This is a genomic window from Acidiplasma sp. MBA-1 (assembly GCF_000949015.1).
Lineage (GTDB): Archaea > Thermoplasmatota > Thermoplasmata > Thermoplasmatales > Thermoplasmataceae > Acidiplasma > Acidiplasma aeolicum.
In genome coordinates, this window is record NZ_JYHS01000005.1 from 57,672 (window position 1) to 173,014 (window position 115,343).

Genomic DNA, 115,343 nt, shown 5'->3' on the forward strand with positions numbered 1-115,343 from the left:
TATTTTGGCCACATTGATGTTTTTATTATTTCCACTGAAATAACCAATGTTTGCGGGCTCCATGGATGCTGGTGACAGCGGGCTCAGTATGGCAAATCCAATTATGCTAAATAATACTATTACCAGCATTGAATTCTTAAAATATTTTTTAATTTTTTTAAAGTTTGGGGAAATATCAATTTTTTCTAATATTACATATATTCCAAAAATACCGGCAATAAAAACAAATGGTATAAACATCATTGAATACTGAAAGCCTATGAAATAATATGGTATATATGTTGAAAGCATTGCATATGCAAAATATGGAAGTGCGGGTAGCAGCCCTGCTGGATATTCTATAAAAAGAAAATCAACTGCCACGAATCCCAGTATAAGAAACAGTATTTTTATATCATAATTCGCAACAAGAACTGATATTATTTTTTCTGGATTATAAAACAGCACTGTTAAAAATCCGGTTAGGCTCCTTGAAACGCTGCCTGAACCGCCTATAATAAGGTATGTTGCCTCAGGTATATGCCCAATATAGGATTTCAGGAATCCGGCTAGTATATAATAGGAAAATAGTACTGCAAATGATATGCCAAAATACATGCCATTGCTAAGTTTCCTGGGCCTGGTAACTATTCCCCTTTTATTTAAAATAATTTCCATAAGTATAATCATCATTGCTATGAAAATAAAATTTGAATGCAGGGATATTATCAGGGCGAGAAATATGTAATATAGTATTCTTTTGGCCTTTAAAAGGTAATAAAGTGCCATAAAATAGAAGAATGGAATAAATACCATAAGATGAAAATCAAAGTATACAGGGCTCTCTGTAAGCGGAGACAATATAAATGCAACGGGCATTATAAATGAAATAAATTTAAGTGTGCTGCACTTTATTCTTTTATTCTTTGAACCATTCTCAAGCCGGGTTAAAATTTCATCTGTTATATAATAAAGGGGAATAATTGAAAAGCTAAGAAATATTGATTGAATTATTAAAAGTGTGTATTCTGATGGAAAAAAATAAAATGGTATTTCTATTAGGAATATAAATGGTGAAAAATGCTCCGCAAGGTAACTTGAGCCCAGAAGTGATGTATAAAAGAATTTACCCTTAAGAACAGAATAAAATACCTGTGAGTAAAGACCAAGGTCCCATGCATAGGCCTGAAAATTATAGGCTTTTAAAATTGAATAATATGAAAATAATATTGTAAATATTGATGCGACAGCGTATAAAATTATTACCGGTTTCCTTAATATGAAGTTTATACCGCCGCCAATTTTATTATTCATTGAATCATATAATTAAACTACTTATAATTATTTTGTCATTATTTTAATTTCTTAATAACAATATTTTTATTCACATGGTTTATATGCTTAAATGAAAGGCCAGAGATGGATAATTGATATACTGACATTTTTGCTTTTTGGTTTTCTGCTTTTTGAGCTGATTAAAACTGCAGTTTTAATGCCGACAATAAGAAAGGAATTAAATTTAAGCCTTGAACAGGAGGCACTCCTGCTCGGTATATTCTCAGGCGGGCCTGGGATAATCATGGGATTATTTGGTGGGATCATAGTTGATAAGATCGGTGCCAGATACGGCGGATTATTTCCATTGATTGCATTCACTGTTGTAACCATTGGTGTTGGTCTTTCCAGGAATTTTTCCCAGCTTGCAGCTGCAATTATAATATTCGGAATCTTTGAATCATTCACCAACACTGTTGTTTATAAATTAACAGGAAACTGGTTTGGAAAACACGAGAGGGGGCTTGGGGCTGGAATCACAAATTCAGCATCACCATTTTTCACATTTTTAGCCCCTGCAGTGGCCATACCACTCCTTTTATTTTTCCACGGAAATTTCCATGAGGTTTTTCTGCTTTTTGCGGTATTTTCAATTCCCCTTTTAATAGTATGGGTCTTATTTGTTTATGACAGGCCAGAGGAATCAAGATTTATAACAATGGATGAATTAAAAATAATATATTCTGATGAATTATCATCAGGAATTATAAAGGAAGGGGAACTTGAGGAAGCGTATAAATCCCATAAATCATTGGATAAAATAAACAAAAATATTAAAAGTTCAAATTCAGTTAAAATATCAGATGCATTTAAATATATATTTAGCAGCAGGGACAGTCTTGGATTAATAATAGGAATAGGCATAATGAATCTTGTCTGGGCAAGTTATTCCGAGGTGCTTCCTACATACTTTTCAGATTATCTATTATACTCAAACAGCATTCTTGGGCTTTACACAACAATTACCTATTTTGCCGGCTTTCTTGGTGCCATAGTTTCCGGACTTTTAACACTAAAGTATCCAAAATTGCTAATTATGAAAATCGGTGTGGTTGTAAGCACCATTGCCACAGTTCCATTAATATTTGTTAATCCCGGTATATCACCGTATATATTACTGCCGGTAACTGCAATAGGATTTTTTTCAATACTGCTATATTTCCCGCCATTTTTCTCATACACAGCAGATTACTTTGGAAAGGCTGTTCTTGGTAGGGTTCTAGGGATTCAGTTCAGTTTCATAGCACTTGCACTGGCCTTTGGTCCCACAATTATGCTTGATATTGCTGCGGCCATAAACTGGAAAATTTCCTATTTATTTGATACCTTTATGGTCATAATCGCAATAGCCCTTACGTTCATGATAAGAAAAAACAAAAAACTTGAAAAGCTGGCAACAGAGATGGAAGCTTAAAATAAATTAATAGAACTATATTAATATTTTTATCTGGAAGCAAAGTTTTTGATATTTTTTTGTATTTTATTTTTTTAAAAAAATAGGTTTATTAAAAATTTTTTTATTTTTATTCACAGACTTTCTGGAAGTTAGTTAAAAAAATAAATTTGAAATTTCATAAAATACCATCTTATTTTATAGTATGATATTAAAGTTTTCTTTAAAAAATATATATGATAATCATATATATCCCCAATTATTATAATATATTAAGTAAGAATTTTATTATATATTCCAAAAAATGATGCAATTATTTATAAATATTTACAGTATAATCACAAAGTTTAAATAAACAATGAAGGTATATAATTATGGAAAGTACTGTAATTAGAATAGGAGGTGCTGCAGGTGACGGTGTTCAGTCTGCAGGTTTGATACTGGCAAAATCTTTATCCAGAAACGGTCTATATATTTCAACATATAACTATTATCAGAGTTTAATCAGGGGTGGAGAAAGCTGGTACCAGGTAAGGGCATCAGAGAATGTTGTTAAAAATCAGGGTTCCGGCCTAGATATTTTAATAGCCCTAAATGAGGATGCACTTAACAGGCATACAAATCCGGGCATAAATGAGGGTGGCGCATCACCCCTTTCAGGAATAGCAATTTTTGATGACGAAATGATAACAAATTATAAAAAATATCAAAACATTAAATACTGCCCCATACCTTTAAGGGATATAGCATTAAAATATGATAAAAACTCACTGCTAAAAAATACCGTGGCACTCGGAGCCACAATGGCTGCCCTTGGCCTGGGCTTTGATACATTTTCCGGCGTGATTCAGGAAGTTTTTGGTAAGAAGGGAAAAGTCGCAGAATTAAATGTTTCCGCCGCGAAGGATGGCTATGATTATTATCTAAAAACATATGGAATTTTTAAAAAACTGCATCCAGTCAACCGGAAGCTTTACATCGCATCCGGTGGTGAGGCAGTGGGTCTTGGAGCAGTTAATGCCGGAATGCAAATGTATTTTGCATATCCAATGACACCCGCATCATCCGCACTGCATTTCTTTGCAAACCATGCAAAAAAATATAATCTGTTTGTAAAGGTAACAGAGGATGAAATATCGGCCATAAACGCAGCCATAGGTGCCAACTATGCAGGTGTCAGGGCCATGACAGGTACATCAGGCGGTGGCTTTGCACTTATGTCTGAGGCAGTTGGTTTGGCAGGAATGACAGAGGTGCCTCTTGTAATTTATGAGGCACAGAGGCCGGGGCCATCAACAGGACTTCCAACAAAAACCGAGCAGGGGGATTTAAACCAGATTCTTGGTGCAGGCCAGGGGGATTTTCCAAGAATTGTGCTTGCACCTGGAAATGTTACAGAGGCATTTGACCTTGCAAAGGAGGCATTTAATCTTGCAGCAGAATACCAGCTCCCTGTTTTTATCATGTCAGATCTTTACCTTGCAGAGCATGTTGAAACATTAAATAACATAGATTTAACATATAAAATGGAACACGGATTAATAGCGCAGGATAATGACCCTAATTTTAAGAGATATGAATTTACAGAATCTGGAATTTCAAAAAGGGCAATACCAGGTCAGAAGGGATTAATGCACAATGAGGATTCAGATGAACATGATGAATACGGCAATGTTGTAAGTGATGAGATCACTGACCCAAAAATAAGGTCATTAAGCATGGAGAAGAGAATGAGAAAGCTTGAAACATATAAAAAGAATATGCCACCAACAAATGCATATAGGGCGGATGGCGCAGAAAACCTAATTATCCAGTGGGGATCAACAAAGGGTGTTGTTGAGGAAATAGTTGATGATTTAATTGATGAGGGATTTAGCATTGGAGCCCTTGAAATAAATCATGTATACCCACTTAATCCAGATATAGCAGGGCACCTTAAAAACAGAAATAGGATAATTGTTGTGGAAAATAACTTCTCCGGCCAGCTAAACAGGTTAATAAAATCAGAATTTTTGGTAAAAACTGAGTTCATAGGAAAATATGACGGTGAGGCATTTTACCCGGATGAATTAAAGGCAAGGGTAAGGCAGATGCTAAACATTCAGTATGAAAATGTAAAAATAGGGGGTGATAAATAAATGATAACAATGGATAATTACAAGGGCAAGGTAAGGCCGGACTGGTGCCCAGGGTGTGGTAATTTCTCACAATTAAGGGCAATAACAGAGGCGCTTGTGCAGCTAAATATAAGCCCTGAAAATGTGGTGATTACCTCAGGAATTGGATGTTCAAGCAACATGCCTGAATTTATAAACACATATGGATATCATGGGCTTCATGGCAGGCTTGTGCCTGTTGCCGCAGGCATTAAATGGGCAAACCCGGATTTAAAGGTAATAGCCTATGGCGGCGATGGGGATGGATTTTTTGAGGGTACCCAGCATTTCTACCATTTTGCCAAAAGAAATGTTGATATAACATACATGGTCTCAGATAACCAGGTCTTTGGGCTTACCACAGGTCAGGCATCACCAACGACACCCATTGGCATAGTAACAAAGGATACACCTGATGGAAATATAGAACCACCATTTAATCCGCTCCATTATGCACTAACCGCAGGTGCATCATTCGTTGCCCGTGGTTTTTCTGGGGATATAAAGGGGCTTACAGAAATAACAAGGGAGGCAATTAAGCACAGGGGATTTTCCTTTATAGATGTGCTGAGCCCATGCACCACATATAATAAATTTAATGGGTATGAATTCTATAGAAAGGCTGTTTATAAACTTGAAAACAATGATAAAACTGATTTCTATCAGGCCTATAAGCTTGCCTCTGAGTGGGGAGATAATCATGCAATACCCACTGGCATATTCTATGAGGTTGATAAACCAACATATGAGGATGCAGATGAGGTTATATCAAAAATCTCACTGAAAAATACAGACCCATATAAATTAAGCGAGGAGGATCTTCAGGAATTTTATTAATTTTTTTATATATAATTTAACCATTCCATAACAGGATCATACCTGCCATCTATGGATATTTCAGTTTTATCATCTTCACTGACAATTACAAATTTATAAAAATAAACATAGCCTTCTATTTCCTCCCCATACATTATGTGCTCAACCTGTTTTCCATCCGGAAAATGTTCAACAGCCTCAGGCATGAATGGAATAAAATGCAGTTCTAGAATATTGCCTTTTTCAATAATGTCAAATCCGGAATTTTCAGATACGTATTTTTTAAGCTTTTCAATCTCTATGGAGGGTTTATCAATATCCATAATTAAAAAAAGCCCATATTATATATAAACTTAATTAATTATCTCTTAATATATAGGTATATGTAAATATTTTTATATATTAGGGATTAAAATATATCCATAAATTCATGCATCTTTCCTCCATATTCAGATTATGATTTCTGTTAACCATGTTAACATATACCTTTGAAAGTTATCATACCAATGAATTAGGTATGCTTAGTATATTTAAATTTAATTCTTATGTGGTTCATTTTATAAGGAATTTGAATCACACATAGTCCATATTTAACTTAAATGATCCATAAGCATATGCAAGAAATATTATTATATCAATTTCAAACATATATCTATATGAGGCAACCCGATAAAAGAATAAAGGTAATAAAAAGGCTTTCACCTCTGTTATGTGATTATAATATTGATACAATAAATGCATAATTTAGTATTCCCGTGCAATACGTATAATGCCACAAAATAATACCATATGGATTATGATTTTCTGGAAAACCCTGAAATCATTGTAAAATCATATCCTGGAAAGTTATATGGTGATTATATTGAAGTTAATATTAATATATATAAAAAATAATTTTAATAGTATTAATTAAATATACAGTAAATATTTGATTGGGTGATAATATAAAGGATCAAAAATTAATAAGTGTACCTGTTGCAACTGCAGTTGGCCTCGGTGCAATTATAGGCGCAGGCATATTTGTCTTAAGTGGAACAACAATAGCCTTGGCAGGTGCCAATGCATTAATTGCTTTTGCCCTTGTTGGTGTTCTTGCAATAATAATAGCCATGGAATTCGGTGAGCTCGGATCCATAATGCCGCATGCAAAGGGGGCCTCATTTTCATTTATTTTTGAGGCATTCGGCAGCGAGATGGGTTTTATAACCGGAATTCTCTTATATTTTAGTTTCTCCACAGCAATTGCGGCAATAGCCCTGGGCTTTGGTTCATATCTTGGAAGCCTAACAGGCCTTCATTCTGGTTATTACTCCATTATTTTTGCAATTATTTTAATATTTGTATTATCAATTTTAAATATTATTGGAATTAAAAAGGCTGCAAGTGCAGATTTTTATCTTGTAATGATAAAGCTCGGAATACTGACAATTTTTGTTATTTCCGCAGTTGTGCTTGCATATTCAACAAAAACATTAAATGTATCAAATTTTACAGTTCCACCCTCCAAGGATAATGTTTATGCGATATTCTCTGCAAGCATAGCTGTATTTTTTGCATATTCTGGATTTCAGTCAATATCTACATTAACATCAGATGTTAACGGCGGTGCAAACAAGGCAGCAAAGGCAATAGTATTCTCAGTTGTAATAAGCATGATATTCTATATATTAGTCGTTGTTGCATTAATATTAATGGTTCCGGCCTCAAAGTATACTGTATCTGCGGATCCATTAGCATTTGCATTAAGTTATGTACATGCACCGTATTATCTTTACTTTATTGTAACAATAGGTGCCTTAATAGCAACAACTTCGGCAACGCTTGCAATGATAATGACATCATCCAGAGTGCTTTACCAGATTGGTGAAAATAAGCTCCTTCCAAAATTCTTCAGAAAATTTAATTCAAAAAAAGATGTGTCTGTCAATGGTGTTATAATTTCCTCAGTAATAGGAATTGTAATGCTTTTCTCCGGCAATGTGTATATAATAGCAGCAATAAGCAATTTTGGGCTTTTACTATCATATCTTGTATCAAGCTTTGCAGTAATACATTTTAGAAGAATAAAAAAATCTGGAACGTTTAAAACACCTTTATACCCATATACAGTTATAGTTGCCATAATATTATTAGTTCTTTTCATATACGGAATGCCAAAGGAAGCCCTTGATATAGGTGTGATTATAATCCTAATATTATTTATGCTATATTATTTCTTTATAGAATTTAAACGTGATAGGGTAATAAGGGAGGAATTATTCAAATAATAATTAATTCATATTAAATTCTAAACTTTCAGGGTCAGGATTTCTGCCAAATATGTTAAAGCATCCTTAGAATTTATCACTTCCTGGATGCTTAAACTTTCTGGATATAACCCACTGGTTTTTATTTGCTAGATACTTGAACATTTAAATATTTTCCTGTTTATTCTTTTAACGAGCACTTTTTCATTTGGGAGTTTATGATCCTCATAAATAATTACATTTATATTACTTCATTTCCATTTATGTTATATATGCTTTATGGGCATGTTAAATGGACTTCCTGTTTTAGATTGCCATGCGGGAAAAATTAAAAGGAATTGATATGAAATTAAAATTTTAATCCAATAAGGGTCAAAACGACCTTTATCATAACAAATGTGATTATCACTATTATTATGCCCTTTACTGTACTGCTTTTAAATTTATTCATCAGGAAAGATCCGGTAAAGCCACCCAATATGCCCCCAACAAGGACGATTATCCATAGCAAGTAGTTAACGCCATGAAGCAACGATAAATATGATAAGAATCCGCTGGCAGAACTAAAAAGTGCTATATATCCTGCAGTTCCAGATATTTTCTTGAAATCAGTTTCTATAAATGTTAACACAGGAAGTATAATCATGCCACCGCCTACACCAAGAAGACCTCCAAGGAATCCTGCAAGTGCACCAACAGATATTCCAAGGTAAAGCCCTTTCACGCCCTTAAATTTTGATTCCTCATTAACTGCTTTTTTCATTTTTATAAGATTATAAAGTGTGTATGCAAGAAATGCAACAAATATCCATAATAATATATGCTTTGGTGTATGTATTCCTATGTATGCTCCTACAGGCGCCATTATAACCGCAGGTATTAAAAACATTGTCCCAAGCTTCCAGTTTATCCTTTTTTTTCTGCCGTTATTTGCAGTTGATGAGGATAATGAAAAAACATTAAGAAGTAAGCCGGCAGCGGCCGCTATTGAAAATGGTATCCCCAGCGAATAATATACTGGTATAAGCGTATTTGCAGCACCAACACCTGCAATTGCAAATAATGCAGATAAAAGCCATGTAATAAAAAGAATAAAAATATATAAAATCGTCATAAATTATCATCTTCTTTCTTTTTCATAGCATGTTGTGCAAAGCTTTTTATTCTTCCAGATTTTTATATAATTCTCAAATACAAGCTCGTGGCAGTCATCGCATTCCATTTTCTTTGATGTTTTCTTCAATGGAGTGTATGTAAAATCTTTTAAAAACTCATATCTAAACAGTCTCTCATCAGGTATTGATGTTAAATAACCTATAACCTCATTAGATACATCCAGAGGTATTTCAGAGGGTTCATAGCCCTTATAACGGTACTCAAAAAATTTGAATTTTTCAAGATCCTTAAGTATATCATCGTTTACTATTACACGTACAGCCCCCTTTTCAGGTTTGTATAATATTGCTGCGGCCTTGCCGTAATTCATCAGCTTAAATATCTGTTTTCCGTATGTGCATCCCGTTGCAGCCTGCAATCCGTCGTTAAAGCAGCCCTGCAAGTGGTCATCACCCATTTCTGAAAATAGGAAGGTTTTGTGATCCCTTTCCCTTTCTATTCCAAGAAGCCTCATTGCATACTCTCCAGCCATAAAACCCAGTGGCATATACGGACATCTGTGCCCATGAAAATCATAGGCAAATTCAGGTATTATGTGTATTTGTTCCATATTTTTCACAGCACAATATTATATTGAAATATTTAAAGTTAATTGACCGGTCAATTAATAATTAAAATAATAGGTTGTATCAAATTTATTTTCACATATAAAAACCGATTAGATTTGTTTCTTATAAATAATGTCAGTAAATTCCAGGTGATATTTTCTCATAAAGGAACTATTTATATGGCAATGTCTCAAGATAGTCCAGTAAGGCATCCGTTCTGACCTTTATAGCAGGCCTGCATTCTGTTGTTTCTGTGCCTGCAAAGGTATTATTCTCACATAATTTCATTGCAGGGTCTCCTCGACATACACTTAAATCATCGCACGTATTTTTGCACACGGTTTTTCCCAAATCAATTTCATTTTTTATTTTTATTAATTTTTGATTTGTTATAACATCATTTAGTGATTTAATATTCATTATATTTGCAAATATAAACTCCCATAATTTGCATGGGTTACGGTTGCCAGAACCGATGTAAATGCGGATAAATTACCTGCAGCATCTATTGTAATTATCTCAAATGGTTTGCCTGCATCACGTTCTGTTTCAATTCCATTTTCAATAACTGCTCTTTCTGTGTCCTCCCATCTTAGAAAGATGTCCACCCCCGAATTTTCCCTTAATGTTAGAATTTTATAAATAAAATTTTTGAATTTCTCATATGATATTCCTGAGTTAAGATTAATTACACGATTTGGCCTATCTATGCTTACAGGATTAAGGGATACATTTTTTATTCCATTTAATACATAAAACTTCCAGATAGTATCAGGATAATTAAGGGCTTCTGGAGTTAATACTGTTATGACATGAAATGGATAATTTTCGCTATTTAGCAGATTAATTCCCCCTTAAAACAAGATTAAATGTACCATTACCAGAGCGATCCATTCAGTATTTATCATGGATGAATCCCGGTGGGTCCACACTAATGCCAATGTTTACACTCCATTTTTTGAAAAATGATATCCATTTTTTGCTTATCAATGTTCCATTTGCCTGTATTCTATGATAAATTTTAATATTAAATTTATTGTGTGATTCTATAATTTGAAAGGCCTCATCATAAAAACTCACAGGAATACTGAGTGGTTCACCGGCGTGCCATACAAATGAGATGCGGTTCTACGAATTTTCGGATTACAAAATTAATTTAGCTGAAACTTTATAATATGATAATAATTATAAATATGTATTTAAAATATTGAAATCAATATTAATCGCATACTCGCTCTTTGTTTTAAATGATTTCGCTATAATAATAAAATATTCCCTATTCCTTTTATAATCAACCTTTAATGATTTGTATTTTAAATCATTGAAAACTTTAATTCCGTCAACATTATCACTAAATTTGCACTCAATAAAGGCCATTTCATCTGTTTCGTCATTTCCTGCTATGGCATCTATTTCTATATCCTTATACCAGAATCTTTTTACATACATAATTTTAAACGGCAATTTTATTATATTATTTCTTATCATGTCAATAATTATTCTTTCAAATGCATGGCCATAATATGTATTAATATTTTTTTTAATTATTTCCATGACCTCATCAACCTTATTTATTTCCAGATCAGATAAATTAGGATAAACAAATTTATAATAAAAATTTAGAAAATAATCATTTATTTCATAAATACCCCGACGTTTCTGATTTAATGGCAATGTATAATTGACAAGCCTAACAGAGATCAATGTTTCCAAATATTTTGATATATTTCCCTTATCAAGATGCGTTGCATTAACGATTTCACCATATGTATTATGTCCCATGGAAATATACCTTAAAATTAATTCATATATTCTTGGCTCTCTAAATTCCTCCTTTAATAATATTTTCGGCTCCTCGTATAATATCTCACCCTTTTTTAATATCTTATTTTTTATATTTTCCTCAACGCTTTTGTCCCTATCTATTAAGGAAAGATAAAATGGTATACTTCCAAATACAGCATTTATTTTTATTAAATCCTCCATATTGGAATTATAAAAGTATTTTATATTTCTTATATTAAAACCTGTAAGTTCTATGCTGCCTGTTCTCCTTCCATATAATGGCGATTTATAGCTTAATAATTCATCCTCCATCATGCCTATGCTTGAACCTGATAATATAATATACAGCATTGTGTTGTCCATTAATTCATCAAATATTTTCTGCATTATTGACACAATACCATGATTTAACTCTATTAAATTTGGAAATTCATCGAGAACAATTATTACCTTATCTGATTTTATTTCATTTATAAAATACTTAAACAGTTCATAAAAATTTGATTTTAAATCATTAAAATAATCCTTTCCTGTAATTTCTGCAAACTTATTTTTTAATGAGTTTAAATTTTCATCCATACTATCCAGGGTGCATAAATGATATATGTATTTTTTATTCTCAACAAATTTTTTGATCAGCATTGTTTTACCTATTCTTCTCCTGCCGTAAATAATTATGAGCTCTTTTTTATTTTCATTATATTTATCATTGAGAAATTTTAACTCATATTTTCTATTAATAAAATGTTGTAACATAATTATCATAATTTGATTACAACTAAATATATAAAACATTTTATGGTAGGATATGTTATTATTTTTTTCCATTTTTCATAAAGTTACTCCTTCGTCTTTATGGTTTCCTTAATGATAATTTTTTATTTTGCATGGATTCTAAATTATTTTTCCTATATTCCATTTGGCTAATGTTAACTTAAATAGAATGATGCATAAGTAAAATATTATGCATTGAACACTATTTTTATCATTTTCAATTTAATTGTATAATTCCAGAAAAATAACCGTAATAAAGCCTTTCAGGGAATGCTTAAATGTATGGATTATTATTAACTGCACCCAACTATGGGAGAATGAAATTAAGTATGGTCTTCCTTACTTTCAGAGTCTTTTAGGAATTTTCCAACTAACTGCAAATAATTTTCATAAAATTTTTTACCGCTGTCTGTCAGTTCTGCATATACCCTTGGAGATTTAAAAAAAGATATCTTTTCAGTTTTAATGAAGCCATAAGACTCCAGCTTTGAAATATGATTTTCAATGCTTCCCTTTCCACAGCCGGTGACCTTCATTAGGTCAGAAAGCTTCATTCTCTTGCTTACAGCCAGTGCCATTATAATTATTAACCTTGATGATGAATCCATTGGTGTATTGCTGATTTCAACAGATATCTGCCTTAATAGGTCTGTTAACTCCTTCTGAATATTATTGTCCATTGCCATCCCCCAGATAATCGGGTGCGCTGTATAGCATGCCTATACCTGCAGACAGCCAGATTAATACAATGATGGCATAGGAGGTGTAATAAAATAAATAGACATTAAATACCATTGAAATTCCGGTAAAATTAATAATTAATGGTATTACTGCAATAAGGATGAATGAAATAAAAACCGCATATACCATGGCCGGAATTTCTGATAATGTGTATTTAATGGACCTTATCATAATAAAATCTATTATAACAAATATAATACATTGAATAATAAGTTCAATAATATTACCATATTTTACCGGAATATATGAGAATAAAACGTTTGAGAAAATGTAAATAAATATGAAAATTACTGTCATATTTTTCCAGAAGCTTTTTTTAATTCCATCATTTCTATTATATTTTAAGTCCAGCAGCCTTTGTGTTTCCCCAAAAATGTGAAACCAGTACAGCAATGCCATTATAAGAGATGCAGTGTCCACAAGAAAATTTATTGGGCCTGCATATGCAGGCATTATAATATAGGAAATCAGTGATTCAAAAAAGGCATAGAGGAATATAACGGCTGAAAAATATACAAAAAAGAGTCCCCACGATCTCCCAATCATATATTTCTCAAAGCTCACTATTCTGGTCTTCGCTGAATTGATATTTTGTGTAATTATATCATTAATTTTTTCATTGGGCAATATCTCACCTGATTACATGGAGTTTTTAAAACATTATACCTTATGTGTGTATAAATATTAACATGGGTTCAAAGTTTGAACCCAGCAATAGTTTCATAGGCTCAGAAAATATATATGTTTATGGAAATAAAAACTATCAACCTAACAAAGGTTATGAGTAAAGGGTTTACCCTGCAATTGCATGATATGGAAATCAGGGGCCCTGGTATGGTTGGATATCTTGGTACAAATGGTGCTGGCAAAACCACTACAATGAAATTATTTGTAAATTTAATCCACCCAACATCAGGATCTGTTTTTATTAATGGCATAAATGTGCATGAAAACCCGGTAAGGGCCCTAAAAAATATTTCAGCACTCATATCTGATCCTGAGCCATATAAATATTACAGTATTAACGAATTTTTATACATTGTAGGTTCTATTAAGGAATTAGATAAATCAGATATCAGAGAATATATGGATGTATTTTCTAAAAGATTTCATTTAGACAATATGGACATTAGAATTGGAAAACTCTCAAAGGGGAATAAAAGAAAGGTAATGATACTTGCTGCATTAATGGGAAACCCAGAGATAATACTTCTGGATGAACCGTCTGATGGACTTGACCCCATTGAATCCAGGGAGTTAAGGAATATTCTAAATGAGATTAAAAAAACAAGCCTCATATTTATGAGTTCACATCTCATGTATGAGGTAAGTGAAACGTGCGATAGAATTATTATAATTAATAATGGCAGGGTAATTGCAAATAATGAAACAGCCAAGATTATAAATATGATGGGTGGGAACAGAATTGGGCCTGAGGAGCTTGAAAATGCATTTTTTAAATATGCTGGTGGTGGTTTAAAATGAAATCTGAATTTTCTCACATGAAAATTTTCTATAAGGATTACATGCATTTTGCCTCAAGATCAAGAATTATGCTTGAGATGGTTATTGTTGATGCGGCAATTCTGGCCTTTATAGCATATAGAATATCTCAAATTAGTAATTTAAAGGCACTATGGCCAAATGGCACAGCATTCTCTGCAACGTTTGCAGGTTTTGCATATTTCTTTGTTTGCTGGACAGCCACATTCATGGGCAGTTTTGCCATTTCCAATGATTTTACAACAAATTCCGGGCAGTATATACTTTCATTGCCTGTAAAAAGAAGCAGCATCTTTATTGGAAGGTATCTAGCCGCAACAACCCTGGCAGCCATGGCTGTATTATCATTCTTTTTATTTTTGGCTGCAGAATCCTATTTTAACTTTAAAACTGTACCCGTCACACTTATTAAAGGCTATTTTGTATCCATGCTTATAATTTTAAGTGCAATGTCAATTATATTTCTACTCAGCAGCCTTATAAGGATGGATCGTTTTGTTCTTGTTGGCTCATTTTTCCTGTTTTTTATTGCCATGCCTGTCATTGACGGAATTTTACAGATCAATTCCATGAATGTCAATGCACTATTATATGTGGATGCCAATGCAGTAACAAAAGCCATTGGATCTACAAAATATTTTACATATGCAACCTTTATTCAAATAGTCCAGGAGAATTATAACCTTTTAAATTTTGATCAGGCAATAATCTCAATGGTAATTTACGCCATTTCAATGTTTATAATTGGACTTTATGTTTATAAACACATGGAGGTTAAATGAATATTTTTTTTCTGGTTTATGTTTTACCGCAAGTCAATAACGGTGAAAAATACCCTCCTGACATTAAATAAAATGACATTTATTATAAAACAGGATTTAATAAATAAAAAATTAGGATGCCCAAATTAAGCTCAAAAAATAGCACTATGATAAACTCACATTTTCTGATGATGAAACTTTTTCAACAATGACTGCTGTGCCATATGCAACTATTTCAGTCATCATTTGTGCCATATCTGATGTGTCAAATCTCATGTTTATTACGGCATTCGCGCCAAGGTTTTTGGCGGATTCCTTTAATCTGTTAAATGCCGTTTCCCTTGCATCGTTAAGCAATTTTACATACTCCTTTATTTCACCACCACCAAGTGACCTGAGGCTTGCCATTATGTTACCGCCAAGTCCCCTGCTTCTGACCGTTAACCCCCATGTTGTTTCGAGAACCTTTGTAATCTTATATCCGGGAACATAATCAGATGTAACTATAATAACATCATTTGCATCATTCATATTACCAGTTTCTATGTCATCCATGAATTATTATGGCATTGAATTATATAAATATTCTTATTAAATTAATGTTAAAATAATAACCAGTAAACATTAAAATTTGTTGGAACTAACATGGATTCGAAGGTTCTTCCATCATAAATGTGAACAAATAAAATATCATAAAAGCTCTGAATTCCAGTGAAGCTGAAAATAACCATGCATTATGGAATAATTTAATAATGCTGCATGGCCTTAAAGTCCGGTGACGGATATTGCTATGAGCAGCCCAAACAGTAAAGAAAAAATAACAACAGATTTCAATATATTTTCATAATATTTGGCAAGCATTACAGGATCAATAAATTCTCCCCTGATTAATGATCTATAGGGTCTGGAGGCCTGTATCTGTACCTGAAGTAGAGAGTAACCAAGTGCAAGCATTAAAATTATCATTATAATATTGGTCCCACCCTGAATTAGGTATCCTGATACAATGGGCATGGAACCTGTTGAAAATGCAAGAAATATATTATTATGAAAAAACCCATTAAAAAGTTCAAGGTTATATGAAAATAGAAAGAATATTTCAATGGCCCCAGCCACTATTAATGTGTGAACAATAAATAAGGCGAAATAAAAGGAAAATGAAAGACCTGCAACCAGTGATGTAAACCCCATAATTATCATAAATTTTCTTGAAAAATAATCTGACCATGGACCTGGTGAGTGTTTAGCGGAGGAGTCAAAGCAGTGTGCAGAAACACCGAGACAGATTAAAAATGTTATAAAAAGATAAAAGGACCTCATTATGTGAATATTTTTGGAAAATAGACTGCCAAGGAATACAAGGGACCCAACCATTAATGTATATGGGTAAAATGTTAATCCTATTAAGGCCCTTATACGAATGGGGCCAAATTTTGGCACATACCACTCTCCTAATCTGTCCGACATCGATATTATCACATAATTAATTGATACCTGCACAATAATTTTTTGTAAATCCATTATATAATTATTAATATAAATAAGATATAATATTTATTAATAATTCATTAAATTATATTATCAAAATAATATCTTCTATATACCTGATAAAAATATAATAAGAGCATACAAATCATAATGAAATTAAATAATAAAATGAAATACATAACAATGTATAGGAATAGAAAAGTGTCATTAATATAAAGGCCTAAAAAGATGAAAAATATTTCACAAATTTTTAAAAAGATGAAACATTTTGGTTCTATTTCATTGTATAAATTTTAAATATTTATTATTGATAAGAAGTTAAATGGACCCATCAGTTCAGGTTGAGGATTTGAAATGGACACCGGTCCACACTCTTTTATTTATTGCATTTTCAATAGGCACAACTGTTGAGGCTTATATATATTCATTATCATATATTGCAACATCATGGGTGGCAATGCCCAGAACCCTTCTTGGCCTTCTTGCAGTATGGCCACCGCTATGGCTACTTCTTGGTGGTGCAGTATCAGGACCTCTTGCTGATTGGATAGGAAGGAAAAAAACACTTTTTATCACCCTTGGCATATATGTTATTGGTGCCATTGGACTTATTTTCAGCTTTACATACATAACAATATTAATTTTTGTGGGTCTGCTATTATTTGCAGCTGGAGGAGAATATAACACAATTCTTACCGCAACACATGAATTATTCCCCAGAAGGCATAGAAGCAGGGCACTGTTTCTGGAATTAAATTTTACAAACATTGGTGGATCAATAGCAGCCATACTGGCACTTCTGGCAATATCATCAATATTTGACCAGAGGGTGCTGCTTGGGGTAACGTTATTAATATCCATTTTAATTATGTACATTATCAGGTTAAGGCTTCCAGAATCCGTCATGTGGCTTGAGGCAAGGGGCCATATCAACCAGGCAGGTGATGAATTAAAAAAATACTCTGGGGTTTACACGGAAGGTGTGGATAATATTAAACCACAGAAGTTACCATCAATTTATTTTAGAATATTTATAGGTGGTGTAATAGGCTGGGCTTACACAGCAGGATTCAGCCTGATTGTGTTAACACTTGGTCCATACTTTTTCCCCTCGCTTACCGACTGGTTAATTTTTGTATTTGGTTTGGTGGCATTTTTTGCAGGCTTTCTGGGACTTGCCGCAGACAGGTTCAGCAGAAAGCGCTTTCTTTTGATTTCCTCGGTGCTGGTTGTTATATTTGCATACCTGTTTATACCAACCCTGAAGTTATGGTTAACAAACATTGTTTTATTCTGGTTTTTATTCATAGGTGTTTCAGTATTCATAAATATATATTTTCTGGCAGAGGATACATTAAAGTCAGAGATATGGGCAACCAGGAGGAGAGGGCTTTATTCAGCAATTGTTAGGGTTATTTCCCTTGGTGGGTCAATACCTGTTATATTTCTTGCAGTTAATCTGCCCATAATTTCCTATATGTGGCTTGGAATTGGAATTTTTAGCACTGGCATGGCTGCATCAGTTGCCTGGTATGTCTTTGGAATAGAGACAAGCAAGGGTAAAAGTGTGAGGATATGGGATGAGGCTAAATAAAAATAATATGGATATATCTAATTTAAGGGACAAAATTTTAGGGGTCTTCTACGGTGTTGCTATAGGGGATGCAATGGGAATGCCGACAACGTTTTTAAGCAGGTCAGAAATAAAAAATAAATTTGGCTTTGTAAACGATTTTCTAACAGCACCCATGGAGGGGTCTGTACACTCAAGGCTCGTTAGGGGAGAATATACTGATGATACGGAACTTACATACATGATTGCTGATTCCATTATATCAAAAGGTTTTGTTGACCCTGAGGATGTGGCTAAAAATCTTGTTAAATGGGCTGATGACAATGATATATTAAACACAACACTAATTGGACCAAGCACAAGGATGGCAATTAAAAACTTAAAATCCGGTGTATCATATAAAATAACAGGAAAAAATGGGACAACAAATGGGTGTGCCATGAAAATCAGTTCTATTGGGATTTTTGATCTTTTTTCAGATAATGAAAAAACAGTAAATGATGTTATAAATGCATGTTTATGCACCCATAATACCGCAGTGGCAATATCAGGAGGTGCTGCAATAGCATTTGCGGTAAAAAGTGCGGCATCTGGAAATAAAAGTTTATCCGAAATTTATGATGCATCATTGCTTGGATCAGACCTCGGTGCAAAATTTATGGGAGAACCAGAAAAATCAATTTCATCAAGAATTGCTGGTGCATATAATATTGCAAAAAGTACCAGCAGCATTGATTCATTTCTTGATTCGCTATATGATTTCTTATTAAAACCCGATGGGGCACTTACCGAGGATGCTGTGCCTGCTGCAATATCTATATTCTTAAAGTCCGGAGGTAACTTTGAAAATGCAATATTGATGGCATGCAATCTTGGTGGTGATTCGGATACAATAGGTGGCATGGTGGGGGCCATTTCAGGTGCGTATAATGGCCTTGCCAGAATACCAGAAAAATGGGTAAAAACCATAGATGAATCAGCCAGACGTGACATAAGAGAACTGGGAGGGAAATTCCTGAATGCCATGCAAATATGACCTTTTGATAATTGGAGACGGTGTTTTAGATATATATCTTAACATAAAGAATTTCCCTATTAAGGAATACACAACAACAATTTCCAGCACCATGGAAGTATGGCCGGGTGGTACAGCAGCCATGGCAGTTATGGCTTCAAGACTGGGACTTAAGGTTTCATTCGTGGATAATATCGGAAATGACCTATTTGGTGATTACCTGATAAAGGAATTAAAAAATAATGGTGTAAATACGGATTATATAATCAGATCTAATAAAAAAATGACTGCCACATCGGTTAATATTATTGATGATATGAAAAGGCATTCATTCCTTGGTTATCTTGGATCGGGGGATTCCATGGATTATGTGGATGCGAATTTAATAAATGATTCTAAATCAATATTTTTTGAGGGTTACAACCTTATAAAAAAGGGAAAAACATACAGGGCAGTAATGAAAGCGGTGTTGGACGCTGGAACAGCTAAAAAATACATATTTTTTGATCCGGGCCCGCTTATATCCCAAATTATCGGCATTGAGAAATTCATGAATTTATCCACAAAGGTTTTTTTAAATAGGGATGAGGCTGTGGCATATTTTAGTGATGATATTAATAATATACTGAAAAGAATTAAAAATGATATCCATGGAGACAGATATGTATTGAAACTTGACCATGATGGTTCTGTAACAGTAAAAAACACGGAAATAATAAAATGCCCACCAGTAAAGGATATTAAAATAGCAAATACGATAGGTGCCGGCGATGCCTTTGACATTGGCTATATTTCAGCATTAATTTCAGGGTATAATGAAAAAAATGCATGTATTCTTGGAAACATAGTTGCAGCCATGAGAATATCTAAAGGCATCGGATCAATACCATCAATAAAGGATATAACCATGGACCTTGATATTTAAGGAATAAATATGCTTTAATTTGACTTAGAAATTGTCAAAATATTATTAAAAAAAGTCTGATTATCCGGTATCCTTTTTTCAAGCATTTTCTGGGCTATTGAAGATTCAGAATTTTCAGGTGCATTCGATGTTGTTGAATAACTAATAAAATGTGAATATCCTGTAAATGCCGGGAAAAGGGCAATTAGCACTATAACCCAGATTGCGATTATAAGCATCCTGTGTTTTGTTATTTTACTGGATATTTTCATGAAAAAATAATTTTGAAAATGATATTAAAAATATATAAAAATTATTTTTATATGCCCTGAATACGTTATTGATTTTTAGGTTCAATCCAAAATTTAATGACCAGTGCATATTATTTTTCTTATAGTAATATTTAAAAACAGTTTATACCTTTTAATCTAAACGTTTTCAGGGGGTAACCATGAATGAGCCGGCGATGGGGAAAATAATGGATAAAATCAAGCCTTTAATAATAGGAAACAATATTCTTGATATCGGAACGGGCTTTGGCACGGTAATAAAAGCGCTTATAAAAAATGAGGATATGAGCATCACCAGCATTGACCCTGAGATGTGGAGATTTGAACAGCTAAAAAACACCTTTTTGGATGAAATTTATAAAAACAGGTTAAAATTATTGAAATTATCAATAGAGGAAACCGGATTTAGGGATAAACAATTTACAACATCAATATCTCTATTTTCAGCCCATCACTTTACTGATCCAATAAGGGCAATGAATGAGATTGATAGAATTACAAGTAATGCCATTATTATTGCTGACTGGAGCCCTGGATCATCAGGGATTTCCAATCCACATACTCCTGAGGAATTACAGTTATCAATGGATATAATAATAAATTATGCAATGGGTCACGGTTACAGAATAAATAATTATAAGATGTGGTATTTTGTTTACAGAAAAAAATGATTTAAAAATAATTTTATGTAGATGTGTTAGACATTTTTATATATTTCAAAAATTATAAGCTGGAATCAGGCAGCTATCTGCTCCAGGGATTTATCCTTTGTTTCCTCCCCAAGGAAGAGTGTTATTAGAAATCCTGCAAGACCAACTATAAACAGCAAAAGTTCCATGGGTACTATGCCGTATAATTTTAATGTTATTGGAAAAACAACTGCAGATATAATTGCACCAACCCTGCTTATTGCGGTGCCTGCACCCATGGCCGTTGTCCTCATTCTGGTTGGAAATAGTTCGCTTACAAATATCCCGGTTGTTTCACCGGTACCGCCTGCATTGGCAAAATAAAATATGGCGAACATTGGGAATAGCAGTAATATTGGGGGTGCTGATCTAACGGCAAGAAAATATAGTGCAAGTATAAATAATGAAACTCCCTGCGCCAGAAATGTATATTCCTGCCACTTCTTCCTGCCTATTATATCGGCTGTGAATACAAAAACAAGTGTTCCAATAACACCTATTACATACAATATTAGGGTCAGTGCCAGGGATCCTGCATGTGTTGAATAGCCTAACTCTAAAAGCAGTGTTACCGTATATATTCCTATGCCATAAAATATCAGGTCATTAAGAAACCAGGATGTGAAGGTAAATATGCCCCTCCTTGTGTAATTAACATTTCCTGTGGCATAGGATGCATTCTTTAAATTATTTAAATCGTTTTCATCTTTAATCTTGAATTTTTCCTTTATATCTTTTATTTCATTCTTCTCATTTTTTTCAACTGCATATCTGGGTGTTTCATCAACCCTGCGCCTTAGTATTAATACTATTATTGCAGGAACGGCACCGGCCCCAAGCAGCCACCTCCAGGCTATGCTGCCAAGTGGTAAGAATAAAAGTCCAAGTGCAACTGCAACCGATCCACCTATCCACCATGACATCAGACCGGTACCAAGATATTTACCGCGATGCTTTACAGGGGAAAATTCACCGATTATGGATAATGTCAGTGCATAATCCGCACCTATGGCCAGCCCAAGCAATGACCTGAAGGCTATTAGCTCAATATAGTTCTGGGAAACTGCACTTAAAATTGCAAATACAGCAAAAATTAGCATATCCCACTGGTAAATAACCTTTCTACCCTTCATATCAGCAATGAATCCAAAAACCGCGCCTCCAATTAACTGGCCAACAATGGTTGCAACTCCTATAATTGATGATATTACAGCACCTATATGAAATAATGGCGCTATAAATATTAATGCCGGACCTATAACAAGCAGATCATAACCATCAAGAAAATAGCCCATATCAGATAATATATCTATAAAATAATGATACCTGCCTGCCTTTAAATTATCCAGCTCCCTGAGAAAATTTAGGCTCTCATCTTTCTGCATGATTATATACAATATACTATTATATTAAATTTTTTCATTCAACATATATACATTATATATATTATTACAGGAAATTTTTATACATAACTTTTCAGGTTCGATATATCAGGAACCTGATATTAATAAGGTTATTAGTAAAATATAATTAAAAAAATTATTTATTTTACTTATATCGTTAATGCAAAAAACATTTTTAGTATAAATATTTAATTTATTGATAGAGATTATCTAGCAAATTAATTTATGAAAAAATATAAATATAGTTTTATATATTAATAATTATGTATGAACAGGAGGAGTATGAATTGTTTAAGGGAATAGACCATATTGAGTTTTATGTAAGCAGCGCAAAAACCTGGTCATATTTTTTAAGAAAGGGCATGGGATTTAATTTAGCCGGTTACTCAGGGCCGGAGACCGGAATCAGGGATAGAATATCATATTATTTAAAACAGGGTGACATAAATATAATTTTTACCTCATCAATGGACCCGGATACTGAAATTAGCAGGTCAGTAAATTTACACGGTGATGGTGTCAGGGATATTGCCCTGACAGTTGAGGACCTGGATTTTACAAAGAAAAAGCTTGAATCCAGAAATGTTAAAGTTTCTGAAATAAGAAGCATAAATGATGGTAACGGGAAGATCAGGGAGGCATGCATAAAAACATATGGTGATACTGTGCATACATTAATAGAGCGTGGTGATTATGCAGGTGTTTTTCCGGGCTTTAATCAGGTGCATGATAATGAAAAAAACACTGGTGTGAAAGGTATAGACCATGTGGTCGGCAACGTTTACGAGGGTGAGATGGACCGATGGGTAAATTATTATATAAAATCCATGGATTTTAAACAGTTGATAACTTTTGATGACAGGGACATAAGGACAGATTATTCTGCCTTAAGATCAAAGGTTGTGAGGTATAATGATAATATAACCTTTCCAATAAACGAGCCTGCAAGGGGATTAAAAAAATCACAGATAGAGGAATACCTCGATTACTACAGATCTGAGGGTGTCCAGCATATAGCGCTGAAAACAGACAATATAATAGAAACCGTTAAAATGATGAGGAATAATGGTATAGAGTTTCTTGAAACCCCTGATTCATATTATAATTCATTGAATGACCGCGTTAAGAACATTGATGAGGATATAAATGCACTGAGAGACCTTAATATCCTTGTTGACAGGGATGAATATGGATATTTATTGCAGATATTCACAAAGCCGCTTACTGACAGGCCAACACTGTTTTTTGAGATCATAGAAAGGAAGGGTGCAAGATCATTTGGTGCAGGAAATTTTAAGGCACTGTTTGAGGCCATAGAGAGGGAGCAGGCAAGGAGGGGGAACCTGTGAAAATATTCAGGGCCAAAATAAACAATGAGGATAAAATATGCATATATAACAATAAAATATACGATTTATCCATATTATTAAATGAATCAACAGAATATATTGAAAATAATTTTTTTGAACTGTACGATAAAATTCTCAAACTGAAACCGGATGATGATTCATCAGTACATGGCAATATAGAGTATAAAATACCGGTGCCATACATAAGATCGGTCAGGGATTTTTATTCATTCGAGGGCCATGTCAAAAATGCAAGAAAAAACAAGGGATTAAATATGATAGATGAGTGGTATAAATTTCCGGTTTTCTACTTTTCATGCACACCAAATATATATCCATCTGACTGTGATATAAAATATCCTGAAAAATCAAAAATGTTTGATTATGAAATGGAGGTTGCGGCTGTAATAGGCAGAAGAACCATAAACTGCCATGGAAGTGAGTGCATTAAGTCGGTTTATGGGTTTATGATAATGAATGACTGGAGCCTCAGGGATATACAGAGGGAGGAAATGAAGGTGCTTCTTGGCCCCGCCAAGGGAAAGGATTATGCAACATCATTTGGCAGGTATTTCGTCACATCCGATGAGATATTGTCTAAGAGGGATAAGAATAATAAAATAAATCTGAAAATGGAAACATATGTAAATGATAAACTATATTCCTCAGGGAATTTGAATGAGATATATTTCAGCTTCTGTGACATGATTGAACGTGCATCAGAGGATGTGCCATTGCTGCCTGGGGATATAATAGGCAGCGGTACATTTAACACCGGATGCATTCTTGAACTTGGCACTGAATATTTAAGGAAGGGGGATACTGTAACAATGAGATCTGATGACCTTGGCATACTTACAAACAGGGTGGTCTGATGGTTTACTATATTAGACATGGTGAAATGCCAGAATCAAGGCATACTTATACAGGCAGGGATAAACTGCTAAGGGAGGAGCTCTTTGGTTTGAAGGCATTTGATGGAGAATATTCATTATTATACCATTTATATGACCCTGCAGAGGCAGAATCCATTTCAAGGGAGGATAAAAAAGAATTCATAAAAATAAATGAGAGCATGCACAGGCACATAAAAACAATGAAATTTAAGGAGTATTCTGATTTCTTTTATGGCAGAATGGTACTATTTTTAAATGATGAGATTTCCATTGGAATAATAAGGCCAGAAAAAAATGCTGATTACTATTTCAGGAATGCGGTTGCGGACGAATTATTCTTTGTGCATAATGGTTCAGGTGAAATAATTTCCATATTTGGAAGAAATAAGTATAGAAAGGGGGACTTTATATTTATACCAAGGGGAACAACATATAAAATTAATATCAGCGAGAATTCATATTTCTTCTTTATTGTATCAAAAACTCATATAAAAATACCACATAGGTATTTGAATGAATACGGCCAGATTAAGGAGGGATATCCATACTATGACCGTGATTTTAATGTACCGGAATTCATTGCACCTGAGACAGGAGTATCCGAATACAATGTTAAGGTTGACTACGGGGATTATTATATGAATATAAAAAGGTTCTATCCTTTATTTGATGTTGCAGGCTGGGACGGATATTTGTATCCATTTACATTGAATATAGATAAAATGGCACCGATTGTTGGAAAACTGCATATGCCACCGCCTGTCCATGAAACCTTTGAATCCGATAATTTCATGGTTGGATCATTTCTGCCCAGGCCATTTGATTTCCATGAAAAATCCATACCAATACCGTATTATCATAATAATATAAATTCTGATGAGATAATATTTTACTCATCCGGAAATTTTATGAGCAGAAGGGGCATAGAGACCGGATCCATAACACTCCATGTTCATGGCATGATCCATGGACCACAGCCGGGGCTGCTTGAAAAAAGTATTTGCCAGAAGGGCACGGATGAGGTCGCAATCATGGTTGAAACATATAAAGAGCTTTATGCAACAGAATTAACATTGAAAAATGAGGAAAAGGATTATTATTTATCATGGAAAAAATAAATTTATTTTTTATCTGATAATCCCAGCCAGAATTTTTCCTCCAGGTTTAATATATAATCTGCACCCTCAATAAATTTATCCTTTTCGTCCCTTCCATGTATCCCTATGATATTCTGTGTTGCATCCTCATGCTTTGATTCTATCTCTCTGTGAAATGTAAAATATAACATATCCATATTTTTATATTTTTTATCCTTCATTATCCTTAAACCGGGAAGAAGCTTATCCCACATTGGTATTGCCATGTTCTCAAGCCCAAATTCAGCACCAAGGGCGGTTGCGTAATCTGATGAAAATGCCCGGCGCATTCCATTGAGCCATTCCTCAGTTGTTTTGAGCTTTTTCCTTTTCACAAGTTCCTCTGGATTTAAATCTATTGACCTCAAATACCTGCGGTATAAAAGCTCATGCCTGTGATCAGGATTCTCATCTCCAAGCTCTGATACAAGGATCCTTGTAAGCTCGTATGCATCCTCCTCCTTCTGTGTATTAACAAGCAATGTGCTCAAAATCTCCGGCCATTCCCGTGTAAAGTGATAAAATTCTATTGAAAACCGTATGAATTCATTATCCGATATCATCCCCTGTGAAAATCGGTTTATGAAATCATTATTCGTTGCGGCATGGTTTTTCACCCTATTTTTTATTTCAATATAAAAATCTGTAGCCTGCATAATTTAATTTATCCAAATATAATATTTAAAAATTATGTATTGAACATATAATAATTTTTTATATATTACGCTATGCTTAAATATAGGACATATAATATTGATAATATTTACTATTTATTGAATAAAAATTTTTTAATATCTTATTTATGCCATTTATTTAGGATTTTCTCAGGTCAGGATAATATTTTATTTTGCAGCAGTCCTTTCATGGATTTTTATATGTGCATCAGCATTCATCCTTCTTAAAAATGAGCCGTTTATAATGAAATAGAGCATGCCCACCATAAGGCTGCCCATGGCGATTATGAACCAGAATAACGCGGTCCTGTTTTCATAGTATGATAGCAGATAAAGGCCAATAACTGCCCCTGAAAATGACCCAAAGCTTATGAATAGATTATAAATGCCCATATAGGTTCCCTTCATGTTCTGTGGGGCTATGGATGTAATTATTGTCTGTGTGGTGGGTGCAACAAAGTCCTCTCCTATTGTCATTATACCCATGGAGATAAGAAAATATGTTATGTCCTTTGAAAACATTAGAACAATAAATCCTGAGAAGTAAAAAACCATGCCTATGGACCTAAAAAGCACCGGATTGGATGATTTGTTCATAATTTTAAATACAGGATACTGCAGCGTTACAACAAGTATTCCATTTAGTGAATAAATATAGGCAAGATATAGTATTGGCAGACGCTCAAAGTCAAATGCGTAGAGTGTTAGCGATGCACCACTCTGCCTTAAAACAAATGCCATGATTATTCCTATTACAGTGAAGATTATGAAAAATCTATCCTTATATGCAAGCTTTATATCTAATTTTGTTAGGTACTGTGATTTTGACGGGAAGTATGTTTCCCTTACATTGAAATAAAGTATAATAATTTCAATAAAAGTGCTGATTCCAGCAAGAAGGAATATGTACTGGAATCCATATACAGAAAGAATGGCCCCAAGTATTGGTCCTATGGCCGCACCTGCATTTGCCAGAACCCTTATAACAGTGTAACCTGAAAGCCTCTGGCCCAGAGATGTTACATCCGCAATTGAGGCCTGTATTGCGGGATACTGCAATGCATTGATGATTATTGTAAAATAAAATAGTAAAATAAGAAGCAATGCAGGCATCCTGTAGAGCACGGTAAAATACATGGCAATGTATAATAAACCCGCAGGCACCGGTATTAATATAAGAAAAATTCTCCTGCCAATACGGTCTGTAAGTATCCCTGAATAATACTGTACCACCGACATAATTAATATTGCAATGCCAAGAACAAGTCCTGTTACCAGAAATGATATATGATATATGAATACAAATATAAGTGGCAGAAAAATAAATGTTGAGACCCTGCCAGATGCCCGTATCAGGCGTGTAAATCCAAGGTACCACACCCTTTTATCTATTTTATCCATATCATGCCTTCGCCTTCCCGGCCTGATCATGCTTACCCGGATTCCATGATTTTATTAATGTGTAATAAAGCACCCCGCCAAGTGCCTGCAATGAACCGCCGATTAAAAGTGGAAATGCAAAATTCAAATCCATAAGATATCCTGACGCACCGCTTGTAAGCTGTGATGCCCTGCCTGAAATCCCCTGTATGGCGGTTGATGTCCCGTAATCCTCACGGTCTATTCCTCTTACATTTATTGCCCCCCTCATTGGAGACCCAACGCCGGCAATGCCCATTCTAAAAATGTAAATTACACCTGCAAGGAAGAATAAGGGTGTAAATGCTATAATTATGAAAAGTGCCCCCTGAAGTATGTGTGCTATTGATGCTATTTTTAATGAATCGAACATTCCATTAATGTATTTTCCTGATATATATGAACCAAGAGCGGTTACAACATATGCGAATGTATAAAGATAACCTATAATGCTTGGATCTACGTGGTATTTGAGTTCAAACAGAAGCGGTAGCAGCGGCATTGAAATCCCTATGGCCGCAGCATTGATGCTGTTTGGCAGCATAATTCTTATTAAATATCTAAGGCTCTGTTTCTTCATAACCCTTGTTGTTTTTTTAGGCCTTCTATATTCTTTTAATCTGGATAGTGATATCAATGATATAAACACAAGGATAAATGAAATAAAAAAGAATATGCGGTAAAACATTATGGTTCCTGTTATATTTTTTATAAACGCATAGGAACCTAAAAATAAACCACCAAATATTGAAAAGGCAGATGCCGTGGCCAGCAGAAGTGAAAGTTTTCCTACCCTGTCATTTTCAGCACCATAATTATTTGCAACAAACGCTGTCATTCCCGGTGAAAATGCACCGCGCATGCCCCCGGCGCCGCCTGTTATCCCGGCTATGATTGCACCGGTGGCAATAAAATAGATGTTTGCTGACACTGCCATTAATAGCATGCCGGCAACCGGAAATACCTCACCCAAAAACAGTATTCTTGAATAACCAATTTTATCCCCAAGCCTGCCAAGTATTAATGTTAAAAATACATTAAATAATGTAATTGGAATGTAAAGGAGGCCAATAAACACAGCCGAGAAATCCAAAAAATGGAGATAAAGCGGCAGTGCCAGGGTCACAAATATTAATGCCGAGCTCCTGGTAGCCATGGAAATAATAAGATACTTAAACGATTTATTGACCTCCTCAGGAGAATCTGAAAACATATCATTGTATATTATTTATTAGTATATTATTTATTTGTTTAGTTAAATAGTACTTTTAAACTGCATGATTATCTTTATAAGTGATTTAGCCATGCAAATTTATGGTTCTCGAAAGACTTTATGTCATACCACACGGCGATGAAATAATTGACATGCCCAATGATGAGAGTGCCGAGCTTCATAATAAAATAAAAGAAATAACAGAGGATGATAATTCAGATTCATTGATTATATTAACTCCGCATGGTGTTACACTTTCCAGTGGTATTCCAATTATAAACACTGAAAACCTGCATGGCGAGTATTCAACAAAAACAAAAACTCTGGTTAGCGATCATAAAACAGACAAGGAGGTTGTCAGAAACATAGCTGCGGAATTTGGAAAGGAAATGATCACAATTAATTTTGGCACATCTTCCGGGCCATTATCTGTATTTCCAGAGGATTTTGGAACAATAATTCCATTAACATTTTTTAAGAATAAAAGGATAAGCATAATAGGCCAGCCAAGAATAACTGACCGGGCTAAATTAATGCGCCTTGGCAGAAGCATATGGAATACCGTTAACAGCATGGATAAAAAAATAAGCGTCATATTCAGTGCAGACCAGGCACATACACATAGCAGCCTTGGACCATACGGATACTCTGATTATTCCAGTGTATATGATAAAAAAATTAGGGAATTTTTTCAATCAGGTTCATTAAATGGTATTGAAAATATAGATGAGGGCGTTATAATTGAGGCGAAAACTGACAGTTACTGGAACATGGTCATACTTAATGGATTTTTAAAGAGTTCTGGAATGCATGTAACAATGGACTATTATTACGTTGAAAAATATTTTGGCATGCTCCTTGGACATGGAATAGTGTAAGAAAAATTTTAATATCATGCTATATCATTAATTTAAAAATAAATATTTAATTCAATATAAACAAAACATTTAAACTGTATATTTTGAATTGGTTTATTATGTACGATGAAAATTTTGAGCATTATAAAAATGCACGGAATAATGGTGGAATAATATACAATAATGAGAAACATTGCTGGGAGTTATACACCTATGATGCCTGCAAGTATGTTTTAATGCATGATGATATATTTTCTTCCAATTCAAAATATTTTGGAGGAAATGGCGGCCTCAGCTTCATAAACATGGACAATCCAGAACATAAGGAATACAGAAACATAATCGCACCATACTTTATGACATCAAAAATTAATGAAATGAGGCAGGATATAACAGATATATCCAATGAACTTATTAAAAACCTTCAATTTAATTCCGATATAGTAAAGGATTATGCCGTGGAATTACCTGTTAGGGTTATCTCCAATTTATTGGGAATACCAAAAAATGATAGGGAAAAATTTAAGGAATGGTCTGATTACATCATAGGCAATAAAAGAGATGACAATTTTGCTGCCATTAATAATTATATGATTGAAAAACTGTCAGGGCTATTTTCAGAAAATCCTGAAAATGGCATTATGTCCGTTATAAGCACCGCAAATGTAAATAACAGGAATCTTGATCTAAATGAGAAAATAGGTTATATTATGTTATTAATAATAGGTGGAAATGAGACCACAACAAATTTAATAACAAACATGCTTAAGGCTTTATCAGACAATGAGGATATTATTAATAACCTAAACACTGAAAGAAACATACATGATTTTATAGAGGAAACCTTAAGATATTACTCACCAATCCAGTTTTTACCGCATAGATTTGCCATTGATGATACAGACATTAATGGTATTCATATCAACAAAGGCCAGAGAATATCTGTATTCCTGGGATCTGCAAACAGGGATGAAAACATATTTGATAAACCCGACGAATTTATTTTAAGGGACAGAAACGAACATATTGCCTTTGGCAGAGGGCCGCATATGTGCATTGGCGCCCCACTGGCAAGGTTGGAGGCTGATATAGCATTAAATGATTTTCTTGAGAATTATAAAAAAATAAGGATAGATAATAAAAAATCAATACTTTTAGAAAATCCAATGGTTTATGGATATCAAAAAATGTTTTTTGGATAGTTATATAAATTAAATTTTATAATTCCGGCATGGACAATGTAACCACAAAGTTTGGAACATCCACAATCTCTGATATTTTTAAATTGCCTATAATGCTGCATAGTATGTATGCCTCATCCCTTTTAAATCCCCTGTTTTCCAGATATTTTATCATCTCCCTGACGGCTATTTTTGCGGCCTCATATATGTTATTATTTATACCCATTGTATTTACAAATTTCCCCGAAATGTTATCATTTTCGTAATTAACTATTCTTGGATAATCTGTTTTTGTATTTTTTATAACCTCTACTGTAATTTCAGCCTCACAGGAAGTTTCCACCGCTGTTCCGGTTACCTCTCCATCCCCCTGCAGCGCATGTGGATCAGCAAATGATATTAATGCCCCAGATACATTCACTGGCAAATAAAGTACAGAACCTTTTTTTAAATGCCTGTTGTCCATATTGCCTCCAAAACTCTGCGGGGGAATCATGGGAAACTCACCAGATTGTGGTGCAGTACCTATTATGCCCAAAAAGGGTCTTGCATCGAAAGACATATTTTCAAGAAAATTTTTTCTTCTGCTTCTAATTTTATTGTTCCTTATTTCCCATATTATTAATTCATCTGAAAATTCCTCTGAAAGAAGGCCGAAATTATGCAGTGTCTGGGACCAGCCAAAATTACCGGTCTCTAAGTTATTTATTGTTACCTTTAATGTATCCCCTGGTTCGGCATTGTTTACAAAAAATGGACCCACTGCAGCATCAAGCATTGAAGCATCTATATTTTTGGCATCATCATCTGTGAAATATTCTTTAATCTGGTCTGTTGAGGAATCCGGTATTTTTATTCTGAATGTCTCATTAGAATCTATATATTCTATGGGCTTCAAATTTTTAGTCCACTTAAAATGTATATTCTCCCTTTTATGACCATCCACAACCTTCATTGTTTATAATAGAAAAATAGAATATAATTTTTTTTAATAAAATTTATAATTAAATATAAATGCTCTAGTATTGTGTAACAAATTAATTATATTGATAGATGTCATCAAGGTGAATTAAAATCACACTGGAAATGGCAATAAACAAGATGACCAGCCTGGTTATCATTTTTATTATGGCTTATCTTACTGATCTGGCATCTGATTTTAATGCATGTACATTTGCCTCAACCACAATTATAATCATGGGAGGGCAAAAGCTACCATATGGGACTGCCTGTGGGTGGCTATGATTGGCATTTCTATTTTTATCCTCATTGTTTGTTTTTATTTAACAAATCCGTAAAAATTCACTGTTTTAATATAAGTGCTGTTATTTTCTATCTTCATAATAATCAAGGAATACGCTTATACTGGAATAGAAATAATAATCTCAAGGATACTAACGGGATTTGGCGTGTGAATGTTCCAATCCTAATTTGTTGTCTTTTCAGGGATTCAAAACCATAAGTAAGTGTACAGATGTTATCTTTAGAGCGTTCGTGATAAATCAGTTATATGCAGGCTTATATATAAAAATATGCTGGATGTATTAATAGGAGATGAAAATGGTTTGATGCATATTTAAAATATTATAATGAAATTAATTATATATTTCTAAGCTTATAATAATATCTGGACTAAAGTCATTAAGATAGAAATGCAATGTGATTTTTGATAAAACAGAAAATTCATATAATGTCTATATGATTCATTATAATGGATCTGGCAGAGTTGCTGATGGTTGATCATTCCAGCATAAGGATAATAGCAGATAATAATTTGCTCCAGAATACTGCTGCAGAACTTATTGATTTTAATAAATTTCTTTTGAATATTCATGTGAATATAGAGGAAAGCATAGTATTCCCATTATTAAAGGAAAATAATAAGGAAATATCAAAACTTATTGACAGGCTTACAGCAGATCACAAGTTAATAGAAACATTATTCAATAATTTGTATAAATGGAAAGTTAATGACGATCCACTATTCAGTGTAAGATTGCCCCTATTTTATAAAACACTAAAGGATCATAATTCCCTTGAAGAGAGTGATGTTTTTCCTTACTGGAGAAATATAGATAATGATGGCAGAAATACAGCTATGAAAAATGCCCATGAAATAATAGAATCAAATGATATAAGCAATTATATTAAAGAAACTGGAATATCAGAAAAAATGCTAAAATACATATTTATTTAAAGTTAAATAATCGTGGCATTATTTAATTGTTTAAACATTTAATATCATTTAATTACATGGTATTTTATTAGGTTAAATCAAAGTCAGATGCTGATGGCCTTTCATTTTTATAACCGTTTAGCGTTCAAATATATACGGTTCTAATATTCATGGTTGCTCCACATTTATGTAAATATAAATTTCAATGTTAATAATGAAATAATCGTTAAATAACAGGCAAAATAGATATTATGAACCACGAAGTTGATAAAATAAATATAGAATATATAATATAATTATTTACGCCACATTATTTCTATTTTATAAAAATTAATAAAAATAAAAATATCCTTTAAAAAAATTTAAAATTTTGGTACCATGTATTCTATTGTTGCCATAAAGTTTTCAAATACAGGATACAGTGTTAACAGCACTGGCGGTGCTATTAATTTGCCTGTTAATGTCATAAGGTTATAGAAGTAGGCGGATGTAATTGAATTAAATACGAATCCCTTTACTAATGGTGATACAAAGAACACATCGTTTGGCATTGGTGTCCACATGTAGGCGAACTGATCATATACTACTTTTTGCACTGCTGGCATTAAATTAACCTGATCGGTATGATTTACGAAGTCAAGATAGGTAAAGTAAGACTTGAGGGTTCCATTATCTACCCATGCATCATTTCCACCAAAGGCGCCACCCTCACTTGCATCATATACAGGTATAAGCTGCTGTCCTATTGGATCTGGATAATCTGGCAGCCATCCCAGAAACACAAATTGTGGTGTTGCAGAAGCGTTTGTCCATGAGTTCACAGTGGATTCTGTAACTCCTGCGCTGTTGAAGGTTAGACCTATTAACTTAAATGAGTCTATTGCAACAGTTATTTCAGATGTTTCTACGGCATTGAATGGAGAAATTCCTGTTATTGTAAATGTATGTGAGGATAAATCTGATCCCGACGTGTCTCCAAGTTTGGTACCGTTTGGCAATGTCACATAGAAGCCCATGGCCTTGCCTGCCGCACTTATATTTTGCTCTGCAGCAGTTAAATTCTGTGCGGGAAGCGGAAAATTATTTGGATTGTAGAATTGGGATCCATATATTGGAGATAGTGGACCAAGTTCCTCATATGCTTCAGGTGTGCCATTGTAATTATTTTTATAAATGGCAAGCATTGCCGAGTAATTTAATGCATTGTACAGTGCCTCTCTGAAATGAAGATTGCTTGTGTACTTATCCTGCATATTCATTGATATGTAAAATGTACCGACAGTAGGATAGCTATGCACTAGCGCTGATGTTCTCTCTGATTTATTGTAAAATCCGTTTATCATCTGCTTGAATGATGTTGGACCTATTGTCGATATTTGTGATATTCCCCTATCAAAGTCCTCAAGCCTGTCTGCATGCGTTAATCCGTATTTTATTACTACTGTTTTTATATGTGCTGGCTGGGCTATGGATGGGACCTGGGATGTGTGGCCAACAACCCAGTAGTTGGGGTTAGCCTTAAGCACTATTGTTGATAATCCCTTACCAACGCTTGATATTATGTATGGCCCTGAGCCTATAACGCCATTCGCATCAAGGTATGAGTTAGGCGTGTTATATGTCACACCACCATGGGCATCAACATCGCTTGGTTCAACTATGTCTCCCCACCATCCTGCTATATCCTGTAGCAGATATGAGTATGGAACCATGGTATTGATTGTAAAATTATATGTATTATTCACAACCAATGCCTGGTACGGGTATTCCATAACCTCCATTTCTGTATGGTTATAATTGAAATTTGATAAAATGTTGTCAAGATCCATTGCAGCAACTGTGTAATTTGGCTGATCTGTTAAAATTGTGCCACTATCATTATATTTAGCATTATCTGGAATTTTATATCCAGCATGCTCAAGTGCCTGCAATGTTCCATTTGGAATTGCGATCCCCGAGTATGAATAAACTGTTGAGTTAAATAATATTCCTGGGTAATCAGACACATATGGACCCTGGCCCATGATTATGCCTCTCTCAAATGAAAACCAGACTGATGTGGCATTTAGGGCCTGACCGTTACTGAATTTTGCATATGGTCTTAATGTAAATGTATAATTCTGGTCATTATGTACTGTGTAACTGCTGGCTAAAACAGGGACAACGCTTGTTGAGCTACCGTTAAATTCAACAAGTCCATTAAAAAGGGCCGCAAATAACGGTCCGTTGGTTGTGAAAAAACCTGTAGCAGGATCAAGCTGTTCCGGTGCTGCCGTTTGGGATGTATCTGTAAAAACCTCAGGCGGATGGTATAAAGCCAAAAAAGATACAGCAACAACCACCACCACTACAACAATCGCAATAGCTATCTTCAAACCTTTCTTCATAAGCATAAAATTCTAAATTGTATATAAACTTTTTTAACAATACCCTGTCAATCATATTTAAACTTTTTTTAAAAAATAATCATATAGAGTTTTAGTTTATTTACAAATTAATTATACATATAAATAATCTGAGAGATAAATTATTATAATGAATACTTATAAAAGACAAGTCATAATTCGTCTGACATTTATATGAAAGGAACGTTAAAAATTTTAGACTTATTTGTATTTTATTAGGTCATATAGTATATTATTATTTTATTGAATTATACTCTTGATATCTTCAGCATGTTAATATTATAATCATTACCTGCAAATTAGCTGTTTTGTGTCAATTATTTGAATTCTCTAACCAGTTTTCAGGGGTAATATGATTCAATTCCAGTTCGTCTTTAATTTTATTATATATCTTCTCTGCCTGTGGAATATCTTTTATTAAGAAATTTTTCCTTCTAGTAATTATATATATTGAATAAAGGTTAAATTTTTTTTGAAGATACCCGGAGGTTATAAAGAAGTCTGAGAAGTTTTTATATGGTATTTTGTATGACCTAAAAAAATTTTTAATGTAAATATGGGTATCATAAATCTCTATTCTATACGACATTTTAAAAAGTATATAAAGAAGTCCCATAAAATAAACTATTCCAAGAAATATGAAATAATTTAGTATGGTTTTATAGCTAATTTCCAAAAAAGCTGAAAATATGGCGACCAGTATTGTTATTTTTATCAATGTTTTTTCAATGGATTTTATCCATAAAGCCAGCATAGCACCTTAACACCGTCTACATCCCTGAATTCCGGTTCCCTCTGCCGGCATATATCCATGACCCTGGGGCACCTATCACTAAACCTGCACCCCTTTGGAATATTAATAAGGCTTGGGACGTCACCTATTGGAGACTGAAGTTCCTTCTTTTCAAAATCCGGCACCGATGCTATTAAAAGCTGCGTGTATGGATGTTTTGGTGTTTCCATAACCTTTTTTACGGGTCCATATTCAACAAGCTTCCCAGCATAAATAACGGCTATATCATCTGCAACATACTTGGCCACACCCATGTTATGTGTAATAAATAAATATGTTAGGTCTGACTGCTTTTGTATATCTAAAAGCAGATCAAGTATCTGGGCCTGTATGGACTCGTCAAGTGCGGATGTTGGTTCATCTAAGACAAGCACGTCCGGGGCCTTGATAAGTGACCGTGCTATTGCTATTCTCTGTATCTGGCCTCCAGATAATTCTTTAGGTTCCTTATTTGCAATTTCATCATAATCCATGCCGACCATAGAAATTACGCTTTTGGTCTTTTCCATGTCAAAATGTCCAAGGGGTTCTGATACAATCTGCTTAATCTTCATACGTGGATTCACAGAAGTATAAGGATTTTGAAACACCATGGAAATATGCTTTCTTGCGTTATGAATTGTTTTCCTGGTTATTTCCTCTTCATTGAAATAAAACTTACCATCTGTTGGTGTTTCGATAGTTGAAACTATTTTTCCAAGGGTGGTTTTGCCTGAGCCTGATTCACCCACTATTCCAAGTATTTTTCCTTTGCCAACCTCTATTGAAACGTTATCCATGGCCCTAACATAAACAGGTTTTCTTCTAAAGATAATATCAAGCAACTGAAGCTGTTGCGTTAAATAGTATTTTTTTATATTTTCCAATTTTATAATGCTACTCAAATAACCAGCACCTCACTTTATGTCCATTACTAACATCTATTAACGATGGTTCAAACTCATGGCACTTGCCAAAAGCCTTATCGCATCTTGGACTGTACCTGCATCCCTTAGGAAGGTTGAAAAACGATGGCGGGGAACCCTTAATATAAAATAATCTTGTATTGGTCTTATAATCTGTTGGCACACTTTTTAACAGCCCAATTGTATATGGATGGTCAGGGTGTTTAATTAAATCACTGGATTCATTTAATTCCATAATTGTTCCTGCATACATAACAATAATTTTCTTAGAGATTACATATGCCAGACTCAAATCATGTGTTATAAATATTATTCCCATCCCATATTCTTTGTTTAAAGCCTTTAATAGATTAATAACTTGCGCCTGTATGGTTACATCAAGGGCAGTTGTTGGTTCATCAGCTATTAATAATTTGGGCCGCAAAATTAACGCCATGGCTATTACAACCCTCTGCACCTGACCTCCAGAAAGTTCATGCGGATACCTCTTCACAATCTGATCCGGATCCGGCAATCTCACGGATTTTAATGCATCAACTACTATTTTATTTATTTCTTCCGGGGCAACACTTGTACCATTCCTCTGAGCCTTAATCTGTGCAGCCTCTGATAGCTGAAAACCAACGGTTTTTACCGGATTAAGGCTGTTTAGAGGATTCTGAAAAATCATGAATACCTCTGTACCCCTAATTTTTGTCATCTGTTCTTCTGTTAATGATAATAGATTCTGGTCATTTAGGATTATTTCTCCGGATTCCTCTCCTGACGGTGGGAGTAATCTTGCAATAGCCCCACCAAGAGTACTTTTACCTGACCCTGATTCACCAACAATGGCTATTGAATCTCCCCTATCCATGTTTAATTCAAAGTTGTTTAAAACAGTTGTTTTGCCATTAACAGTTTTATAAGAAACTTTGAGATTTTTAATTTCAAGCAACAAATTATATGCACCTCAATATTCTATCCTGTTATTAATTATGTCCTGATATCTGTCACCCACCAGAACGAATCCAGCAACTATTATTAGTATTGTAATGCTTGGGAATACTGCATACCACCAGTCAGCAGGAAGATACTGCAGACCGTTTGAGGCCATGGCACCCAGTTCCGGTATAGGTATGGTTAAACCTATTCCAAGGAAGGCTAATGTTGCATAGGTTAAAATAACATTGCCAAAATCAAGTGCAGCATAAGCTATTACTGGGTCAACACTGTTCAAAAATAAATATCTGAAAAAGAGGCTAAATCTTTTTACACCGTTTATTTTTGCGGCCTGCATATAGTCCATGTTTTTGATTTTAAGAGTCTGACCACGGAAAAATCTTGCATATGTTGGCCACCATACTATGCTTAAAGATATTATCACAGCATCAAAGCCAGCCTTTAATGGTATGGATATTGCAATTACAAGTATAAGAGCTGGAATAGAAAGGAATGCATCTGTTAACCTCATAAGGATATTCTCAAGCCAGCCACCCCGCCATCCTGATATTATTCCCAAAGCTGCACCAATAATTATTGCTGAAAATACAACCACCACAGCAACAAGGGCATCTCTGGGCATTGAGTATAGCATCCTGGAAAGTATGGATTCACCAAGGGCATTTGTGCCAAGTAGCATTGAAAGTGATTTTGTCGATGGCCCTTCAAGTTGAAGGCTAAAATTGGTTGCAAAAGGATTTGAGGGTAACAGCATATAGCCAAGTTTAGGATTACTTGTAAAACCGGCAAGTTCCTCCATTATTCCTTGTATTATGGACCAAATTAAGAACCAGCCAACTATGATAAGCCCTATAAGAGCTGATTTATCCTTTATAAACGACCCAAAATAGCTTACCTTTTTAAACTCTATCTTATCCTCGTAGGCATTTTCGTCAATCACTTTACCCTCACCCTCGGATCCATAATACCATATAATATATCAGCGACTAAATTGGCTATAATTATTGAAATTGCAATAATTACAGTGGTTGATAGTATTGCTATGTAATCCAACGTATATATGGATTGCACTATAAACCATCCCATACCATGATAATCAAAAATATCCTCAACAACAACAGCGCCTGCCACCGCATATCCAAATGTCAGTGCAAGAAGTGTAACAATTGGAATTGCTGCATTCCTTAAGGCTGTTCTATAAACAGCAGTATCCCTGCTAACACCCTTCATTAATTCAAGCTTAAAATAATCTGATTCCATTGCATCAATCATTGATGCCCTAGTAATTCTAGTAATTACACCAAAACTTAAAAGTGCTATTGCCATAACAGGAAGAATCATATGCCTTATAAGACTAAGAAGATATGCACCATCACCTGCTATAATTGCATTTAAAATTGGGAATGCGGCAACGTCTGGAGGCGGTGTCAAAACCGGATTGGCTATACCTGTAGATGGCAGCAAACCGAGATCATATGCAAAGAAAAGCTGAAGTACTATTGCTATAAAAAATGGAGGGGATGCCCATGTAACCAAATACACGCCCTTTACAGCATGATCCTGTATTTTTCTCCTATGTGATGCACCAAATGATCCGGTATACAACCCTAAAAATGTGGATAATATAATGGCAGGAATAACAAGTTCCAGTGTCCTCGGGAGAAATCTTCCTATTAAGCTTATCTCAGGGACGTGATAAACTGGATCATATCCCAGGTTACCACGGAAAATGTTACCAATATACAACAGAACCTGTGTATACAATGGAGCGTTAAGGTGGTATTTGGCAATAATAGCATTTATTTCTGCCTTTGTGTGATGTCCTGACCCGGCATAAATTCCTGCCATGGCCTGTGGTGTGGGTGCTATTAAATGGATCAGGAAAAATACTATTACTATTATAAATATTAATGTAACAATTGCATAAATTGCACGCCTAACTATATACAGCACTAAATTTGTATTCATTCAAAATATTAATTAAAATATATTATTTAATACTTCCCATTCATAAAATGTGAATTTTATATAATAACATATAAATTTTAATATTATTATATAATAATTTCGTAATTTCTTTTAAATATTTGTCAGAATTTTTTGAAACGATTTAAATAAAAATTGCCCATTTTTATTAAGTTCTATTAGGTATAAAAATTATGCATTGATTTATAATACATAATTTACAGGTTTAAAATTATATATGTATTAAACAGAAAATATCTAAAAATCAATAAAAATAATTATTTCCGTATATTTCTTACATGTAATTATATAATAATTGTAGTATAATCAATTGACAAAAATAATAAATATATATAATTATTATTATTTTATGAAGAAAATACTTGCTATAGTTATAGCCCTTATGTTTGTGCTTATAGCATTTTCAATTATTGCAGGGCCACAAGAAAAGAACATACCAGAGAAATCAACATCAGTTAATAATACAATAGACAACGCATCAAAATTGCTACAGGTTGAAAAGGAGCTTCAGGAAAAAGGCATACCATTAAAATATGCAAGCCTGCCAGCATTCACAAGTCATATAAATAAACAAAATGGTGTCATAACGCCGTCATATACATCTGCACCGGCACCGATGGGAATTGGATTTTATGGGACAAAAAATGTTTCAGGGCACCTTGTGGGATATAATCTAACGACAAGCAGTGTTATGGCATCAATACATATCAATAACATGAATGATTTTTATCTTCTTAATGATGGGCCCTACAGCGAAACGTTTCAATTGAATTCGGTGCTTTCCAATGTCACACTATTTGGCAATTCAAGCTATAATTTCTGGACCCAAAATGTTGTATTTTACTCAGCCAGAACACATCAGATAACCTTTTTGGACAACATATGGAATTTCTCATCACCAGCAATTTATATGAGCAATAATTCATTGTATTCATATGACGGAAATCTTGATGCACCCGTTTTTTATTACGATATCGGACCAACAATAACGGTAACATATCCATTCACACTTAATTTATATCTGAATTCAACCGTAATAGACAGGGACAGTGCAGTGTATTTCAATTATTCGCTCACATACAGTAATAAAACTGTATCAGGTTCTTATGACAGGGTTTTATTTAATTCAACATATAACCAGCCTGCTAGCTTCACCGCAGTAAAACCAGAATATCTTGCAAGTGGAACACATGTAACACCAACAGGATTTATACCATATGATTTTGAGATAATGGTTGGCGGACCCGGAGGTGGAAGCACAACATCTATATACAATATAAATGCCACGATGAATTTAAAATACGAAAAATCCGGTAAATATTACAATGTACCATCTGCATATGATACTGGATCTGAAACAGGTGAAACATCAGAGGGAGTATCTGTGTCATGGAATAATTATACCGCACATCTTACACCTGGCCCATCATTTGTGTACGGAATGTGGGGCATTTCAAATAATAATAAAATGGTTCACTATTCTGGAAGGGTGAGTCCATCAAATGCTTTTATGTTTGTATCTCCGGGTGCATTCAATGAGAGCATGGCTGCATGGTCACCATTATCATTAAATGGCACATATAGCTTTACATTGCCCAGTGGATACTATACTGCAGAAGCTCTAATGAGCTATCATAATCCTGTAATGTTTACCATTGGCAACGATGCATCACTGCCCTTTAATAATTTTATGGGCATATACACACCGTTATACGCATTTGATAACTCACAGCTAAAAAACATATCATTGTATGGCAATGGTACACTGAATAATCCGTATGTGGTTTACAATGTTCAGACAATGCCTGTAAATTCACTATTTGAGGAGTTCAATGACTATGCATTTCCAGTGTTTTCAGGAGTTTTAATTATGAACACAAATGCCAGTGCGGTTTTATATCATATGCCATCACTTTTCATTAAATATAATAATCCAGAATATTCAGGATATGTTAACTTCTATAAATTCCCATCATATAACTTCCTTAACTATGAATTTTACAATGCATCAAATATAACAGTATGGAAATCTAACGATATTTCAGGATACTTCTCCTCAAGCCTTGAAGGTTTCCCAGCGGCAAACCTTGTAATATGGAACTCGACAAGGATACTTATTGGATCGAATACATTTAACGTTATGGACAGCGGAATGCTTGTATTCAACAGTAATAATGTGACAATATGGGGCAATTATTTATTTAACTCACCATTAATATACAATAATACCTTCGAAGATATAACAAATATATGGGGTGCACCACTTGGGCTTGCAGAATACTCATCAAATGATACAATATATAATAACTTCTTTGATGTGGAGATCACAGCCTACAGTCCAGAGGTCTCAATATATACCGGAGGCTTTGCAATGTATGTTGACCACTGGAACATAACAAAACAGCCGGCATACATTGTACATTATTTCAACGGTTTTGCATTATATGGAAGCATTATATATACAAGATACCAGGGAGGTAATTTCTGGTATAACTTTAACGGAACAATACCATATAATAACGATGGCCTTATTGCAATTGGCGGCGATTATGTACCCTTATACTATTTTATTTTTCCATTTTTTAATTTATTTTAAATAAATTTATTTTTAATTAATATAAATTTTTAATTTAAATTATTATTTTATAATATAAAAATAATTTGAAAATTTTAATTAATTATATAATTTAATCTGTTATATAATTTAATAAATTAATATTTTTATTATTAATTTCGTTTCATAATTTTAATTGTAATATCAGGTAAATATCCAGTAAAATTAGGGTTCTAAATTTATATTTACAATGTTTTATACTAACAAAAAATGAATAAATTTATATTTATGATATCTATTATTAGTTATGGCAGGAGAAACATCTTCCAGGGCATCACTGGAACAGGAGGTTTATTTAAGGGCTCTGACAGGAAGGCTGGTTGGAATTTATGAGTTTCAGGGATTTAAAAAAATAGCAATAATAAGCTATCCTGATAGAATATGCGAGTCCATATCCGCTGCTGCAGCTGTGGCATACCTTGATAAATACGGCTATTCTGAAAATAAAATAAATGTCTTTGATTATGATAATGATATAAATAAAACCGCTGAAAAAATAACGCGTGAAAATTATGACGCAGTTTACATTGCTCTTGGAGGGGAACAAAAAATGAGCGATGTGGCTAAGATGTTCAACAGCACCCTAACAGCACTTAAAAATGCTGGCTATAAACATGCCCTTTTAATTCATGTCAGGACATGGCTGGCGACAAAACAGCTTTCAACCCTAGATGAATCCTCAATGGAGTACATAATGTCCTTGCCGGAGGTAAGATTATTTACAGCCGACCCATCAGCAAAGAAATTCTTTTTCCATAATGTTAAATTTGATGGAAAAAAGCCCAAACCGGAAAAATATGCTGAGGAGGATATTACACAGGAACATGCAAATCTCTTAAAAATATCACTGCCACCACCAGAATAATTATTTTTATAAAACAAATTTAAAACTTAATAATTGTAAATAATATTTTATTGAAATTTTATAAAAATTAAAATATTTTCTAAAATAATAAAGAATATTTTTAATGATGTAATGTCTGACTACGTAGGACAGAGATGTTTAAATGAAGCTTATGGTGCATTACATTTTTAGTACGGGAATATTAAGCCTTATTAATTCATACTTTACAGGCTTTTTCAGGGGATTTTCCATAGCAGTTATAATGTCATTTCTTGGTAATACAGTAATAGACCATTTTGGGCATAAGCGTAAGATAACAAAATATGGTCTCATACCGGTAAGAAGCCCATCGACACATTCATTTGAAAACAGCATTATCATTGGACTTTCCATTTCTTTTTTCATTATATTAATTATGTATATATTTAATAATTTAGCACCCATAACAATTACAGTAATTTCCGGCATACTGGTTGGACCCTCACATTTATTTCTGGATGCGTTTACACAGGGTGGTATTTATATTAAAAGTAAGAAACACTGGAGAAGATTTGCAATAGCCCATTTAAGGTATAATAATAAAATAATAAATGCCACAACAGCATTTTTTGGGATATTTTTAATTATTATTTCATTTTCAGGATTTGGAATAATATTTCTTTATATTAAGGATGTATTCAATTATTTATCATTAATTTTTTAGAATTTTTTAAATAACGGGCTCGGTGGGATTTGGACCCACGATCACCGACTTAGAAGGACGGTGCCTTATCCATACTAGGCCACGAGCCCAGTGGTTAATTTTAAAATTGAATATAAGTATTTCGTTGATTTATCTCTTAAATATGGTTTATTCGAATTTTTATAATATTACCATAAAAATTGAAAAAATTATATATTCACGTTATAATATTAAAAATTTTAATCAAAACGTTATTGGAGCATAGCCATCCTTTACATAATCTGAAATTAAAGCGCCCACCGGTTTAAGATTTATTTTTAGCTCCAGGAGCATCTCTTTTATATTTTCCTCATCTGCTATGTTCACACAGGCAACCGGAATGATATTTTTATCAATTAACTGTTTTACCAGACCCTTAAATTCCTCATCCTCAGCTGCCAGTTTTTCTGCGGCACCGAATAGGACAACCCTTGTTCCAATTGTGGTATGAAGTGCAAATTTAAGGCCAAGCAACGCCCTATCCCTGTTTTCATTACCTGATAAAATTATTACAGCAAGTTTATCTGCCATAATATAATAAATGTATAATAATAAAAAATAATATTGTAAGATTGTTTATTACAAAAAGACTTAGAACATTTTTTTATATATTATTAGTTATTATTTATATTTACATTGATAATCTTTTTGGCACAAAGATTTTTTAAAATTAATTATGTAAAGTTAAATCCACTTGACTAATGACAGTTAGTGTTATTAATGGCTATATTCAAAAAATGTGATATAATTTTAAAAATTATTATGAAATTAACAGTATATTAAATGTAAATAGATATTGAAAGGCCAATAAATTTTAATGGTTAGGATGCTTAAATTTAAAACATCAAATTCAGAAAGGTTTTATGCTATAATTTTTTTAAAATAATCACAGATATTTAATACCAGAACCCTTGCAGATATAATATTATTTATTACAAAAATGTAATAAATTATAGTAATATTTAAATATAGAAATTGCGCAGAATAAAGATATTTCTAAAACTGCTTTAATAAAACCATTAAAAGATAATGCCATAATATTGGAATTTGGTTCTGAGGATGATTATAAAAAATTTTATGCTGATTCCACAATTAACCCTGAAAAATACTGGGACTGCATTGCATCAAAATTTGAGTGGTACAAAAATATGATAAAGTTATTAGATGAACCTTTCCCGAATTTGTATTTTTTACAGGAGGCTATTCTAACGTTTCTTATAATTGTGTGGACAGAAATGCCATGAAAAATCCAGATAAAACTGCCATAATATGGGTAAGCTATGATGGTAAAGAACGAAAAATAACATATGGGGAACTAAAGGATTATGTATCAAGATTTGCCATAGGCCTACAGAAAATCGGTGTAAAAAAGGGTGATGTTGTTGCCATTTACATGTCAAATATACCGGAAGCGTTTATTTCAGTATATGCATGTTATAGAATAGGTGCCATATATAATATAATATTCTCAGAATTTTCTGTAAATGCACTCCTTGAAAGAATTGAGGATACAAAAGCAGGGTCGTTATAACAGAGGACCAATCCATAAGCAGGGATAAGTACATGAATCTTAAAAACACACTTAACTCTGTGAGGTCAGGGGTTAAATCAATTGAAAAGGTCATAGTTGTAAGAAGAACAGGTTCATTGCATATTTAAAATGCAGGAAGATGATATTTATTTTGATGATTTTTTAAACCGGATAAATGATGGCACATACCCGTTACCAATGGAGGCAAATGAGCCGGGATCTGTCATATAGACATCAGGGACAACATCGAGGCCAAAGGGGATATTTCACTCCAGCATTGGCTTTATGATTGGAGCCTATTATTTTGTGGAATACTCTGTAAATTTAAACTAAAATGATATTTACTGGTGCACTGCAGATGTTGGCTGGCTTACATTTCCCATTTATGAGCTTGTTGGGCCCTTGCACATAATGGCACGGTAATAGCCTATGAGGGCGCTCTGGATTATCCTTCAATAGAACATTTTTATGGAATTATTGAAAAATACAGAGTAACAAAAGTGTTTAGGGCACCAACACTGCTGAGGATGCTTGCAAGGTATGGCAGGGAGGCAGTAAAAAATCATGATCTCTGGTCATTAAGATTAATTTCCATTGTTGGTGAGCCAATTGACATAAAAACATGGCACTGGATTTATAAAAATATTGGAAATGAAAAAATAGAGATTAATAATACATGTGGCCAGACAGAAGCAGGTGGTACATGAACATCCTTAATCATGGGGATAACATCTGCCAGACCAGGTTCATGTGGGCTGGCACTGCCAGGACATGCATATGCAATTCTTGATAAAAATGGGAATCATGTGAGTCCAGGAACCATAGTAACACTGGTGTTAAAACAGCCATTTCTATCTCTTGCACGTGATGTCTGGAATAACCATGAAAGGTATGTCAACAATTATTTTTCTGTATTCAATGGTTATTACTCCAATTATGATGAGGCTGTGGAGGATGAGTATAAACATATCTGGGTACTTTGCCGTACCGATGATGTCATAAATGTTGCAGGACACAGATTATCAACAATGGAAATGGAAAACAGCATAATGTCCATACCGGAAATATCCAGTGCTGCTGTTATTGATATAGACGATGATATAAATATCCTTATTCCCGCGGTGTTTATTACCTTAAATGGTAAGATAGAAGATTCTAATGAGATAAAAAATCGCATAAGGAACGTAATCAATGATTCAATAGGCAAATTTGCCATTACTGGAAGAATATACATAATATCTGAAATGCCAAAAACAGGGTCAGGAAAAATAATGAGAAGGCTTCTACGTGAAATAGTTTCAAATGGATATATTTCAGGTGATATTAACGGCCTTGAAAATCCAGAATACATTGAAAAAATAAAAAATGAGGTAAAAAATCCCAATTAAAATATTTTATATATTTCTAAATTATGATAAACAGGTGATTTATTGGAGGAAGAATATGATATTTTAAGGGAGAGCGTTAAATCATTCTCAGAAAAGGAGATAATGCCTGTTTCCAGAAAAATTGATCATGATGATTATTTTCCCAGGGAGATTTTCAAAAAAATGGGTTCCATTGGATACCTTGGCATTACCATACCTGAAGAGTATGGTGGTTCTGGATCAGATTATATTTCTCAGGCGATAATAGAGGAGGAGATAAGTTACGCCAGCGGTTCCATTGGTTTATCATATGGGGCACATAGCAATCTTTGCCTGGATAACCTTTACAGAAATGGTTCTGAATACATAAGGGAAAATTATGTGCCAAAATTATGCTCTGGGGATAACATTGGTTCTCTTGGAATGACAGAACCGTCATCTGGATCTGATGCGTTATCCATGAAAACAAATGCAGTAAAGGATGGTGTTAATTATGTTATAAATGGCAGCAAGACATTCATAACAAATGCACCGTACGCAGATCAGTTTCTAACATATGCAAGAACCGGAGATAATTATACCGCATTTTTAATACTTTCTGATGATGAGGGCTTTTCCAGGGGAAAAAGGTTTGAAAAACTCGGGATGCGTGGGTCTCCAACAGGTGAGATATACTTTAACAATATAAAATTAAAATCCGATAGAATCGTCGGTGGGCTTAATAATGGCAAGAGAGTGCTTTTAAGCGGGTTAAACATGGAAAGGGCTGTGCTATCATTCAATGCCATTGGCATAGCCAGAAGGGCCCTTGATCTTGCTGTTGAATATTCTATTGAAAGAAATCAATTTGGAAAACCCATACATGAATTTGAATTAATACAGGAAAAGCTGGCGTATATGTACACAAAATTTGAATCGTCAAGGTTATTTGCCCTTGAGGCCTTAAAAAGGGTAAACAATGATAAAATGGATGCCCTTGATGCCGCTGCAGCCATTCTATATGCATCTGAGTCATCAGAGTATATTGCCAGAGAGGCCCTGCAGATATTCGGCGGCTACGGTTACATCAAGGACTTTGAAATAGAAAGGGTTTTCAGGGATTCCATTCTGTTAACGATCGGTGCCGGCACAAATGAAATAAGGAAAAAGGTCATATCAGAATCGTTAATAAAAAAATATAAAAAGTGAGTAAAATGGCATATAAATCAAGGAATGTTTACATGATATCAGGTGGGCTGACAAAGTTCAGGAAATACAATTATGATGAGGATTTCAGGCTAAATGTTAAAAATGCAGTGGATTATGCATTAAGGGATATTAAAATGGATATAGGTGATATTGATGGTTCAGTTTCAGCGTATTTTTCTGATCATTTTTTGGGCCAGCTCATAGCAGGTGCCATGACAAATGATTATATAGGCATGTCAGGAAAACCGTCAAAGAGGATAGAGGGGGGTGGTGCAACCGGTGGGCTTGCATTTCAAACAGCATATGAAGAGATCGCATCAGGGAATATGGAAACATGCCTTGTCTATGGCTTTGAAAACATGTCCCATGTAAACACCTGGAGGGGTAATGACCTCATAGCACTTGGCAGTGATTCAAATTTTGATTATCCACTGGGAGGATTTTACACTGCATATTACGCACTCATGGCAACAAGACACATGCATGAATTTGGAACAACAGAAAGGCAAATGGCCCTTGTATCTGTAAAAAACCATAACAATGCATTGCATAATCCCTTTGCCCAGGCACCAATGAAAATTAATGTTGATGACGTACTAAATTCTCCGGTTGTATCAACACCATTAAAAATGCTTGATATATGTCTGATGTCAGATGGTGCGGCCGCGGCCATACTTGCATCGGAGGATGCTGCAAAATCGTTTTCAGATAAACCCGTTTTAATTAAATCCATTGGTGCATCAAGCGATACAATGAGACTTGCAGACAGGACCTTCGGTGATGTGCCACTCCTTCCAAATGAAACTAAAAATGATTATAAAAATCTTAAGTACCCTGGCGTTCATTCATTTAAGGCCGGTAGGCTGGCGGCAAAAATGGCATATGAACGTGCCGGTATAAAAAATCCTGAAAAGGAGGTTGACTTTGCCGAACTCTATGATGCATACACATCAGCAGAGATACAGGCATATGAGGATATGGGATTCTGCAGGTATGGTGATGGGGGCAAATTCATAGAGGAGGGCAGGCCAAATATAGACGGTGACATACCTGTAAATATGGAGGGGGGCCTTCAGGCATCGGGCCACGCAATAGGTGCAACCGGAATAATGCAGGCAGTATATGCATTCTGGCAGCTTCAGGGAAACATATCAAGGCATTTTGGAAATAATAACTTACAGGTAAAAAATCATAATACAGGAATAATACACAGCCATGCTGGAACCGGTGCATATGAAACAGTCACTGTTATGGAGGCGGTTTAAATGGATAGATATACAAGGGTGATGAAAACAGACCCACTGGTTAAAGAATTTGATTACAATATAGAATACATTCACAGTTATGCGCAGGATTCCAAATTTTTTACATCCCTAGGCATGGGAATACTTCTTGGTTCAGAATGCAAAAAATGCAATTATAGATATGGAACATACAGAAAATATTGCATGTTCTGCGGTTCTGAAACAGATGATATAAATCTTCCATTAACAGGAAAAATACATTCATTTACAACATGCTATTATTCAGGTGAAAATTTTATAAATGAAACACCTTACACATTAATACTTGTTGAATTTGAAGGCATTGATTCATTATTTATGTCAAGACTTGTTAATAAGGAAAATAAGAATGTTTACATAGGCATGCCTGTAAGGGCAAAATTTAGGAGGCTGCAGAAATTTGATGTTAATGATGTTTACTTTGTGCCGGCCTGATAATTTATTCATCATTAATTTTTTTTCTGGGATTTAATCCTATTTCATTAATAATTTTTATATAATTATTATAAAAAATTTTTCCCTTATCTGTAATTTCCAGCATTCTACGCGGCCCTGAGAGCGTAAACACAGTTTTATCCTTAATATATCCCGAATGTATTAGTATATCGAGATGATTGCTTAAACTTCCCCTTCCTATACCCGTCAAATTTAAAATATCAGTAAAGTACATTTTTTCATTTATGGCAAGTGATATTAGAATCAATATTCTTATAGATGACCTTAATGCGTCATTATTTATCAGCCTGCTAAGATCACCTATATCACTCATTTGAAACAACCTCATCAGGAGCATGGTACAGTGCATAAAATGATGAGAACATCCAGCCAATTACTGATATTATCCAGAAATCGAATGAGAAATAAACATAATTACCAAGATAAAACGATGAAAAAATGAAAAATAAAATTGTTGCAAGTGCGCTTGAAATATACGTATAAAAGGCTATGTAACCTTCCAGGGGAATATTATCAAGGCTAATTTTGATATAACCAAGAATTTTAAATCCAAGGAAAAAAAATAGAATATTAACAGTGTATAATGCAATGGCATAATAGAAATAATTATACTGAAAAAAATATGCGAAGGATAACAGTATTATAATAATTATAATCATATATAAATAATTAATTTTCCTGAATTTGGGTGCCCGGTATCCTGATTTAAGTTTTATACTTCTATACGCCCTTCTAAAAATGCTTTTTGATAAATTTATTCCTAAAAAAACTATGATTAAATAAATTATTATATATAAAATTAAATAGTAAACATATTTATGATATATATTAAATAATATGTATGGAAAAGTTATAAAACCCAGTATTGCCATTGACCATGTTAGATAATAAAGGCCAAAAGCCCTTCTAAGTAAAAATTTTTCAAAGCCAAGGATTCTTTTGTTAATTTTTAAAAGATCGATTTTATTTATATCATCCATCTTATAATAATATGATTATATTATATTTATTTTTATTTTGTTCAGAAATTGAACTCTGTTACATTTATATTAATCAAATTAGGATTAATGATTATGGCCTTAATATATATTGAAAATCTGAAATACTCGTATGGCAATCTTAATAATAGCCTGAGGGATGTTAAATATGAATTAAATAATGGAGAAAAAAATATAGTCATTGGCCCAAATGGATCTGGAAAAACAACATTTTTGAAATGCATTCTTGGCATTTTAAAGACCGAAAAAATGATAAAAATAGATAATAATTATGTTGAGAATATAAGAGAATATACTGCATTATCAACAAATATAAAGGATGCACTCCATCTTTCTGGCGACCTCTCTGTCAAAGAGTTTATAAAATATCATATGAAGTTAAAATTAATTAAGGAGGATGCTGCCTTTAATATGCTTGCATATTTTAAATTGGACTCCCTGAAAAATAAAAGATTATCGGATCTGTCCACAGGCCAGGAAAAAATGGTGTATAATACAATTGCCCTTTCAGGTGATTATAAAATAATTCTTTTGGATGAACCCTTAAGTTCAATAGATCCTGATAGGGCAAGACTTTTAATTAATATCATAAATAAAAGTAAAAATTCATTTATAATAACAACCCATGACCTTGATCTTATAAAAAAAATTAAAGGTTCCACATTAAACATAATGATTGATGGTAACCTATCGGAAAAAATAAGCCCTGGTGAATTAATATTTTCAATGAATGTAAATAACACAAGGCCGCAGGATAAATTTATAGAAATAAGGGGCAATGACAGGATAATATATCTTACATATGGCAAAGAAAACAATGTTATAAATAATATAGATGACCTATTATATTTATATGAGGTGTAAAAATGATATCAACGCTCTATAAAATTGGTATTATATCATATTTTAAAAATAGGAATTCATTATTCTGGAGTTTTGGATTTGTTCTGGTATGGATCTTAATATATGCATATGGTTTCCCGGCACCATCCGGAACATATTTAAAATATACAGAATCCACATATATATCTTTCATATTGTTATTTGGAATAAGCGTATCCATGGCATCCGTAGTTTTTTACACAGTATCCATGAATCTATCGATACCCTATATTACAAGGTTTGATAGGGTAAAATCATATGAGGTATCGTTTTCAAATATATTATCGTCCCTAACATTTAGCATGGTAGTGGGCATTTTTGCCATAATATTTTCATTATTAATATTCAGGCTTAGATTTTCCTCAGTATATATCAAAAATATATACATGCTGATATTTATATTAATCGTTATATCACTATTTTTCACACTTTTAGGCCTTCTTTTTTCATACCTGCTCAGCCTCTTAAATCAGGTAGGGTCGCTTAAATTTATTTCACAAATTCCAATGATCCTAACCTTTATTCTTGTGCTTGGACTGCAGATTTTCAGAAAGCCAGGCCCTGATCTAATCTATTATTCACCATTCAATGCAATGTTTTCGATAATAATTTATTCCTTAACAGGAAAAGCCGGAATTAATTATTACCATTCTGGATTAAATACAAATTTGCTATTAATATCCACATTAATATGGATTCTATCCATGGTTATTCTTGTATATGTCCTTGAAAAATTGTATGAAACTTCCGGTAAAAGAAACCAGTACACACTTGAGGATATTTTTAAATAATTTTTAACTTCTAATCAAAAAGACCAGCACATTAGTGCATTTGTAAATTATTAAAATGCAATTTTCTTTTAATTTATTTTAAAAATTTACAAAAAAATGCTCCGGTCGGGATTTGGACCCGAGTCGGGGGATTGAGAGTCCCTAATGCTTGGCCGGACTACACCACCGGAGCCTAGATTCTGTATTTTTTCCTGCTATATAAGTTATTTCACTACCTGCCAACAATGTATAAAAATAAGCATTTTAAATGTGTATAAATGTATTATTAATTATTAAAGGCAAAGTATATTTATAGCGATTTAATTGTTATTTATATGAGGCCAAGAACATTTAAAATTATTGTAATATCGGTGGCATTAATATTAATTATTCCAGCCTCGGTACTGGCCTTTAATTATTATAAGGAAGAAAAAAAATTAGATTCAAAAAATCCATTTGATTATATACCATCAAATTCAACAGCCGTGGCAACGGTTAACCAAAACAATTCAACCTTTTATATTTATGATGTGCATGGATCCCTTGGCATAATAGCAAATATTTCATACAACATACTTCCAAGCAACAGTACCAGAATTTTTTCACCGTCTGGAACTTCAACTTATGCATCAATGCTAAAAAATATAACTGTAGAAACAATGGTAATGCAGCAGACAACAGTTTATGAGGTAAAGAACCTTGACATAGGGCAGATAATTAGTGGAATTGCAAAGACAAACCTAACCGCACTAATATCAAATGAAAGCACAAATGTTTATGTTTATACTATATTAAATACATATGTTGTCATGGGTGAAAAGGAGGCAATAAATGATTCACTTTACTCACATATACATAATTATACGGCTAAACCCATTGAAAAATACCTAAACATGAATATTAATTCATCAATATATTATAATCTGAGCTCATCAGGTATTGGTGCAAGCTACATGACATTAAATATTACAGAAAATAAAACGTTGATAAACATGCATTTTAATTCATCAACCGATGCATTAATATTTGACCTGGCCCTAAATGCAGCGCTTAGAGCGAAAAGCAATGTAACCAGTGTTCTTGGCAGGCCCACAGTTATATCCAGTGGAAACAATTTAATAATAAAATATAACAAAGGTTTTAGCGATATCGGTATACTAATTAAAGCCTTAAATATAAAATCGTAATTTGATGATGCATGTCAAAATTGTTAACAGTTTATTTACAGTACATAAAAAATTATTACAGGTCTAAAAGCTTTTTTCTTATGCTTTTTTTGATTATTATAATCAGTGCAATGATGGTTTATTTTTCTTTTAAGTATGTAAATGATCTTCCAAAAATTCTTGGTTCAAATGCCCTGCCATTGGGCCTAAAAATTGCATTATTTTACTTTTTATGGTCATTAATATTGTTATACATACCTGTTTTTGCATCGGTATTTTTTGGTTCACCTGCAATTTCCTCAGAAATTGAGAATAAAACGGCATTTTATATATTTCCATTGCCAATAAACAGGCACAAACTCTTCGTTGGTAAATTCCTTGCCGCATTCAGTGTTACACTGGTCATAGTGCTTATTTATATAATAGTTGAGGCTGCCACGCTTTCATTTATATTTAAAAAACCACCTGAAATATATTTCTATTACTCATTGGTGCTCCTAATATTATTTGTGCTCTCAATGACATCATTAACCTTCATGATAAGCGCAATATTTAATAAAAACACCTATGCATATATATCTGTCCTTTTAATTTATTACATTGTTTTCTATGCAGGGTCCTTTATTATAGAACTTTTGTATAAAATAGACCCATTTTACCTTCTAAGCGATGCGGCAAGCATTATACAAAGGGTTTATGTGAATATAAACACAGAGGATTTTTTTGCAAGACAGAGCCTGGCGCCTGCACCCTTTCCAGACATTATGCTGGCAGGCCTTATTATGTTTGTATATTTTGTTGCAACCTTTGTCATAGGCCTCTTTTTGTTTGATAGAAAGGAGGTGCAGTAATGGAGATTAGGCTTGATCATATAACCAAAAAATACGGGAAGATAACCGCACTAAATGATATAAACCTTACATTTTCTGGTACCGGATGCACCGGACTTTTGGGACCTAATGGTGCGGGAAAAACAACAATGCTAAAGCTCATGACAAATATAATCAGGCCAACTCATGGTGAGGTTACAATCAATGGCATAAATGTTTCAGATTATCCTGAAAGGGCACTGAGTTTTCTCGGGTCCTTAATAGAACAGCCAGAGTTTTATGGGTATTTAACATCCAGGGAAATACTAAATTTTACCGGAAAAATAAAAGGTTTAAAAAATGAGGAGATAAAATCAGAAATAGACAGGTTATCAAAAATAACACAGATTTCGGGGTTTCTTGACAGGAAAACTGGTGGATATTCAAGGGGCATGAAGCAGAGGCTGGCACTTTCTGTTGCATTGATGGGCAATCCCGAGATAGTTGTGCTTGATGAACCAACATTTGGACTTGACCCAAAGGGAATGAGCGAGATTCATTCATTAATTAAGGAGATATCAAGGGATAAGCTGGTTATTTTAAGCACTCACCTGTTATATGAGGCAAGGGATCTATGCAACAGGGTGATAATTATTAACAGTGGAACCATAGGCCATGATTCAAAAACTGAGGAAAACAGGGAAATGCTGAAAATTACACTGGAATCCGATTATAATAATGATCTTGATGGAAACATACACCCATTCAGGGTAAATGGAAATGAAATTATTCTGGAAAAACCACCTGATATGCACAACGATGAAATTATAAATATGTTCTCAAGAAATGGCATGCATGTTAAATATGTGGAAAAATATGATGACCTTGAGGAAATATATATATCATTAACAAAGGATAGCGGCTATGGTACATAATTTTCAAAAATATAATCAAAAAGCCTGTGTGGTGATGCATAGTTTGTTCCGTTAATATTGTAGTATTTTTTATGGATAACCTTTAAAAACGGTATTCCCTTTTTGGACATGTAATCATATACTTCCGAGAAGACATTCCTATCATTATCAATGAATATGTACATTGCGGCATCCTCAATACAATTTAAGATATCAGCGGATATATTTTTTATTGACATGATTCTTACAAAGCGGTAATGATTCATGGCCCTGCCAGAGCTTATGCTTACCTTATCATTGCGCAGGATGTTTCTGTAACTGTAGTTTGTGTATTCATCAATATTTACCTTATTTAAACCCATTTCAATATAATAATATGTTGAATTTGCGGGCAGATTTCCATCCAATGATTTGTATATTCCGGAATCCGTGGATATAAATGTAAAATAATTTATATCCTCTAAATTTCTGACTATATCAAGAAAACCATTTTTTTCATAACTCATCATACTTTTTTTCACCCTCCAGTGTTTTTTCTATTTTTTCTATTTCCTTATGCTTGGCCTCTATTAGACCTGAAATAATATTATTTCTCCATGCCTCATTTATTATTTCCTCATAGGCATCATCAAGGCTTTTGAAATAACCTGATGATACGGCCCTCTGAAGGCTTTTTTCAATAATTGGATTTACATGTAATGTGTTATTTTTTGAAATTATACCTATTCTTAGATTGGATATATATTCAAGAACTGCAAGCCTTATAAATTCCGATCTGTTTGTATAATTAGAATTTGTGGATAAAAAACTGTCAATTTCCTCAAGTTCCTCCTTTGATATTCTTAATGTAAGTTTTTCAGTTTTATCCCTCATTAAAAGTATAAGATTATAATAGTATATATTTTTTTCTTTTGTATGTACAAAAATATATTTTTGTATGTATTTATTTTTTTATTTTTAATTTAATATTATAAATAAAAACCTATTTTACTAATTTATAAAAATATAAAATATAAAATCCATTTTTATGTGAAAAAATTAAAATAATGTACATTTTATTAAATAATATTATAATAAAATAATGTTAATATCCATTAAAGGCATTACCAATTATGGACTTTGATTATAATAAATTATTAAATGATGCTTCAGATGTATTATCACAGAAAAATAAATTCGAGGAAAGGCTTAAGGTACCGGAGCCAGATATAATATATGAGGGTAAGACCACGATTATCAGGAACTTCCTTGATATAGCAGACATGCTTAACAGGAATCCCGAGGATATTGTAAAATACTTAACAAAAGAATTCGGTATTGGGGCCAACATTGACCAGAGAAGGCTAATTATTAACAGAAAGATCAGTGAGGAGGAAATAAGGGCGAAGATGGACCAGTATATGGCCACCTATGTTTTTTGCTATGAATGCAATTCACCTGATACTGTCATAGAAAAGGTGGGCAGAACCAGCCTGCTTGTTTGCAAGGCGTGCGGCGCCCAGCATCCAATAAGAACTGTTAGGGAAATCAAGGAGGAGGAATCAGAGTTATCTGAGGGCAAAACGTACAATGTTACTGTAACAGAGATAGGAAGATCAGGTGAAGGCCATGCAAGATATGGAGATTTTATAATATACATACCCGGTGTTAAGAAGGGGCAGAATGTAAGGGTATTAATTAAAAAGATTAGAAAGAATATAGCCATAGCCGAAGTTGTAAAATGAAAGAGACCTTAATTACAGATACAAATTCCCTAATATACTCAATAAAAAATAGGCTTGATATAAGAAATGCAATTTTAAATTTACCGGTTGCATTTGAAATATTAATTCCTGAATGTGTAATAGATGAATTAAAGGGATTATCAAGGACATACTGGTATGCCGGGGCGGCCCTAAAATATTCAGAGTATTTTAATGTTATTAGGTCCTCAGGGATGGGTGATGACTGTATATTAAAAACGGCTGAGGCTTTAAATTGCTATGTTCTAACCAATGACCGCGGGCTCATACAGAGGTTAAGGTCTAAAAATATCAGGGTTTTAATTTTCTCCCAGGGTAAAACAATTAAAATGATTTAAATTTCATTTTTTATGCTTTAATTTATTTAATATATTGCCGAAATTAATATTTTATTAAAATATAATATTAATATTGTCATTTATTTTAAAATTATTATTTGTTTATTTATTTTCCTATCATAATGTTTAAATTTAAGGATAAGATTAAAAATTATATCCTTTCATGATCTATCTTACCCATAAAACCACCACAAAAAACAATCAAAAAATTGAACAATTGCTGAAAAAGATAAAATCTGGGTAAAATAACCATGAAAAGAATATAGGGTGATCATATGGAAAGTGATATAAATTTGGGTTTGGAAGATGTATTTATTAAGCATACATCATTGACATACATAGATGGAATTAAGGGCATACTTAGATACCGCGGATATGATATTAATGACCTTGTCAGTAACTGCTCCTTTGAGGAGGTTTCATATTTAATGATTTATGGTGAGCTTCCCAATAAAAAGCAGCTGGATGAATTTACAAAAGAATTAAAGGAACATTACAAACTGCCAAGGCATGTGCTTAGCCTTATTTCAGAGCTGCCAAGGGATTCAGATGCACTGACAATGATGGAAACTGCCTTTGCATCCATGTCATCCGGTGAGTACTCATGGAATAAGGAAAATGATAGAAAACAGGCAACAAAAATACTTGGCGAAAACCTGGGCATTATTTCCAACATTTACAGGCATAAAATGGGATTAAGATTAAAGGAACCTGACCCAAAATATGGATATGCCGAGGCATTTTTAAGAAACTGCTTTGACAATGTCACTGAGGATGAAATTAATGCAATGAATGCCGCTCTTATAATCTATATTGACCATGAGGTGCCAGCATCCACCACGGCCGCCTTAATCGCCGCATCAACATTGTCAGATATGTATTCATGCATTACTGCTGCAATTGCCGCATTGAAGGGGCCACTGCATGGAGGGGCTGCTGAGGCAGCATTCAACCAGTTTCTCGCCATTAAAAAACCCGAAAATGTGGATTCATGGTTCGAAGATAATATTGTGAATAAAAATAAAAAGCTCATGGGATTTGGCCACAGGGTTTATAAAACATATGACCCAAGAATGAAAATATTTAAATCAATAGCGGAAAAGCTGGCCATTACTGACGATGAAAAGAATTTGCTTAAAATAGCAGAAAATCTTGAAGACCTTGGAATAAAAAGATTTTCCTCAAAGGGTATATATCCAAATACAGATTATTATTCCGGGCTTGTATTTAACGAAATTGGATTTCCGGTATATACATTCACGGTATTATTTGGATTTTCTAGGGTTCTTGGATGGGTTGCACATATCTCGGAATACGTTGAAAATGAGGAGAGGCTTATAAGGCCAAGGGCGGTTTACATAGGGCCTGGGGAAAAACAGTTTAAAAAAATTGATGAAAGATAATTTTTTTATTTTATGGAAGTTACAAAAATATTTAATTTTAATTGAAATATAAGCCTATGGCAAACAAGAAAATTTCTATTATTGGCGCTGGCGCTGTTGGAGCCAGTGTGGCACAGGTTCTGGCAATAAAAGATGTGGCCGACATATATATTTTTGATATTGTTGACGGGCTTGCTGCTGGAAAGGCTCTTGACATTCAGGAGGGTGCACCCCACTGGGGTTTTGATTATAAATTGAGGGGTTTCTGCACCGCTGATGAGAAAGAGTATGAAAATTTAAAGGGTTCTGATGTAATAGTTGTTACTGCTGGTCTTGCAAGGAAGCCAGGAATGAGCAGGGATGATTTACTTCTAAAAAATATAGGCATAATGAAGGATGTTGGAGAAAAAATTAAAAAATATTCACCTGAATCAATTATAGTTGCGGTTACAAATCCTGCAGATATAATGGCATATGCACTTCAAAAGGCATCTGGCATAGAACCATCTAGAATTCTCGGGCTTGGTGGATCACTGGACAGCGCAAGATTTAGAACATTTCTTGCAGAGGCTCTTGATGTTTCCGTTGAGGATGTAAATGCATTTGTCATAGGCGGCCATGGGGATGATATGGTTCCATTCATAAGGTACTCAAGTGTATCTGGAATACCAATAGAACATCTTCTTCCAAAGGAAAAAATAGATGAAATTATCAAAAGGACAAGATTCGGTGGTGGTGAGATACTCAACCTTTATAAAACAGGAACTGCTTTTTATGCACCCTCAATATCAATAGCTGTAATGGTGGAATCCATAATTAAAAATAAGAAGAGGGTAATTCCATGTGCTGCATACCTCACAGGTAATCATGCAAAACACTATGGAATAGAAAACATGTTTATTGGAGTTCCTATTAAAATAGGTGCCAGTGGTGTTGAGGAAATCTATGATTTACAGTTTAATGAGGAGGATAAGGCCGCATGGGAGAAAAGCGTTGAATCTGTAAAAAAGAATTCCAAACTTGCAGACGATTATTTCTCGGGAAAAATAAAAAGTTAATTTTTATATCCTTATAAATATTTTTAAATATAACGAATATAATCATTAAATTGCGTAAATTTTTATTTAGTGTTATATTATGTACATTAACTTTAATTTATGATGATCTTATCAAGGAATATTTTGAAAATATTTTAATATAATAAGTAAAAATATTTTTCCTATTATTTATTAAATTTTTGTATTTATGTTTTAAATAAAATATTTTAATATATTTTTATAAAACCTTTAAAACAGCCAATAATATTTTTATAAATTGAATGCATTTAAGCATGAAGTGATAAATTGGAGGTAATAAAGGAGGATATAATTATTATAGGAGGTGGTATGGCAGGACTTAGGGCAGCCATATCAGCTGCAGAATATGACAGTAAAATTAGTGTTGGACTTATATCCAAGCTTTACCCCATTAGGTCCCATTCGGTTTCTGCAGAGGGTGGTACCAGTGCTGTGCTAAACCCAAAGGATAATTTTGACCTTCATGCATATGACACAATTAAGGGCAGTGATTACCTTGCAGACCAGGATGCAGTTGAAACATTTGTAAGATTGGTGCCGGAACAGATATATACAACAGATCACTGGGGGTGCCCATGGTCAAGGAATCCTGATGGAACAATATCCCAAAGAGATTTTGGAGGGCTTAGCTTTCCAAGGGCAACATTTGCAGCCGATAAAACCGGATTCCATGTGATGCAGACCCTTTTTTCAAGGGCATTGAAATATGATAATATACATTTTTATAATGAGTATTTTGTTACCTCGCTTATTATTGATAACAATAGGTTTAACGCCCTAACAGTAATAAACATAAAAACTGGAGAGTTTCTGGCGTTTCAGGCCAAATCCCTTATTTTTGCAGCCGGTGGTGCCGGAAGATTGTATAAATTTAGCACCTATGCACATTTTGTCACCGGTGATGGTGATGCAATAGCCTACCGCGCAGGCCTGCGCCTGAAGGATATGGAATTCATACAGTTCCATCCCACAGGCCTTGTTCCATCGGGAATACTTATAACCGAGGGTGCCAGGGCAGATGGGGGATTTCTTGTAAATAATAAGGGCGAGAGGTTCATGGAAAAATACGCCCCATCAAAGAAGGATATGGCGCCAAGGGATATTGTATCCAGGGCCATAATGTGGGAGCTGCAGAAGGGCAATGGAATTAAGGGTAAATATGGAGATATTGAGTATGTTAACCTGGATTTAACCGGCATAGCAGATAAGCTTGAGGAAAGACTACCAATGATTACGGATATAGCAAGAAAATTCAATAATATAGATCCGGCAAATGAACCAATACCTGTAAGGCCGGCAACGCATTACACAATGGGTGGGATACATGTTAATGTTAATACCGAGACAACGGTTCCAGGAATATTCAGTGCAGGCGAGAATGCTGCTGTAAGCATCCACGGCGGCAACAGGCTCGGTTCGAACTCCACCAATGAATGCCTTGCATTTGGCAATGTTGCTGGAAAGAGGGCGGCTGAATTTGCAATGTCAGGGAATATTCCGGATATAAACATGAACAAGGTTTTGGATGAGGAAAACAGGATATATGATGCAATACTAAAAAGAAACAGCGGTGAAAATGTTGCTGCAATCAGGGAAGATTTGAGGGCTTTAATGGACAGATATGTGGGTGTTTTCAGGGACGAAAATGGGCTTTTAACGGCCCTTAAGGGGATTAAACAGCTTAAATCAAGGTACGAGGGCATATCAGTGGAGGATAAATCAATGACATTTAACATAGAACTTCAATGGGCACTTGAGGTCGGATTTATGCTTGACCTTTCAGAGATTATAACAAAGGGTGCATTGTTAAGAAAGGAATCACGTGGGGCCCACTACCGTATAGATTTTCCAGAACGTGATGATACAAATTTCCTTAAGCATACAATGGCAAGATATACAGTAAATGGCCCTGAATTTTATTACATACCTGTAACAATTACTAAATGGAAGCCTGCCCCGAGGGTTTACTGAGGTGTTTAAAATGTATAAACTAATGGTTAAAAGAAGGAATGAACACGGAGATGAATATTACGATAATTATAATGTCCCGGCGGATAAGGCTTCCACTGTTCTTGAGGCCCTGCTTTATATAAAAGAGAATATAGACCAAACACTGTCATTCAGGTATTCATGCAGAATGGAAATATGTGGAAGCTGTGGCATGGAAATTAATGGAAGGCCCAGAATGGCATGTTCCACACAGCTTGCAAGCCTTCACTCAGATATTATAAAAATTAGTCCACTGCCACATTATAATGTAATTAAGGATCTTGTAGTAGATTTTGACCCATTCTTTGATAAATACAAAAAGGTAAAACCCTACATTATAAGGGATGATGATGGAAATTACAGTGCTGAAATACCCCAAACACCAGAGCAGTTCAATGAATTTAAGGGGTATGCACAGTGCATTAAATGTGGATTATGCATGGCGGCATGCCCTGTTGTTGGCACCGATGAAAATTATCTAGGACCGGCACCATTAACGGCCTTATTCAGATACAATATTGACAACCGTGATCAGGGAATAATGTATAGAATAGATATAGCGAACAGTGATGATGGCACATCAAGATGCCATTTTGCCGGTGAATGCACTGAGGCCTGCCCCAAGGATGTCAGGCCATCATTTGCAATACAGAAATTGAGGGTGCAGGGATTAAAATATGAATTAAAAAATATAATGGGTGGTAAGAAATGAATAAAACAGGCATAGCGGGATGGTTTAATATTAAGGATAAGGGGACAGGATATTTTGCCTTTGCATTCCAGAGGTTTTCCGGCCTTGTCATAGTTATTTATTTATACATGCACCTGATATTCCTGTCAAGCCTGCTTGATGGTAGGACAACCTACAACTCACTTGTGCAGAATATCACATACGGCCCCTTTGATATATTCATAGTAATGGATATGCTTCTGGCCCTTGTAATATTTTACCATGGTGCAAATGGAATAAGGCTTGCATTAAATGAGTTTGGCATAGGCCTTAAACACCATAAGCTATTTTTTTATGCGTATGAATCCATATCCATGGTCCTTCTTGTTTTGTTTTTATACTATGCGTATTTATTCTTGGGAGGTCATTAGATGAATAATAAAAATTCAAATGGGTTAAAAGGGCTCGGCCCGCTGGGATGGCTCCTGCAGGTAATTACAGGCGTATTTTTAATATTCTTCCTGGGAATTCACCTGTATCTGGCAAATATAGACTTCGGGCACCCAATAAGATTTTTTACCGCGGTTCTGGAGAATCTTCATAATGGTTACTGGCTTGCCTTTTATATTGTTTTTACATACATAGTTTTATATCATGGACTTAATGGTGTGCGCGGTATATTATATGACAGATTTGACTCACAAAAATCAAGGGCATTAATAAAATATTCATTATCAGTGCTTTATGTGGTCACAGCAATTTATGGAACATTACTTGCGCTTGCAGTTTCAAGAATAGCAATTCCATGAGTTTAAAAGTATTAAAATGGCATACATTTTTAATAAAAACCTATGAATTAAAAAATTTTTTAAATTATTATAAAATTGTCCTGTAATTTAAATCTAAAAAATTATCTTCAGGCTGTTTCCTCCTCTGTTATATTTTTGCCTTTCATTCCAGATGATGCAAGGAATGGAGATACGGCAAAGGCCAGAAGCACAATTACTATTGCAGGCACAATGCCGTACAGCACTGTTTTTGTATTTGAAAATTCCGCACCGACAAAAACTGGTATTATGGCAACACCAACATTTGTGGCCACACTGTACATTGATGTTGCAAACCCGGCCCTTGCCGGATCATCCACGTAGTTCATTATTGAGTTCAGTGCGAGCACCCAGAAGGCATTTCCAAAGAAGCCAAAGATAAAAAATGAGGCGATTATTAGGTATTCAATGTTTGTATAAACCATTGAAATAAGAAGTACCATACCAAATATAAAAGACATTGAACCGGAGGCAACTGTGCCTGTCCTTAACATTTTATATTTTTCAAAAATATATGGTAGTAAAAGAGCGCCTATTGCAGATCCCAAAAATTCCAAACCACTAAGAAGGCCTGATAATTTAAGTGCTGTTAATGCACTGAAATGAAATCCAAGAACTGTTGATGCTATTCCTCCAAATAGAATTGATATTGATGCCATGGATAATCCAACATACCAGTTTTTTAACATGCCTATCTTAAAAGAACCTTTCAACGATTTCCCCCTGTATCTGGCCGGATAGCTTTTAAGCACTGGAATTAAAATGGCTGATGCAATTATGGCAAGCACTGCAGGGAGCAATAAAATTCCCCTGATCCCAAGTGCTATAAATATGTACGGACCAATTAATGACCCGGCTGACATGCCTAAGAATAGAAATCCTATGCTTAGGCCTGCTATGGTTGCTGACTTAACAGGATCCATTGATTCCGCAATACTTCCAACAGGCGCAAGTGAAAATGGATATGCTGTTGCCGCCATTAATGAGAAAATTAGAAATTCCATGTAATTGTTTGAAAATGCCCTTGCCAGTAAGCCTATCACTGAAAATATTACTGCCAGATAAAGGGCAGACTTAACAGTAAATTTTGCAGATAGAATTCCGGCTATGAGACCTATAATAGCCATTGTGTATCCATATGCAGACAGCACCAGCAATATTCCGGAAAGATTGGTAGATAGCAATTTGCTGAGCTCGGGAACCACCGGTGAGATAATAAACCAGCCGAAACCAATTGTAAACACAAAGAACCAGTAAGGTATCAGTTTTTTAATATTATCCATGCTAGATAATGACAATCAAATTTATAAATTTATTGAATTATTTTGTAAATAATCCTTACTATGGCCCTGAATAATAATTATTCTGGATATCACCATAACAAAAATATCATAATTTACTACTTTCAATGCATTTCATTACTTTTTCTATTCCATTACTCAATGGCAAAAGCCGTATACTTCATAATTATTTGATTTTAAATAATTATATATGTGACCACCAATAAAACCTCTATGACCGGTTACAAGAATTTTCATATAATGGTATTCAAAAATTCATATTAGATATTTTCCATTTTCTTTTTTAAGCAATTGTAGTTTGAAAATTTTTGTAATAGCAATAAGAAAATCCTGAGTAAAGTTTTAAATTTAAAACATGATATTAAATGAGATTATTTATCAGATATATTTATATAGAAAATTTTCGTTATAAATGCATGAATTTGAAAAAGATAATTGCTGTTGCAATTATAATTATTGTAATAGGCGGGATAGCATATTATGGATACGATTATGAAACTCATGGCACATTGAGGTTGGAGGCTGCTGATTCCGGGATATCCCTATCCGGTGCAACAGGCGTTTACATAACATTCTCTGCAATAGCACTTCATTATGATAAGGCATCGTCAAACAGCACAGGCTGGTACAATTATTCACTGCATGATAAAACTGTAAACATATTTGATGTGGTTTTATCAAATGCAACCTTCCTTTCAAACATAACAGTTCATTCTGGAACATTTAATATGATAAAAATATACATTAGTAAGGTAACCATAGATATACTTGGGAATAATATAACATTGAAGCTTGCCCATTCCTTCGCACTGGTAATTAACACACTTTCAGTTTCACATGCCGGAACCACAACTGCAATAATGGAGTTTAACCTAACAGATAATATACATTTAAGCAGCTCCACAGCAGGAGTATTTAATATGAGCGCCAGCGTCATCGTTAAATAAAAATTATTTTTATTGCTAAATTAATTTTATTAAATATTATTATATTATGTTTTATGAAGGTAGCAGTTATCATGGGCAGCAGCTCAGATTTTGAAACAATGAAGGATGCCATTGAAACCCTAAAATTTTTTGGTATAGAGGTTGAATATAAAATTGTATCGGCCCATAGAACACCAGAATTTATGCTTGAATATGCAAAGAATGCAATAAATAATGGCATAGAGGTTATCATAGCAGGGGCCGGCGGGGCGGCACATCTTCCCGGTATGGTAGCATCCATGACAACATTGCCCGTAATTGGCGTGCCAGTACCATCAAGGAATCTAAATGGACTTGATTCTCTTTTATCAATAGTACAGATGCCGTCAGGTGTTCCTGTTGCGACGGTGGCAATAGGAAATTCAAAAAATGCGGCCCTGCTTGCTGTTAGAATATTATCAATAAAATATGATAAATTAAAAATGTTTCTGGAAAAATTCATGGAGGATCAAAAAAATAAGGTTCTTGGTGAGAAATTATGATTATTGGAATAATAGGTTCAGGCCAGCTTGGATACATGATGATAATTACCATGAAGAGATATCCTTTTAAGTTTTATGTTATAGACAGGGAAAAGGGCCCTGCAGGATACATAGCAGATAAATTTTTTACAACGGATGAGTATAAAACGTTCGTTGATTCCTGTGATTATATAACATTTGAATTTGAACATGTTGATGAGAAAACTCTTGAATATGCAAGTTCATCAGGAAAATTAAGACCAGATATAAAAACAGTTGAGTTAAAAAGGGATAGATCTCTAGAAAAGGATTTTTTGCAAAAAAACGGTTTCCCAATTGCACAGTATGAGTACCACGAGGATTTTGAATCTGCATTCAGGGCGGCAAAGAGGATGGGCAGGGCTGTAATAAAAACCTGCCGTGGTGGATATGATGGCAAGGGGCAGTATTTTATCAATGAAAATACAGATAGTTTAAAATGCCAGGACTCTGGACCATTTGTTGTGGAAAAATTTATAAATTACGATTATGAGGCGTCAATAATAGCGGTTAGGGGCAGCAATGGAAATTTTCAGTTTTTTGATCCATCCTTCAATTACAATAAAAACGGCATTCTTATTTATAATATAGCCCCATTGGATGGTAATAATAAAATGCCTGAAATGGCAAAAAAACTTATGGATAAACTTGGCTATATTGGTGTTATGGGTATAGAATTCTATGTAACGGGCAATGAAATATTAATAAATGAATACGCACCAAGGGTACATAATACCGGGCATCATACACTTTTAGGTTCATCAATATCACAGTTCGAGGAACATATACTTGCAGTGGCTGGCCTTCCCATTCAGAAGCCGGTGCTTTTCAGGCCATCAGGCATATTAAACATTATTGGTACATCCATTGATGATAAAATAAAAAAAATACTTGAAATGGGCGGTACAAATATATACTGGTATCATAAGGAAGAAATACGGATAAAAAGAAAGATGGGGCATATAAATGTCTTTGGCGACACATTTAATGATGTTAACAACAAAATAAATACTTTAATGAATTTAATTTATGGAAATAATCTTGATAATTTCATAGGACTGTAACCCCCTTAACACCATCAACCTTTTTTATTTCTCTTATAATATCACCTGATAGCTGTGTTGATGTAACAACAACGGCCTTTGGGTTCTCAATCAAATCAGGGTCATCGGTAATAACCTGCCTTATGCTTATATTATATTTTGAAATAACAGAAATTACCCCAGAAATAATTCCTGGTTTTGCCGCATTATCAGGTATTATCTCTATGACGCCAAAACCCATTTTTGAACCTGAATCGGAAAAATCGGCAACAGGTTTTAAATTTGTAAAGAAATCATACAATTCCTTATTTTCTTTTATTCTTTTTAAGGTATTTATTACAACGCGCCTGTCAACATTATAGGCCCTAGCAATTGAATTCGGCTTAATTTCAATTTCATCACAGAAAATTTTAATCTCGTCGTCTAGCTCCCTGATGCTGAGGCCTATGCTTATCATCTTCTGAATTATCTTTTTCTCAGCTGGAAATGGCTCGAAAACTTTATTGGCGTAGTCCCACATAGTATGACATAGATATCTGTTATAATTATTTATTGATAATAAACATATTATGCAAATAATAAAATATAACTACATATTATACCAAAAAATTAAAATTTTTTGTTATGTTATTTAAATCTTTTAATTTATTGTGTTTACAGTATATTATTACAATAAATTTAAATTAAAAATATTGAGGAAATATTAAATCCAGAATGTCTCGTAATCCTCCTTTATTTTATTTAAAACATATATCCCACCTATTGGGGCAAATTCATCAACAAGGTTGTCAGGTATTTTTTCCCTTGTAAGCCCGACGTTGGACATTGCAGTCTCACATGCAATAATTTTAATTCCGGTATTTTTTGCCTTCCACACAGTATCCAGTATGGGCCTGTACAATGCCTGGTCCTTATTTAAGACTGAAACTGCAGGGGTCAAAAATATCATTTCTATCTTCATATTTTTTTCATATTCCTTCATCTTTGTTGCCATACCTATGTTGGCCATGAGTTTTGCCATGTTCTCCCTTCCTGTTTCTATTACAAAGATAATTTTATCAGCCATGTATATCATATGTATATAATTTATAAATATTTTGTCGTATTTCGTTTTTTTATATATTATAACTAAAATATTATTTAAAGATCTAAATTACTATAATAATTGCACCAAGAACGGATAAAGCAATTCCAGTGTACTGTCTCAGCCTTAGCTTTTCGTGATAAACAATCCGGCCTGATAATGCAAGGGATACAGGAAGCATTGCTATAATGGCACCGGCTATAACCAGTATGCCATATTGAATGGAAAATGCATATAATACATTACCTGAACCATCAAGTATGCCTGCTATTATTGATATTAAAATAATCATGAATGCAATGTGGTCTGTTCTAATATTATTTTTAGAAATTTTCATTTTGATGCCATTAATTATTTGCCTTATATTAAATATGATGAAAACAGAGAAAAAGCCTATAATTCTTGAAAGGAGGAGTGGCACCGGAGATGAGTGCACCGATGCTATTGCAAACGTTAATGGAATATAATAAATTCCCCAAATTATATTTGCAGCAGCAGCTATTAATAATACCTTATCGACCTTAAATCCCCTTGTTACTGTGACAAGTATTGATCCAAAAATTATAAGTATAATTCCTGGCAGAATTAATGATGTTAATTTTTCACGCAAAATGCTCAAACCAAAGAGAATTACAACTATTTGCTGTACATTTATTGTTACCGCTGCATTTCCAAGGTTTGCGCCCCTTAAAGATTTATAAAATAGTATATATCCAAGTCCTAAAAAAATTCCTGAAAATACCGACATTACAATAAGAAAAATTGAAAATGAGTGCACGGGGGACATCATAATACTAATAAGCATTGGTAAAATGCCGGAGCCAACAATTATCATGGAAACAATATTGGGATTAATTTTTGATGTTAAACCCTTAATGATTGTGTTTGATGCAGTCCATACTGCAAGTGCGGCGAATGGAAATATTATGTACTGAAACATTATCTCAGCACAGTTAATATTATCTAATATTTATATTTAACACGAAATTAAAAACTTTATAAGCTGGAATGGGGTAAAAAATCGATTTATTTTAATTTTATAATACTTGATTAATGATAAATATGATAGTATAAATTAAAACTTTAAATATTTTATATATAAATATTTACCAGCGTCTGCCATGGTATCTGTATGATTTTTCATGCCATGATGTTCTGTGATGGTTTTTTATTATGTTTTCATTAACTATTTTGTTAAATGATGAATTTATATACTTTTCGTTTAGCCTGATCTCTATATGCTCCATATTTATGCTGCTTTTTGCCTGAATTTCATGGATCATGTATTTTTCCTCCTCATTAAATATTGTCATCGCACGGCCATTTTTACCCATTCTGCCTGATCTTCCAACCCTGTGTGTGTATGTCTCTATATTGTCAGGTGCATCGAAGTTTATAACATCTGAAATTCCCGGTATATCCAGACCCCTTGCAGCAATATTTGTGGTAACAAGTATGCCAGAATCCATTTTTCTAAACTCATTTATTGATCTTTCCCTGTAATTCTGTTTCATGCCGCCGTGAAGTAAAATATTTCTAAAACCCTCCTGCGTAAGGGCCCTGTTAATTATTTCACCCATTTTCTGTGTTTTGACAAAGATAATGGATTTTTTTGAACCATAATCATTTAAATATGACATTAATATTGAAAATTTATTGCATTTTCTGGATACGGTATAAATATGGTTTATTGTTTCCGGTATTCTATCCTCATCAGCAAATATGTTTTCCGGGTTTTTCATGAACTGCCTGGAAAGCATTTTAATCTTTTCCGGCATTGTGGCCGATAACAATATTGTCTGCCTCCTATCATTTGTGTATCCTATTATCGTTTTAATGTCGTCTATAAAGCCCATGTCAAGCATCTCATCAGCCTCATCAAGAATGAGGTGGTTAATTCTGGATATATCAAGGTAACCCTTATTTATCAGGTCAATTATTCTTCCGGGTGTGCCTATTACAATATCTGCACGGTACAATGAATCTATCTGCCTCTGATATGGGGCCCCTCCATATATTATTGAATATCTTAATCCGGTATATTTTCCCATTTTTTCAAAAACTTTTGCCGTCTGCAATGAAAGCTCCCTGGTTGGAAGAACAATAAGGGCCTTTACATACCTGCCCTTTAAGCTGGATATGGAATTTAACACTGGAATTAAGTAAGCACCGGTCTTTCCAGATCCGGTTTTTGACCTTATAATTACATCCCCTCCAGACATTATATGTGGTATGGCCATATCCTGAATTTCTGTGGGATTTATAAAATTCATATCATTTAGTGCCCTTTTAATCTCTTTATTAATATTCATATTTTCAAATTTTGACAATTTAAACACTCCATTGTATATACTTAGTTTCCTTATATACTTATTCTTATAATAAAATAAAATTTTTGAGGATTAATCCTCAAGTGCTGTACTTTCCATGATTTTATCCTTAGGTGCCGATTTTAGTCCTATAAAAAAGAATATAATTGCATAAAAGAACAGAACCAAATAGTCAAATGGATATGGTATTAAATTTGTTCCTCCCGTGGGTGTACCACCGTATCTTGACAATAGTATTAAACCAATTAAGTATAATGGTATCCATAGTGAGTTTTTTAGATGAAGATTTGAGTATTTCTTTAAATGTGCCTGGTAAATAAATATTATGGATCCTGCAAGGGTTGCGCCAAGTGCGTATAATGTTGTTGGATATGTTGCCCAGTAAATAAGGTATGTTGCAATGATGAATGCGGAAAATGACCAGAGCATTGGGTAAGGAATTTTAAATGGCCTCTCAACATCCGGGTATAATTTTCTCAGCACAGGCAATGATATTGATGCAATTGCAAAATTTGCAACTGCGGCAACAACCACGAAATCGACAAGTTCATACCATGATGGTAGTGGAACCAAAAATATAATCCCCAGAATGACTGATAAAACAAGAGCATATACAGGTGCTCCACTTTTTGTAGTTTTTCTAAAGATTTTCGGAATTGCATTTTCCTCTGAGAAGCCGAAAATTATTCTGCTTGCACCGGTAAGATAAACACCAAGTGTGCCTCCTGGGGAAATAATTGCAAAGATAAAGAATATCACAATCATTACGCCTAAAAGTGCAGCAACCTGAGGACTTACAAAGCTTAAATTACCATGCATTATATCAACCAGCGGTGATGATCTACCTGCAATATAGGCCCAGTCACCAACTGGTTTGTTAAATCCCTTCCAGTTTACGGTTCCAACTATTACAACAGCCATGGCAATGTAAAGCAGGCTCTGAATTAACAGAACAAGACCTATAATCTTTGGCATGTTTTTTGCTGGATTCTTAACCTCACCTGCCATATCTGCTACCTGCCTGTAACCACCAAATGAAAAGAGTATTCCAGATGCGGGTATTGCTATGAAAATACCGCCAATGGATGGTGCGAAGCTTGGAGATACAAAATTGGATGGATGGAAGATGAATAATGGAAGTATTATTACAAATGCAATAACCACGGCTATTTTAACCCATGTCCAGACCTTATTGAACTTCGCGAAATGTGCTATGCTCTTAAGATTTAAAAATAAAAAGCCAATCATTAAAAGTATTGATAAGAGTATTCCATATCCGGTTAAAAGGCCCGTGGTCGAATTATACAGCTGCGGAACATAAAATGCAGCATATTCAGACACTGCCACTGCCTCTATTGCAGGAATGGTAACTGCCCATATAAAAAGGGCCCATCCTGAAATAAAACCACCATATGACCCATATGAATAATAGGCAATCCTGGCACTGATTCCGGACCTTGGAAACATTGCAGAATATTCGGCAAATGGCAGGGTTACCAGAACTATAAATACTGCTGTTAATATCCATGAAATAATGACAGCGGGGCCAGCATAACCTGTACCGCCTGCTGCCGCAAATAAAATGCCGGAGCCAACCGCCCCGCCAACGCCGAACATGATTGCATCATGTGTATTTATTCCTCTTTTTAGACCAGTTTTTGTTCTTTTAATACTCTCTGCCTCATTCAAGTTCATATTTTCCTAATGAGAATAACAATATAAATTTTTGCCTAAAAATTTAAAAATTAAAATTTATTAAATTTAAATAAGATGGAAAAAATGAGTAATAATATAAATTTAAAAATACTTTTGAAATGATTATCATAAAAATGTAATTAATTTATTATAATGTTAAATCAGGATTATAATACATTTATATTAATAAAGTTTAAGATTTAAAAATCATTATTATGGATAATAGTTAAAAACATAATAACAATTTTAGTATAAAATATATGCTTTTTTATGTGCACAAAAAATTATATAATAATTAAAAATGATATTTCATGAAAAAATATGCTGTGGCGTCAAGCCACCCACTCAGTACAATTGCAGGTGAGGAGGCCCTATCTAAAGGTGGAAATGCCTACGATGCACTGCTTGCGACAAGTGCTGCATTAACTGTTGTTCAACCACATCTGAACGGCCTTGGTGGTGATTTTTTTGCGACAGTTAAGGATGGTAATTATTACTGCATAAATGCCAGCGGTTATGCTGCAGCCCTTGCAGATATCGATTTTTTCAGGTCAAAGGGTTATTCTAAAATTTCGGAGAGGGGGATATATTCATCCTTTTCAATACCAGGACTTGTTTCTGCATGGAAATTAATAGAGAAAAAGGCAAACCTTACCCTCAAAGAAAATTTTTCAAGGGCAATAGGTTATGCAAAAAATGGTTTTAGGAAGAGCAACAAGCTTAAAAAGGCCATAGATTCATTTACCCATGGTGATTCAGATTTCAATTCAATATATAAAAAATCAGGGGATATTTTATATCAAAAGGATCTGGGAAAAACACTTGAAACCCTTGCAAATGATGGTCTGGACTCCTTTTATCATGGTGATATAGCCAGAAAGATTAATGATGATATGGTATCAAAGGGCGGGCTTATTAGGTTCAACGACCTTGATAATTTTAGTCCGGAAATAAGGGAACCGCTCACTGTAAAATACAGGGACTTTAAAATATATACCAATCCACCGGTTAGCCAGGGGCTTACAGAAATAGTATGGTTTAATCAATTAAATAACTATGAATTAAATTCTATGAATAAGGAGGATTACTATGATACCCTGATAAAAACCATGATGGATGCATATAAATACAGGCCAGAGTATATTTATGACGGATCAGTTATAGATGACAGTATATTTTCAAATGTACCGAAAACAAATTTCAATGGCAAGAATAACCATTTATCAGATACAACGGCGTTCTCAATATTTGATGGGGAAATAGAGATAAGCGCAATTCAGAGCAATTTCATGGGTTTTGGTTCAGGCCATACGATTCATGGAACCGGAATAAACATGAATAACCGTGGATCATACTTTACCCTTGATGCAAACCATAAAAATGCCCTTAAACCGCATAAAAAAACATTTCATACATTAATGAGCACAATAGCAACCGGAAAGTTTGACATAATTTTTGGTTCAATGGGTGGTGATGTACAGCCACAGATCAATGTTCAGGTCCTGTCCAGAATAATAGACCTTAACTATAATATACAGGATGCAATAAGCCATCCCAGATTTGCCTATCCAGCAAGCATATATAATAATGCTGATATATTTTATGAGAAATCACTTAATTTAAAAAAATATAAAATGGTTAATGATTTAAATGACATGATGGGGCATGCACAGGGTATTTTATATGATGGAAACGTGCATACCGGATTTGATCCGCGTGGTGATGCCTTTGAAATAATATAAATTTTAATGTTGTATAATTTTTAATATTATTGTTTTTTTAAATTATATAATAAATAATCAATGATTAATATTGCCATAAAATTTTAAAGGAATAAATAGACATTTTTTTATTTAGATACAAAAATTTATTAATAATACATATTTACTTTCATAATGGAATACGGACTCAAGAGAAATTATGTATCCAGTTTCAGGCTTATATGGCAGGCAATGGGGACTCTCTCAGTTGCTGCGGATGCTGCATATTTGCTGGTTGGTGTTGTTGAATTTGCCCTGGGTGCAACCCCATTATCATTATTCCTTGGGGTAATTGGATATTTATTTATAATGAATACAGGATACCAGTTTTCGAAGCATGTAAACTCTGCCGGTTCTTATTATACATTTGCGGGCAAGGGGCTTGGTGGCATTGTTGGCACCTTTCAGGCATGGAACATGGCATTTTATGGAATTTTGGGATATGGTAGTTTTGGCTTTCTTGGCCTTGCATCATTTATTACCTTAATAGACCCGAAATATTCGGGTGCACTCTTCTGGGTTCCAATAGCCTTTGTGGCCGCACTTATATCATTTTTGTTTACATACCGTGGAATAAAAATATCAACAGATTATCAGATAGCCGGTGGTGTCATAGAGGTTCTTGTACTTATAATAGGTTCATTAATAATCATAATAAATGCTGGAAAATTAAACACTTTGTATGTTTTTACATTAAAATATGTTTCTGGATATTCTCAGCTTATTTTTTCAATGATTTATTCAACAACCCTGTATTTTGGAACCACAGTGTCTATTACCGCACTTGGCGAGGAGGCAAGGGAACCGGAAAAGAATATTAAACGTGCACTGCTTGCAACAACAATTCTTGCCGGGCTTACGTTAATCTTTGTTTCTTATGCCTTCACCATCGGATGGGGACCGGCAAATATGGAATCATTTTTTCATAGCCAGGATCCGGGAGTTATACTTTTTAAAAGATACAGTTATATACTATATATAGCACTTATACTTGTTACAATAAACAGTTTCATGGGCTATAATATTTCCGTGAGCAATGCAGATTCAAGAATATTTTATTCTTTTGCCAGAGATGGAATTCTATTTTTACCAAACAGCGTGGCCAAAATTCATGAAAGATACAGAACACCACATATAGCCGCGCTAATAATATTTATTTTATCATTTTTAATAGCCATATTTTTTGGCCTCAGGTATGGACCCGTGGCAGGTGGCCTTTTGATGCTTTTAATAAATTCATATGCTGCATATACAGAACATATAGTGGCATCAATAGCACTGCCATTTCTAACACATCGCAGGGGAGAATTTAAATTAATTCAGCATGTTGTAATTCCCGTTATTGGTATGGCCATTCTATTAATAATAATGATAAGTACACTTATAACACCCGAGCCCTATCCGGAAAACTTTGCAGTATATTTTGGCGTATCCTGGATACCAATATCAGGATTATTAACGTTTATAGAATATAAAATTCATCCCGGTAAGGTAAAAAAAGCTGCCCAGTTTACAATTGAGGAGATTGAGGGGAAATAAAGGGTTACATTTTTATAAAAATAATAAATTTTATTAATTTTTTTATTAATAAACAATTATATAGTATTTTAATATAGGTCAATAATGATTTTGGTTACCAATGACGATGGATACTTTTCAAGGGGTATCAAAACACTTTATATGAACGCTGCAAAGATCAGTACAGGAGCCGTGATGGTTGCACCTGACAGACCAAGAAGTGCCTCAGGCATGAGCATTACATTTAATAATCCACTCAGGGCAAAAACCATTGATGAAAACGGCATTAATGGCTATGCCATATCCGGATTTCCGGCAGACACAATATTTTTGGCAAGAAATGCGCTTTACAGGAATGAAAAAATTGATTTAATTGCCAGTGGCATAAATCACGGTCTTAATATATCGTTAAGGTCGCTATATACAAGTGGAACAATATCTGCGGCCATGACAGGCGCCCTGCTTGGAATAAAGGGTATAGCATTTTCAATCGATGTAAATGAGGAAAATGAAAAATCTGCTGATTTTGAAAAGGCAGGGATAATAGCAAGGCATGTAATGGAATATGTTATTAATAAGGGATTCCCAAAGGATGTTGATATATTAAACATAAATTTCCCCCATAAAATAAATGATGGTATAAAAATGGTTGGAGTTCCGATGTATGTGAACGCATTTTCAGATTATGTTAGGGAGGATGAGGACCCGCATGGAAATAAATATTACTGGTTCTGGAATAAATTTTCAGATGATTATGATGAAAATACAGATTATTATACTGTGATGCATGAAGAAAATATATCAGTTACACCACTGTCAGTGCATGGCCATGTTATAACCAACTTTTCCGGTATAAAATCTCTTTGCAATGATGTATCAGGCCTAATATATAATGACGAATATTTATCAGATGTGAAATGAGAGATTAAATATCATAATTTAATCCCGTTACATGAAATTCAAAGGTCTCGGCCCTGAATGGTTTCCTGTCGTGCTCGGAACATTATCAATTTCCCTTGCACTTTACATAAATTATCTTGTTTTTTTAAATTTATGGCTCTTCAATGCAGGTAAAATTATATTTTTCCTTGTAATTGCAATGTTCATTTTCGTGTTAATATCTGTGGTTTATCGCTATGCATCAAATTCAGGAAACCTTAAAATGGACTATAATAATCCCACAGCATTGAGCTTTCTGGCATTTCTTGGCATAATCATGTACGCCCTTGCATTTTTTTACAGTGCCTATATAGGCATAAACAGAATTGTGGCAGCAACATTTTTGTATATATACTTTATATTTTATGTATATGTAATAATAATAAATTTACTTTTAAACTATAACCTTTATACAAATAAATACAATTCATCAGAATTCTCATATGCAATGCTTGTACCCTCCATTGTCATAGGTGGAAACATCATATTAAGCAGTATTATGCTCATAAAACCACTGGAATCATATTACACATTAAGTGAGCTTAAACTCATATATTTTATGATTTTTGTTTCACTGGGCATAACATTTTTCCAGTTTCTGTTTGTGGGTATTACTGCATTTATATACCATATTAACAAAACAGAGTATTTAAGAAGCGTCCCCGCAGCCATGATACCTGTGGGGGCCTCAAGCATGATAATTATTAATATTATGTTTTTACCATACTTTAATTACCTGCACCTTTTTAATGTGCCTGATTACATGGCTGTGGACTCATCAATGCTTTTTTTTGGCTTTGATACATTTTTATTTTTAATATCAGGGGTAATTGCGGCAGGTCATATAAAAAGAAGGCAGTCAATGACTGTATGGGCATATGTATTTCCGGTTGGTATATCAACGTTTTCAGATTACATGATATATTCTTATACTGGAATCTTCATTTTTAAGTATGCAATTGTTATATTTACCATTGTTTTAATAATACTTTATATATACTCCTGGATAAATACATATTTAATTATAAAAAATCCCGGGGTCTGATTTCATGATAATCATCGAAAATTTGAGCAAATTATATAAAAATCTGTATGCTGTTGACCATCTTAGTGCGGAAATATCTGATGGAACTGTATGCATAATAGGGAAGAATGGTGCAGGTAAAACAACACTTCTTAGAATGCTTTCAACACAGCTCAGGCCCACGTACGGTGATGCATTTATTAATAACCTTAGCATTATAAGGGATACAAAGAAACTAAGAAAAACAATAGTAAGCATACCACAGGAGGCCTCACCCATAGGCATATTAACACCGTATGAACAAATATTTATGTATTTAACCGCCAGAAACTTTTCCCTTAAATCGGCCAAGGACGAAACGTTAAGGGCCTTAAGGGAACTGGATTTATATGATAAAAAGGATGTGCCTTCGGATGAACTCTCTGGTGGAATGAAAAGAAAAATGTTCGTTGCCATGGCACTTGCTGCAAACACTGAAACAATTTTCCTTGATGAGCCCACAACAGGCCTTGACCCCCTTTCAAGGCTCGAAACTTGGAGCGCCATAAAAAAGCTTTCAGGGAATATAATATTAACCACACATTATATGGAGGAGGCCAGGGAGCTTGCATCAAAAATATACATAATGGATAAAGGCAGAATAATAAAATCCGGGAATTATGACCAGCTTTTAAGGCCATATAAAAATATGATCAGAATAGAGTCCATGGAAAAACTGGATAATTCATATAAAATAGGAACTTTGTATGTAAAATATATAAAAAAATCTGATATTGATAAAATAGGCAGTGATGTGAGTGTGCGCGATATAACCATTGATGACCTTTTTATAATGGAGGATGAAAATGCCAAATATTAAATTTATACTCACAATGGCATGGTACTATGGCATAAAAACCATAGCCAGAGGGCCATCATACCTTATTGCCTCACTTGCCACACCGCTTACCTTGCTTTTTCTGGTATTTGTATTAAGCCATGGTGCACTTGTTAAATTTGCAATAGTCGGAGGTTTAATTGCATTTATTGGGTCTGTTGGGCTTTCGGGCGCCGGTGATTCAGCATTTTTCAGGTTACAGTTAAGAATTCAGGAGCTTTATGTTGCAACCAGTATAACACAGTTTGATTACATGGCCGCATTTACACTGAGCTATTTCATCTTTTCAGTTCCCGGAATTATTCTTTATGTTTATCTTGGTATTATTTACCATCTATTCACATTATATAATTCCATTGCACTCGTATTAATTATGCTTATACTTATTGTAACCACAACGGCAATATCCTTCATAATATCAGGATCCATAAATCATCTAAGGAATATATGGGGAATAACCGGAATTTTAACTGTTATTACAAGTATACTGCCACCAACATTTTATCCATATTATTATGTTCCAAAAATATTTCTTTATATAATTGCAATATCACCAACAACACCAGCAGCAATTCTTGTTCAGGGATTTTTTGGCCTTGCACCCATGAATTTAATGATGCTTTACGTGCTTTTGATAGAGCTTGTAATATACTCAATTCTTGCCAGATTTCTTGTCAGATGGCGCGATAAGTGATAAACAGTAATTTATGACCGGTTTTTCATATGCTTTATAATTTAATTATATAACTTTAAGAATATTTTTTTAAAAATAATAATTTGACAAATTTAATCTGGAAATTTAATTCTTTTTGAGAAATATGATTTACAAAATTATATAGTTTTAAATAATTAACCTATAAGTTATCTCTAATTATACATTTATATCATTATAATGTTCTCAAAAATATGTTAATATATAAATTCATTTGGATTTATAACAAAAATTTAAATATTTACAAATAATTTATAATTATGAGCCAGATAGTTCTAACCTCGGATCGCGGAACGTTTTCGAATTACGGAGGTGTGCAGGTTTTTGGCTACGTTTCATGTCTTCCGCATAACATTGTTCCAAAGGCCTTAATGAATGCCATATTTTCAAAAAGACCTGGTAATCCTGAAAAAATAGACAGTTTTGTGCCATACTCATTAAGGAAACTTGAGGCCATACTTTTGAAGAATAATTTTAATGATGTGAAAATATCCCCGCCTGATGACATTGAAAAATTTATAGATGAAAATACAAAGGTTCTTGGTATAAATGTTCATGATCCCTATGGATTGAGCCCTGTAACATTTAAGCTAACAATGCTTTTTGGCGGGCAGGAAAGCTGGAATGCCGTATATTTTGAGGAGCTTGCTAAAAAGGTTAAAACATTAAAGGCAAAATATAATTTCAAGGTTATAGTTGGTGGTCCGGCAGCCTGGCAGATAGGATTAAAAAAACCTGATTTTGTTGATACAGTTTTTAATGGTGAGGCAGAGATTGATTTTCCTCTTATTGTCAAAAAGGCTTTGAATGGGGAAAAACTCCCGGAAAATATTACTGGAAGAATGCCGAAGGTTGAGGATATACCACCGATAGTTCATCCTGCACGGTATGGACAGGTTCAGGTTACGCGCGGCTGCCCAAGGGGATGCCAGTTCTGTTCCATAACACCTGAAACATACAGAACAATACCCCTGGAGGATATAAAAAAGGAGGCTAAAATAGAATTAAATGGCGGTGCAAAGGATATAGAATTAATAACTGATGATATACTGTTATATGGCCAGCAAAAATTAAGGGTAAACCATGATGCAATCATAGAACTTTTTAAAACAATGAAATCAATGGGAGCAAGATACGTTTTATTCCCTCATATTTCAGCACCTGCAGTTCTTAGTGATCCAGATACAGTATATGAAATGTCAGATATATCAAACCTAAAGGAATACGGGGCGGAGGCACCCGTGGTGGGCCTTGAAACAGGTTCTGTAAAAATAATGCATAAATACATGAATGCAAAGCCATTTCCCTGGAGGCCAGAGGACTGGAAATCTGTTATTGTAAGGGCAACCAAAATTATGAATGAGGCATATATTTACCCATGCTATACCATGACAATTGGATATCCGGAGGAGGATGAAAATGACTTAAAACAGAGCATGGATATTGTAAATTCAATCATAGATAACCAGTTTAAGGCCTTTATTTTCCCACTGCCGGTTATACCTATGACAAGTTCACATATACACAATAATCCATTTCCATACATGGAAAAACTACCATCTGGTTACTGGGAGCTCTTATATATGTCATGGAAGTATGACTTTGGGGTCATAAAGGATTTGATACCGGTCATGGCCAGATCAATGAACCCTGTTCTAAGGTATTTATCTGACAGAATGGTGGATTCCGTATTTTCCCATCTGGATGACATATTTTATAAACTGTACATAACACACGGAAAGAGCTCACAGGTATTTTCAAACATCAACCTGAATACCGTGGGTGGATTTCTAAAATCCATGGCCTGGCTGACAAAAACTGGATTAAAGGATAGAATTTCGGTAAATAATAATGGTGTCGCAACAAAAACCTAAAATTTTATTCATTTAATGCCTCGTCCCCTATGGATGATTTTTTTATCTTAAAAAGAACAGGTATAATAAAAATTATTGATATTATTCCAAGAGTAATAAATGGAACTGAAAATGTGCCATATACTGAAAAAAGGTATCCTATTACAAATGGAGATATGCTCCCTCCAACCTGCGAACTGAAGTTAATAATTCCGCTTGCAGATGCCAGATTCCTGTCACCACCACTTACATCTGATGCCATACCCATTGATGGCCCTGCATACAATCCATAGCTGAATCCTGCCAGAAATGAAGGCAGAATTACCAGATATCCCTTAATAAATGCAGTTGATATAATTATGGCACCGAGGAATAAAACTGTGACTGCTGCTATTAATGGCCTGCCGTTTTTGAACCTTTTCGATATCCTTCCACCAAGTGGCGATGTTATGATGCCACCTATTGACGGTATCCATGTATAAAGAAAAAGGTTTGAGCCTGATGCGATTCCGGAATAGACTATAAACGTTGAGTACAATGATAAAAATCCCAAATAGGAAAAACCTGCAGCAAACCTTATAAATGTTACATAAATAATATCCTTAGAAATCTTTTGTTTTTTGCTTTTTTTTCTTACCTCGGGCTCCTTAATAAAGGTCAAATCTATTAAAAGAACTGCTGCAAGAAAGCCAAAAATTATGTAAAATGGTAATTTGAATGTTATATTTAAAGCCTCAATTGTAATAAATTCCCCTATGGATGCGCCAACAAAATATGCTGTTTGATATATACCAATTGCGGTGGTTCTCTCCTTTCTGGGTGTCCATGCCTGTACAAGTGAGGCATCCGAGACGTAAAGTGATGCTGAAAAAATTCCAAGGAAAAATTGTATAATCATTAACGATAAATAATTATTAATAAAAAAGTAAAGCAGTATAAAAAGTATGAAAATCATTGAAAATGAAAGCTTTGATGTAAGCGACAGCCCAAATTTATCAGATAGCATACCTGATGGAATTTGAAAGGCCGTGTAACCTGCCCAGTATGATGTAATAAGCAGTGACCCCAGCAGTACGCTTATATGAAGATTTAAAATAATAAACGGTAAAATGGCCGGAATAAAATACCTTATTGATGAATTCAAATAGAATGACAAAAATGTCGGAATTATAATTCTCCCAAATGGGTAATTTTTAGATTTTTCCATTTAAATCAGGCTCATTATTAAAGGCTTATAAATATATTATTATTAAACCTTTTACCGCAAAACAATATTAATAAAACAAACTATTTATTTAATTTGATGTTATTATAATAATTATGACGGCACTTAATAAAAAGGATTATTCAAGATTTCTATGGATTCATAGAAAAACATTAATTATTTTTTCGGTAATAATTCTCGCATTAAGATTTATTCTATCAATAATTAAAGTAATGGCAATAATAATCAACGTTATGGATTTAATATCATTCATTGCTGCATTTGTGCTTCTGGAGATAATATTCATGTATAGCTATAAAAAGGACATTGAAAAACTTGATGGGACTAAATATTATAAAAAATAAAACCTTCAAAATAAGAAATTTATAAAAATAAAAAATAATTTATTATCTTGAATGCCTGACCATTAATACAACAATTCCTGCAAGAAGGACGAAGACAGCCATGGAATAAACACCTGCAACAAATGAATGTGTATAGCTTTGAAGGCCACCAACCAGAATTGGGCCAACTATGCCTCCAAGATTGCCCAGGCCATTGATCATGCCAATCGATGATGCGGAGCTTTCCCTTGTTAGCGCCTCCTGTGGTATATTCCAGAATATCGGTAAGAAGCTGAATATGCCTATTGCCGATATTGTAAAGAATATAAATGACGCCACTGGTGATGAAACCAGAAGGAATGCACTTAATGCAAGTCCGGCAAATGCAACGAAGAAAATAATGGCGGTTAAATGCTTTCTATTTCCTTTTTTATCCGAAAATCTTAATATTAAAATCAGGGCTATGGCAGCGACAACGTATGGAATATCACTTAGGAAACTGGCAGTTGCAGCGCTTATATTGGCCATGGATTTTATTATTGATGGAAGCCATATTGTGTATCCATATAAACCTGTTACACCAAGAAAATAAACGATTGTTAATAATATCACATCCCTCTGTTTTAATGCCTCCTTCCATGAAACTTTTATTGGCTTGTTTTCCTCCTCGTTTTTTAATTCCCTTTCAAGTGCATCCTTCTCATCCTTTGTTAGCCACTTTGCATCCTCTGGAAAGTCTGTTAAAACTACCCAGAGTATTGCCACGGATATAAGTGCTAATATTCCCTCATATATGAAGAGGTATCTCCATCCGGGATTATTACCGTACGCCGTAAATATTGCGCCAGAAATTAGGCCTCCAAAAATTCCTGCGACAGGAATTGCGGCATTAAAAAAGGAATTTGCAACACCACGCTCCTCCTTGACAAACCAGATGCCCATAAAGAACATGGTACCTGCATAAAATGGTGCCTCTGCAAGACCCAGTATAAACCTTAATGCATAAATTTCAGGCACATTCTGCACGAAACCGGTTACAATGGTTATTATTCCCCATGCAGAAAATGCAAAGGCAAATATTTTTCTAATGCCCATGCTGTTTATTCTAAGTGTTGTAAAGACCTGGGGAATTGCATATGCCACAAAAAATAGTGATGATGCAACACCGGCAATGAAATCTGCACTTGAGGCTGGTACCCCTATATCAGGAAACATGTTCGCAGCTATTGCGTATGATAGATTAACTCTATCAAGGAAGTTTATTACATAAAGGAAAAATAAAATCGGGGCCAGCCTTATATAACGCTTTCTCAGCGAATGTTTAACACTCTTTATAGTAACATCCATATAAACCGTATTCATACTATGATTTAAATTTTTCTTATATAACTTATATATTGTATAATTCCATTTAAATATATTCAAATATATAATCCCAGGGATATCAATTATTGGACTATGCCCGGACAATATTCTGGGAATAATTATTAAACCCTAAAATTACATAAACCTTACATATACATTTTTCAAATAGGCGAAATAAAATTTTTAATATTTATTTTCTAATGAATCTGGTAAATAAAAAATTAAAAAAATATGTTTATTTAATTTATTCACTTTCTGGCTCCTTCTCTGTTGCAGGTTTGTATCTTGCATTTGTTGCATAGAATAATATTATGTAAGATAATGCTGCCACAAGCGACCCAAATACCTGCTGTGGGAAGTAGTTAAAAATTGGATTTAACATGCCAAGGCCAAAGAAGTTTATCAGAACTCCTATTACAGTTGCAAGAACAGCATTTATGTTAAAATTGCCTGAAAATGTCTTGGGTATTGTATAAAAATCTCTTATTTTCGCAGTTTTTCTCAAATTTAAATACCAGTCAACTATTAATATAAATGTATATGGGAATAATAGATCAGCAATCAGGTTTAGGAATGTTTCTATATGGGTTAAAATACCAGCTATGGCCAGTATTATTCCAAATACTCCCAGAATTGCTGTTGATACTGGCTGGGCCAATTTTTCCTTCTGCTTCTTTTTAAAGGCAGGCTGTATTCCGGCAAGGAGGTCTACAGTTGATGGATATAAATTCATTGCATTTGTATGTATTACAGCCAGGGATGCACCAAATGCTGCAACACCTAAAAGCAGAAGAAGTGCGGTATTTTTAACAGGGAATGAAACTGCCGCAAGATTCCAGTTCCCTGCATAAATATTTGATGCGTAGCCGATTATGCCCATTAAAAATACAGGAACTATTATTCCAATAGGGGCTGCTATAAAATATGCAATTTTTGTCCATTTTTTCTCATTCCTCGTTTCAGGCTTTGCAAATCTGGTTGCTGTTGAAATTTTGTATGTCCATGATAGAATAGAAAATGCCAGAACAAGATTAATATCAATCCCCCAGTTAATGGGAACTGTCTGTGCTGTTAATGCTCCAAAGTTGACATGGAATAATGTTATTAAATAATAGGTTAAAATGGCATAGACAACGATTAATAGAATTGATGTATATCTATAGAAGTATTCAAGCCATTTTAGGCCGAACATTACTAGCAAAATCTGAAGTATACCAATGACTATAAACCAGATTACCGGGCTTGAATGCGTTAAAAGTGCCAGTATTTCACCACCGGTGGCGTCATTTACGCCGAACCAGCCAAGGTTAACAAAGGTGTAAAGCAGTGAAAGGCCGTTTGACGTCCAGTACCCGTAAGTTTTTCTTGATACAACCAGTGCCGATAATGGAATCTGCCTGCCCATGTTGGAAAACAATCCTGCAGGAATTATCCCAATTACCAGTGCTATTGTAATGACCAGCACCATATTCCAGAGGCCTGTTCCAGCAAGTAAAAGACCTATTAATGGTGTTGTTGCCGATGCGCTTGCCATGGCCCAGAAGTTGAATATTTTACCTGGTGAATGCGTCCTGCTTTCCTTTGGTATTGGATTTACCCCTATAACCTCCAGATGCTTCTCGGTAACCTGCGTGTCAAAAACATCCTCATTCATTTTAATTCACTTATGGTTATAAATTATATCAGTATTTTAACTTTTTTATACAGATATAATCTAATTATATTTTATATTTCATTTTATATCCATATTATTCAAAAATATTTAATAATTTTAACAAAATGTGATAATAAATATTAAAAATCCATGAAAACTTTATACACCCATCAAAATGGTAAATAAATATATAAAATTTTGTTTTGATTATTAATAAACTTTAGTTTTTAACATATTCACCTATTTCCCTGTAATGCGGTGTAATTTTTGATGTTAGTGCGTTTATAAGTGCAACCCCGAATTTTATATTGGTTATTAGTGGTATATCCCTTCTAACTGCAATTTCCCTTATGGAAAAGCCATCCCTGAATGATCCATATGTTTCAGATGGTGTATTTACTATAATTGATATATTTTCATTCTTTAAAACCTCACTTAGGCCCGGCTTCCGCATATCCTTGAGCCTGTAAACAGTAATATTTTTTATGCCGTTGTTTTCAAGATATTTTGATGTGCCCGGCGTTGCATAGATTTTTATTCCATTAAGTGATAATTTTCTTGCAATTTCCAGTGCCTCTGGCTTGTCACCGTCATTAACAGTAATAAGTGCGGATTCAAGCTTAAAATTCCTTTTAATTATTTTAATTGCCTTTGCCATTGCCTCATTAAAGTCCAGACCACAGCACATTGCCTCTCCTGTGGATTTCATTTCAGGGCCAAGGATCACGTCCATATCCCTGAATCTTTTAAATGGAAACACAGGAATTTTAATGAAATATGATTTGGGTTCCATATAAGTTTCCCTTAATGGTGTACCGAGAATGGCCTTTACCGCAGAATCAACCCAGTTTATGCCTGTTGCCTTTGCCACAAATGGTACTGACCTTGATGACCTTGCATTTAATTCTATTACGTAGATTTCATTATCCTTTACTGCAAGCTGCAGATTTGAAAGGCCAAGAAGATTAAAATTTGATCTTAGCTTCTCAACAATATCAAATATTTTGTTTTTAATAGAATCATTTACCATATTTGGGGCAAGCACCATTGATGCATCACCAGAATGTGTGCCTGCCTCCTCAATATGTACCGATATGCCTGCGATAACTGCCCTTGTGGAATCTGATACAAAGTCGACATCTATTTCTGTTGCGTTTTTGATGTATTCACTTACAAGTATCGGAAATCCGGGCCTTTCCCTGAATAGTTCCTGTATTCTGTCTATTAATATGTTGTAATCATAAATTATATCCATTGCCCTGCCACCAATAATAAAGCTTGACCTTATTATGACCGGAAGTTTTATGCTGGATATTTTTTTCTCAATATCATTTATATTTTCTATTTCTATGAACTCGGGCTGCTTTATGCCAAGCTTTTTAAGCTCTCTTGAAAATTTTGTCCTTTCCTCGATGTTAAATATATTTTCTGGAGATGTTCCAAGTACTATATTGCCAAATATTCTGCTTAATCCGGAGGCCATATTCTGACCGGTTTGCCCTGAAAACTGTATAATTATTCCATTTGGTTTTTCCCTGTGAATAATATTGGATACATGCTCCAATGTGATGGGCTCAAAATAAAGGATGTCAGATATATCAAAGTCTGTTGATACTGTTTCGGGATTGCTGTTCACCATAATGGATGTATATCCCAAGGATTTTAATGACATAACTGCCTTAACAGATCCATAATCAAATTCAACACCCTGGGATATCCTGTTTGGTCCTGATCCTATAATTACAATCTTTTTATTTTCAATTGTTTTAAAATCATTCTGTGAATCATATGAGGAGTATAAATATGGGGTGTTTGATTCAAATTCTGCAGAACATGTATCTATATTTTTATACACAGGCATAATATTATTATTAATCCTGTTTTTAATTATATCAACCTCATCCATTTTTGTATAATATGAAAGAGTTTCATCAGAAATTCCCAGTGATTTGATATATCTCAGATTTTCCGGGAGTTTCCCCGGTTTTAGTTTTTGCAACTCTGTAACAATATTTTTCATTTTATATATGAAAAATGGATCATAGCCTGATTTGCCTGCTATTGTCTCTATATCTATGCCCTGGAACAGTGCCTCAAATATGGCATAAAGCCTTAAGTCATTTGGTTTTTCTATTAATTCAAGTGTTTTATCCCTTGTTGTAAAAAGCCTCAAGGATTTTGAATCCTTTATATCCAGGGACGCAACACACTTTAAAAGAGCCTCCTCAAAGGTTCTACCAATTCCCATGGCCTCCCCTATGGATTTCATTTCTATGCCTATTTCCCTTTTAACAGAGAATTTATCGAATGGCCATCTGGGAATTTTAACTGTGATATAATCCATTGATGGCTCAAATGCGGCATATGTTGTTTTTGTAATTGGATTCTTAATTTCATTCAGATTATACCCTATTGCAATTTTTGTGGATATTCTGGCTATCGGGTACCCGGATGCCTTTGAGGCAAGTGCAGAGGACCTTGATGTCCTGGGATTTACCTCAACAACATAGTACTCATTATTTTTCTGGTCAAGGGCAAACTGAATATTGCATGAACCAACAACACCGATTGAGCTTACTATATGTATTGCCGCCGTTCTTAGTTTCTGGTAATCATCATTGCTTAATGTTAGTGATGGGGTTACAACAATGCTCTCACCGGTATGCACACCCATTGGGTCTAAATTTTCCATGTTGCATATGGATATGCAGTTTCCGGCATTATCCCTCATCATCTCATATTCTATTTCCTTCAGTCCAAGAAGAGATTCATCAAGTTCCAGTGGTATATCATTTATGATAAAGTAGTCCTCACAGTAATTAATTAGATCCTCCTTTGAATCAATTATCTTGCCTCCTGAACCACCCAGTGAAAAACCAGTTCTCAGTATTAATGGATATTTTTTAATATTTTCAATCTGTGCCATAAATGAATCCTTTGTTATTGTATATGAGTTTATTATGGGCTCATTAATGCTGCGCATCAAATCAAAAAATTTCTTTCTATCCTCTGCAATCTCTATGGATTTAACCGGTGTGCCCAGTATTTTTATGTTATACTGGCTTAATATTCCCAGCTTATCCAAAAGTATAACAAGATTTAACCCAACCTGTCCCCCTGTGGATGGCAGTATTGAATCAATATGTTCATTCTTTATTATTTCAATCACGGTATCCGGCTCCACAGGCTCAATATATATTTTATCTGCTATCTCCCTATCAGTCTGTATCGTTGCAGGATTTGAATTAAGAAGAACAGTTTTTATGCCCTCCTCCCTGAGTGCGAGACATGCCTGTGATCCTGAATAATCAAATTCGGCAGCCTGCCCTATAACTATCGGCCCTGAACCTATTACAAGCGTGCATTTAATGTCCTTAATCATTTTTAACACCCAAAGTTTCATCTATTTTATCAAAAAACCAGCTCCCGTCATATGGCCCAGGATGGGCCTCCGGATGGAATTGCACAGAATAAACAGGTAAATCCCTGTGCTCCACCATCTCAACCGTATTATCATTAATATCCCACATTCTCATTGATAAATCAGTATTCCTTAGTGATTCATTATCAACGGCATATCCATGGTTATGGGACGTTATGTATATTCTAGTGCCATCAGTAACAGCATGGTTAACACCCCTGTGGCCAAACTTCATTTTTTTGGTTCTGCCACCAAAGGCCAGTGTAATAAGCTGGTTTCCCAGACATACACCGATAACAGGCTTTTCAGCTGAAACCTCCCTGATGAATTCAACCAGATTTTTTAATGCCGGATGATCCGGATTTCCAGGACCATTTGGAATAAAAACTGCATCATAATCAAGTTTTGAATTAAAAAAATCATAATTATACGGTACTATATGAAGTGATGCAATTCTTCCAAGGTTTGTAATGAGGCTATTTTTGGTTCCCACATCGATAAAAAGTATTTTTCTTCGGTCATTACCCTTATAATACTGGTACTCTTTTCTGGAAACCAAACCAACAAGGTCATCATTCATTGTGTCCGGAAATTCATCGGGGATTTCCGGCTTGTTTCTGATAAAACATCTTAAAACCCCATTTTTTCTGATTTTTTCAACGAGAACCCTAGTGTCTATGCCATCAATGGCCGGCACGCCTGACCTTTTCAAAAATTCATTAAAATCATTTCCAGAGGGTCCTCCGGAAAAAATTTCATGGGCGTCCTTTGTGATAAGGCCGGCAACCTGAATCTTCTCTGATTCCATTTTTTCCATGGAAACAGAGTAATTTGCAATCTCTGGGAATGCAAATATAAGTATCTGACCTGCATAGGAGGGATCAGTTATTGTTTCAATATAACCAGACATGGATGTTGTAAAAACCAGCTCACCATGGGATTCACCCTCATAACCATAACCCCTGCCACCTATTATCGTGCCATCTTCAAGTATCAAATATTTATCCATTTAAATCCTAAAAAGGGTAATTTTTGTATGGCATATATTATTTTCCATTATTTTAAAGAAAAAATTATTAAAAATAATAATATCATAATATTAAAAAATATTTTTATATATTATTTATATTGTTATATTTACAATTTTAATAATATAATATAAAATTTAATATTAAAAATGGCATTCATAAATACATAAATCATTTACTATTTACCATTTATGTTTTTATCATGTGAAACATTACATTAATAAATTATTTATCCATATAGTATTATGAAAGTAATTGCAGCACCTGGACCGGTCTGCTACCCTATAGTGGCGGCCAAGATGGAGAGAGATGATATTGATATAGATTTTCAGAAGGAGGGAAAGGCAGATATTATACTTGATTCAACAGTCTCATTGATTAAAAGAAACCTGCCCATAAGCTATGTAACAATAAAACACCTGTCTGTTGTTATACCAAAGCTTGGTTATAAAATAGGATTAACCAGAAAGGGCGGAGCGGCAGATATACTGTTTAGAGCATTCGTTAGTGAAACTGGGAAGACTGTTGAAATCAAATATTATGAGGGAATAAATGACCTCATGGAGGCAATGAAGAAAGGAGAGATTGACTCTGCAGTGGTTCCGGCAATGTCAGAGGGCGGTGAAAGCCTTGAGAAATATTTTGAGAAATATAACATTTACATACCTGGTAGCTGCGGGGCCGCAATATTCAATGGAAAGGACAAGGAATTCATTGATGCATATAACCTTGGAATTAAAATATTAAAGGAGAAACCTGAGGAAGCTGCAAAATTCATTGTTGACAACCTTCCGATTAAATTCCCGCCTGAATTTATTATTAATACAATGAAAAATTCTGAACTTAATGTCCACAGGCCGGATGATTACAGCAAATTTTCCGAGCTTGTAAACAAATACAAATAATAAATATTTTTATGTAAATTATATTTATAAATATATTAAAAATAATTTATTTATACAACAAATTTTCAAAAATTTAATGCAAAATTTAATATATTGATATATTTTTATTATCTATTGGAGAATATTATAATAGATACGGATACAGCAGGCGATGACGTAACATCAATTATGCTTGCAGCACTCTCCCCAATAAATTTAATATCCATAAGCATAGCTGCAGGAAACGTGCCTGTAGAATTGGGCGCAAAAAATGCATTGCTAACGCTTGAAAAGGTCAATAAAAAGAATGTCCCGGTTTTTATTGGATCAAGAAAGCCAATGTTAAGGGATCTGGTTACTGCCCAGTATGTCCATGGCAATGACGGCATGGGCAATTCTAATTTTCCTGACCCGCAGAAACAGCCTGAGAACGGAAATGCCTCAGCTGAACTGGTTAATTATGCAGAAATGTATAAAAAAAATCTTATAATATGCGCACAGGCTCCATTAACAAATATTGCACTTGCAACATTAATGGATAATAATTTTCCAAAGAATGTAAAACATTTATATATAATGGGAGGAACATACAGGCATGCAGGAAATATAACTCCTGCTGCAGAATACAATTTTTTCGTTGACCCTGAGGCTGCATATATTGTACTTAAATCTGGTTTCAATGCTACAATACTGCCGTGGGATCTTTGCGCTGAACATGGAACGATAACCATTGATGAAATAATGCATAATTATGAAAAAAATAAAACAGACCTTTTTAAATTTTATTTGGATGTAAACCGATCTGCAATAGAATATAATAAATCTGGAAAATCTGGTATAAATATTAACGGCCTCACACATTCTGATTCATTGTTAATGTCCTGCATTTTAAATAATGATATAATAATGGAGACAAAAAATGTTAGGGTAGATATATCAATTGAAGATGAAATAACAAGAGGCTTTTCATCAATGATTCCTGATGATAACAGTAAAATAAAGGTAATTACCAGGATTAATGAGGATAAATTTAAAAAATTCCTTTTTGGTTCCCTTCAAAATGGTATAAAAGATTAATAAGACATTATAAAAATTTAAGTATAAAATGCAATTAATACAATTATGCCAGAAATTTTATGGGAACCGAACAGGGATGATGTTGATAATTCAAACATGGTTAAATTTATTGATTTTATAAATAAAAACCATAATTTAAATATTAATGAATATAATGATCTTTTCAATTATTCCATAAAAAACATTGAGGTATTCTGGAAGGATATTATGGAATATTTTAGCATAAAATCGCATGGAAATTATGAATACATACTTTCAAAATACCCAATGCCAGGAAATAAATGGTTTGGAGGGCTGAAATTAAATTATGCAGAAAATGTTTTTAAAAATAGCACTGGCACTGCATTAATTTATAAAAACGAAATGAATGAAACAAAAACAATGTCATATGAAGAATTGAAAATGAAAACAGGTGCACTTTACAACTTTTTAAGGGTAAATGGCATAAAATCCGGGGATGTGATAGCAACATATCTATCAAATACAACAGAAAATATTATATCATTTCTTGCATCTGCATCTCTCGGATGCATATTTTCATCAATTTCCATAGATTTTGGCTCCAGAGGTGCAATGGAGAGGTTAATGCAGCTGTCACCGAAGGTACTTATTGTTACCGAGAAATATTATTATGGTGGCCGTGAATATGAAAAAACTAGAGATATTAATGAAATTTTAAAAAATATTCAAACAATAAAACTGGTAATTACTGTAAACAGCATTAATAAAAAAATACACATGGATAATGATAATGTATGGGATATTAACGATATATTTAAGGATTATATGGGAAAATTAAAATTTAGGGAAATGGAATTTAATGATCCTTTATGGGTGCTCTTTTCATCAGGCACAACAGGAAAGCCAAAGGGTATAGTTCACAGCCATGGTGGAATTTTGCTTGAGCACCTAAAATCATTATCACTGCATTTGGATCTAAAAAGGTCTGATAGGTTGTTCTGGTACACTGGTACAGGATGGATGATGTGGAATTTTATGATAAGTTCATTACTGCTTGGATCAACTGTGGTTCTTTATGATGGCAGCCCATTTTATCCCGATTTAAATGTGCTGTGGGATTATTTAAATATTAACAATGTAAAATATTTCGGAACAAGTGCTGCATATATAAATTATCTGAAAAAATCTGGTTTTAAAACAGGAAATGCAGAAAATATTCATGCAATTTTCTACACCGGAAGCCCGCTGAGTGCAGATGGATATAGGTATATATATTCAATAAAAAGGAACGTCTGGTTTACAGGCATAAGCGGTGGTACAGATATTTGTTCAGCATTCTTTGAGCCAAACATAATGCTTAGGGTTTATGCTGGGGAGATGCAATCAATATCACTTGGTGATAGCGTCAAGGTTTATGATGATTCCGGAAATCCTGTTGTCAATAAGATAGGGGAATTAATTATAGATAAACCAATGCCATCAATGCCTGTTTATCTCTGGAATGATATTGATTATAAAATATATAATGAATCCTACTTCAATTATTATAAAAATGTCTGGAGGCATGGTGATTTCGCAGAGATAACTGACAGAAATACCGCCATTATTTATGGAAGGTCAGATTCAACATTAAATAAAAATGGCATAAGGATGGGCACCTCGGAGATATACAATATTGTGGATAATATATCTGGTGTTAGGGATTCATTAATCATAGGAATGGACATCAAGGATGGTTATTACATGCCGCTCTTTATTTCATTAAATGATAAAAATGTGAATATAGAAAAAATAAAATCTGAAATAATTAATTCAATAAAAGAGTATTTACCACGATATATTCCTGATGAAATCTTAATTGTTGATGATATACCTAAAACAATTAATGGGAAGAAGGTTGAGGTTCCAATTAAAAAGATTTTACTCGGATATAATGTAACTGACGCTGTTAACCCAGGTTCCCTCATGAATCCGGAATCACTGGATTACTTTATTAAACTATCAAAGAGGTTAAAAAACAAATTAAATTCTTGATTCTTTTTTGAAATCCCCTGATTTTAGCGCCTGGCCACCGTCTATTTTTATGACCTCACCTGTCATTGTGTCAATTTTAATCTCCGCAATGACTGCCTCTGCTATTTCATCAGGTTCTGTTGCCTTCTTTGTAAGTGTGTATTTATTTATCCACGTATCCCAGCTTATGCCCATGACATTAAGTAGGCTTCCACCAAGATTTGTATTTACAAGGCCCGGGGCGATTGCATTCACCCTTATATCAGGTGCAAGTTCCAGTGCCATGGATTTTGTCAGGTTTATAACAGCGCTTTTGAGGCTTCCATATACTGATAATCCATAATAAGGAATAATTCCGGTAATTGATGCTATGTTTATTATCACACCACGTTCCATTGCCCTGGAAGCATAAAGGGAGCAGTAGAGCACTGATTTAAAATCTGTTCCAAGTGTTTTTTCTATTAATTTATCATTTATATCCTTAAATGGGGAATAAAATCCGGTTCCGGCATTATTTACGAGTATGTCCAGTTTTCCAAATGTATCCATGGTGGTATCTATTAATAACCTGCAATCCTCCTCCATGGATAGATCGGCCTTGACTGCCATGGCCTCATACCCAAGAGATTTCAGTTCCCTTAATGCATTGTTCGCCTCATCATCACGCTTTCGGTAATTTAATACCAGCAATGCGCCCTCAGAGCCAAGTTTTCTGGCAATGCTTTTTCCTATACCCCTTGTTGACCCGGTTACAATTGCAACCTTATTTTTAATGTCATACATAAAAATCAGTCTCCAGGCATCAGGATTTTTCTGATCATGTCCCTGGCCTCATTAACATTATATTCCCTTAAAAGCCCTATTTTGCTTGCCTCAACTGAACCCTCAGCATGTGCCATCAGTGTTAGCATGTAGCCTGCTAAATTGCTTCCAGCAAGTTCCTTTGCAAGCCTTAAAAGATTAAAACAGTATTCACCCGGTGCCATGGATGCGAGATATTTATATATGTACTTTTGATTCTGCCTATTTTCAAGATCCTCAACAGATGGCATTGTAACAATAATGCCTCCTGAAATTTCTATAAGCCCATTAATAAGCCTGTAGAAGTTTTCATTTGAGTATAATTTTCCTATGTTTGTGTATACCGGATTTGGAACAGCTATACCGGAATCAATTTCGCAGAACATTGCAGCTGTATAGCTGCTCATGGTCATAATTTCCTTATACTGGATCATATCAAGCATCTTATTTTTTACATGCCCGGCATTTTCTATGCCATTGGCCTCTGCCATCATGCTTGCAATGCCAATATATAAATTTGCTGTTGCGGCCCTGTATGAAACCGCTGTAAACCTGTGAAATGTTGCAAATAGGTTGGCAAGCTCTCCAGCAAATTCCCCCTCACCGGCCATGTATACATGGTCCCATGGAATGAAAACATTATCAAATATTGTTGTTGTTTCCACCTCAAAGTCCATTTTGCTTAGAATTGATGAGGAGTTTCCCTCAAGCTCATCTATTGGCCTCACAATAAACCTTAAACCAGGCGTGTTTGTGCTTACAGAAAATGCAACGGCATAATCACAATCCTTTTTTGTCATGTTTCTGTATGGAATTACTATAAGCTCATCGGCATATATTGACTGGGTTGTGTGCACCTTTGCTCCTGTAACATAGATGCCTTCTTTATCCTTTTTTGTTATATGCAAATATGAATCAATATCGTCCTGTTCCTCTGGCCTTTTTGACCTGTCACCCTTTGTATCTGTCTGTGCCACCGCCAGTGTTAAATCGTTTTTTATGCATCTTTCATAGAGAGATTCAACATTTTTATAATAATGCGTATTATATTTTTTGTCTATTTTTTGTGATACTATTTTCATTGCAAATATGGCATCTGATCCAATGGCCTGGGAAATATTAAAAATTCCATTGCAATAATTTGTGGTATTGTATATTAATTCCCTGCGGCTTATTAAATCCTCTGTGTTTTCAGGAACCTTAAAATATTTGCTGATTTTCTCGCCGGAATTACCTGTAAATAGCCTATCTGGATAATCAAAAAGTTTGGCAGCATGTTTTGCACCAATGCCGAGTACATCATGGGAAACAACATTGTCTATCTTTTTACCCCTGTAATAAACATTTCCTGGATGGAGGGATTTAAGAAATTCTGATGATGTTCTTACCATAAATAAATATAAATATTAACTCTATATATTTATTGTGATTGTATAATAAATGGGCACGGAATTTTTGTCTGTTTATAAATTAATAATACATCCATAAATTTAAAAATTATTTAATATAAAAAATTTTAATATTATTGGATTCAGCTTGCCTCGTTGATTTCTTCAAGCCTTTTTCCTGTTGCGTTTGGCAGCGTTAGGAATAAAAATATGCACATTATTAAATTAGGTATCCATAAAACACTCCACGTAAGGATGCTTCCAAGAGCAACAACAATTGGTATAAATATTGCCGTGCCGATTGCACCGCCAAGGTGCCCTAAACCGTCTGCAATACCGTATCCTGTGGCCCTCGATGATGTTGGAAAGTTCTCGGCATCCATCATATAATAGGCCTGATACCAGCCTACGCCTATAAGCTCTGCTATAAAAGCCCCTGAAAAGAACAGGTATATGATGCCGTATACACCGCCTATGGCCATGAGTGTTGTACCTATTGTGTATCCCACAACACCAATGGTTGAAAGTTTTCTTATGTCAAATCTGTCTGCAAATGGCCTTATCATCAATGATCCTATAAACGCACCGAGGCCTGCTATGCCAAGTAATGTAATCATATAGGCCAGCTCATGCCCTGGAACATGTAATATATCCTTAACCCATGTGGGTGCAAGTGCTAAAAACATGTAATCAACAAAATACTGCCAGAACATGAACAAAAATAATACAGTCAGCCTTTTTCCATACTTTCTTGAAAACAGTGTTTTAAAGACCCCTTTATTTTCCTCCTTATATTCAAGCACATTTGGCTCTGGCAGAGATGTAACATGTGCCCTTTTCATTGATGTTTCCTCCATTTTTTTAATCAGCTCATCGGCCTCCTTGAATTTACCCTTATTTGCAAGGAATCTTATTGTTTCAGGCGATATTGCCCTGATGACTATGACAGCAATGGCTATGACACCGCCTATTACAAATAAATATCTCCAGCCAACCGTGGGATATGTTGTCACAATTATTGATGAAAAAAATGGTCCAAAGCCTATTCCCGCCCAGCCGCCTATAAATGCTAAGTTAACATAGCTCCTTCTCTTAACAGCAGGTGCCATTTCAGACATGTATGTCATCACAAGGACAAGATCGCCACCTATTCCCATGCCTGTTATGAACCTGAAAAGGTAAAGTGTTGGTATGTTAAAAGCGAGTGCATCACCGAAGCTTCCTATGGATGTTAGCAGTGCGGTGAATAATAATGTTGGCTTTCTTCCAATTCTATCGGCTATTATTGTTAGTGTTGGACCGCCAACTGCATAGCCAAAAAGTCCAAGAGATGCTGCCAGTGATGCCTCACCGGCTGTTGTGACAAATTCTATATACGGCAGGGCAAAGCCTATGTTAATAACATCATATAATGTAATAAAGAAACTGAATGCCAGACCAAAAATAAGAAGATAGCTTAATCCCCATGCAGGAAGCCTGTCCGCCCTTGCTATATACATATCCTTTAAAATATCCTTATTTTCAGAACTATCTGAATTCATGATATATACACAATATTCTATTATTTTAATATATCTATTAAAACATATATATAATTAAAAACTTTTCTATTAAATAAATTGCATTCATAGTAAAAAATATTAAAATTATCTTTTATTATTTTATATACCCATAATTATTCCTTTTTAGCATTTAGAAATTATTATATAAGATTCTAATTTATAATTAAATATGGATGGTACTATAGGAAATTTTCAGCTAAATATAAATCATATATTCAACAGAATGGAAACATATTTTGGAAAAAGTGTTGTATATTACCGTGAAAATTCTGAAATTAAAAAAATTACATTCCGGGAACTATCAGAACGCATAAGGAAAACTGCAAATTATCTTATTAAAACTGGGATAGGTCCGGATGATACAGTGGCCACACTTTCCTGGAACACAATAAGGCATCTTGAATTATATTTTGCCGTTCCATTAATTGGTGCCGTGCTTAATACAATCAATATAAAATATCACAGGGATGTTATAAAAAATATGATAAGGGAGAATAATGCAAAGCTGATATTTTACGAGGGAATTCCTGAGGATATTCTTGAAGGGATAAATATAAGGTCAGTAAAAATGGATCAGGCCTTTGATGATAATATATATTCATCTGAAATTGAAAAAAACTTCCCGGATAATAATGAAAAAAATGCGGCGATAATATGCTACACATCAGGTACAACGGGCAATCCCAAGGGTGTGGTATACACACACAGAAGTATTTTTATACATTCATTATCACTGCTAGGCCATGACTCAATAGCACTTTCAAGGCAGGACACATCACTTGTCATGGTTCCAATGTACCATATATCAGGATGGGATATTCCATTTGCCGCGGCACTGACAGGTTCAAACCTAGCCCTTCCGGGTGTTCATCCAGACCCGCCAGATATAGTTAATATGATTTCATCATGCAGGGTAAATAAGGCCTTCGCCGCACCCGCAGTGTGGACATCAATTATTGAGTATTCAATCAGCAATGAAACCGGCCTGGAGCCATTAAAATATGCAGGTATTGGTGGTGCTGAACCTTCAGATTATATAATTAAAACACTCATGGAATCTGGAATTGAAACATGGCATTTATGGGGGATGACCGAAACTGAGGCAATAGCAACAATTAGCAAGCCGGAAACCGGAAATGTGCATAACCAGGGGATACCCATGCCTGCATTTGAAATAAATGCAGTGGATGAAAAAAATAATAAATTGCCGTGGGATGGGAAAAGTACAGGTGAGCTCCTGGTGCGTGGAGCCTATGCCACATCCGGATACTTCCATACCGATAGCACTGATAAAATTGTTTATATGGATGGAAAAACATGGATAAGAACTGGGGACATTGTTAAAATTAATCCTGATGGTTCAATAAAAATTGTTGACCGCGACAAGGATTTAATCAAAAGCGGTGGTGAGTGGATATCATCAATAGACCTTGAAAATACCATTATGGAGCATCCAGGAGTACTGGAGGCGGCAGTCATAGCAAAAAAGGATGATAGATGGGGTGAAAGACCGCTGGCGCTGGTTGTAAAAAAGGCATCATACAGGAAAAAGCTGGACAAAAATTCACTAAGGGAATATTTAATATCCCTGGACAGGTTCCCTAAATGGTGGATTCCTGACGATTTTTATTTTGTTGATGAAATACCTAAAACCGGCACTGGAAAATTTGATAAAAAACTTTTAAGGTCAAAATATTCAAAATAAACCGTTTTAATAAAATATTAACAAAATGCCTGCTGGGAATATTTAAATACAAATTGCCTATCGGGCAGTATGAAGGCTAAGTTATTTTATGGTATGGTGCACCTTCCAGCACTTCCCGGTTCACCAGAATCAAAATACACGCTTGGTGAGATTATAGACTATGCCAAAAAGGAGGTAACCGGTTTTAAGGATGCAGGTTTAACCGGAGCTATTCTTGAAAATATCAATGATTACCCATTTTATAAGGATAAAATTCCGCCCATAACGGTGGCTGCAATGGCCGCCATATCACAGGAGGTTAAAAAAATACCAGGAATTGAAATAGGGGTTAATATATTAAGGAATGGCTGCACCGAGGCATTAACAATAGCAACACTGTTTGATTTTAGCTTTATAAGGTGCAATGTGCTTTCAGGTGCCTATGTTACAGATCAGGGTATTATAGAGGGAAACGGTGCAGATTTATTAAGGTATAAAAAATACCTGAATTCTAATGTGAAAATTTATGCCGATGTGCATGTAAAGCATTCATATCCATTATATAATGTTCCAATAGACATAGCGGCCGAGGATTTAAGCGAGCGCGGTGGGGCAGATGCAATCATTGTTTCTGGATCAAGAAGCCCTGTACCACCAGAGGTTGAGAGGGTCAAGGCCGTTAAAAAGGTAATTAAGAAGCCGGTTTTAATTGGAAGCGGGATATCCCTTACGAACTTCTATGATTATGTTGATATTTCGGATGGCATGATCATAGGTGAGAGTGACTTTAAGGAAAATAACATATCATGCGGGCCAAGTGACTTTAAGGCTTATAAGAAACTAATGGAAGAATATAAAAAACTATGATTCTATGACCAAGATAATTATAGACTGCGATCCAGGCCATGATGATGCCATAGAGATGCTGCTTGCCATGGCTGATGAATATGCGGAAATACTTGGAATATGCACTGTGGCAGGAAATCAAAGCCTTGAAAAGACAACATTAAATGCACTTAAGGTTATTGAGCTTGCTGGCAGAAAAGACATTAATGTATATCCGGGTTCGGCAACGCCTATTATGGGGAATTTAATAACGGCACCAAACATACATGGAAATACAGGGCTTGATGGCACACTTTTCAGGGAGCCAACTTTAAGGGCATCAAAAACAAATGCAATTGATTTTATGCACAATGTACTTAGAGAGCAAAAAAACGTTGTAATAGTTACAACAGGCCCGATAACAAATCTGGCAATACTTCTTCTTGCATACCCCGAGGTTAAAAAGAACATAGGTCGTATTGTATGGATGGGTGGTTCTTATTCCATGGGAAATATCACACCAGATGCTGAGTTTAACGCATACAATGACCCGGAGGCATTGAAAATAGTCTTAAATTCAAAATTAAATTTCACAATGGTTACCCTTGATGTGACACATAGGGCACTGTTTACCATGGATGATATTAACAGAATTAAAAATATGAATAATAAGGTCTCAGAACAGGTTTATGAACTGTTAACGTTTTTTTATAAAACATATGAGGAAAACTTTTCACTGGGTGGTGTTCCAATACACGATGCATGTGCACTGGCAGAGGCGCTTCATCCCGGAATAATAAAATCAAAATTATTGAATGTTGATGTAAACACATCAACGGGGCCAAGCCGGGGCAGAACCATAGTTGATATTTATAACGTCACCGGCAGGGAAAAAAATGCCCTTGTTTCCATGGATATAAATGTTGAAGGATTTAAAAATTATCTTTTCAATATGCTTGAAAAATACAAATAAATTTGAAAAATTCTGTTTATATATTATAAAATATTTTATCCTTTTAAATGATGATTGTATGTATGAAAAACTTTGTTGAAATATATGATAAGATAAAAAGCGCTGTTCCGGAGCATCATTTTGAATTTAAGGATGACCCGTTCTGGATACTTATAACAACAATATTATCACAGAGAACAAAGGACGCAACCACCGATGCTGCTGCCAGGAATCTTTATAATAAATACCATGACTGCCATGGTCTCGCCGGTGCAAAACCTGAGGATGTAAAGGAGATAATAAGATATGTTGGTTTTAGCAATGTCAAATCAAAGAGGATTATAGAGGTTGCCAGATTAATTATGGACAAATATAATGGAAGTGTTCCTGGCAAATATGATGAATTAACAAAAATACCCGGGGTGGGAAGCAAAACAGCAAATATTGTTTTAACACAGGGGTTTAAAATACCTGCAATAGCGGTGGATACACACGTGTTCAGGATATCAAACAGGATCGGCCTTGTTCACGAGAAAACACCGGAAAAGACTGAGGAGGCCTTAAAAAAGGTTATACCAGAGAAATATCAGATAGAATTTAATCCGGTATTTGTTGAATTTGGAAAAAGCATATGCAGGCCGGTAAATCCAAAATGCAATATATGCCCAGTAAATAAATGCTGTGATTATTATTCTAATGTTTACCTTAAAAAAATTAATGAAAAAAATAAAATAAAGGCTTCAGGTACACTAGGGAAAAAAAATTAAATTAATATTTTAAAAAACTATAAGGATACTGAAATTAAATAATTTTTTTCATAATAGATAAAATTTTTGATAAAATAAATTTTTACATGGATTTTTATATGTTATCCTTATATTAATGTATGGCAAATAATTTAAGGAGGAACATACTTGGCACCAGTAGATTAATATGGCAGGGATGGGGCATGACTGCACCGGCGGCAGATATAGCGTATCTCCTTGGTGGCATAGCACTGGTTGCTTTAGGCGCAACCCCACTATCAATATTAATTGGCTTTCTTATTTATCTAACGATTCTTAATACCTCTTACAGGTTTTCCAAAAAATATGTATCAGCGGGAAGTGATTTCACCTATGTTGGCAAAAGCCTGGGAGGTTTCATGGCAGCATTTGAGGGGTGGAATTTATTCTTCGGTACAATGTTTGCCTATGCAGGTTTTGGGATGCTTGGACTTGCAGGATTTTTTGACATATTTGATGGCAAAATAGTTACAGGGGGATTGTGGATTCCCATAGTTATAGCATTGAATATTATAACATTCTACATACTTTATAAAGGAATCAGATTTTCAACAAACTACCAGATAATAACGGGAGTGGCAGAATTCGTTATTCTAATTGCAGGTGGCATAGGACTGGTTATCCTTGCCGGAAAGAACAATACACTCGCTGTTTTCTCACCATTCATAGCCAGTGGTGGCATATCAGGATTTTTACATTCTCTGACACTTTCAATTGTAACATTTATAGGCCTATCAATTGCATTAACATCATTATCAGAGGAGACACATATTCCAAGGAAAACAGTTCCAAAGGCATTATTAATTTCATCATTTATCATTGGAATAACCATAGTATTTCTGGCATATGCCATGACAGTGGCCTGGGGGCCGTCAAAAATGGTTTCATTTGGCAATTCAGTTGATAATGGTCTTGTATTATTTAGAAAGCTTAGTCCGGTTATGTTTATATTACTGTTTATTTTTACTGTTAACAGTTTCATGGGAAATAACATATCCATGGGAACCTCAATGACAAGGATTTTTTATGCGTTTTCCAGGGATAATATAATATTCCCAAAGGCATTTTCAAAAACTGACAGTAATGGCACTCCAAGAAATACCACATTTTTTATTCTGGGAATATCAATATTTCTGAGCATAACATTCGGACTTATTTTTGGACCAGTAAATGGTGGATATGTTCTACTGTTTTCTGACGCATTCTTTTCATTCCTGATCAGATCAATATCATCAGGTAGCCTTATAGTATCAACATTTAAATCCGGAAAAATGACCAGGAGTGCCCTTTTTGGATATCTTATAATACCGGTTATATCAATAGGGTCCCTTATGGCCGTGTTTGCATCAAATTTTTTCCCACTTCCGACATATCCATATAATTACGCATCAATTATTGGAATATTGATTATTGCAATAATATTTATTATTACACTGTATAAATATATAAGAAATCCAGAATCATTAAGCAGTGCCGGTTCGACGACTGCTGATGACATTTCAGAGGGATTAATAGAATAATTAAATTCTTAAATTAAAGCAATTTTTTATTTTCAGCATGTTTTAAATACTCAAATATCTTTATAAATATGTGAAAAAAACCTTAATTAAAATACCACCGGAATTATGCGTAAAATGCAGGGGGGCAAAGATGCTCTGCGGCCTTTCATACTGTCCTGTGAATATTACAGGAAATATTAAAAAAATTTATAATTTTTCCGGAAACGATATAAGCGGTTCATCACCACCATCAATATTTGTTGGCCGTTATGGGTATCCAAAGATTGGCGTATATCCTTCGCTTCCACCCTATACCGGCAACACGGCATTCCTTGAGGACGAATCACAGTGGCTTAAAATGAATTTAAATGATTTCATATCATCCAGGCTATCACTCTTAAGGGGCAAAATTATGATGGATGTTAACAGCGCCTCAAATCCAGATTACACACTTCAGGACATTCAGCTGACATCTCTATCAAAAAATCCGGTTAATATAGAAATGAGGGTATCAAAATCTTTTAACAAGGATATTATTCTTGATGAAAACATAACCCCGATGGGGCCTTCATCACCTGTGGATTCCATAAGTTATGAGAATTATAAAATAGATAATAGAATTGAAAAGGTCTATTATGATGTGGACCTGAAAGCATCTGATGGAATAATAAAACTTTACATGAAGGGATTAAATATTAATGAAATTTCAAGGGCATTGAGCACGGGCTCACTGGGACTTCAAAAAAATAGAAAAATTGTGCCAACAAGATGGTCAATAACAGCAGCGGATGAAACGGTTTCAAACAGGCTTGTGGATGAATTGAAGGATTACAGTGCCATAGATGAATTTCTTGTTTTTACCAGAAAAACCGATGGAAATCTGTTCATGGGAATTTTATGCCCAGGTAACTGGATGTTTGAGTGGGGGGAATCATGGTTTCCTGGAAGCACATGGAATTATTTTGGAAACTCGGTTGAAATTGAACTCGACTATGAGGGCTATTATGGCAGAAAGACCTATCCCGAAATTGGTGGGTGCTATTATTCATCAAGGCTTGCAGCGGCAGAAAAATTAATAAAAATGAGAAAACAGGCCTGTGTAATGCTATGGCGTGAGATATATCCTGGCTTTAACATACCGCTTGGCGTCTGGTATGTGCGTGAAAATGTCCGTGAAATGTTTAATTCAGTTCCTGAGAAATTCTCTGACCTGGAATCCGCACTAAAATATTTATCGGGATACAGCAGGGTTCCCATTGATAGCTGGATTCACAGGTCTAATAATATAAAATATATAAGGAGTAATCTCGATGCATATTAACAGAAAAAAAATAATAATCAATGAAATCAATGCAAAACACGCACTGGGAATATCGGGAATGAAAGAGCTCGATTACACGCTTAATCCATACTTGGGATGCCTGCATGGATGCCTTTACTGCTATGCCATAGGTATGAATCCAAAAAATATTGCCGGTGATTGGGGAAATGTTCTTTATGTGAGGAAAAATATAACGGAAATTTTACAGATGGAGGCAAAAAAATATAAAAAGGGCATAGTTGGAATATCATCCATTACAGATCCATATAATCCTGTCGAGGGAAAATACAGGCTTACGAGAAATTCCATAGAAATACTCGCAAAAAATAATTTTTATGTAACATTGCAGACAAAATCCCCGCTTGCCCTGCGCGATATTGACATAATAAAAAAATACAGAAATATCATTGATATAGGTTACACAATAACAACAATGGATGAAAAGATTAAAGACATGATAGAGCCATACTCACCATCTGTGAGATCAAGAATGCGTGCACTTAAAAAATTCTCTGAAAATGGCATAAAAACCTGGATTTTTATCGGCCCAATCATTAAAAATATAAATGATAATTTGAATGATATTTATAATATTACAGAATTTGCATCAAAAATAAAATCAAGGATAATTTATGATAAATATGTAAATTATCCCGGGCCAGGAAAATATATGGAAAACATCAATTATGGCATATCAGATTCAGCATGGTGGAATGATATGGAATTAAAAATAAATGGGATGTGCCATGATTTAAATGTAATATGCACATCAGAGCAGGCTGACTGGCTTTATGAGAGGGGTCAGAAAACATTATTTTGATTTTTCAACATTCCTTCTTGATAGCTCTGCAACAATGTCGCTGAATTTTATATCCTCATATGATAAATATACCAGTAAATGGTACATTAAATCAGCAACCTCATAGATAATTCTATCCCTGCCCTGTGCCAGCACTGATTCAACAGCCTCCTCACCCACCTTCTTTTTAATATTCTCCTCTCCAGATTTAAAGAGTTCTGTTGTATACGAATTCTCCCTGGGATGTTTTTTGGTTTCGTTAATTATATTTTCAAGGTCTAATATAAAGTCCAGTGAGTAGTCTATTTTTTCTTTTATATGCTGCGGTTCGCCGAGTTTTCTGTAAAAACATGTTTTATTTCCTGTATGGCATGCCGGCCCCTTTTGGTCAACCAGAAGCAGGAGCGAGTTGTTTTCGCAGTCGGGCAGTATCTCAATAATTTTCTGTGTGTTCCCGCTGGCCTCACCCTTCATTCTTATTCTATTTTTTGACCTTGAATAATAATGTGCATACCCTGTTTTAAGTGAAAGATCCAGTGCCTCCTTATTCATATATGCCAGTGTTAAAACATCTCCAGATTTGTAATCCTGAACAACAACAGGTATTAATCCGTCAACAAAATTAAGGTTATATTCTGACATTTACACCACGCTCCATCAGGTATTTTTTAATTTCATTTGCAGTATACATACCATAATGAAATACAGAACCTGCAAGGCAGGCATCTGCACCACTCTGTATTGCATTGTAAAAATCCTCCGGCGATCCGGCACCACCTGATGCTATAACCGGTATGTTCACATTTTCAGAAACTTTTTTTATTAAATTATAATCATAGCCCTTTCTTGTGCCATCGGCATCTATTGATGTCAGTAAAATTTCACCGGCACCAAGCTCCTCAACAGTTTTTGCCCACTCAACAGCATTTATGTTCCTGGATATCTCACCGCTGTTTGAATAGACCTCATAGTAACTTCCATTGAACTTAGCGTCTATTGCTATAACAAGATTTGATGACCCTATTTCATATGATGCCTTTTTAATAATATCTGGATTAATTATTGCATATGTGTTTATAAAAACCTTATCCGCCCCAAGCCTTATAATTTTTTTAATTTTATCAAGGGAATCAATTCCACCGCCAACAGTAAATGGTATGTTTATGTTCTCGGCAACCCTTGATATTAAATCATATGTAATGCCACGGTTTTCATTTGTTGCATATATATCCAGAAAGACAAGCTCATCCATGCCCTGTTCCTCATATTTTTTTGAAAGCTTTACAGGGTCATCTATGGTCCTAATATCCCTGAACTTTATGCCCTTTACAACCCTTCCGTCCTTTATGTCAAGGGCACCAACAATTCTTTTGGCTAGCATTTAAAAACACCCTCATATATGGCCTTTCCAACAATCACACCAGAAAAACCCTTTTTTTCTAGAAATTTTACATCTTCCATTGTGGAAACCCCTCCAGCATATATAAAATACTCATCTCCCCAGAATTTTTTGTTGAAATCTATTTTAAAAACACCGTCGCTTTTTATCGATGTATAAATGAATCTTTTTATTTTATTTTTTAGGCTTAAATAAACATCAATATAATTATTTGAAATGTTTTTCCATCCATTTATGGCAATGTTTCCGTCAATGACATCCATGCTTGCCGTTATAAAATCTGTATTAATACTGTTTATAAATTCACCGTCCATTATCTTTGTTCCAATAATTACACTTCCTGCTCCAATTAATAATGCATTGTTAATATCATTTAGGGTTCTGAATCCGCCGCCAACCTGAACAAATACACCCGTTTCTCTTATTATTTTTTCTATTATGCTTAAATTTTCAGGCCTGCCGGTGAATGCCCCATTTAAATCAACAATATGCATTCTGTTAAATTTTTCTGCAAATTTAAGGGCATAATTGAGTGGATCACCATATACCTTAATGTCCTCAAGCCTTCCCTGGGTTAAAAACACTGCCTTGCCGTTATAAATATCTATTGCAGGGTATATATCTATCATATTAAATCCCTAAAATTTTTTAATACCTGTATTCCATTAATACCTGATTTTTCAGGATGAAACTGCACAGCATAAATGTTATCCTTTTGCATGGCAGAGGATATTATATTTCCGTAATCAGTGATTGCCACTGTATAGTCATTTCTTTCTGCATAATATGAATGAAGAAAATAGAAATATGATCCATTTTTTATACCTGAAAAGAGTCTTGAATCTTTTATTAATTCCACAGTATCCCAGCCAATATGCGGCACCCTATTTTTTGAGAGCTTCTTAATGCTGCCGCTCAGAATGGATAAACCTGATCCGGGACCCTCCTCACTTGAATCATAAAGGACCTCCAGGCCCAGGCATATTCCCAGATACGGTATTCCTGATTTGATTTTTTCAATTATTGTTTCCTTTATGCCTTCAATTGAATTCATTACAAAGGAAAATGAACCAACACCGGGAAATACAATTTTATCTGCCCTTTCTATTACATATGGGTCCCTTGTGATTTCTCCATTAACAATTTTGTTTATATTAAAAAGGTTTCCTGCCTGAGTATCTATGACTGCAATCATAACACACCCTTTGTGCTTTTTAATTCTTCTGACGCTTCAAGGGCCTGCCTTAATGCCGATCCAAGGCATTTAAATATATTCTCTGTAATATGATGCGGGTTTTCGCCATTCAATTTAATCACATGCATTGTCATGTTCATGGTTCTTGCCAGACCCCATAAAAATTCCCTTAATACCAGCAGTTCAAATCCCTCCTCATTATTAAAATTTACATTGAAATTAATATAGGGCCTGGAAATATCAAGTGATACCATTATTAATGAATCATCCATGGGCATTATGGATGTACCGAATCTGGCTATTTTTTTATCACTTGGATTTAAAAAAAGTCCAATGGTGATTCCTGCATCCTCCCAGAGATGGTGTTTCAGATCAAATTTACCACGTATTTTTACTGGTCTATTCATGTAAAAAAACAGGGTATTAAGCATGTGGTTTAATATTAAATCTCCGGTTTCTATGTCGTTTTTATCGCTATCTGTAATTTCTATTTTTGTTTCCTTTGTTTCCCTTATCATTTCCTCACCTCCATGGAATTTTTATGCAGTGGCATTCCCTCTATCTCAGCAAGCCTAATGCCGAGGTATCTATTCTCCATAAAATCATTTCTGGAGTTGTATGCAAACGAAATTTTTTTCATAAAATCTGTGACGGTTAAAACCGATGAAAATCTTGATGTTTTTCCTGTTGGAAGCAGATGGTTTACACCGGTAAAGTAATCGCAGGATGGCACCGGCGTGTATTCACCAATATATATTGCTCCAGCATTTTCTATCTTATCAACAATGTCAAGTGGATTTTTCGTTAATATTTCAAGGTGTTCTGGTGCAATATCATTAACACAATCTATGCATTCCTGTATTGTATCAAAAATTTTTACTTCTATATTTTCATCAGATATGGCATTTGCAATTTTTTTATTATTTGTGACAATCCATGACCTTGATGTCTTTCCGTGCTCAAGCTGTGATCTTAGGTCACTTATTAAATATTCCATATTGGCTGTTTCATCAGCCAGCACACATATCTCAGAGGGGCCGTAAAGCCCGTCTATGCCAACATCACCATATACCTGCCTCTTTGCCTCATTGACATATAAATTTCCAGGGCCAAAGATCTTATCAACCCTTTTCATGCCTATACCATATGCCATTGCTGCGATGGCCTGTATTCCCCCGATCTTGTATATTTCCCTGATGCCAAGAAACTTTGCTATGTAAAGTATATAAGGATTGATTTTTCCATTTACCGGTGCAGATGTTATAATAATATCCCTAACCCCTGCTATTTTAGCTGGCGCACTTATCATTAAAACGGTGGATGGCAGTGGTTTTGCCCCCGGAATATATTCACCGATTCTATTTATTGGCCTGTATATAATGCCATACATTGATGAATTTTTGAATGAAAAATTATTATACTGCATCTGTTTAACATGATTTTCATATATTCTTTTATAGGTTTCCTCAATTACCTTTATGTCGCTGTATGGTATTGCCTTTTCTGATTCGTTAATTTCCTCCTCAGTGACCAGAAAATCCCCTGAATAACCGTCAAATTTCTGGGAATATTCCCTTAAGGCCTGCATCTTTCTTTCTCTTATATCGTTTATAATTCCCGAAACATACTCACTCGTATTCATAATTGAAAACCTCCATATTATCCATAATCCTCCTGATTTCATCGAATTTAATCTTGTAAGACAATCTATTCACTATCAATGCTGCAGAAACATCCATAACCTTTTTTAATTCAACCAAACCATTTTCCCTTATTGTTTCACCTGTCTGAACTATATCGACTATGGCATCGGCCATCCCCATTACAGGGGCCAGCTCTATTGAACCAGATAGATGTACAATTTTAACATCTATGCCGTGTGATTTAAAAAACTTTGATGTTAAATTCGGATATTTTGTTGCAATCTTTTTGCCATTAAGGTCTTTAAGTTTATATTTTTTTGGTGCGCAAAGACTCAGCCGGCATTTTCCAAATTTTAGCTGTAATGGCATCATGACATCACAGTTTCTTTCCTTAATGACATCTGTTCCACATATTCCAAGATCTGCATAACTCTCAACATAGAACGGCACATCCATTGCCCTGGCTATTATTATTTCATTATCACCCTTTTTTATCCTTAACTTCCTTGACTCTGAAATTGAGAGATCAAAGCCTGCATTTTCAAAGGCTTTAATGCTTTCATCCATGAGCTTCCCCTTCGGTATTGTTATTATCATTTTTATAACCTCCTTAATATTTTGCTTAATACCAGTGTATTCAGGGAAAAACCACAGCCATTGCTGTTCTTAATTTTATAATTCCCTCCACCGCCTATAAAATAATCATCAGAATATATTTCAAATATTAATCCGCTGTAATAACTAAAATATCTTACAGTTCCGGGGTCTATGATTATTCTGTCATCGTTGACCGCTGATTTTATATTATTCAACAATTCTACATTTATGTCTGTACCCCTTGAATTGAGCATTTTTATTACATAGTCAATGTATTCCTTTTTTATCCCACTGTTTTTTATTGCATTAAAATCATTCATTTTTATGTATTCTCTTATCTTTTCATAATTTCTTTTTCCTATTTTGCCTGAGAATATGTTTGAAACACTTATGTCAATTTTGAAATCATAAATACCAAGGTTTTCAAGTGTTTTGATCAATACCCTTAGAATTTCTATATTCGATTTTTCCTCATTGACATTTATTAATTCAAGACCAGCCTCTATTTCACTTTCAAGGCTTCTTGATAGCTTTTCATATATATAGAATATCCTTGTATTCTCACTGAAATTTCTAAGTATAAGCCTCGATGTTATATCAGGATTTATAAGATAGAATTTATTGGCATAAACAAATGGAACACCATCACTAAAAGATCTTGAGTATTTTTCAACGGCCTCTGGAAATATTTCTATGTATCCAAAGGAGTCAAATGTATTTCTTATGCCTTTAATTACCCTGTATAGGTATATATCCGGATTCATCATAAAACCTGCCCGCATTATTTCTCCATGATTGTTTATATAAGCATCTTATATAAATGTATTTAATATAAATAAAGACTTTAATTTATTTTTTAATAGATTTATATAATGAGAAAAATTTAAATTTTAATAAGCATTTTAACCCATAATGGTATACCTGCTTTTCCCAAAAAGAATCACGCTTGAAAATAACATATCCCTGGAAATAACAAAGGATAAGGTGAAGGATGAGGAGCTATTTGCCCTTCTTGTTCCAGAAGAAAGGGTGGATGAGGTGGTAAATTATCTTAAAAAGAATGAGGGGTTTTCAAGTGCGCTTCCAAGCTTTGATAAGGGGGAGGATTATGGTATTTCCAGGATTCTTATTCCACCATGGGAGCTGCATATGAGAATATATAACTACTGCATAATTCCTGGAATGGCAAAAATTAATGCCCATATAGAAATTGCCAGAAAATACCTGCAACATCTTAATTTTAGATATGTCCAGCCTGTAATATATGAACCTTATAAGTTTTACAAAAAAATTTTTTCTGAATTTTTGCTTTTATATAATTCCAGATATACCGTGCAGAATATTGATGAAAATTACTGGTTCAGGCTTCAGAATCCTGTTGGAAGGCTAATACCATGGACACCATCAGGTGTTATATCATACACATTTAGCAGCATTGCTGAAAGGATAAGAAGGGCATCAAAAAAATAAATTTAAAAAATATTATTTATTTTTCCTGATAACTGTTTTTAAAGGTACCTTTTTCTTTGGCTTTAAAATCAGACCAATGATGATAATTATAATACCCGCAATAAAGATAAAAACGCCGGAGATCATTGCATAATATGCAATCATTATATCCCTGTATTCAGATGATGATTCGAGTGAGAAACCCATATTTGAAGGCTTGCTGCTATTAAAAACCACAAATACATAGGTGCCTGAATTAAGATTACTGTATTCCAATCCGCCGGTAACTGACCTTGATGGTTTTATTGCATTCTGCGAAATATTTTTTGACGTAACATATGATAGCTGTGAATATTTAATAAGACCCGAATCATTGCCGGGATTGGCAATTATAATAACATCCCCTGTAGCATAGTACATCCTTGATGTTCTGTACTCACCAGCCTTTACTGGCTCTAATTGCGTATTGGTTGGGGCCTTATCTATGGTCATAAAACCTGCAAGGCCCATGGCAACCCCAAGCATTAATAATATCAGGCCAATGGTGGCAATTTTTTTTATCATTACCAGTTTATTATTTTAAATTATATAAATTATTATTTAATATTAATATATATAGAAATCTCAAATTTATTTGAAAGTTTCAGATAAAAAATAATGAAATGTAATTATTTTTTTTTATTTTGGGAATTAAAGATGTATAAATTCATAAATTATTCAAGTTTTCATAAAAATAATCAGAGATATGAAAAAATTTATATATTTTCATACAATATAATGCCTGATAAAAAATGTTAAATACAAGTAATGCTGAGGTCGATTTAAATGGTCTGGAGGGCCAGACAAAGATCGTAACCCCAACCCTGTATACATGGATATTGAGATTTGCAGTTGGCTGGGATTACTTTGATGGTGGATTAAGAAAGGCAGTTCTTGCACCACAAAAGCTTGCAGTTGGAACCCCTACCTTTGTTCTTAACAAGCTGGTATCATTCCTTCCACATGCAGGATTTTTTAAGGGATTTTTATTATTCGCATTGGAACATCCGGGATTTTCAGCACCGTTTATTACATTCTTCTCATTCGTTTAACTAACTGCAGGTGTACTTTTAATTGTGGGTTTCCTGACAAGGCTCGCGGCATTCGGTGGTGCAATGATGGCAATAGGATTCCAGCCTGCATTCTGGCTTGGCGCAACGTGTGAAGATGAATGGCAGATAGGCATACTATTATTTGCTGGTTCACTCACGTTAATGCTAATAGGTGCCGGCAGGGCAATGGGACTTGACTACTTCCTTTACAAGAAATTCGGAGACAGGGGAATATCAAAGAACATACCCATATTGAAATGGATTAAATTATGGTGATAAAAATGAAGCCTGTGAAAAATGATAACAAAAAGGAAAATAAATACTGGCAAACAACAACAGGTAAAATACTGGTGGTAACCCTTGTATTTGCAATAATAGTTGTTGCATTCACACTGGTAACAGGACAGATAGCATATGGAAATGTCTATGGAAAGCTATTTAATGATTCAAAGGTTCCTGATGTGCAGTTCCAGGGATCACCTTATGCAATGAATAATACATCTGGATCAATACTGGTGTTTAATGTAACAGATCTTGATGGCCCAAACCAGGCAGCGGTAACTGAGATAATATTAACAAATGTAACAACCGGAAAGAATATAACATTAACATCACAGAATATAAGCATGGATATATACAGGGTTGTTGATGCAAAATACCATTACCGTGACAATGTAAAATATAATCAATATAATGGGATATACGTTCCTCTTGGTGATGAGGCAACTATATACATGAACCTCACAACAAGCCTGCACCACAATCTCTCAGGAAAATACAAGGTAACACTGGTTGTACCAACACAGAAGGCAAAATTTGCAACCGCAGATGTAACCTTCTGATTATTTAAATAAATTATTTCTTTTTTTAATTAAATTAATTATAAATTTATCAGTTTTTCCATGCAGGATTAAAAGTTTGTATGCATTATAATATGTTTTTAAATCAAAAAATGTGCATTTTAATTCAATATTATACGATACCGCTGGAAATAATATGCTTTTATTTTTCTGTGAAATTTCAGTTATATCATTTATTTTTATGGAAATAAATGGAACAGCAGATATTATATTAAAATCGGCAGACTGGAAGAATAATAGATACCTGTCATTAATGCATATTAATGCCTCTACATCATTGTTTTCCATTACCGATTTATTCACATCAAAATTATTATTTTTTATTATTACAAAATACGAATCAGAAAAATTATAGGTATTTTTTAATGATGAAATGCTGTATTTTCTTAAGCCCTTCAATGTACTTGAGTATGATAAATGATTGTATATGCTGAATGGAATTATAAATATCGATGTTATTATAATAAAGTATAATGCAATGTTCAGAATTAATATATAAATGGATCCATTCATTAAATAAAAAATAAGGGAGATTATTACCGAGGAAATTAATGATGCTATAAAGAATTTATAGGCTTTAATCATTTCATTAATATATTAATTTTTCAGTATATATTTTTAATGCCGGAACTTTATCAGCTTTAAATCTGGCATAACCTCTTTTTTAATTAATTCTGGAAGTGGTATGCCGGCCTCAAGCGCCCTTTTACATAAATTTACGGTTTCATCATGTGAAATTTCAATATATGTTCCATTTCTCCGGTAAATTATCATATATCCGAGATCATCACAGTCCATGTACTTTTATTTTAACATAAACATTAAGCTTTTTGCAATGCATGCTTC

The 115,343-nt window shown here is 34.3% G+C and carries 117 protein-coding genes, 2 tRNA genes and 1 pseudogene (1 of these 120 only partly in view); 63 read left to right on the forward strand and 57 right to left on the reverse strand.

The annotated features are described in order from the left end of the window. A protein-coding gene (locus TZ01_RS08005; protein ID WP_048102323.1) for a DUF2079 domain-containing protein crosses the window boundary here: on the reverse strand, positions 1 to 1,293 show its 5' portion. The gene continues 711 nt to the left of window position 1, outside the view; only the first 1,293 of its 2,004 coding nucleotides appear in the window; its start codon is at positions 1,291 to 1,293; its stop codon lies off the left edge, out of view. A 91-nt stretch (positions 1,294 to 1,384) separates the two neighbouring features. Between TZ01_RS08005 and TZ01_RS08010 the strand changes: the two genes are divergently transcribed. The 3 genes from TZ01_RS08010 (at position 1,385) to TZ01_RS08020 (ending at position 5,700) form a co-directional block, all read left to right on the forward strand. Next, positions 1,385 to 2,728, forward strand: coding sequence for an MFS transporter (locus tag TZ01_RS08010; protein ID WP_048102324.1), 1,344 nt, complete (start codon positions 1,385 to 1,387; stop codon positions 2,726 to 2,728). 353 nt (positions 2,729 to 3,081) lie between these two features. Then, complete coding sequence (locus tag TZ01_RS08015; RefSeq protein WP_048102325.1) at positions 3,082 to 4,845, forward strand: 2-oxoacid:acceptor oxidoreductase subunit alpha; 1,764 nt, start codon at positions 3,082 to 3,084, stop codon at positions 4,843 to 4,845. Next, on the forward strand, positions 4,846 to 5,700 hold the full coding sequence (locus TZ01_RS08020) for a thiamine pyrophosphate-dependent enzyme (RefSeq protein ID WP_048102326.1): 855 nt from the start codon (positions 4,846 to 4,848) through the stop codon (positions 5,698 to 5,700). A gap of 5 nt (positions 5,701 to 5,705) precedes the next feature. Here TZ01_RS08020 and TZ01_RS08025 read toward each other — a convergent pair whose 3' ends face one another. Beyond that, entirely contained in the window at positions 5,706 to 6,002 is a 297-nt protein-coding gene (locus TZ01_RS08025; RefSeq protein WP_048102327.1) for a hypothetical protein, read from the reverse strand. A gap of 609 nt (positions 6,003 to 6,611) precedes the next feature. Here TZ01_RS08025 and TZ01_RS08030 point away from each other — a divergent pair. Then, positions 6,612 to 7,946 (forward strand): APC family permease, encoded by a 1,335-nt coding sequence (locus tag TZ01_RS08030; protein WP_231563450.1) that lies wholly within the window; start codon positions 6,612 to 6,614, stop codon positions 7,944 to 7,946. 328 nt (positions 7,947 to 8,274) lie between these two features. On the opposite strand, the gene TZ01_RS08035 is transcribed toward TZ01_RS08030, so the two are convergent. The 8 genes from TZ01_RS08035 to TZ01_RS08070 form a co-directional block, all read right to left on the reverse strand. Beyond that, on the reverse strand, positions 8,275 to 9,039 hold the full coding sequence (locus TZ01_RS08035) for a sulfite exporter TauE/SafE family protein (protein ID WP_048102328.1): 765 nt from the start codon (positions 9,037 to 9,039) through the stop codon (positions 8,275 to 8,277). A gap of 6 nt (positions 9,040 to 9,045) precedes the next feature. Beyond that, the gene (locus TZ01_RS08040; protein WP_048102517.1) at positions 9,046 to 9,651 is read right to left on the reverse strand and encodes an FmdE family protein; all 606 of its coding nucleotides are present in this window, start codon (positions 9,649 to 9,651) and stop codon (positions 9,046 to 9,048) included. A 169-nt stretch (positions 9,652 to 9,820) separates the two neighbouring features. Beyond that, positions 9,821 to 10,069: a hypothetical protein gene (locus TZ01_RS08045; RefSeq protein WP_048102329.1), complete on the reverse strand. Its 249-nt coding sequence runs from the start codon at positions 10,067 to 10,069 to the stop codon at positions 9,821 to 9,823. Beyond that, positions 10,069 to 10,257, reverse strand: a complete 189-nt coding sequence (locus tag TZ01_RS08050; protein ID WP_048102330.1) for a hypothetical protein — start codon at positions 10,255 to 10,257, stop codon at positions 10,069 to 10,071. The genes TZ01_RS08045 and TZ01_RS08050 overlap by 1 nt, the downstream gene beginning before the upstream one ends. Before the next feature lie 286 nt (positions 10,258 to 10,543). Continuing rightward, the gene (locus tag TZ01_RS08055; RefSeq protein WP_048102331.1) at positions 10,544 to 10,729 is read right to left on the reverse strand and encodes a hypothetical protein; all 186 of its coding nucleotides are present in this window, start codon (positions 10,727 to 10,729) and stop codon (positions 10,544 to 10,546) included. Positions 10,730 to 10,834: 105 nt separating this feature from the next. Continuing rightward, positions 10,835 to 12,199, reverse strand: coding sequence for an ATP-binding protein (locus TZ01_RS08060; protein ID WP_231563451.1), 1,365 nt, complete (start codon positions 12,197 to 12,199; stop codon positions 10,835 to 10,837). Positions 12,200 to 12,531: 332 nt separating this feature from the next. Further along, entirely contained in the window at positions 12,532 to 12,888 is a 357-nt protein-coding gene (locus tag TZ01_RS08065) for a MarR family winged helix-turn-helix transcriptional regulator (protein ID WP_055040790.1), read from the reverse strand. Further along, positions 12,878 to 13,576, reverse strand: a complete 699-nt coding sequence (locus TZ01_RS08070; protein WP_048102334.1) for a hypothetical protein — start codon at positions 13,574 to 13,576, stop codon at positions 12,878 to 12,880. The genes TZ01_RS08065 and TZ01_RS08070 overlap by 11 nt, the downstream gene beginning before the upstream one ends. A 120-nt stretch (positions 13,577 to 13,696) precedes the next feature. On the opposite strand from TZ01_RS08070, the gene TZ01_RS08075 reads away from it, so the two are divergent. Together TZ01_RS08075 and TZ01_RS08080 are read left to right on the forward strand one after the other, a co-directional pair. Next, positions 13,697 to 14,434 carry an ABC transporter ATP-binding protein gene (locus TZ01_RS08075; protein WP_052656866.1) on the forward strand — a complete coding sequence of 246 codons (738 nt, stop codon included), beginning with the start codon at positions 13,697 to 13,699 and terminating at the stop codon, positions 14,432 to 14,434. Next, positions 14,431 to 15,234 (forward strand): ABC transporter permease subunit, encoded by an 804-nt coding sequence (locus TZ01_RS08080; protein WP_048102335.1) that lies wholly within the window; start codon positions 14,431 to 14,433, stop codon positions 15,232 to 15,234. Before TZ01_RS08075 ends, TZ01_RS08080 begins: the two co-directional genes overlap by 4 nt. A gap of 144 nt (positions 15,235 to 15,378) precedes the next feature. On the opposite strand, the gene TZ01_RS08085 is transcribed toward TZ01_RS08080, so the two are convergent. Both TZ01_RS08085 and TZ01_RS08090 read right to left on the reverse strand, forming a co-directional pair. Next, positions 15,379 to 15,768 (reverse strand): heavy metal-binding domain-containing protein, encoded by a 390-nt coding sequence (locus TZ01_RS08085; protein ID WP_231563452.1) that lies wholly within the window; start codon positions 15,766 to 15,768, stop codon positions 15,379 to 15,381. A gap of 210 nt (positions 15,769 to 15,978) precedes the next feature. Beyond that, entirely contained in the window at positions 15,979 to 16,713 is a 735-nt protein-coding gene (locus TZ01_RS08090; protein ID WP_156150348.1) for a hypothetical protein, read from the reverse strand. 310 nt (positions 16,714 to 17,023) lie between these two features. Here TZ01_RS08090 and TZ01_RS08095 point away from each other — a divergent pair, with 310 nt between their 5' ends. The 3 genes from TZ01_RS08095 to TZ01_RS08105 are packed head-to-tail and all read left to right on the forward strand — an operon-like array spanning position 17,024 to position 20,214. Next, on the forward strand, positions 17,024 to 18,295 hold the full coding sequence (locus tag TZ01_RS08095) for an MFS transporter (RefSeq protein ID WP_048102337.1): 1,272 nt from the start codon (positions 17,024 to 17,026) through the stop codon (positions 18,293 to 18,295). After that, positions 18,282 to 19,310: an ADP-ribosylglycohydrolase family protein gene (locus TZ01_RS08100; RefSeq protein WP_048102338.1), complete on the forward strand. Its 1,029-nt coding sequence runs from the start codon at positions 18,282 to 18,284 to the stop codon at positions 19,308 to 19,310. The genes TZ01_RS08095 and TZ01_RS08100 overlap by 14 nt, the downstream gene beginning before the upstream one ends. After that, complete coding sequence (locus TZ01_RS08105) at positions 19,294 to 20,214, forward strand: carbohydrate kinase family protein (RefSeq protein WP_048102339.1); 921 nt, start codon at positions 19,294 to 19,296, stop codon at positions 20,212 to 20,214. The genes TZ01_RS08100 and TZ01_RS08105 overlap by 17 nt, the downstream gene beginning before the upstream one ends. Before the next feature lie 14 nt (positions 20,215 to 20,228). On the opposite strand, the gene TZ01_RS08110 is transcribed toward TZ01_RS08105, so the two are convergent. Further along, entirely contained in the window at positions 20,229 to 20,465 is a 237-nt protein-coding gene (locus TZ01_RS08110) for a hypothetical protein (RefSeq protein ID WP_048102340.1), read from the reverse strand. Positions 20,466 to 20,644: 179 nt separating this feature from the next. Here TZ01_RS08110 and TZ01_RS08115 point away from each other — a divergent pair, with 179 nt between their 5' ends. Further along, positions 20,645 to 21,154 carry a class I SAM-dependent methyltransferase gene (locus TZ01_RS08115; RefSeq protein ID WP_048102341.1) on the forward strand — a complete coding sequence of 170 codons (510 nt, stop codon included), beginning with the start codon at positions 20,645 to 20,647 and terminating at the stop codon, positions 21,152 to 21,154. 65 nt (positions 21,155 to 21,219) lie between these two features. On the opposite strand, the gene TZ01_RS08120 is transcribed toward TZ01_RS08115, so the two are convergent. After that, positions 21,220 to 22,557, reverse strand: a complete 1,338-nt coding sequence (locus TZ01_RS08120; protein WP_048102342.1) for an MFS transporter — start codon at positions 22,555 to 22,557, stop codon at positions 21,220 to 21,222. Between the two features lie 281 nt (positions 22,558 to 22,838). Between TZ01_RS08120 and hppD the strand changes: the two genes are divergently transcribed. The 3 genes from hppD to TZ01_RS08135 are packed head-to-tail and all read left to right on the forward strand — an operon-like array spanning position 22,839 to position 25,938. Beyond that, positions 22,839 to 23,924 carry a 4-hydroxyphenylpyruvate dioxygenase gene (gene hppD / locus TZ01_RS08125; RefSeq protein ID WP_048102343.1) on the forward strand — a complete coding sequence of 362 codons (1,086 nt, stop codon included), beginning with the start codon at positions 22,839 to 22,841 and terminating at the stop codon, positions 23,922 to 23,924. Beyond that, positions 23,921 to 24,799: a fumarylacetoacetate hydrolase family protein gene (locus tag TZ01_RS08130; protein WP_048102344.1), complete on the forward strand. Its 879-nt coding sequence runs from the start codon at positions 23,921 to 23,923 to the stop codon at positions 24,797 to 24,799. The genes hppD and TZ01_RS08130 overlap by 4 nt, the downstream gene beginning before the upstream one ends. Beyond that, complete coding sequence (locus TZ01_RS08135) at positions 24,799 to 25,938, forward strand: homogentisate 1,2-dioxygenase (RefSeq protein ID WP_048102345.1); 1,140 nt, start codon at positions 24,799 to 24,801, stop codon at positions 25,936 to 25,938. Before TZ01_RS08130 ends, TZ01_RS08135 begins: the two co-directional genes overlap by 1 nt. Positions 25,939 to 25,940: 2 nt before the next feature. Here the strand turns inward: TZ01_RS08135 and TZ01_RS08140 are convergent, their stop codons facing one another. From TZ01_RS08140 to TZ01_RS08150, 3 genes are all read right to left on the reverse strand, one after another. Beyond that, a complete protein-coding gene (locus TZ01_RS08140; RefSeq protein ID WP_048102346.1) occupies positions 25,941 to 26,612 on the reverse strand; it encodes a TenA family transcriptional regulator in 672 nt (223 codons plus the stop codon). Positions 26,613 to 26,798: 186 nt separating this feature from the next. After that, complete coding sequence (locus TZ01_RS08145) at positions 26,799 to 28,061, reverse strand: MFS transporter (RefSeq protein ID WP_231563453.1); 1,263 nt, start codon at positions 28,059 to 28,061, stop codon at positions 26,799 to 26,801. Further along, a complete protein-coding gene (locus tag TZ01_RS08150; RefSeq protein WP_048102347.1) occupies positions 28,033 to 29,262 on the reverse strand; it encodes an MFS transporter in 1,230 nt (409 codons plus the stop codon). The genes TZ01_RS08145 and TZ01_RS08150 overlap by 29 nt, the downstream gene beginning before the upstream one ends. Positions 29,263 to 29,363: 101 nt before the next feature. On the opposite strand from TZ01_RS08150, the gene TZ01_RS09265 reads away from it, so the two are divergent. Both TZ01_RS09265 and TZ01_RS08160 read left to right on the forward strand, forming a co-directional pair. Further along, positions 29,364 to 30,140, forward strand: coding sequence for a hypothetical protein (locus TZ01_RS09265; RefSeq protein WP_052656867.1), 777 nt, complete (start codon positions 29,364 to 29,366; stop codon positions 30,138 to 30,140). A gap of 98 nt (positions 30,141 to 30,238) precedes the next feature. After that, positions 30,239 to 31,321, forward strand: a complete 1,083-nt coding sequence (locus tag TZ01_RS08160) for a cytochrome P450 (RefSeq protein WP_048102348.1) — start codon at positions 30,239 to 30,241, stop codon at positions 31,319 to 31,321. A gap of 16 nt (positions 31,322 to 31,337) precedes the next feature. Here the strand turns inward: TZ01_RS08160 and TZ01_RS08165 are convergent, their stop codons facing one another. Beyond that, entirely contained in the window at positions 31,338 to 32,255 is a 918-nt protein-coding gene (locus tag TZ01_RS08165) for an acetamidase/formamidase family protein (RefSeq protein ID WP_048102349.1), read from the reverse strand. 756 nt (positions 32,256 to 33,011) lie between these two features. Between TZ01_RS08165 and TZ01_RS08170 the strand changes: the two genes are divergently transcribed. Next, the gene (locus TZ01_RS08170) at positions 33,012 to 33,497 is read left to right on the forward strand and encodes a hemerythrin domain-containing protein (protein ID WP_082180492.1); all 486 of its coding nucleotides are present in this window, start codon (positions 33,012 to 33,014) and stop codon (positions 33,495 to 33,497) included. 341 nt (positions 33,498 to 33,838) lie between these two features. On the opposite strand, the gene TZ01_RS08175 is transcribed toward TZ01_RS08170, so the two are convergent. From TZ01_RS08175 to TZ01_RS08200, 6 genes are all read right to left on the reverse strand, one after another. Continuing rightward, positions 33,839 to 35,863 carry an ABC transporter substrate-binding protein gene (locus TZ01_RS08175; protein WP_048102351.1) on the reverse strand — a complete coding sequence of 675 codons (2,025 nt, stop codon included), beginning with the start codon at positions 35,861 to 35,863 and terminating at the stop codon, positions 33,839 to 33,841. 331 nt (positions 35,864 to 36,194) lie between these two features. Further along, positions 36,195 to 36,635, reverse strand: coding sequence for a hypothetical protein (locus TZ01_RS08180; RefSeq protein WP_048102352.1), 441 nt, complete (start codon positions 36,633 to 36,635; stop codon positions 36,195 to 36,197). After that, positions 36,617 to 37,558 (reverse strand): ABC transporter ATP-binding protein, encoded by a 942-nt coding sequence (locus TZ01_RS08185; RefSeq protein WP_048102353.1) that lies wholly within the window; start codon positions 37,556 to 37,558, stop codon positions 36,617 to 36,619. The genes TZ01_RS08180 and TZ01_RS08185 overlap by 19 nt, the downstream gene beginning before the upstream one ends. Next, a complete protein-coding gene (locus tag TZ01_RS08190) occupies positions 37,551 to 38,519 on the reverse strand; it encodes an ABC transporter ATP-binding protein (RefSeq protein ID WP_048102355.1) in 969 nt (322 codons plus the stop codon). The genes TZ01_RS08185 and TZ01_RS08190 overlap by 8 nt, the downstream gene beginning before the upstream one ends. 12 nt (positions 38,520 to 38,531) lie before the next feature. Continuing rightward, positions 38,532 to 39,461 (reverse strand): ABC transporter permease, encoded by a 930-nt coding sequence (locus TZ01_RS08195; protein ID WP_231563454.1) that lies wholly within the window; start codon positions 39,459 to 39,461, stop codon positions 38,532 to 38,534. Then, positions 39,458 to 40,489 (reverse strand): ABC transporter permease, encoded by a 1,032-nt coding sequence (locus TZ01_RS08200; protein WP_048102356.1) that lies wholly within the window; start codon positions 40,487 to 40,489, stop codon positions 39,458 to 39,460. The genes TZ01_RS08195 and TZ01_RS08200 overlap by 4 nt, the downstream gene beginning before the upstream one ends. 367 nt (positions 40,490 to 40,856) lie before the next feature. Between TZ01_RS08200 and TZ01_RS08205 the strand changes: the two genes are divergently transcribed. From TZ01_RS08205 to TZ01_RS08215, 3 genes are all read left to right on the forward strand, one after another. Next, positions 40,857 to 43,103, forward strand: coding sequence for a thermopsin family protease (locus TZ01_RS08205; RefSeq protein WP_048102529.1), 2,247 nt, complete (start codon positions 40,857 to 40,859; stop codon positions 43,101 to 43,103). Positions 43,104 to 43,368: 265 nt separating this feature from the next. Next, complete coding sequence (locus TZ01_RS08210; protein ID WP_048102357.1) at positions 43,369 to 43,986, forward strand: hypothetical protein; 618 nt, start codon at positions 43,369 to 43,371, stop codon at positions 43,984 to 43,986. Positions 43,987 to 44,128: 142 nt separating this feature from the next. Further along, positions 44,129 to 44,668 carry a DUF1286 domain-containing protein gene (locus tag TZ01_RS08215; protein ID WP_052656869.1) on the forward strand — a complete coding sequence of 180 codons (540 nt, stop codon included), beginning with the start codon at positions 44,129 to 44,131 and terminating at the stop codon, positions 44,666 to 44,668. A gap of 14 nt (positions 44,669 to 44,682) precedes the next feature. On the opposite strand, the gene TZ01_RS08220 is transcribed toward TZ01_RS08215, so the two are convergent. Beyond that, a tRNA-Arg gene (locus TZ01_RS08220) sits at positions 44,683 to 44,757 on the reverse strand. 133 nt (positions 44,758 to 44,890) lie between these two features. Continuing rightward, positions 44,891 to 45,217, reverse strand: coding sequence for a hypothetical protein (locus TZ01_RS08225; RefSeq protein WP_048102358.1), 327 nt, complete (start codon positions 45,215 to 45,217; stop codon positions 44,891 to 44,893). 509 nt (positions 45,218 to 45,726) lie between these two features. On the opposite strand from TZ01_RS08225, the gene TZ01_RS09270 reads away from it, so the two are divergent. The 7 genes from TZ01_RS09270 (at position 45,727) to TZ01_RS08245 (ending at position 50,490) form a co-directional block, all read left to right on the forward strand. Then, positions 45,727 to 45,930: an acetyl-coenzyme A synthetase N-terminal domain-containing protein gene (locus TZ01_RS09270; protein WP_052656870.1), complete on the forward strand. Its 204-nt coding sequence runs from the start codon at positions 45,727 to 45,729 to the stop codon at positions 45,928 to 45,930. After that, a complete protein-coding gene (locus TZ01_RS09275) occupies positions 45,927 to 46,217 on the forward strand; it encodes an AMP-binding protein (RefSeq protein WP_052656871.1) in 291 nt (96 codons plus the stop codon). Before TZ01_RS09270 ends, TZ01_RS09275 begins: the two co-directional genes overlap by 4 nt. Before the next feature lie 455 nt (positions 46,218 to 46,672). Next, on the forward strand, positions 46,673 to 46,924 hold the full coding sequence (locus TZ01_RS09280; RefSeq protein WP_231563458.1) for an AMP-binding protein: 252 nt from the start codon (positions 46,673 to 46,675) through the stop codon (positions 46,922 to 46,924). 12 nt (positions 46,925 to 46,936) lie between these two features. Continuing rightward, positions 46,937 to 47,605, forward strand: coding sequence for an AMP-binding protein (locus TZ01_RS09285; RefSeq protein WP_052656873.1), 669 nt, complete (start codon positions 46,937 to 46,939; stop codon positions 47,603 to 47,605). A gap of 42 nt (positions 47,606 to 47,647) precedes the next feature. Beyond that, positions 47,648 to 48,772 carry an acyl-CoA dehydrogenase family protein gene (locus TZ01_RS08235; RefSeq protein ID WP_048102359.1) on the forward strand — a complete coding sequence of 375 codons (1,125 nt, stop codon included), beginning with the start codon at positions 47,648 to 47,650 and terminating at the stop codon, positions 48,770 to 48,772. A gap of 5 nt (positions 48,773 to 48,777) precedes the next feature. Continuing rightward, positions 48,778 to 50,037 (forward strand): thiolase domain-containing protein, encoded by a 1,260-nt coding sequence (locus tag TZ01_RS08240; RefSeq protein WP_048102360.1) that lies wholly within the window; start codon positions 48,778 to 48,780, stop codon positions 50,035 to 50,037. Next, positions 50,038 to 50,490, forward strand: a complete 453-nt coding sequence (locus tag TZ01_RS08245) for a Zn-ribbon domain-containing OB-fold protein (protein ID WP_048102361.1) — start codon at positions 50,038 to 50,040, stop codon at positions 50,488 to 50,490. It abuts the gene before it with no gap. 4 nt (positions 50,491 to 50,494) lie between these two features. Here TZ01_RS08245 and TZ01_RS08250 read toward each other — a convergent pair whose 3' ends face one another. Together TZ01_RS08250 and TZ01_RS08255 are read right to left on the reverse strand one after the other, a co-directional pair. Then, on the reverse strand, positions 50,495 to 50,824 hold the full coding sequence (locus TZ01_RS08250; RefSeq protein WP_052656874.1) for a transcriptional regulator: 330 nt from the start codon (positions 50,822 to 50,824) through the stop codon (positions 50,495 to 50,497). Continuing rightward, positions 50,817 to 51,491, reverse strand: a complete 675-nt coding sequence (locus TZ01_RS08255) for a hypothetical protein (RefSeq protein WP_048102362.1) — start codon at positions 51,489 to 51,491, stop codon at positions 50,817 to 50,819. Before TZ01_RS08255 ends, TZ01_RS08250 begins: the two co-directional genes overlap by 8 nt. Before the next feature lie 93 nt (positions 51,492 to 51,584). On the opposite strand from TZ01_RS08255, the gene TZ01_RS08260 reads away from it, so the two are divergent. Together TZ01_RS08260 and TZ01_RS08265 are read left to right on the forward strand one after the other, a co-directional pair. Continuing rightward, positions 51,585 to 52,373 carry an ATP-binding cassette domain-containing protein gene (locus TZ01_RS08260; protein ID WP_197065874.1) on the forward strand — a complete coding sequence of 263 codons (789 nt, stop codon included), beginning with the start codon at positions 51,585 to 51,587 and terminating at the stop codon, positions 52,371 to 52,373. A 2-nt stretch (positions 52,374 to 52,375) separates the two neighbouring features. Further along, entirely contained in the window at positions 52,376 to 53,182 is an 807-nt protein-coding gene (locus TZ01_RS08265) for an ABC transporter permease (RefSeq protein WP_048102365.1), read from the forward strand. A gap of 97 nt (positions 53,183 to 53,279) precedes the next feature. On the opposite strand, the gene TZ01_RS08270 is transcribed toward TZ01_RS08265, so the two are convergent. After that, positions 53,280 to 53,354 (reverse strand) — tRNA-Glu (locus TZ01_RS08270). 142 nt (positions 53,355 to 53,496) lie between these two features. On the opposite strand from TZ01_RS08270, the gene TZ01_RS08275 reads away from it, so the two are divergent. From TZ01_RS08275 to TZ01_RS08285, 3 genes are read left to right on the forward strand one after another with little or no spacing between them, the layout of a single operon-like run. After that, entirely contained in the window at positions 53,497 to 54,348 is an 852-nt protein-coding gene (locus TZ01_RS08275) for a hypothetical protein (protein ID WP_048102367.1), read from the forward strand. An 11-nt stretch (positions 54,349 to 54,359) separates the two neighbouring features. Then, positions 54,360 to 55,178 carry an ABC transporter permease gene (locus TZ01_RS08280; protein ID WP_048102368.1) on the forward strand — a complete coding sequence of 273 codons (819 nt, stop codon included), beginning with the start codon at positions 54,360 to 54,362 and terminating at the stop codon, positions 55,176 to 55,178. Continuing rightward, positions 55,178 to 56,071 (forward strand): ABC transporter ATP-binding protein, encoded by an 894-nt coding sequence (locus tag TZ01_RS08285; RefSeq protein ID WP_048102369.1) that lies wholly within the window; start codon positions 55,178 to 55,180, stop codon positions 56,069 to 56,071. Before TZ01_RS08280 ends, TZ01_RS08285 begins: the two co-directional genes overlap by 1 nt. Here the strand turns inward: TZ01_RS08285 and TZ01_RS08290 are convergent. Both TZ01_RS08290 and TZ01_RS08295 read right to left on the reverse strand, forming a co-directional pair. Beyond that, complete coding sequence (locus TZ01_RS08290; RefSeq protein ID WP_156150349.1) at positions 56,059 to 56,556, reverse strand: hypothetical protein; 498 nt, start codon at positions 56,554 to 56,556, stop codon at positions 56,059 to 56,061. The two genes, TZ01_RS08285 and TZ01_RS08290, sit on opposite strands and share 13 nt — an antisense overlap. Further along, a complete protein-coding gene (locus tag TZ01_RS08295) occupies positions 56,546 to 56,923 on the reverse strand; it encodes a ribbon-helix-helix domain-containing protein (RefSeq protein ID WP_048102371.1) in 378 nt (125 codons plus the stop codon). Before TZ01_RS08295 ends, TZ01_RS08290 begins: the two co-directional genes overlap by 11 nt. Before the next feature lie 239 nt (positions 56,924 to 57,162). Between TZ01_RS08295 and TZ01_RS08300 the strand changes: the two genes are divergently transcribed. From TZ01_RS08300 to TZ01_RS08335, 8 genes are all read left to right on the forward strand, one after another. Beyond that, the gene (locus tag TZ01_RS08300) at positions 57,163 to 57,774 is read left to right on the forward strand and encodes a translation initiation factor IF-2 subunit beta (RefSeq protein WP_052656875.1); all 612 of its coding nucleotides are present in this window, start codon (positions 57,163 to 57,165) and stop codon (positions 57,772 to 57,774) included. Further along, positions 57,771 to 58,130: a PIN domain-containing protein gene (locus TZ01_RS08305; protein WP_048102373.1), complete on the forward strand. Its 360-nt coding sequence runs from the start codon at positions 57,771 to 57,773 to the stop codon at positions 58,128 to 58,130. The genes TZ01_RS08300 and TZ01_RS08305 overlap by 4 nt, the downstream gene beginning before the upstream one ends. A 275-nt stretch (positions 58,131 to 58,405) precedes the next feature. After that, positions 58,406 to 59,533, forward strand: coding sequence for a citrate synthase (gltA, locus tag TZ01_RS08310; RefSeq protein WP_048102374.1), 1,128 nt, complete (start codon positions 58,406 to 58,408; stop codon positions 59,531 to 59,533). Between the two features lie 56 nt (positions 59,534 to 59,589). Next, positions 59,590 to 60,570, forward strand: coding sequence for a malate dehydrogenase (gene mdh, locus TZ01_RS08315; protein WP_048102376.1), 981 nt, complete (start codon positions 59,590 to 59,592; stop codon positions 60,568 to 60,570). A gap of 285 nt (positions 60,571 to 60,855) precedes the next feature. Beyond that, on the forward strand, positions 60,856 to 62,559 hold the full coding sequence (locus TZ01_RS08320; RefSeq protein ID WP_048102377.1) for a succinate dehydrogenase/fumarate reductase flavoprotein subunit: 1,704 nt from the start codon (positions 60,856 to 60,858) through the stop codon (positions 62,557 to 62,559). Positions 62,560 to 62,569: 10 nt separating this feature from the next. Continuing rightward, the gene (locus TZ01_RS08325; RefSeq protein WP_048102533.1) at positions 62,570 to 63,289 is read left to right on the forward strand and encodes a succinate dehydrogenase iron-sulfur subunit; all 720 of its coding nucleotides are present in this window, start codon (positions 62,570 to 62,572) and stop codon (positions 63,287 to 63,289) included. Further along, positions 63,286 to 63,678: a succinate dehydrogenase gene (locus TZ01_RS08330; protein ID WP_048102378.1), complete on the forward strand. Its 393-nt coding sequence runs from the start codon at positions 63,286 to 63,288 to the stop codon at positions 63,676 to 63,678. Before TZ01_RS08325 ends, TZ01_RS08330 begins: the two co-directional genes overlap by 4 nt. Next, on the forward strand, positions 63,679 to 64,056 hold the full coding sequence (locus TZ01_RS08335) for a succinate dehydrogenase (RefSeq protein ID WP_048102379.1): 378 nt from the start codon (positions 63,679 to 63,681) through the stop codon (positions 64,054 to 64,056). A gap of 107 nt (positions 64,057 to 64,163) precedes the next feature. Here TZ01_RS08335 and TZ01_RS08340 read toward each other — a convergent pair whose 3' ends face one another. Both TZ01_RS08340 and TZ01_RS09640 read right to left on the reverse strand, forming a co-directional pair. Next, positions 64,164 to 65,357 carry an MFS transporter gene (locus TZ01_RS08340; RefSeq protein ID WP_048102380.1) on the reverse strand — a complete coding sequence of 398 codons (1,194 nt, stop codon included), beginning with the start codon at positions 65,355 to 65,357 and terminating at the stop codon, positions 64,164 to 64,166. Positions 65,358 to 65,513: 156 nt separating this feature from the next. Then, positions 65,514 to 65,612, reverse strand: coding sequence for an NAD-dependent epimerase/dehydratase family protein (locus TZ01_RS09640; RefSeq protein WP_156150351.1), 99 nt, complete (start codon positions 65,610 to 65,612; stop codon positions 65,514 to 65,516). Positions 65,613 to 65,791: 179 nt separating this feature from the next. Here TZ01_RS09640 and TZ01_RS08345 point away from each other — a divergent pair, with 179 nt between their 5' ends. From TZ01_RS08345 to TZ01_RS08355, 3 genes are read left to right on the forward strand one after another with little or no spacing between them, the layout of a single operon-like run. Continuing rightward, on the forward strand, positions 65,792 to 66,322 hold the full coding sequence (locus tag TZ01_RS08345; RefSeq protein WP_048102382.1) for a DUF4382 domain-containing protein: 531 nt from the start codon (positions 65,792 to 65,794) through the stop codon (positions 66,320 to 66,322). Positions 66,323 to 66,375: 53 nt separating this feature from the next. Beyond that, positions 66,376 to 66,843 (forward strand): 5-(carboxyamino)imidazole ribonucleotide mutase, encoded by a 468-nt coding sequence (gene purE, locus TZ01_RS08350; protein WP_048102383.1) that lies wholly within the window; start codon positions 66,376 to 66,378, stop codon positions 66,841 to 66,843. Continuing rightward, positions 66,840 to 67,925: a 5-(carboxyamino)imidazole ribonucleotide synthase gene (locus TZ01_RS08355; protein ID WP_048102384.1), complete on the forward strand. Its 1,086-nt coding sequence runs from the start codon at positions 66,840 to 66,842 to the stop codon at positions 67,923 to 67,925. The genes purE and TZ01_RS08355 overlap by 4 nt, the downstream gene beginning before the upstream one ends. On the opposite strand, the gene TZ01_RS08360 is transcribed toward TZ01_RS08355, so the two are convergent. The 5 genes from TZ01_RS08360 to TZ01_RS08380 all read right to left on the reverse strand — a co-directional run bounded on the left by TZ01_RS08360 (position 67,912) and on the right by TZ01_RS08380 (position 73,013). Continuing rightward, positions 67,912 to 68,424: a hypothetical protein gene (locus tag TZ01_RS08360; protein ID WP_048102385.1), complete on the reverse strand. Its 513-nt coding sequence runs from the start codon at positions 68,422 to 68,424 to the stop codon at positions 67,912 to 67,914. The genes TZ01_RS08355 and TZ01_RS08360 overlap by 14 nt on opposite strands. 183 nt (positions 68,425 to 68,607) lie before the next feature. Then, the gene (locus TZ01_RS08365; protein ID WP_055032513.1) at positions 68,608 to 68,970 is read right to left on the reverse strand and encodes a DsrE family protein; all 363 of its coding nucleotides are present in this window, start codon (positions 68,968 to 68,970) and stop codon (positions 68,608 to 68,610) included. An 82-nt stretch (positions 68,971 to 69,052) separates the two neighbouring features. Beyond that, positions 69,053 to 69,928 carry an EamA family transporter gene (locus TZ01_RS08370; protein ID WP_048102389.1) on the reverse strand — a complete coding sequence of 292 codons (876 nt, stop codon included), beginning with the start codon at positions 69,926 to 69,928 and terminating at the stop codon, positions 69,053 to 69,055. 166 nt (positions 69,929 to 70,094) lie between these two features. Further along, on the reverse strand, positions 70,095 to 71,318 hold the full coding sequence (locus TZ01_RS08375; RefSeq protein ID WP_156150352.1) for a DEAD/DEAH box helicase: 1,224 nt from the start codon (positions 71,316 to 71,318) through the stop codon (positions 70,095 to 70,097). A gap of 72 nt (positions 71,319 to 71,390) precedes the next feature. Then, positions 71,391 to 73,013 carry an APC family permease gene (locus TZ01_RS08380; protein ID WP_048102390.1) on the reverse strand — a complete coding sequence of 541 codons (1,623 nt, stop codon included), beginning with the start codon at positions 73,011 to 73,013 and terminating at the stop codon, positions 71,391 to 71,393. 311 nt (positions 73,014 to 73,324) lie between these two features. Here TZ01_RS08380 and TZ01_RS08385 point away from each other — a divergent pair, with 311 nt between their 5' ends. From TZ01_RS08385 to TZ01_RS08415, 7 genes are all read left to right on the forward strand, one after another. Next, positions 73,325 to 74,755 carry a gamma-glutamyltransferase family protein gene (locus tag TZ01_RS08385; protein WP_048102391.1) on the forward strand — a complete coding sequence of 477 codons (1,431 nt, stop codon included), beginning with the start codon at positions 73,325 to 73,327 and terminating at the stop codon, positions 74,753 to 74,755. 153 nt (positions 74,756 to 74,908) lie between these two features. Continuing rightward, complete coding sequence (locus TZ01_RS08390; protein ID WP_048102393.1) at positions 74,909 to 76,312, forward strand: APC family permease; 1,404 nt, start codon at positions 74,909 to 74,911, stop codon at positions 76,310 to 76,312. 84 nt (positions 76,313 to 76,396) lie between these two features. Continuing rightward, the gene (gene surE, locus TZ01_RS08395) at positions 76,397 to 77,212 is read left to right on the forward strand and encodes a 5'/3'-nucleotidase SurE (protein ID WP_052656877.1); all 816 of its coding nucleotides are present in this window, start codon (positions 76,397 to 76,399) and stop codon (positions 77,210 to 77,212) included. A 31-nt stretch (positions 77,213 to 77,243) separates the two neighbouring features. Next, positions 77,244 to 78,275: a hypothetical protein gene (locus TZ01_RS08400; protein WP_048102394.1), complete on the forward strand. Its 1,032-nt coding sequence runs from the start codon at positions 77,244 to 77,246 to the stop codon at positions 78,273 to 78,275. Positions 78,276 to 78,279: 4 nt separating this feature from the next. Next, entirely contained in the window at positions 78,280 to 79,113 is an 834-nt protein-coding gene (locus TZ01_RS08405) for an ABC transporter ATP-binding protein (protein ID WP_048102395.1), read from the forward strand. Further along, positions 79,100 to 79,825: an ABC transporter permease gene (locus TZ01_RS08410; RefSeq protein ID WP_052656890.1), complete on the forward strand. Its 726-nt coding sequence runs from the start codon at positions 79,100 to 79,102 to the stop codon at positions 79,823 to 79,825. The genes TZ01_RS08405 and TZ01_RS08410 overlap by 14 nt, the downstream gene beginning before the upstream one ends. A gap of 278 nt (positions 79,826 to 80,103) precedes the next feature. Further along, complete coding sequence (locus TZ01_RS08415) at positions 80,104 to 81,717, forward strand: radical SAM protein (protein ID WP_048102397.1); 1,614 nt, start codon at positions 80,104 to 80,106, stop codon at positions 81,715 to 81,717. 4 nt (positions 81,718 to 81,721) lie between these two features. Here TZ01_RS08415 and TZ01_RS08420 read toward each other — a convergent pair whose 3' ends face one another. Then, complete coding sequence (locus TZ01_RS08420) at positions 81,722 to 82,903, reverse strand: MFS transporter (protein ID WP_048102398.1); 1,182 nt, start codon at positions 82,901 to 82,903, stop codon at positions 81,722 to 81,724. A 113-nt stretch (positions 82,904 to 83,016) separates the two neighbouring features. Between TZ01_RS08420 and TZ01_RS08425 the strand changes: the two genes are divergently transcribed. Beyond that, positions 83,017 to 83,265, forward strand: a complete 249-nt coding sequence (locus tag TZ01_RS08425; RefSeq protein ID WP_048102399.1) for a hypothetical protein — start codon at positions 83,017 to 83,019, stop codon at positions 83,263 to 83,265. A 42-nt stretch (positions 83,266 to 83,307) separates the two neighbouring features. Here TZ01_RS08425 and TZ01_RS08430 read toward each other — a convergent pair whose 3' ends face one another. From TZ01_RS08430 to carA, 4 genes are all read right to left on the reverse strand, one after another. Then, complete coding sequence (locus tag TZ01_RS08430; protein ID WP_048102538.1) at positions 83,308 to 84,591, reverse strand: MFS transporter; 1,284 nt, start codon at positions 84,589 to 84,591, stop codon at positions 83,308 to 83,310. 262 nt (positions 84,592 to 84,853) lie between these two features. Beyond that, entirely contained in the window at positions 84,854 to 86,263 is a 1,410-nt protein-coding gene (locus tag TZ01_RS08435) for a cytosine permease (RefSeq protein WP_048102400.1), read from the reverse strand. Between the two features lie 220 nt (positions 86,264 to 86,483). Continuing rightward, positions 86,484 to 89,645, reverse strand: coding sequence for a carbamoyl-phosphate synthase (glutamine-hydrolyzing) large subunit (carB, locus tag TZ01_RS08440; RefSeq protein ID WP_052656878.1), 3,162 nt, complete (start codon positions 89,643 to 89,645; stop codon positions 86,484 to 86,486). Further along, positions 89,638 to 90,693, reverse strand: coding sequence for a glutamine-hydrolyzing carbamoyl-phosphate synthase small subunit (gene carA / locus TZ01_RS08445; protein WP_048102402.1), 1,056 nt, complete (start codon positions 90,691 to 90,693; stop codon positions 89,638 to 89,640). The genes carB and carA overlap by 8 nt, the downstream gene beginning before the upstream one ends. A 264-nt stretch (positions 90,694 to 90,957) precedes the next feature. Between carA and TZ01_RS08450 the strand changes: the two genes are divergently transcribed. The 3 genes from TZ01_RS08450 (at position 90,958) to TZ01_RS08460 (ending at position 94,668) form a co-directional block, all read left to right on the forward strand. Beyond that, on the forward strand, positions 90,958 to 91,617 hold the full coding sequence (locus TZ01_RS08450; RefSeq protein ID WP_048102403.1) for a DUF3834 domain-containing protein: 660 nt from the start codon (positions 90,958 to 90,960) through the stop codon (positions 91,615 to 91,617). Between the two features lie 114 nt (positions 91,618 to 91,731). Continuing rightward, on the forward strand, positions 91,732 to 92,673 hold the full coding sequence (locus tag TZ01_RS08455; protein WP_052656879.1) for a nucleoside hydrolase: 942 nt from the start codon (positions 91,732 to 91,734) through the stop codon (positions 92,671 to 92,673). Positions 92,674 to 92,718: 45 nt separating this feature from the next. Next, on the forward strand, positions 92,719 to 94,668 hold the full coding sequence (locus tag TZ01_RS08460; RefSeq protein WP_048102404.1) for an acetoacetate--CoA ligase: 1,950 nt from the start codon (positions 92,719 to 92,721) through the stop codon (positions 94,666 to 94,668). Here TZ01_RS08460 and TZ01_RS08465 read toward each other — a convergent pair. From TZ01_RS08465 to TZ01_RS08475, 3 genes are all read right to left on the reverse strand, one after another. Then, the gene (locus TZ01_RS08465; RefSeq protein WP_048102405.1) at positions 94,657 to 95,430 is read right to left on the reverse strand and encodes an SDR family NAD(P)-dependent oxidoreductase; all 774 of its coding nucleotides are present in this window, start codon (positions 95,428 to 95,430) and stop codon (positions 94,657 to 94,659) included. The genes TZ01_RS08460 and TZ01_RS08465 overlap by 12 nt on opposite strands. A gap of 5 nt (positions 95,431 to 95,435) precedes the next feature. Next, positions 95,436 to 96,839 carry a 4-hydroxyphenylacetate 3-hydroxylase N-terminal domain-containing protein gene (locus tag TZ01_RS08470; protein ID WP_048102407.1) on the reverse strand — a complete coding sequence of 468 codons (1,404 nt, stop codon included), beginning with the start codon at positions 96,837 to 96,839 and terminating at the stop codon, positions 95,436 to 95,438. Positions 96,840 to 96,979: 140 nt separating this feature from the next. Then, positions 96,980 to 98,377, reverse strand: coding sequence for an MFS transporter (locus TZ01_RS08475; protein WP_048102408.1), 1,398 nt, complete (start codon positions 98,375 to 98,377; stop codon positions 96,980 to 96,982). 190 nt (positions 98,378 to 98,567) lie between these two features. Between TZ01_RS08475 and TZ01_RS08480 the strand changes: the two genes are divergently transcribed. From TZ01_RS08480 to TZ01_RS08510, 7 genes are all read left to right on the forward strand, one after another. Beyond that, positions 98,568 to 100,103 (forward strand): AMP-binding protein, encoded by a 1,536-nt coding sequence (locus TZ01_RS08480; protein ID WP_048102410.1) that lies wholly within the window; start codon positions 98,568 to 98,570, stop codon positions 100,101 to 100,103. 69 nt (positions 100,104 to 100,172) lie between these two features. Next, positions 100,173 to 100,949 (forward strand): BtpA/SgcQ family protein, encoded by a 777-nt coding sequence (locus TZ01_RS08485; protein ID WP_048102411.1) that lies wholly within the window; start codon positions 100,173 to 100,175, stop codon positions 100,947 to 100,949. Between the two features lie 4 nt (positions 100,950 to 100,953). After that, entirely contained in the window at positions 100,954 to 101,880 is a 927-nt protein-coding gene (locus TZ01_RS08490; RefSeq protein WP_048102413.1) for a nucleoside hydrolase, read from the forward strand. A gap of 62 nt (positions 101,881 to 101,942) precedes the next feature. Further along, positions 101,943 to 102,626, forward strand: a complete 684-nt coding sequence (gene nth, locus TZ01_RS08495; RefSeq protein ID WP_052656880.1) for an endonuclease III — start codon at positions 101,943 to 101,945, stop codon at positions 102,624 to 102,626. A gap of 119 nt (positions 102,627 to 102,745) precedes the next feature. Then, positions 102,746 to 104,164 (forward strand): APC family permease, encoded by a 1,419-nt coding sequence (locus TZ01_RS08500; protein WP_048102417.1) that lies wholly within the window; start codon positions 102,746 to 102,748, stop codon positions 104,162 to 104,164. Between the two features lie 130 nt (positions 104,165 to 104,294). Continuing rightward, complete coding sequence (locus TZ01_RS08505; RefSeq protein ID WP_231563455.1) at positions 104,295 to 105,464, forward strand: Nre family DNA repair protein; 1,170 nt, start codon at positions 104,295 to 104,297, stop codon at positions 105,462 to 105,464. Next, positions 105,454 to 106,284, forward strand: coding sequence for a radical SAM protein (locus tag TZ01_RS08510; protein WP_052656881.1), 831 nt, complete (start codon positions 105,454 to 105,456; stop codon positions 106,282 to 106,284). Before TZ01_RS08505 ends, TZ01_RS08510 begins: the two co-directional genes overlap by 11 nt. Here TZ01_RS08510 and hisIE read toward each other — a convergent pair. The 8 genes from hisIE to TZ01_RS08550 are packed head-to-tail and all read right to left on the reverse strand — an operon-like array spanning position 106,276 to position 111,864. Further along, positions 106,276 to 106,905, reverse strand: a complete 630-nt coding sequence (hisIE, locus tag TZ01_RS08515) for a bifunctional phosphoribosyl-AMP cyclohydrolase/phosphoribosyl-ATP diphosphatase HisIE (RefSeq protein ID WP_048102419.1) — start codon at positions 106,903 to 106,905, stop codon at positions 106,276 to 106,278. The genes TZ01_RS08510 and hisIE overlap by 9 nt on opposite strands. Continuing rightward, positions 106,892 to 107,644 (reverse strand): imidazole glycerol phosphate synthase subunit HisF, encoded by a 753-nt coding sequence (gene hisF / locus TZ01_RS08520; protein ID WP_048102421.1) that lies wholly within the window; start codon positions 107,642 to 107,644, stop codon positions 106,892 to 106,894. The genes hisIE and hisF overlap by 14 nt, the downstream gene beginning before the upstream one ends. After that, entirely contained in the window at positions 107,638 to 108,291 is a 654-nt protein-coding gene (locus TZ01_RS08525; RefSeq protein ID WP_048102423.1) for a HisA/HisF-related TIM barrel protein, read from the reverse strand. Before TZ01_RS08525 ends, hisF begins: the two co-directional genes overlap by 7 nt. Next, positions 108,288 to 108,857 (reverse strand): imidazole glycerol phosphate synthase subunit HisH, encoded by a 570-nt coding sequence (gene hisH / locus TZ01_RS08530; protein WP_048102425.1) that lies wholly within the window; start codon positions 108,855 to 108,857, stop codon positions 108,288 to 108,290. The genes TZ01_RS08525 and hisH overlap by 4 nt, the downstream gene beginning before the upstream one ends. Continuing rightward, positions 108,854 to 109,375 (reverse strand): imidazoleglycerol-phosphate dehydratase HisB, encoded by a 522-nt coding sequence (gene hisB / locus TZ01_RS08535; protein ID WP_048102426.1) that lies wholly within the window; start codon positions 109,373 to 109,375, stop codon positions 108,854 to 108,856. Before hisB ends, hisH begins: the two co-directional genes overlap by 4 nt. After that, positions 109,372 to 110,499, reverse strand: coding sequence for a histidinol dehydrogenase (gene hisD / locus TZ01_RS08540; protein ID WP_048102429.1), 1,128 nt, complete (start codon positions 110,497 to 110,499; stop codon positions 109,372 to 109,374). Before hisD ends, hisB begins: the two co-directional genes overlap by 4 nt. After that, positions 110,486 to 111,097, reverse strand: a complete 612-nt coding sequence (gene hisG / locus TZ01_RS08545) for an ATP phosphoribosyltransferase (RefSeq protein ID WP_048102431.1) — start codon at positions 111,095 to 111,097, stop codon at positions 110,486 to 110,488. Before hisG ends, hisD begins: the two co-directional genes overlap by 14 nt. A gap of 2 nt (positions 111,098 to 111,099) precedes the next feature. Next, entirely contained in the window at positions 111,100 to 111,864 is a 765-nt protein-coding gene (locus TZ01_RS08550) for an ATP phosphoribosyltransferase regulatory subunit (RefSeq protein WP_055041069.1), read from the reverse strand. A gap of 145 nt (positions 111,865 to 112,009) precedes the next feature. Between TZ01_RS08550 and TZ01_RS09290 the strand changes: the two genes are divergently transcribed. Then, entirely contained in the window at positions 112,010 to 112,567 is a 558-nt protein-coding gene (locus tag TZ01_RS09290; protein ID WP_052656882.1) for a hypothetical protein, read from the forward strand. Between the two features lie 12 nt (positions 112,568 to 112,579). On the opposite strand, the gene TZ01_RS08560 is transcribed toward TZ01_RS09290, so the two are convergent. Beyond that, positions 112,580 to 113,110, reverse strand: coding sequence for a hypothetical protein (locus TZ01_RS08560; protein WP_048102434.1), 531 nt, complete (start codon positions 113,108 to 113,110; stop codon positions 112,580 to 112,582). A gap of 227 nt (positions 113,111 to 113,337) precedes the next feature. Between TZ01_RS08560 and TZ01_RS09885 the strand changes: the two are divergent. Both TZ01_RS09885 and TZ01_RS09295 read left to right on the forward strand, forming a co-directional pair. Next, positions 113,338 to 113,913, forward strand: a pseudogene (locus TZ01_RS09885) (TQO small subunit DoxD). Between the two features lie 5 nt (positions 113,914 to 113,918). Continuing rightward, entirely contained in the window at positions 113,919 to 114,479 is a 561-nt protein-coding gene (locus TZ01_RS09295) for a TQO small subunit DoxA domain-containing protein (protein ID WP_197065878.1), read from the forward strand. Here the strand turns inward: TZ01_RS09295 and TZ01_RS08575 are convergent, their stop codons facing one another. Together TZ01_RS08575 and TZ01_RS08580 are read right to left on the reverse strand one after the other, a co-directional pair. Further along, the gene (locus TZ01_RS08575; protein ID WP_048102437.1) at positions 114,480 to 115,082 is read right to left on the reverse strand and encodes a hypothetical protein; all 603 of its coding nucleotides are present in this window, start codon (positions 115,080 to 115,082) and stop codon (positions 114,480 to 114,482) included. Between the two features lie 33 nt (positions 115,083 to 115,115). Further along, the gene (locus tag TZ01_RS08580) at positions 115,116 to 115,295 is read right to left on the reverse strand and encodes a hypothetical protein (protein ID WP_048102439.1); all 180 of its coding nucleotides are present in this window, start codon (positions 115,293 to 115,295) and stop codon (positions 115,116 to 115,118) included. Positions 115,296 to 115,343 lie beyond the last annotated feature (48 nt).

Coding starts and splice junctions, on each gene's coding strand:
- TZ01_RS08010 (WP_048102324.1), top strand. CDS start 1,385: ATGAAAGGCCAGAGATGGATAATTGATATACTGACATTTTTGCTTTTT.
- TZ01_RS08015 (WP_048102325.1), top strand. CDS start 3,082: ATGGAAAGTACTGTAATTAGAATAGGAGGTGCTGCAGGTGACGGTGTT.
- TZ01_RS08020 (WP_048102326.1), top strand. CDS start 4,846: ATGATAACAATGGATAATTACAAGGGCAAGGTAAGGCCGGACTGGTGC.
- TZ01_RS08025 (WP_048102327.1), bottom strand. CDS start 6,002: ATGGATATTGATAAACCCTCCATAGAGATTGAAAAGCTTAAAAAATAC.
- TZ01_RS08035 (WP_048102328.1), bottom strand. CDS start 9,039: ATGACGATTTTATATATTTTTATTCTTTTTATTACATGGCTTTTATCT.
- TZ01_RS08040 (WP_048102517.1), bottom strand. CDS start 9,651: ATGGAACAAATACACATAATACCTGAATTTGCCTATGATTTTCATGGG.
- TZ01_RS08045 (WP_048102329.1), bottom strand. CDS start 10,069: ATGAATATTAAATCACTAAATGATGTTATAACAAATCAAAAATTAATA.
- TZ01_RS08060 (WP_231563451.1), bottom strand. CDS start 12,199: ATGATAATTATGTTACAACATTTTATTAATAGAAAATATGAGTTAAAA.
- TZ01_RS08065 (WP_055040790.1), bottom strand. CDS start 12,888: ATGGACAATAATATTCAGAAGGAGTTAACAGACCTATTAAGGCAGATA.
- TZ01_RS08075 (WP_052656866.1), top strand. CDS start 13,697: ATGGAAATAAAAACTATCAACCTAACAAAGGTTATGAGTAAAGGGTTT.
- TZ01_RS08080 (WP_048102335.1), top strand. CDS start 14,431: ATGAAATCTGAATTTTCTCACATGAAAATTTTCTATAAGGATTACATG.
- TZ01_RS08085 (WP_231563452.1), bottom strand. CDS start 15,768: ATGGATGACATAGAAACTGGTAATATGAATGATGCAAATGATGTTATT.
- TZ01_RS08095 (WP_048102337.1), top strand. CDS start 17,024: ATGGACCCATCAGTTCAGGTTGAGGATTTGAAATGGACACCGGTCCAC.
- TZ01_RS08100 (WP_048102338.1), top strand. CDS start 18,282: ATGAGGCTAAATAAAAATAATATGGATATATCTAATTTAAGGGACAAA.
- TZ01_RS08105 (WP_048102339.1), top strand. CDS start 19,294: ATGCCATGCAAATATGACCTTTTGATAATTGGAGACGGTGTTTTAGAT.
- TZ01_RS08110 (WP_048102340.1), bottom strand. CDS start 20,465: ATGAAAATATCCAGTAAAATAACAAAACACAGGATGCTTATAATCGCA.
- TZ01_RS08115 (WP_048102341.1), top strand. CDS start 20,645: ATGAATGAGCCGGCGATGGGGAAAATAATGGATAAAATCAAGCCTTTA.
- TZ01_RS08120 (WP_048102342.1), bottom strand. CDS start 22,557: ATGCAGAAAGATGAGAGCCTAAATTTTCTCAGGGAGCTGGATAATTTA.
- hppD (WP_048102343.1), top strand. CDS start 22,839: ATGTATGAACAGGAGGAGTATGAATTGTTTAAGGGAATAGACCATATT.
- TZ01_RS08135 (WP_048102345.1), top strand. CDS start 24,799: ATGGTTTACTATATTAGACATGGTGAAATGCCAGAATCAAGGCATACT.
- TZ01_RS08140 (WP_048102346.1), bottom strand. CDS start 26,612: ATGCAGGCTACAGATTTTTATATTGAAATAAAAAATAGGGTGAAAAAC.
- TZ01_RS08145 (WP_231563453.1), bottom strand. CDS start 28,061: ATGATCAGGCCGGGAAGGCGAAGGCATGATATGGATAAAATAGATAAA.
- TZ01_RS08150 (WP_048102347.1), bottom strand. CDS start 29,262: ATGTTTTCAGATTCTCCTGAGGAGGTCAATAAATCGTTTAAGTATCTT.
- TZ01_RS09265 (WP_052656867.1), top strand. CDS start 29,364: ATGGTTCTCGAAAGACTTTATGTCATACCACACGGCGATGAAATAATT.
- TZ01_RS08160 (WP_048102348.1), top strand. CDS start 30,239: ATGTACGATGAAAATTTTGAGCATTATAAAAATGCACGGAATAATGGT.
- TZ01_RS08165 (WP_048102349.1), bottom strand. CDS start 32,255: ATGAAGGTTGTGGATGGTCATAAAAGGGAGAATATACATTTTAAGTGG.
- TZ01_RS08170 (WP_082180492.1), top strand. CDS start 33,012: ATGGATCTGGCAGAGTTGCTGATGGTTGATCATTCCAGCATAAGGATA.
- TZ01_RS08175 (WP_048102351.1), bottom strand. CDS start 35,863: ATGAAGAAAGGTTTGAAGATAGCTATTGCGATTGTTGTAGTGGTGGTG.
- TZ01_RS08180 (WP_048102352.1), bottom strand. CDS start 36,635: ATGCTGGCTTTATGGATAAAATCCATTGAAAAAACATTGATAAAAATA.
- TZ01_RS08200 (WP_048102356.1), bottom strand. CDS start 40,489: ATGAATACAAATTTAGTGCTGTATATAGTTAGGCGTGCAATTTATGCA.
- TZ01_RS08205 (WP_048102529.1), top strand. CDS start 40,857: ATGAAGAAAATACTTGCTATAGTTATAGCCCTTATGTTTGTGCTTATA.
- TZ01_RS08210 (WP_048102357.1), top strand. CDS start 43,369: ATGGCAGGAGAAACATCTTCCAGGGCATCACTGGAACAGGAGGTTTAT.
- TZ01_RS08215 (WP_052656869.1), top strand. CDS start 44,129: ATGAAGCTTATGGTGCATTACATTTTTAGTACGGGAATATTAAGCCTT.
- TZ01_RS08225 (WP_048102358.1), bottom strand. CDS start 45,217: ATGGCAGATAAACTTGCTGTAATAATTTTATCAGGTAATGAAAACAGG.
- TZ01_RS09275 (WP_052656871.1), top strand. CDS start 45,927: ATGAAAAATCCAGATAAAACTGCCATAATATGGGTAAGCTATGATGGT.
- TZ01_RS09285 (WP_052656873.1), top strand. CDS start 46,937: ATGGGGATAACATCTGCCAGACCAGGTTCATGTGGGCTGGCACTGCCA.
- TZ01_RS08240 (WP_048102360.1), top strand. CDS start 48,778: ATGGCATATAAATCAAGGAATGTTTACATGATATCAGGTGGGCTGACA.
- TZ01_RS08245 (WP_048102361.1), top strand. CDS start 50,038: ATGGATAGATATACAAGGGTGATGAAAACAGACCCACTGGTTAAAGAA.
- TZ01_RS08250 (WP_052656874.1), bottom strand. CDS start 50,824: ATGAGTGATATAGGTGATCTTAGCAGGCTGATAAATAATGACGCATTA.
- TZ01_RS08255 (WP_048102362.1), bottom strand. CDS start 51,491: ATGGATGATATAAATAAAATCGATCTTTTAAAAATTAACAAAAGAATC.
- TZ01_RS08260 (WP_197065874.1), top strand. CDS start 51,585: ATGGCCTTAATATATATTGAAAATCTGAAATACTCGTATGGCAATCTT.
- TZ01_RS08265 (WP_048102365.1), top strand. CDS start 52,376: ATGATATCAACGCTCTATAAAATTGGTATTATATCATATTTTAAAAAT.
- TZ01_RS08275 (WP_048102367.1), top strand. CDS start 53,497: ATGAGGCCAAGAACATTTAAAATTATTGTAATATCGGTGGCATTAATA.
- TZ01_RS08280 (WP_048102368.1), top strand. CDS start 54,360: ATGTCAAAATTGTTAACAGTTTATTTACAGTACATAAAAAATTATTAC.
- TZ01_RS08285 (WP_048102369.1), top strand. CDS start 55,178: ATGGAGATTAGGCTTGATCATATAACCAAAAAATACGGGAAGATAACC.
- TZ01_RS08290 (WP_156150349.1), bottom strand. CDS start 56,556: ATGAGTTATGAAAAAAATGGTTTTCTTGATATAGTCAGAAATTTAGAG.
- TZ01_RS08295 (WP_048102371.1), bottom strand. CDS start 56,923: ATGAGGGATAAAACTGAAAAACTTACATTAAGAATATCAAAGGAGGAA.
- TZ01_RS08300 (WP_052656875.1), top strand. CDS start 57,163: ATGGACTTTGATTATAATAAATTATTAAATGATGCTTCAGATGTATTA.
- TZ01_RS08305 (WP_048102373.1), top strand. CDS start 57,771: ATGAAAGAGACCTTAATTACAGATACAAATTCCCTAATATACTCAATA.
- gltA (WP_048102374.1), top strand. CDS start 58,406: ATGGAAAGTGATATAAATTTGGGTTTGGAAGATGTATTTATTAAGCAT.
- mdh (WP_048102376.1), top strand. CDS start 59,590: ATGGCAAACAAGAAAATTTCTATTATTGGCGCTGGCGCTGTTGGAGCC.
- TZ01_RS08325 (WP_048102533.1), top strand. CDS start 62,570: ATGTATAAACTAATGGTTAAAAGAAGGAATGAACACGGAGATGAATAT.
- TZ01_RS08330 (WP_048102378.1), top strand. CDS start 63,286: ATGAATAAAACAGGCATAGCGGGATGGTTTAATATTAAGGATAAGGGG.
- TZ01_RS08335 (WP_048102379.1), top strand. CDS start 63,679: ATGAATAATAAAAATTCAAATGGGTTAAAAGGGCTCGGCCCGCTGGGA.
- TZ01_RS08340 (WP_048102380.1), bottom strand. CDS start 65,357: ATGGATAATATTAAAAAACTGATACCTTACTGGTTCTTTGTGTTTACA.
- TZ01_RS09640 (WP_156150351.1), bottom strand. CDS start 65,612: ATGAAAATTCTTGTAACCGGTCATAGAGGTTTTATTGGTGGTCACATA.
- TZ01_RS08345 (WP_048102382.1), top strand. CDS start 65,792: ATGAATTTGAAAAAGATAATTGCTGTTGCAATTATAATTATTGTAATA.
- purE (WP_048102383.1), top strand. CDS start 66,376: ATGAAGGTAGCAGTTATCATGGGCAGCAGCTCAGATTTTGAAACAATG.
- TZ01_RS08355 (WP_048102384.1), top strand. CDS start 66,840: ATGATTATTGGAATAATAGGTTCAGGCCAGCTTGGATACATGATGATA.
- TZ01_RS08360 (WP_048102385.1), bottom strand. CDS start 68,424: ATGTGGGACTACGCCAATAAAGTTTTCGAGCCATTTCCAGCTGAGAAA.
- TZ01_RS08365 (WP_055032513.1), bottom strand. CDS start 68,970: ATGGCTGATAAAATTATCTTTGTAATAGAAACAGGAAGGGAGAACATG.
- TZ01_RS08370 (WP_048102389.1), bottom strand. CDS start 69,928: ATGTTTCAGTACATAATATTTCCATTCGCCGCACTTGCAGTATGGACT.
- TZ01_RS08380 (WP_048102390.1), bottom strand. CDS start 73,013: ATGAACTTGAATGAGGCAGAGAGTATTAAAAGAACAAAAACTGGTCTA.
- TZ01_RS08385 (WP_048102391.1), top strand. CDS start 73,325: ATGAAAAAATATGCTGTGGCGTCAAGCCACCCACTCAGTACAATTGCA.
- TZ01_RS08390 (WP_048102393.1), top strand. CDS start 74,909: ATGGAATACGGACTCAAGAGAAATTATGTATCCAGTTTCAGGCTTATA.
- surE (WP_052656877.1), top strand. CDS start 76,397: ATGATTTTGGTTACCAATGACGATGGATACTTTTCAAGGGGTATCAAA.
- TZ01_RS08400 (WP_048102394.1), top strand. CDS start 77,244: ATGAAATTCAAAGGTCTCGGCCCTGAATGGTTTCCTGTCGTGCTCGGA.
- TZ01_RS08405 (WP_048102395.1), top strand. CDS start 78,280: ATGATAATCATCGAAAATTTGAGCAAATTATATAAAAATCTGTATGCT.
- TZ01_RS08410 (WP_052656890.1), top strand. CDS start 79,100: ATGCCAAATATTAAATTTATACTCACAATGGCATGGTACTATGGCATA.
- TZ01_RS08415 (WP_048102397.1), top strand. CDS start 80,104: ATGAGCCAGATAGTTCTAACCTCGGATCGCGGAACGTTTTCGAATTAC.
- TZ01_RS08420 (WP_048102398.1), bottom strand. CDS start 82,903: ATGGAAAAATCTAAAAATTACCCATTTGGGAGAATTATAATTCCGACA.
- TZ01_RS08425 (WP_048102399.1), top strand. CDS start 83,017: ATGACGGCACTTAATAAAAAGGATTATTCAAGATTTCTATGGATTCAT.
- TZ01_RS08430 (WP_048102538.1), bottom strand. CDS start 84,591: ATGGATGTTACTATAAAGAGTGTTAAACATTCGCTGAGAAAGCGTTAT.
- TZ01_RS08435 (WP_048102400.1), bottom strand. CDS start 86,263: ATGAATGAGGATGTTTTTGACACGCAGGTTACCGAGAAGCATCTGGAG.
- carB (WP_052656878.1), bottom strand. CDS start 89,645: ATGATTAAGGACATTAAATGCACGCTTGTAATAGGTTCAGGGCCGATA.
- carA (WP_048102402.1), bottom strand. CDS start 90,693: ATGGATAAATATTTGATACTTGAAGATGGCACGATAATAGGTGGCAGG.
- TZ01_RS08450 (WP_048102403.1), top strand. CDS start 90,958: ATGAAAGTAATTGCAGCACCTGGACCGGTCTGCTACCCTATAGTGGCG.
- TZ01_RS08460 (WP_048102404.1), top strand. CDS start 92,719: ATGCCAGAAATTTTATGGGAACCGAACAGGGATGATGTTGATAATTCA.
- TZ01_RS08465 (WP_048102405.1), bottom strand. CDS start 95,430: ATGTATGACATTAAAAATAAGGTTGCAATTGTAACCGGGTCAACAAGG.
- TZ01_RS08470 (WP_048102407.1), bottom strand. CDS start 96,839: ATGGTAAGAACATCATCAGAATTTCTTAAATCCCTCCATCCAGGAAAT.
- TZ01_RS08475 (WP_048102408.1), bottom strand. CDS start 98,377: ATGAATTCAGATAGTTCTGAAAATAAGGATATTTTAAAGGATATGTAT.
- TZ01_RS08480 (WP_048102410.1), top strand. CDS start 98,568: ATGGATGGTACTATAGGAAATTTTCAGCTAAATATAAATCATATATTC.
- TZ01_RS08485 (WP_048102411.1), top strand. CDS start 100,173: ATGAAGGCTAAGTTATTTTATGGTATGGTGCACCTTCCAGCACTTCCC.
- TZ01_RS08490 (WP_048102413.1), top strand. CDS start 100,954: ATGACCAAGATAATTATAGACTGCGATCCAGGCCATGATGATGCCATA.
- nth (WP_052656880.1), top strand. CDS start 101,943: ATGAAAAACTTTGTTGAAATATATGATAAGATAAAAAGCGCTGTTCCG.
- TZ01_RS08500 (WP_048102417.1), top strand. CDS start 102,746: ATGGCAAATAATTTAAGGAGGAACATACTTGGCACCAGTAGATTAATA.
- TZ01_RS08505 (WP_231563455.1), top strand. CDS start 104,295: ATGCTCTGCGGCCTTTCATACTGTCCTGTGAATATTACAGGAAATATT.
- TZ01_RS08510 (WP_052656881.1), top strand. CDS start 105,454: ATGCATATTAACAGAAAAAAAATAATAATCAATGAAATCAATGCAAAA.
- hisIE (WP_048102419.1), bottom strand. CDS start 106,905: ATGTCAGAATATAACCTTAATTTTGTTGACGGATTAATACCTGTTGTT.
- hisF (WP_048102421.1), bottom strand. CDS start 107,644: ATGCTAGCCAAAAGAATTGTTGGTGCCCTTGACATAAAGGACGGAAGG.
- TZ01_RS08525 (WP_048102423.1), bottom strand. CDS start 108,291: ATGATAGATATATACCCTGCAATAGATATTTATAACGGCAAGGCAGTG.
- hisH (WP_048102425.1), bottom strand. CDS start 108,857: ATGATTGCAGTCATAGATACTCAGGCAGGAAACCTTTTTAATATAAAC.
- hisB (WP_048102426.1), bottom strand. CDS start 109,375: ATGATAAGGGAAACAAAGGAAACAAAAATAGAAATTACAGATAGCGAT.
- hisD (WP_048102429.1), bottom strand. CDS start 110,499: ATGAATACGAGTGAGTATGTTTCGGGAATTATAAACGATATAAGAGAA.
- hisG (WP_048102431.1), bottom strand. CDS start 111,097: ATGATAATAACAATACCGAAGGGGAAGCTCATGGATGAAAGCATTAAA.
- TZ01_RS08550 (WP_055041069.1), bottom strand. CDS start 111,864: ATGATGAATCCGGATATATACCTATACAGGGTAATTAAAGGCATAAGA.
- TZ01_RS09290 (WP_052656882.1), top strand. CDS start 112,010: ATGGTATACCTGCTTTTCCCAAAAAGAATCACGCTTGAAAATAACATA.
- TZ01_RS08560 (WP_048102434.1), bottom strand. CDS start 113,110: ATGATAAAAAAAATTGCCACCATTGGCCTGATATTATTAATGCTTGGG.
- TZ01_RS09295 (WP_197065878.1), top strand. CDS start 113,919: ATGAAGCCTGTGAAAAATGATAACAAAAAGGAAAATAAATACTGGCAA.
- TZ01_RS08575 (WP_048102437.1), bottom strand. CDS start 115,082: ATGATTAAAGCCTATAAATTCTTTATAGCATCATTAATTTCCTCGGTA.
- TZ01_RS08580 (WP_048102439.1), bottom strand. CDS start 115,295: ATGGACTGTGATGATCTCGGATATATGATAATTTACCGGAGAAATGGA.